Annotated in this window: 86 protein-coding genes (1 of these 86 only partly in view); 58 read left to right on the top strand and 28 right to left on the bottom strand. The window is 58.4% G+C overall.

The window, feature by feature from the left end; genetic code table 11:
• Both B9Z39_RS02170 and B9Z39_RS02175 read right to left on the bottom strand, forming a co-directional pair.
• On the bottom strand, positions 1-219 hold the beginning of the coding sequence (locus tag B9Z39_RS02170) for an MFS transporter (protein WP_108300546.1). It extends 987 nt beyond the left edge of the window; 219 of the gene's 1,206 nt are visible here — the first part of the coding sequence; the start codon lies at positions 217-219; its stop codon lies off the left edge, out of view.
• Complete coding sequence (locus tag B9Z39_RS02175) at positions 216-1,217, bottom strand: tripartite tricarboxylate transporter substrate binding protein (RefSeq protein WP_108300547.1); 1,002 nt, start codon at positions 1,215-1,217, stop codon at positions 216-218. Before B9Z39_RS02175 ends, B9Z39_RS02170 begins: the two co-directional genes overlap by 4 nt.
• A gap of 144 nt (positions 1,218-1,361) precedes the next feature.
• Here B9Z39_RS02175 and B9Z39_RS02180 point away from each other — a divergent pair, with 144 nt between their 5' ends.
• Entirely contained in the window at positions 1,362-2,156 is a 795-nt protein-coding gene (locus tag B9Z39_RS02180) for an SDR family oxidoreductase (protein ID WP_108300548.1), read from the top strand.
• Positions 2,157-2,168: 12 nt separating this feature from the next.
• Positions 2,169-2,549 (top strand): hypothetical protein, encoded by a 381-nt coding sequence (locus B9Z39_RS02185; protein WP_100145921.1) that lies wholly within the window; start codon positions 2,169-2,171, stop codon positions 2,547-2,549.
• A 9-nt stretch (positions 2,550-2,558) separates the two neighbouring features.
• Here B9Z39_RS02185 and B9Z39_RS02190 read toward each other — a convergent pair whose 3' ends face one another.
• Positions 2,559-2,852 carry a DUF1330 domain-containing protein gene (locus tag B9Z39_RS02190; RefSeq protein ID WP_100145919.1) on the bottom strand — a complete coding sequence of 98 codons (294 nt, stop codon included), beginning with the start codon at positions 2,850-2,852 and terminating at the stop codon, positions 2,559-2,561.
• A gap of 79 nt (positions 2,853-2,931) precedes the next feature.
• Here B9Z39_RS02190 and B9Z39_RS02195 point away from each other — a divergent pair, with 79 nt between their 5' ends.
• Positions 2,932-3,234: a DUF1330 domain-containing protein gene (locus tag B9Z39_RS02195; protein ID WP_100145917.1), complete on the top strand. Its 303-nt coding sequence runs from the start codon at positions 2,932-2,934 to the stop codon at positions 3,232-3,234.
• Positions 3,235-3,241: 7 nt separating this feature from the next.
• On the opposite strand, the gene B9Z39_RS02200 is transcribed toward B9Z39_RS02195, so the two are convergent.
• Positions 3,242-3,589: a flagellar protein FlaG gene (locus B9Z39_RS02200; protein WP_143474159.1), complete on the bottom strand. Its 348-nt coding sequence runs from the start codon at positions 3,587-3,589 to the stop codon at positions 3,242-3,244.
• A 445-nt stretch (positions 3,590-4,034) separates the two neighbouring features.
• On the opposite strand from B9Z39_RS02200, the gene B9Z39_RS02205 reads away from it, so the two are divergent.
• From B9Z39_RS02205 to B9Z39_RS02230, 6 genes are read left to right on the top strand one after another with little or no spacing between them, the layout of a single operon-like run.
• Positions 4,035-5,012: a tripartite tricarboxylate transporter substrate binding protein gene (locus B9Z39_RS02205; protein ID WP_108300549.1), complete on the top strand. Its 978-nt coding sequence runs from the start codon at positions 4,035-4,037 to the stop codon at positions 5,010-5,012.
• A gap of 39 nt (positions 5,013-5,051) precedes the next feature.
• Positions 5,052-5,546 (top strand): cupin domain-containing protein, encoded by a 495-nt coding sequence (locus B9Z39_RS02210; RefSeq protein WP_233248897.1) that lies wholly within the window; start codon positions 5,052-5,054, stop codon positions 5,544-5,546.
• Entirely contained in the window at positions 5,547-6,272 is a 726-nt protein-coding gene (locus tag B9Z39_RS02215) for an SDR family oxidoreductase (protein WP_108300550.1), read from the top strand.
• A 23-nt stretch (positions 6,273-6,295) separates the two neighbouring features.
• Positions 6,296-7,090, top strand: a complete 795-nt coding sequence (locus tag B9Z39_RS02220) for a short-chain dehydrogenase/reductase (protein WP_100145909.1) — start codon at positions 6,296-6,298, stop codon at positions 7,088-7,090.
• 17 nt (positions 7,091-7,107) lie between these two features.
• Positions 7,108-7,902, top strand: a complete 795-nt coding sequence (locus B9Z39_RS02225; RefSeq protein WP_108300551.1) for an alpha/beta fold hydrolase — start codon at positions 7,108-7,110, stop codon at positions 7,900-7,902.
• A gap of 25 nt (positions 7,903-7,927) precedes the next feature.
• Positions 7,928-8,908 carry a tripartite tricarboxylate transporter substrate binding protein gene (locus tag B9Z39_RS02230; RefSeq protein ID WP_108300552.1) on the top strand — a complete coding sequence of 327 codons (981 nt, stop codon included), beginning with the start codon at positions 7,928-7,930 and terminating at the stop codon, positions 8,906-8,908.
• A gap of 19 nt (positions 8,909-8,927) precedes the next feature.
• Here B9Z39_RS02230 and purT read toward each other — a convergent pair whose 3' ends face one another.
• Positions 8,928-10,073, bottom strand: coding sequence for a formate-dependent phosphoribosylglycinamide formyltransferase (gene purT / locus B9Z39_RS02235; RefSeq protein ID WP_108300553.1), 1,146 nt, complete (start codon positions 10,071-10,073; stop codon positions 8,928-8,930).
• A gap of 241 nt (positions 10,074-10,314) precedes the next feature.
• On the opposite strand from purT, the gene B9Z39_RS02240 reads away from it, so the two are divergent.
• Positions 10,315-11,817 (top strand): Fic family protein, encoded by a 1,503-nt coding sequence (locus tag B9Z39_RS02240; RefSeq protein ID WP_108300554.1) that lies wholly within the window; start codon positions 10,315-10,317, stop codon positions 11,815-11,817.
• Positions 11,818-11,859: 42 nt separating this feature from the next.
• Here the strand turns inward: B9Z39_RS02240 and B9Z39_RS02245 are convergent, their stop codons facing one another.
• The 3 genes from B9Z39_RS02245 to B9Z39_RS02255 are packed head-to-tail and all read right to left on the bottom strand — an operon-like array spanning position 11,860 to position 15,051.
• On the bottom strand, positions 11,860-12,561 hold the full coding sequence (locus tag B9Z39_RS02245) for an ABC transporter ATP-binding protein (protein WP_108300555.1): 702 nt from the start codon (positions 12,559-12,561) through the stop codon (positions 11,860-11,862).
• A complete protein-coding gene (locus B9Z39_RS02250) occupies positions 12,554-13,822 on the bottom strand; it encodes an FtsX-like permease family protein (RefSeq protein ID WP_233248898.1) in 1,269 nt (422 codons plus the stop codon). The genes B9Z39_RS02245 and B9Z39_RS02250 overlap by 8 nt, the downstream gene beginning before the upstream one ends.
• Complete coding sequence (locus B9Z39_RS02255) at positions 13,819-15,051, bottom strand: efflux RND transporter periplasmic adaptor subunit (protein WP_233248899.1); 1,233 nt, start codon at positions 15,049-15,051, stop codon at positions 13,819-13,821. Before B9Z39_RS02255 ends, B9Z39_RS02250 begins: the two co-directional genes overlap by 4 nt.
• Positions 15,052-15,096: 45 nt before the next feature.
• Here B9Z39_RS02255 and B9Z39_RS02260 point away from each other — a divergent pair, with 45 nt between their 5' ends.
• A complete protein-coding gene (locus tag B9Z39_RS02260; protein WP_108300557.1) occupies positions 15,097-16,569 on the top strand; it encodes an RNB domain-containing ribonuclease in 1,473 nt (490 codons plus the stop codon).
• Here the strand turns inward: B9Z39_RS02260 and B9Z39_RS02265 are convergent.
• From B9Z39_RS02265 to B9Z39_RS02285, 5 genes are all read right to left on the bottom strand, one after another.
• Positions 16,544-17,338 carry a 2OG-Fe dioxygenase family protein gene (locus B9Z39_RS02265; protein WP_108300558.1) on the bottom strand — a complete coding sequence of 265 codons (795 nt, stop codon included), beginning with the start codon at positions 17,336-17,338 and terminating at the stop codon, positions 16,544-16,546. The two genes, B9Z39_RS02260 and B9Z39_RS02265, sit on opposite strands and share 26 nt — an antisense overlap.
• Before the next feature lie 28 nt (positions 17,339-17,366).
• Positions 17,367-17,573, bottom strand: a complete 207-nt coding sequence (locus tag B9Z39_RS02270; protein WP_100145895.1) for a hypothetical protein — start codon at positions 17,571-17,573, stop codon at positions 17,367-17,369.
• Positions 17,570-18,097, bottom strand: a complete 528-nt coding sequence (locus B9Z39_RS02275) for an AAA family ATPase (RefSeq protein WP_108300559.1) — start codon at positions 18,095-18,097, stop codon at positions 17,570-17,572. Before B9Z39_RS02275 ends, B9Z39_RS02270 begins: the two co-directional genes overlap by 4 nt.
• Positions 18,098-18,188: 91 nt before the next feature.
• Entirely contained in the window at positions 18,189-18,623 is a 435-nt protein-coding gene (locus B9Z39_RS02280) for a cupin domain-containing protein (protein WP_100145893.1), read from the bottom strand.
• A gap of 2 nt (positions 18,624-18,625) precedes the next feature.
• Complete coding sequence (locus tag B9Z39_RS02285; RefSeq protein WP_108300560.1) at positions 18,626-19,282, bottom strand: glutathione S-transferase family protein; 657 nt, start codon at positions 19,280-19,282, stop codon at positions 18,626-18,628.
• 119 nt (positions 19,283-19,401) lie between these two features.
• Between B9Z39_RS02285 and B9Z39_RS02290 the strand changes: the two genes are divergently transcribed.
• The 7 genes from B9Z39_RS02290 (at position 19,402) to B9Z39_RS02320 (ending at position 25,029) form a co-directional block, all read left to right on the top strand.
• Entirely contained in the window at positions 19,402-20,622 is a 1,221-nt protein-coding gene (locus B9Z39_RS02290) for a polyhydroxyalkanoate depolymerase (RefSeq protein ID WP_108300561.1), read from the top strand.
• 157 nt (positions 20,623-20,779) lie between these two features.
• Positions 20,780-22,162, top strand: coding sequence for a CmpA/NrtA family ABC transporter substrate-binding protein (locus tag B9Z39_RS02295; protein WP_108300562.1), 1,383 nt, complete (start codon positions 20,780-20,782; stop codon positions 22,160-22,162).
• Positions 22,163-22,168: 6 nt separating this feature from the next.
• Positions 22,169-23,032, top strand: a complete 864-nt coding sequence (locus tag B9Z39_RS02300; protein ID WP_100145885.1) for an ABC transporter permease — start codon at positions 22,169-22,171, stop codon at positions 23,030-23,032.
• A gap of 21 nt (positions 23,033-23,053) precedes the next feature.
• Positions 23,054-23,857 (top strand): ABC transporter ATP-binding protein, encoded by an 804-nt coding sequence (locus B9Z39_RS02305; protein WP_100145883.1) that lies wholly within the window; start codon positions 23,054-23,056, stop codon positions 23,855-23,857.
• Positions 23,858-23,895: 38 nt separating this feature from the next.
• Positions 23,896-24,339, top strand: a complete 444-nt coding sequence (gene cynS, locus B9Z39_RS02310) for a cyanase (protein ID WP_108300563.1) — start codon at positions 23,896-23,898, stop codon at positions 24,337-24,339.
• A 122-nt stretch (positions 24,340-24,461) separates the two neighbouring features.
• Positions 24,462-24,686, top strand: a complete 225-nt coding sequence (locus B9Z39_RS02315; protein WP_108300632.1) for a type II toxin-antitoxin system prevent-host-death family antitoxin — start codon at positions 24,462-24,464, stop codon at positions 24,684-24,686.
• Positions 24,679-25,029, top strand: coding sequence for an antitoxin Xre/MbcA/ParS toxin-binding domain-containing protein (locus B9Z39_RS02320; RefSeq protein ID WP_108300564.1), 351 nt, complete (start codon positions 24,679-24,681; stop codon positions 25,027-25,029). The genes B9Z39_RS02315 and B9Z39_RS02320 overlap by 8 nt, the downstream gene beginning before the upstream one ends.
• A 210-nt stretch (positions 25,030-25,239) precedes the next feature.
• Here the strand turns inward: B9Z39_RS02320 and B9Z39_RS02325 are convergent, their stop codons facing one another.
• Positions 25,240-25,482 (bottom strand): AbrB/MazE/SpoVT family DNA-binding domain-containing protein, encoded by a 243-nt coding sequence (locus tag B9Z39_RS02325; RefSeq protein ID WP_108300565.1) that lies wholly within the window; start codon positions 25,480-25,482, stop codon positions 25,240-25,242.
• A 247-nt stretch (positions 25,483-25,729) separates the two neighbouring features.
• Here B9Z39_RS02325 and B9Z39_RS16850 point away from each other — a divergent pair, with 247 nt between their 5' ends.
• From B9Z39_RS16850 to B9Z39_RS02370, 10 genes are all read left to right on the top strand, one after another.
• Positions 25,730-26,659, top strand: a complete 930-nt coding sequence (locus B9Z39_RS16850) for a retron St85 family effector protein (RefSeq protein WP_146183259.1) — start codon at positions 25,730-25,732, stop codon at positions 26,657-26,659.
• Positions 26,656-27,606 (top strand): retron St85 family RNA-directed DNA polymerase, encoded by a 951-nt coding sequence (locus B9Z39_RS02330; protein ID WP_108300566.1) that lies wholly within the window; start codon positions 26,656-26,658, stop codon positions 27,604-27,606. Before B9Z39_RS16850 ends, B9Z39_RS02330 begins: the two co-directional genes overlap by 4 nt.
• A 159-nt stretch (positions 27,607-27,765) precedes the next feature.
• A complete protein-coding gene (atzF, locus tag B9Z39_RS02335; RefSeq protein ID WP_108300567.1) occupies positions 27,766-29,463 on the top strand; it encodes an allophanate hydrolase in 1,698 nt (565 codons plus the stop codon).
• Positions 29,464-29,512: 49 nt separating this feature from the next.
• Positions 29,513-30,505 (top strand): ABC transporter substrate-binding protein, encoded by a 993-nt coding sequence (locus tag B9Z39_RS02340; RefSeq protein ID WP_108300568.1) that lies wholly within the window; start codon positions 29,513-29,515, stop codon positions 30,503-30,505.
• A 3-nt stretch (positions 30,506-30,508) separates the two neighbouring features.
• Entirely contained in the window at positions 30,509-31,351 is an 843-nt protein-coding gene (locus tag B9Z39_RS02345; RefSeq protein ID WP_233202535.1) for an ABC transporter permease, read from the top strand.
• Positions 31,352-31,353: 2 nt separating this feature from the next.
• A complete protein-coding gene (locus B9Z39_RS02350) occupies positions 31,354-32,175 on the top strand; it encodes an ABC transporter ATP-binding protein (RefSeq protein ID WP_100145873.1) in 822 nt (273 codons plus the stop codon).
• Complete coding sequence (locus tag B9Z39_RS02355) at positions 32,172-32,399, top strand: DUF4089 domain-containing protein (protein WP_233248900.1); 228 nt, start codon at positions 32,172-32,174, stop codon at positions 32,397-32,399. Before B9Z39_RS02350 ends, B9Z39_RS02355 begins: the two co-directional genes overlap by 4 nt.
• Complete coding sequence (locus tag B9Z39_RS02360) at positions 32,396-33,793, top strand: AtzE family amidohydrolase (RefSeq protein WP_108300569.1); 1,398 nt, start codon at positions 32,396-32,398, stop codon at positions 33,791-33,793. The genes B9Z39_RS02355 and B9Z39_RS02360 overlap by 4 nt, the downstream gene beginning before the upstream one ends.
• Entirely contained in the window at positions 33,794-34,168 is a 375-nt protein-coding gene (hpxZ, locus tag B9Z39_RS02365; RefSeq protein ID WP_108300570.1) for an oxalurate catabolism protein HpxZ, read from the top strand.
• Positions 34,165-34,854: a GntR family transcriptional regulator gene (locus B9Z39_RS02370; RefSeq protein ID WP_100145867.1), complete on the top strand. Its 690-nt coding sequence runs from the start codon at positions 34,165-34,167 to the stop codon at positions 34,852-34,854. The genes hpxZ and B9Z39_RS02370 overlap by 4 nt, the downstream gene beginning before the upstream one ends.
• Here the strand turns inward: B9Z39_RS02370 and B9Z39_RS02375 are convergent.
• The gene (locus B9Z39_RS02375; protein ID WP_108300571.1) at positions 34,851-35,774 is read right to left on the bottom strand and encodes a LysR family transcriptional regulator; all 924 of its coding nucleotides are present in this window, start codon (positions 35,772-35,774) and stop codon (positions 34,851-34,853) included. The genes B9Z39_RS02370 and B9Z39_RS02375 overlap by 4 nt on opposite strands.
• Positions 35,775-35,909: 135 nt before the next feature.
• Here B9Z39_RS02375 and B9Z39_RS02380 point away from each other — a divergent pair, with 135 nt between their 5' ends.
• Genes B9Z39_RS02380 through B9Z39_RS02400 form a run of 5 tightly spaced genes read left to right on the top strand, consistent with a single transcriptional unit; the run spans position 35,910 to position 42,035 of the window.
• The gene (locus tag B9Z39_RS02380; RefSeq protein WP_108300572.1) at positions 35,910-36,773 is read left to right on the top strand and encodes a fumarylacetoacetate hydrolase family protein; all 864 of its coding nucleotides are present in this window, start codon (positions 35,910-35,912) and stop codon (positions 36,771-36,773) included.
• 3 nt (positions 36,774-36,776) lie between these two features.
• Entirely contained in the window at positions 36,777-38,867 is a 2,091-nt protein-coding gene (locus tag B9Z39_RS02385; RefSeq protein WP_100145861.1) for a hydantoinase/oxoprolinase family protein, read from the top strand.
• Positions 38,864-40,618 carry a hydantoinase B/oxoprolinase family protein gene (locus B9Z39_RS02390; protein WP_108300573.1) on the top strand — a complete coding sequence of 585 codons (1,755 nt, stop codon included), beginning with the start codon at positions 38,864-38,866 and terminating at the stop codon, positions 40,616-40,618. Before B9Z39_RS02385 ends, B9Z39_RS02390 begins: the two co-directional genes overlap by 4 nt.
• The gene (locus tag B9Z39_RS02395) at positions 40,611-41,033 is read left to right on the top strand and encodes a hypothetical protein (RefSeq protein WP_146183260.1); all 423 of its coding nucleotides are present in this window, start codon (positions 40,611-40,613) and stop codon (positions 41,031-41,033) included. The genes B9Z39_RS02390 and B9Z39_RS02395 overlap by 8 nt, the downstream gene beginning before the upstream one ends.
• 33 nt (positions 41,034-41,066) lie before the next feature.
• Positions 41,067-42,035: a tripartite tricarboxylate transporter substrate binding protein gene (locus B9Z39_RS02400; protein ID WP_108300575.1), complete on the top strand. Its 969-nt coding sequence runs from the start codon at positions 41,067-41,069 to the stop codon at positions 42,033-42,035.
• A 24-nt stretch (positions 42,036-42,059) separates the two neighbouring features.
• On the opposite strand, the gene B9Z39_RS02405 is transcribed toward B9Z39_RS02400, so the two are convergent.
• The 3 genes from B9Z39_RS02405 to B9Z39_RS02415 are packed head-to-tail and all read right to left on the bottom strand — an operon-like array spanning position 42,060 to position 44,843.
• On the bottom strand, positions 42,060-43,061 hold the full coding sequence (locus tag B9Z39_RS02405) for a tripartite tricarboxylate transporter substrate binding protein (RefSeq protein ID WP_100145852.1): 1,002 nt from the start codon (positions 43,059-43,061) through the stop codon (positions 42,060-42,062).
• A gap of 17 nt (positions 43,062-43,078) precedes the next feature.
• Complete coding sequence (locus B9Z39_RS02410; protein WP_108300576.1) at positions 43,079-44,077, bottom strand: tripartite tricarboxylate transporter substrate binding protein; 999 nt, start codon at positions 44,075-44,077, stop codon at positions 43,079-43,081.
• A 25-nt stretch (positions 44,078-44,102) separates the two neighbouring features.
• Positions 44,103-44,843 (bottom strand): GntR family transcriptional regulator, encoded by a 741-nt coding sequence (locus tag B9Z39_RS02415; protein ID WP_108300577.1) that lies wholly within the window; start codon positions 44,841-44,843, stop codon positions 44,103-44,105.
• 39 nt (positions 44,844-44,882) lie between these two features.
• Here B9Z39_RS02415 and B9Z39_RS02420 point away from each other — a divergent pair, with 39 nt between their 5' ends.
• The 3 genes from B9Z39_RS02420 to B9Z39_RS02430 all read left to right on the top strand — a co-directional run bounded on the left by B9Z39_RS02420 (position 44,883) and on the right by B9Z39_RS02430 (position 47,407).
• Complete coding sequence (locus tag B9Z39_RS02420; RefSeq protein ID WP_108300578.1) at positions 44,883-45,680, top strand: amidohydrolase; 798 nt, start codon at positions 44,883-44,885, stop codon at positions 45,678-45,680.
• 76 nt (positions 45,681-45,756) lie between these two features.
• Positions 45,757-46,419: an RraA family protein gene (locus tag B9Z39_RS02425; protein ID WP_108300579.1), complete on the top strand. Its 663-nt coding sequence runs from the start codon at positions 45,757-45,759 to the stop codon at positions 46,417-46,419.
• Position 46,420: 1 nt separating this feature from the next.
• A complete protein-coding gene (locus tag B9Z39_RS02430) occupies positions 46,421-47,407 on the top strand; it encodes a tripartite tricarboxylate transporter substrate binding protein (protein WP_108300580.1) in 987 nt (328 codons plus the stop codon).
• Positions 47,408-47,418: 11 nt separating this feature from the next.
• On the opposite strand, the gene B9Z39_RS02435 is transcribed toward B9Z39_RS02430, so the two are convergent.
• On the bottom strand, positions 47,419-48,132 hold the full coding sequence (locus B9Z39_RS02435; RefSeq protein WP_108300581.1) for a YebC/PmpR family DNA-binding transcriptional regulator: 714 nt from the start codon (positions 48,130-48,132) through the stop codon (positions 47,419-47,421).
• An 85-nt stretch (positions 48,133-48,217) separates the two neighbouring features.
• Complete coding sequence (locus tag B9Z39_RS02440; protein WP_108300582.1) at positions 48,218-49,474, bottom strand: Hsp70 family protein; 1,257 nt, start codon at positions 49,472-49,474, stop codon at positions 48,218-48,220.
• Positions 49,475-49,653: 179 nt separating this feature from the next.
• Here B9Z39_RS02440 and B9Z39_RS02445 point away from each other — a divergent pair, with 179 nt between their 5' ends.
• From B9Z39_RS02445 to B9Z39_RS02465, 5 genes are read left to right on the top strand one after another with little or no spacing between them, the layout of a single operon-like run.
• The gene (locus tag B9Z39_RS02445; RefSeq protein ID WP_108300583.1) at positions 49,654-49,917 is read left to right on the top strand and encodes a hypothetical protein; all 264 of its coding nucleotides are present in this window, start codon (positions 49,654-49,656) and stop codon (positions 49,915-49,917) included.
• Positions 49,908-50,909 (top strand): hypothetical protein, encoded by a 1,002-nt coding sequence (locus B9Z39_RS16855; protein WP_146183261.1) that lies wholly within the window; start codon positions 49,908-49,910, stop codon positions 50,907-50,909. The genes B9Z39_RS02445 and B9Z39_RS16855 overlap by 10 nt, the downstream gene beginning before the upstream one ends.
• Entirely contained in the window at positions 50,906-52,126 is a 1,221-nt protein-coding gene (locus B9Z39_RS02455; protein ID WP_108300584.1) for a hypothetical protein, read from the top strand. The genes B9Z39_RS16855 and B9Z39_RS02455 overlap by 4 nt, the downstream gene beginning before the upstream one ends.
• Positions 52,123-52,710, top strand: a complete 588-nt coding sequence (locus B9Z39_RS02460; protein WP_108300585.1) for a DUF5625 family protein — start codon at positions 52,123-52,125, stop codon at positions 52,708-52,710. The genes B9Z39_RS02455 and B9Z39_RS02460 overlap by 4 nt, the downstream gene beginning before the upstream one ends.
• A gap of 9 nt (positions 52,711-52,719) precedes the next feature.
• On the top strand, positions 52,720-56,679 hold the full coding sequence (locus tag B9Z39_RS02465) for a calcium-binding protein (protein WP_108300586.1): 3,960 nt from the start codon (positions 52,720-52,722) through the stop codon (positions 56,677-56,679).
• Positions 56,680-56,698: 19 nt separating this feature from the next.
• Here B9Z39_RS02465 and B9Z39_RS02470 read toward each other — a convergent pair whose 3' ends face one another.
• Positions 56,699-57,403 carry a mobilization protein gene (locus B9Z39_RS02470; RefSeq protein WP_100148222.1) on the bottom strand — a complete coding sequence of 235 codons (705 nt, stop codon included), beginning with the start codon at positions 57,401-57,403 and terminating at the stop codon, positions 56,699-56,701.
• Between the two features lie 147 nt (positions 57,404-57,550).
• Positions 57,551-58,444 (bottom strand): polysaccharide deacetylase family protein, encoded by an 894-nt coding sequence (locus tag B9Z39_RS02475; protein WP_108300634.1) that lies wholly within the window; start codon positions 58,442-58,444, stop codon positions 57,551-57,553.
• 303 nt (positions 58,445-58,747) lie between these two features.
• Here B9Z39_RS02475 and B9Z39_RS02480 point away from each other — a divergent pair, with 303 nt between their 5' ends.
• The 7 genes from B9Z39_RS02480 to ggt are packed head-to-tail and all read left to right on the top strand — an operon-like array spanning position 58,748 to position 66,580.
• Positions 58,748-60,361 carry an ABC transporter substrate-binding protein gene (locus B9Z39_RS02480; protein WP_108300587.1) on the top strand — a complete coding sequence of 538 codons (1,614 nt, stop codon included), beginning with the start codon at positions 58,748-58,750 and terminating at the stop codon, positions 60,359-60,361.
• On the top strand, positions 60,362-61,315 hold the full coding sequence (locus B9Z39_RS02485; protein WP_108300588.1) for an ABC transporter permease: 954 nt from the start codon (positions 60,362-60,364) through the stop codon (positions 61,313-61,315).
• A gap of 10 nt (positions 61,316-61,325) precedes the next feature.
• Positions 61,326-62,192: an ABC transporter permease gene (locus B9Z39_RS02490; protein ID WP_100148208.1), complete on the top strand. Its 867-nt coding sequence runs from the start codon at positions 61,326-61,328 to the stop codon at positions 62,190-62,192.
• A complete protein-coding gene (locus tag B9Z39_RS02495) occupies positions 62,189-63,310 on the top strand; it encodes an ABC transporter ATP-binding protein (RefSeq protein WP_108300589.1) in 1,122 nt (373 codons plus the stop codon). Before B9Z39_RS02490 ends, B9Z39_RS02495 begins: the two co-directional genes overlap by 4 nt.
• Positions 63,307-64,284 (top strand): ABC transporter ATP-binding protein, encoded by a 978-nt coding sequence (locus tag B9Z39_RS02500; RefSeq protein ID WP_108300590.1) that lies wholly within the window; start codon positions 63,307-63,309, stop codon positions 64,282-64,284. The genes B9Z39_RS02495 and B9Z39_RS02500 overlap by 4 nt, the downstream gene beginning before the upstream one ends.
• Entirely contained in the window at positions 64,281-64,991 is a 711-nt protein-coding gene (locus B9Z39_RS02505) for a GntR family transcriptional regulator (RefSeq protein ID WP_108300591.1), read from the top strand. The genes B9Z39_RS02500 and B9Z39_RS02505 overlap by 4 nt, the downstream gene beginning before the upstream one ends.
• Positions 64,988-66,580 (top strand): gamma-glutamyltransferase, encoded by a 1,593-nt coding sequence (gene ggt, locus B9Z39_RS02510; RefSeq protein ID WP_108300592.1) that lies wholly within the window; start codon positions 64,988-64,990, stop codon positions 66,578-66,580. Before B9Z39_RS02505 ends, ggt begins: the two co-directional genes overlap by 4 nt.
• Before the next feature lie 12 nt (positions 66,581-66,592).
• On the opposite strand, the gene B9Z39_RS02515 is transcribed toward ggt, so the two are convergent.
• Together B9Z39_RS02515 and B9Z39_RS02520 are read right to left on the bottom strand one after the other, a co-directional pair.
• A complete protein-coding gene (locus B9Z39_RS02515; RefSeq protein WP_108300593.1) occupies positions 66,593-67,288 on the bottom strand; it encodes an SDR family NAD(P)-dependent oxidoreductase in 696 nt (231 codons plus the stop codon).
• A complete protein-coding gene (locus B9Z39_RS02520; protein WP_108300594.1) occupies positions 67,285-67,563 on the bottom strand; it encodes a cupin domain-containing protein in 279 nt (92 codons plus the stop codon). Before B9Z39_RS02520 ends, B9Z39_RS02515 begins: the two co-directional genes overlap by 4 nt.
• 92 nt (positions 67,564-67,655) lie before the next feature.
• On the opposite strand from B9Z39_RS02520, the gene B9Z39_RS17235 reads away from it, so the two are divergent.
• On the top strand, positions 67,656-68,387 hold the full coding sequence (locus B9Z39_RS17235; protein WP_158269441.1) for a 4a-hydroxytetrahydrobiopterin dehydratase: 732 nt from the start codon (positions 67,656-67,658) through the stop codon (positions 68,385-68,387).
• 68 nt (positions 68,388-68,455) lie between these two features.
• On the opposite strand, the gene B9Z39_RS02530 is transcribed toward B9Z39_RS17235, so the two are convergent.
• On the bottom strand, positions 68,456-68,839 hold the full coding sequence (locus tag B9Z39_RS02530; protein WP_108300595.1) for a hypothetical protein: 384 nt from the start codon (positions 68,837-68,839) through the stop codon (positions 68,456-68,458).
• Positions 68,840-69,020: 181 nt separating this feature from the next.
• Here B9Z39_RS02530 and B9Z39_RS02535 point away from each other — a divergent pair, with 181 nt between their 5' ends.
• The 7 genes from B9Z39_RS02535 (at position 69,021) to B9Z39_RS02565 (ending at position 75,667) form a co-directional block, all read left to right on the top strand.
• Positions 69,021-69,452, top strand: coding sequence for a hypothetical protein (locus B9Z39_RS02535; protein ID WP_146183262.1), 432 nt, complete (start codon positions 69,021-69,023; stop codon positions 69,450-69,452).
• A complete protein-coding gene (locus tag B9Z39_RS02540) occupies positions 69,449-70,408 on the top strand; it encodes a CapA family protein (RefSeq protein WP_108300597.1) in 960 nt (319 codons plus the stop codon). The genes B9Z39_RS02535 and B9Z39_RS02540 overlap by 4 nt, the downstream gene beginning before the upstream one ends.
• A gap of 83 nt (positions 70,409-70,491) precedes the next feature.
• A complete protein-coding gene (locus B9Z39_RS02545; protein ID WP_108300598.1) occupies positions 70,492-71,664 on the top strand; it encodes an iron-containing alcohol dehydrogenase family protein in 1,173 nt (390 codons plus the stop codon).
• A 26-nt stretch (positions 71,665-71,690) separates the two neighbouring features.
• Positions 71,691-72,572 (top strand): TauD/TfdA family dioxygenase, encoded by an 882-nt coding sequence (locus B9Z39_RS02550; protein ID WP_108300599.1) that lies wholly within the window; start codon positions 71,691-71,693, stop codon positions 72,570-72,572.
• The gene (locus B9Z39_RS02555) at positions 72,569-73,483 is read left to right on the top strand and encodes a fumarylacetoacetate hydrolase family protein (RefSeq protein WP_108300600.1); all 915 of its coding nucleotides are present in this window, start codon (positions 72,569-72,571) and stop codon (positions 73,481-73,483) included. Before B9Z39_RS02550 ends, B9Z39_RS02555 begins: the two co-directional genes overlap by 4 nt.
• Positions 73,484-73,527: 44 nt before the next feature.
• Positions 73,528-74,511, top strand: coding sequence for a tripartite tricarboxylate transporter substrate binding protein (locus B9Z39_RS02560; protein ID WP_108300601.1), 984 nt, complete (start codon positions 73,528-73,530; stop codon positions 74,509-74,511).
• 7 nt (positions 74,512-74,518) lie between these two features.
• On the top strand, positions 74,519-75,667 hold the full coding sequence (locus B9Z39_RS02565; protein WP_108300635.1) for an alpha-hydroxy acid oxidase: 1,149 nt from the start codon (positions 74,519-74,521) through the stop codon (positions 75,665-75,667).
• 13 nt (positions 75,668-75,680) lie between these two features.
• Here B9Z39_RS02565 and B9Z39_RS02570 read toward each other — a convergent pair whose 3' ends face one another.
• Positions 75,681-76,106, bottom strand: a complete 426-nt coding sequence (locus B9Z39_RS02570) for a heme-binding protein (protein WP_108300602.1) — start codon at positions 76,104-76,106, stop codon at positions 75,681-75,683.
• 215 nt (positions 76,107-76,321) lie between these two features.
• On the opposite strand from B9Z39_RS02570, the gene B9Z39_RS02575 reads away from it, so the two are divergent.
• Positions 76,322-77,245 carry a 3-keto-5-aminohexanoate cleavage protein gene (locus tag B9Z39_RS02575; RefSeq protein WP_108300603.1) on the top strand — a complete coding sequence of 308 codons (924 nt, stop codon included), beginning with the start codon at positions 76,322-76,324 and terminating at the stop codon, positions 77,243-77,245.
• A 17-nt stretch (positions 77,246-77,262) separates the two neighbouring features.
• Positions 77,263-78,255 carry a tripartite tricarboxylate transporter substrate binding protein gene (locus B9Z39_RS02580; RefSeq protein WP_233248901.1) on the top strand — a complete coding sequence of 331 codons (993 nt, stop codon included), beginning with the start codon at positions 77,263-77,265 and terminating at the stop codon, positions 78,253-78,255.
• A 458-nt stretch (positions 78,256-78,713) separates the two neighbouring features.
• Here B9Z39_RS02580 and B9Z39_RS02585 read toward each other — a convergent pair whose 3' ends face one another.
• Both B9Z39_RS02585 and B9Z39_RS02590 read right to left on the bottom strand, forming a co-directional pair.
• Positions 78,714-79,310: a hypothetical protein gene (locus tag B9Z39_RS02585; protein WP_108300604.1), complete on the bottom strand. Its 597-nt coding sequence runs from the start codon at positions 79,308-79,310 to the stop codon at positions 78,714-78,716.
• Positions 79,311-79,410: 100 nt separating this feature from the next.
• Positions 79,411-80,085: a hypothetical protein gene (locus B9Z39_RS02590; RefSeq protein ID WP_146183264.1), complete on the bottom strand. Its 675-nt coding sequence runs from the start codon at positions 80,083-80,085 to the stop codon at positions 79,411-79,413.
• Positions 80,086-80,805 lie beyond the last annotated feature (720 nt).

The following is an 80,805-nucleotide window of genomic DNA, read 5'->3' on the forward strand; positions in this document are numbered from 1 at the left end:
GTCAATCCAGCGCCCTACCCAAAAAGCCAACAGACCTTCGCTCAACAGTGCCAGGCTAAAGCCCAGAGATGACTCGGCACGGGTCATTTGTAGAGACACTTCCAGCGGTTGCATGAACAACGAAAAACCGTAGAACACACTGCCCCAGCTGATGAGCTGCTGCAGCGACAACAAAAATAAAAAGCGCAGGTCAAGGGCTTGACCTGGGGCTGACCTCATTCGACTTTGAGCCCTGCCTCCACCGTCAGGGCTTCCCATTTGGGTCCTTCTTTGTCAAAGAAGTCTTTCGCTTCACTGGCATTGGCAAATGTTTTGGCGGTGGAGCCGTCTTTGTCCAAACGCTTGGTGTATTCCTCGGAGGTCACCACTTTGTTGACTTCGCGAATCAGTTGTTCCAGTTGCCGCGCTGGGGTATGGGCTGGCGCGTACAAGGCGACAAAGCCCACGATGCTGGGGTAATTGGCAATCACCTCGTTGGCGGCGGGTACTTGGGGCAAGGTTTTGTTGCGTGTGTCGCCCGACACGGCCAATGCTTTGAGTCGGCCTTGGGCAATCAAAGGCAGCGAGCTTTGCACCGACATGATGGCCATGTCCACTTGCTTGCCACCCAGGGCGGTCAGCAAATCAGGACCACCGCGGTAGGACACGGGCGTGCCTTTGATTTTTTCTGCGCGTTCCATGGCAACGCCCAAGAAATGTCCCAAGGTGCCGTTGCCCCCAAAAGCCCAACTCACCGAGCCGGGTTGGTTGCGCAGCTGTGCGGTGACTTCTTTGAGCTGTGTGAACTTGCTGTCACCGGGTGTGACAAAGATGTAAGGGAACGAGGACAGGTAGGCGACCGGTGCGAAGTCTTTGTAGGGGTCATAGCCAGAGTTCTTCACCATGATCGGGTTGGCGTAATGGTTCACGCTATTGACCAACAAATACAAGGTGTTGCCACTGGACTTGGCCACGTAGTTGGCGGCAATGTTGCCGCCCGCACCGGGCTTGTTCTCTACCGTCACAGACAGGCCCGTGTTGCGTTGCAAACCATCCGCGAGTCCGCGTGCCAAGGTGTCCACGCCACCGCCGGGCGAGAAGGGGGCGACCAAACGAATTTGTTTGCCACTCAGCGGGTTGTCTTGCGCGTTCGCGGCAGGCCATGCCGCACATAACCCAGACAGGGCGCAGGCCCACACCATCAAACGCCGCGTTGGAGAGCCTTGGTTGTTCGTCATAGTCAGAGTGTTCCTCGAATCAGAAATTAACACCGTCGCATGTCTGTCTTCATGGTCATTACCAATGGTGGACCGCAAGACCCGCCATCACAATGCGTCCTGCGATTAAACCACTTAGCTTAGAAGACTAACCATAGGACAAACATGGATCTCGACCTGAATCAAAAACATGTGCTGATCACGGGCGGCAGCAAAGGCATTGGCCTGGCATGCGCGCAGGCTTTTCTGGCGGAGGGTGCGGTGGTGACGTTGATCTCTCGCAGCCAAGCCAACTTGGATGCCGCGCGTTCGCAGTTGCTGCAAGGCGGTGTGCAGGCTACACGTGTCCACGTGTGTGCGGCAGATTTGCGCGACCCAGCAGAGGCTGCGCGTGCACTGGAGCAAGCGTTTGTCGCAGCGGGTGAGATCGATGTGTTGGTCAATTCAGCCGGTGCAGCCAGTCGCATTCCAGCGTTTGAATTAACGCCTGAAGATTGGCAAGACGCGATGAATTCAAAATTTTTCAGCTACATCAACATCTTGAATCCTGCCCTCAAGCGCATGGGTCAGCGTGGTCAAGGCAGCGTGGTCAACATCGTAGGCATTGGTGGCAAAGTGGCCAGCGCCGTGCACGTGGCTGGGGGCGCTGCGAATGCGGCCTTGTTGCTGGCCAGTGCGGGGTTGGCGGCGGCCTATGGTCCCAAAGGCGTGCGTGTGAACGCACTCAATCCGGGGCGCACACTGACCGGTCGCATGCAGGGCTTGTTAGAGGCCGAGGCGGCGCAACACCACATCAGTCTGGAAGAGGCCACACGCCGAGCGGGCGCCAAAATGCCTTTGGGTCGTGTGGCCGAGCCCAGCGAGATTGCCAATGCGGTGGTCTTTTTAGCGTCTGGCAAAGCCAGTTATGTCAGTGGCGCCATGCTCACGGTCGACGGTGCCTTGACCGCCATCATTTAAGAAAGCGCCAACATGCACCTGTTCAGAATTTTCACCAACGCAGCGGGTGACTCCGAGATTGAAATTCGTCAAGTCCCCATGAGTCAGGCCGATCGGCCCATGTCAGCAATTTTTCCTAGCGAATCGATCTTCTTTCGAGAGACGCCGCAGGGCCACGTGCAAGATTTTCACAACGCACCGCGGCGACAGTTGATCTTCATCACCTCGGGACTCCTGGAGTTAGAGACCAGCCAAGGCAAGCGCTTCATTTGTCAGCCGGGTGATGTGTTGTTCACTGAAGATGCTCAGGGCCGGGGCCACATCACCCGCTCGTTGCGTGGCACACGTGGGTTTTTCCATGTGGTGGTGCCTGAGAGCTTTGACGTCAGCGCGTGGCCACTGCTGACGCCTTGAGGGGCTGCGTCAGGTGCCTTCGATGATGCGAATGTCACGCACCACGGCGTTGTCGCCCAACGCCTTCAGCGCTGCTTTGTAACCTGCGCTGTCGTAGGCGGCCAAGGCTGCTTGCAAGCTGTCAAACTCCACCACCACCAGACGCTGCATCTCTCCCGATTCTTTGACGGCGGCAGGCATGCCACGCGCCAAAAATTTGGCACCAGCCGCTGCCAATGCAGGGCCTGCCAGCTTGGCGTATTCGGCCAATGCATCGGGGTTGTCTATGGAACGGTAGGCGCTGACCCAATAGGCTTTTGTCATCTTGATGTCCTGTGTGAAAAGTAAAAACAAGCAGAATCTACAAGCATTTCCAACACCACCTAGTCATGCAGGAGACCTCATGAGCAAAGCCTATCTGATTGGACAAATCACTGTCACCAACCCCGAAGGATATGCCGAGTACGCACGCCAAGTGCCCGACACCATTCACCGCCACGGTGGGCGCTATATCGTGCGCGGTGGCACAACGTCTGTGCTCGAAGGCTCGCCACTGGGTGAGCGACAGGTCGTTCTGGAGTTTCCCAGTCGACAGGCTGCACAAGCCTGGTACGACAGTCCGGAGTACCAAGCCATCCTGCATTGCCGTCAAGACAACTCACACGGACATCTGATGCTGGTGGATGGCTACAACGACGTGTTCTAGAGCGTGATCAGGTTTTTTCGTCCACCAAATGGCCGGCGAGTTTGCTCGTGGTGTGCGTGTCGGCTGAGAAGTCTTTGAATGACAGTGTTCGCACCAATTCACCCGTGTGGTGGTTGGTGATCTTCACCACGAGGGCATGATTTTTTGCATCCACCGAGTAAGCCAATTGGGTGTCATCGCTGGCCACAGGCTTGGGTTTTTCAGCGGAGGTTATGTGAGCCTCTTGGGCTTGTACCGTGCTCTTGGACCTGGGCTGAATCGTGGCTTGGCTGTCCATCGGGCGGCCCGTAGCTTCGCCTGTCGCCGTGTGCACGGTGGCAGGAGGAAGTTGAAGATTGCCCAAAACAGAAGTCACCACATACCCTTTCAATCGAGGCTTGTTAGCTCTCGTCTGGGTTGAATCGACCGCTGAATCCAATACTTGAGCCGGTTTGATGTGTGCGCGCGTGGCTTAAAAAAGTTGTTGACACAGGGTAGGACGAGTTTTACGATGACATCGCTGCGGTTGAGAAATCTTCCAAAGCATCAAGTGAAGAGCATCTATGCGCTTCAGCACAAGGGTCACAACATACTCTGACCCTGGGTGCAACCAGACAGCTGATCCTCTCGTGACAGCCGTCGAACCCGACTGGTGTGAGCCAGTCGGGTTTTTTCGTTTGGGGTCGCCAACATCATGCCCCCGTCGCCTTCCATGGCAACAGCCTAGAAAACTCCAGGGCTGTGAGAAAAAATACTTCAAGGGTTTTCTGTACGGTGGTGTAACGCGTAGCCGCCTATCATGAAAAAAACGGAGACAACGGATGAGACAACGCATTTCTTTTCTCGCCGCGTGCTTGTGCGCGGCGCTTGTCAGCGCGCCCGCCTTGGCGCAGAGCGACTACCCCAACAAACCCATTCGCGTGATCGTGCCCTGGCCGGTGGGCGGCGTGGCCGACATCGTGTTGCGCGTGATCGAGCCACGCTTGCGCCAAGAGCTGGGTCAGTCGTTGGTGATCGACAACCGCCCCGGTGCCGGTGGTGTGATTGGCGACGACATGGTGGCCAAGGCCGCACCCGATGGCTACACCTTGTTGTTCACCTCATCCGCTGTGAACATGAACATTGCCATTGGCCGCAACTTGCCCTACGACTTAGAGCGTGATCTGCTGCCCATTGCCAACGTGGCGTGGGCACCCATGATCATGGTGGCCACACCGTCGCTCAAATACAAGTCGGCCCAAGAGCTGGTGGCCGATGCGCGCGCCAACCCGGGCAAGATGAGCTACGCCTCGGCAGGCAACGGCTCGCCCTCGCACCTGACGGTGGAAATGTTCCGCGACAAAGCGGGCATCCAAGCGGTGCACGTGCCCTACAAAGGATCGCCCCAAGCCATGATTGACCAAATCGCGGGTCGGGTGGACTTTCACTTCGTCAACTCGGCCACCGCCTTGCCCCACATCAACGGGCAAAAAGTACAGGCTTTGTTTGTCACGTCCAGCAAACGCTTGAATGTGGCACCCAACATTCCTACCAATGCCGAAGCGGGTTTCCCAGACATGCAGGCCAGCCAGTTTGAAGGTTTCTTTGCGCCACGCGGCACGCCGCGTGTGGTGCTCGACAAAGTGTCGGCTGCCGTCAATAAGGTGTTGGCCATGCCCGATGTGGTGAGTGCCATGGCGCCCTATGCGGTGGAGATTGATGGTGCCAGCAACCCACAAAAATTTGCCACCATGATGCGCGAAGACCGCGAGCGCTGGATACAGGTGGCCAAGAACGCCAACATCAAGTCCAGCGACTGACACACTTTTTTTTTTGCTATTCACTTTCAGAGTTGTTCCATGACCGACCCCACCCAGCCTCCGATGCAACAAGTTACCGTTCAAAACGCCATGCGCGCCTTGGGCGAATGGCCTGTTCAAAAATTCCATGTCTCGCACCTGGCCGATGCCGAATTCAAGGGCGATGGCCTGCGCCCCTACGTGGTCTACCGCGACCTTGGGGCCAAAGAAGCCACGGGTGGCTTGGTGGATGCCCACGTGAATGCACGTGGCCGCCCGTTTGACCAAGAGGCGGTGAGCAAGCGCCACATCCACGACGTCAAATTCCAAATGGTCTATGTCTTGAAAGGCTGGAGCCGTGCCGAGTTTGAAGGCCATGGCGAGCACATGATGGTCGCGGGCAGTTGCTGGATTCAACCCGCTGGCATCAAGCACACCGTGCTGGAATATTCGGACGACCTGGAAGTGCTGGAAATCATCATCCCCGGCACGTACGACACCTACAACGTCGAAGACATTCCGGTGGGCCATCCCGCTCACGCGGGGGCCAAGTAAATGGCGGGTCGACTCAGCGGCCGTTGGGCCTTGGTCACCGGAGCCAGTGCCGGCATCGGCCACGCCACCGCCTTGGCGTTGGCACGCGAGGGCGCGAACCTGATCGTCACCGGTCGGCGCGACGCCGAGCTACAGGCCCTGTGTCAGGCTTGTCAGGCCCTGGGCGTGCAAGCGCAGGCCATGGTGGGTGACTTGCAAGACGAAGCCTTTGTGCAGGCCTTGGCCGCCGCGTCTGCGCAGGCCGATGTCTTTGTCAATAACGCGGGTGTGTTGACCTATGCACCGTTGGTGGAACTCACCCCCGCGCAAGTGCACGCCATGTTCAACGTCAATGTGCTGGCCAGCATCCGCATCAGCCAGCTGGTGGGCGCCAACATGGCAGCACGCGGGCATGGACACATCGTGGTCATGACCTCGCTGTCGGCGCGCAACATCAACCGTCTGTCGGCGGTGTACGGTGCCACCAAGCACGCCATGTCTGGCATTGCCAAAGGCTTGCGCATCGAGCTCAAAGGCCAGGGCATCAAGGTGACAGAAATTGCCCCGGGCATGGTCGACACCGCGATTCGCGATGGCAATGACCACCCCGAAGCCATTGCCGCCGTCACCTCGCGCACCTACGCGCCGCTGACGCCCGAAGACGTGGCCGACTCGGTGGTCTACGCCGTGTGCACGCCCGACAACTGTTGCCCCGACTTGATCGAGCTGCGCCCCACGCGCGCTTGATGGGTGGAACCAGAAAGCTCTCCATGGATTTACAACTGGCTGGACGCACGGTCTTGGTCACCGGTGCCTCGCGGGGTATTGGCCGCGCAGTGGCCGAAGCCTTTGCCGCAGAAGGCTGTGCCTTGCGCTTGGTGGCACGCAGCGCCGAAGGTTTGCAAGCCTTGCAACACGACCTCAGCACGCGTTTTGGTGTTGAGGTGCAAACCTTGGCACTCGACTTGGCGCAAGCCGGTTCCGTGGAGCGCATGGTGGAAGCCTTTCCCGAGGTCGACGTGGTCATCAACAACGCCGGGGCTACCCCGCGTGGTGATGTGGTCGAACTCGACGACGAGGCCTGGCGCGCGGGCTGGGAACTCAAAGTGTTTGGCTACATCAACACCACCCGCGCTTACTACCGCCGCATGCGTGCGCGTGGCAACGGGGTGATCCTCAACATCATTGGCCTGGGCGCGGAAAAGCTCGACCACAGCTACGCCGCAGGTTCCACCGGCAACGCCGCCTTGGTGGCCTTCACGCGCTCGGTGGGCAGCATCAGCTTGGACTTTGGGGTGCGCGTCTTGGGCGTCAACCCCGGTTGGGTGGAAACCGACAAAGCCATTGCCTCGTTGCGCCGTCGCAGCCAGGAAGGCTGTGGCGACCCCGAGCGTTGGCGCGAAGCCTTGGTGGGACACCCCGGTGGTCGGCTGATTCAGCCGCGTGAAGTGGCCGACATGGTGTGCCTGCTGGCCTCGCCGCGCGCCAGTGCGGTGTGCGGCACGGTGGTGTCCATCGATGGCGGCTATGGCGCACGCGCCTATCCCAAACCCGCAGCGTTTTAATTTTCAGGAGGGCTGATATGCCGCAAGTCCAAGTCGGTGACATTCAGATGAACTACACAGTGCAAGGCGAGGGCGAGTGGTTGGTCATGGTCGGTGGCTATGCCAGTGGCAACTGGTCATCCTGGGGGCCGCAGCTCAAGCGTGCGGCGCAAGACTTCAAGGTGCTGGCGTTTGACAACCGAGGCATTGGCGGCACCGATGCGCCCGACATGCCCTACACCACCCACATGCTCGGGGCCGATGCCTTGGGGTTGATGGATCAGTTGGGCATCGAGCGCGCGCATGTGTTGGGTAAATCTTTGGGCGGTGCCATTGCGCAGCAGATGGTGTTGCAGCAGCCCCAGCGCGTGCGCAGCCTGGCCATGACCTCCACCTTTGGCAAGCTGGGCCCACGCGGGCAAGACATGGTGGGCTGGTGGTTGGGCTCGGCCCAAGCCATGGGGGTGAACCGTTGCTTCTTGGCCGGTCTGTTGACCTACTTTTACAGCGAGGCGTACTACGCGCAGCACCACGACAAAATCCATGCCTCGATCGACGCCATGCTGCAAGTCAACCGTCCCTTGCACGGCTACCTGAACACCGGCCACGCCTTGCTCACGCACGATGTGATGGACCGACTCGGCGAGATCACGTGTCCGACACAAATTTTGATTGGCAAGAACGACATCATCACCACCGTCGAGCACAGCCGGGCCTTGGCGGCAGCGATACCGAACGCCCAATTGCGGGTGTACGAAGACACCTGGCACGGCTTCATGAGCGAACGCCCTGAGGCGTTTGAAGCAATGTTGCAATTTTTCAAACAACACTGAGCGCCACACGCCTAGGAGACCCTCGATGAAAGCCATTTCCTCATTGCGCTTGACGCGTCGCCTGCTGTGCCTGTTGGGCAGCAGCGTGTTGGCGTGCAGCGCTTTCGCGCAAACCTGGCCCACCAAGCCCATCAAAGTCATCTTGCCGTTTGCCGCAGGTGGCGGTGGTGACACGGTGATGCGCCCCATCTCACAAAAACTCGCTGAGGCTCTGGGCCAGCAAGTGGTGCTCGAAAACATCCCCGGCGCGGGCGGGGCCTTGGGCATGCGTGCTGCCATTCGTGTGCCCACCGATGGCCACACCTTTGTGATGATCTCCAACACCCACGCCATCATCGAGACCTTGCAGCCCAATTTGGGCTACGTGACCTTGAAAGACTTTGTGCCCGTCACCTACATGGCCTCGTTGCCCTTGGTGCTGGTGGTCAACCCGAACTTGCCCGTCAAGACCACGCAAGAGCTGCTGGCCTACGACAAGCAACACCCGGGCAAGCTCAACTACGCGTCGTCAGGCAGCGGCACCATCTACCACCTGGTGACCGAGCAGTTCAAGTACATGACGGGCAGCCAGATGACCCACGTGCCCTACAAGTCGAGTGCGGTGGCACGCACCGACGTGATCAGCGGACAGGTGGATTTGATGATCGATGGCTTGGCCACCATGAAGCCCTTCATCGAGTCGGGTCGCGTGCGTGCCCTGGGCGTGGGTGCGGCCACCCGCCATCCGCATTTGCCCAATGTGCCGCCGGTGGCCGATGCCGTGCCGGGCTTCAACGAAGACGCGTGGGTGGGCATGATGGCGCCTGCTGGCACGCCGCAGGTGGCGGTGGACCGCTTCAGCGCCGAGATTGGCAAGCTGTTGGCCAACCCCGAAGTGCGCAAGCTCTACGCCGACCAGGGCATGGGGGTGCAAGGCAGCACGCCCGCTGCGTTTGGGCTGACCGTCAAGAACGACATCGACAAATGGGCCTACATCATCAAAACAGCCAAAGTCAAAGCGGACTGAGCATCGCGCTCCGAGGTGTTCACTGCGGCGTGCAGTGCACCGTGATCTTGGCGGCAGCCGCCCGCGCACGCGCCAAGGCGTTGCTGTTTTTGGCCAGTGCCACCGCCATGCGGCGGTAGGGGCGGGTGGTGGGCTTGCCAAACAAACGCACATCCACACCGGGTTCGCTCAAGGCCTCGGCCACACCAGTGAAGGTAGGGGCCGTGCCGTTTTGGGTGGCCAGCACCACGGCGCTGGCACCTTCCACGGTGTCGATCTGCGGAATAGGCAAACCCAAAATCGCACGCGCGTGCAGGTCGAACTCGCTCAGGTTCTGGCTGATCATGGTGACCATGCCGGTGTCGTGCGGACGCGGGCTGAGTTCGCTGAAGATCACTTCGTTGTTCGTCACGAAAAACTCCACGCCAAACAAACCTGCACCGCCCAAGTCAGAGGTCACCTTCTCGGCCATGTCTTGGGCTGCTTTCAGGTAGGCGGCGGCCATGGGCTGGGGCTGCCAGCTGTACTGGTAGTCCCCGCGCTCTTGCACGTGGCCAATGGGGGCGCAAAACAGGGTGGGCCCGCTGCGTTGGCGGATGGTGAGCAGGGTGATTTCAAAGTCAAACGCGATGAACTCTTCGACGATCACTTTTTTGCGGTCCCCGCGCATGCCTTGGCAGGCGTAGTCCCAGCTGGCTGCAACGTCCGCCGCCGTTTTGGCCACGCTTTGGCCTTTGCCCGATGAACTCATGACCGGTTTGATCACCACCGGAAACCCAATCGCCTCGGCCTGTGCCAACAATTCTTGGGCCGACTCGGCGTAGCTGAACTTGGCGGTACGCACGCCCAGACCCACGGCCACGTCGCGGATGCGGTCACGGTTCATGGTCAGGTTGGCGGCGCGTGCGCTGGGGATGACTTCAAAGCCTTCTTGCTCCACCTCCAGCAGCACCTCGGTGCGGATGGCTTCGATCTCGGGCACGATCAAGTCGGGTTGGTGCTGGGCAATGGCGGCGCGCAAGGGCGCTTCTTCGAGCATGTTGAACACGCAACTCTCGTCGGCCACTTGCATGGCGGGTGCGCCCGCGTAACTGTCGCAGGCCACCACGTAGCAGCCGAGGCGTTTGGCGCTGATGACAAACTCTTTGCCGAGTTCACCCGAGCCGAGGAGGAGGATTTTTTTCATGGTGCGTGTCTGAAGAAAAGATCAAACGCGAATTATTGACGGCAGTGTTCAGGCCCTCGTATACAGAACTCAGAACCCCGGCTTCTTGGGCTTATCCATGAATGGATAGTTGCTGGGTTCAAGACACCCTCGCCACCGCGCCCCAGCTTTGGATTCAGGTGTTGGCTGCCGTTTGTCTTGTGACTTAAAAAAACGACATAATCACAAATCAAAATCAAAAAAAGCGACAATCTACTTCGTCATGGCCGTCTTAACCCCGAAATTTGCGACAAACGATGCATCTCTGCTCCTGTATGCCGAGCTGGACGAGGCCGCCATTCGCACGGTGCAACGGCAGCTCAAAGCGGGTCAGCTGGTGCGCATTTTGCCGGGCATGGTCAGCGCCAGTGCGCCCGATCAATGGCCTGCGCTGGTGGCACGCGAGCGGTGGCGGGTGCTGGCTGCCTTGTTTCCGCAGTCGGTGTTGGCCTACCGCAGTGCGTTCAATGGTGGCTTGCCTGAAAACGGTGAAATTCACCTGAGTGGCAGCTACCGCCGCGATGTGGAGTTGCCAGGGCTCAAAGTCGTGTTGTGGAAGGGGCCGCCGCCAGCGCCAGGTGACCTGCCGATGCAAGGGCGCGAGATTTATTTTCCATCACTGCCGCGCATCTTGTTGGAAAACCTCACGCCCAGTCGCGGCATTCGGCCAAAAGCTGTAGGCAAAGCGGCTGTTGAACAACGCTTGCTGGCCATCTGCGATGCCAGGGGTGAACATGCGCTGTCTGATCTGCGTGAGCAGGCGCGTGTACTGGCCCAGCAGTTGTTGTTGTTGAAAGAGTTCGACATCTTGGACGAGATGGTAGGCAGCATCTTGGGCACACGTGCCTCCCAGCTGGTCACCCCAGAGGGCAAGGCTCGTACGGCGGCTGTGCCCTACGACGCAGACCGCGTGGCCTTGTTCGAGCAGTTCGCTGCCCAGTTGCGCAGCACCCCATTGCAGCAAGCGCCAGCGGTGGCATTGACCGAGCAAGCCCGTACCCATCTGGCTTTCTTGGAGTCTTACTTCAGCAACTTCATTGAAGGCACCGAGTTTGAGGTGCAAGATGCCCGTGGGTTTGTGTTGCAAGGCCAGCCCATCTTGGAGCGACCCCAAGACTCGCACGACATCTTGGGTGTGTTTCACCAAGCGCGTGACATGGGCTGGGCCAATCAAACATTGGCCGCAGGAGACGCGGTGTTGACGCAACTGCGCGAGCGCCATACACACCAAATGCGCGAACGCCCCGAAGTGTCGCCGGGTGAATTCAAAGACAAACCCAACCGTGCGGGCAACACCGAATTTGTGTCGCCCGCCTTGGTGCGCGGTACTTTGTTGCAGGGGTCGCAATTGCTGCCTACCGTGCCAGCAGGCATGGCGCGTGCGCTATTGGCCATGTTTGTGGTGACAGAGGTGCACCCGTTTGCTGATGGCAATGGGCGTTTGGCCCGCTTGGTCATGAACGCCGAACTCTCGGTGGTCAATGCTTGTCGAATCATCGTGCCCACCTTGTTTCGCGAGGAATACCTCGACTGCTTGCGTGTGTTGACGCGCGATGGGCAGGCGCAACCCCTCATGTCGGCCATGCAACACATCCAACAATGGACAGCTGCCTTCAATTACAACGACCTAGATGAAGTGATCACCCAAATGACCGCCTGCAACGCTTTTGAGCGCTCGCGCAGCCAGTTCAAGTTGCTGTTTCCAGCCCCCACCAAAGTAGCCTGAGCCTGCCTGTGCAAGGTGACGGGCTGTGTCTGCGTTGATTTTTTACACCACCCGACCGTCCACCACCTGAATCGTTTTGTCGCAACGCCTGGCAAGCTCGGGGTTGTGGGTGACAAAGAGCACCGTGGTGCCTTGCTCTTGGCTCACGCGACGCAGCAGGTCAAACACCGCATCGGCGCTTTTGGTGTCGAGGTTACCCGTGGGCTCGTCGGCCAGCAGCAAGGTGGGGTTCATGGCCAGCGCGCGTGCCACCGCGACACGCTGCTGTTGTCCGCCCGACAAGCTGCCCGCAGGCTGGTGTGCCCACGCGCTCAAGCCCACTTTGTCCAGCAGCTCGGCGGCGCGCGCTTCGATCTGGCTGTTTGCAAAACCGGCCTCGCCCAGCAAGGGCATCATCACGTTCTCTTGGGCCGTGAAGGCATTGAGCAGGTGGTGGTGTTGAAACACAAAACCAATGGCGTGGCCACGCAAGCGCGTCAGGGCATGGTCGTCCAGGCCTGTGGTTTCTTCACCGCCAATGGCCAGCTGGCCTTGGGTCGGGCGATCCAACAAGCCAATGATGTTGAGCAAGGTGCTTTTGCCCGAGCCCGAAGGGCCCATGACGGCGCAAAACTCGCCGCGCTCCAGCGACAAGTCAATGTGATGCAAGATTTCAATCTCGTTGGGCTGCCCCACGTTGAACGATTTGCACACGTCGCGCAGCTGCACAACTTGAGGGGTGGGCGATGCGTTGGCCTTATCCACGGATGGCCACCACCGGGTCTAGGCGCGCGGCGCGCATGGCGGGTGCGAACGAGGCCAGCAGCCCCGTCACGGTGGCCAGCAACAAGGCGGTGGCAAACATCAGCGGCTCCAAGCTGACGGCAAACATCACCGTGCCATCGGGGTTGCGTTGGACTTGCTGCCACACCACCATGCCGAGCGAGCCCAGCAGCGAACCCACCACCGCGCCGCCCAAGCCCAGCAAACCACCTTGCAGCAAAAAGATGCGCAAAATTTGTCCGCGTGTGATGCCCATGGCCCGCAGGATGCCGATCTCGCGCGACTTTTGAACCACCGACACCACCAGCACACTGGCAATGCCAAAGGCCACCGACAGCCCCACAAACACCCGAATGGCGGTGTTGGCCGTGGTTTGTGCGCTCACCGCGGTGAAGAACTGTTCGTTGGTTTTGATCCAGCTGTCGGCTTGCACACCCGTGAGCGCGGTGATGTGGCGCGCCACCAGCTCGGCAGCGTACACGTCATGCACGGTCACATCCAGCGCCGACACGCCGCCGGGCAAACCCAGCAGGCTTTGGGCAGAGCGCAGCGCCATGAGGGTGGTGCGGGCGTTGGCCCCTTTGTTGCCCAAATCAAAAATGCCGGTGATGGTGAGTGTGTTGGCGCTGCCACTGGCGGCGGTGACTCTGAGCTTGTCGCCCACCGACACACCCAAGTCGCTGGCGAGTTCAGTGCCAATCAAGATGTCGTTGACGGTCAGGCGTGCGCTGCCACGCACTATTTTTTCGGGCATGGGCACGATGCGAAAGTACAACTCGGGCTCGATGCCCACCACGCTGATGGCACGGCTCGCATCGCCTCGCACCACCAAGGCCGAGCCATTCACCGCGGGCGACACCACGTTCACTTCAGGCAGGGCCTTGATTTGTGCTGCCACGCTCTGCCATTGGTCAATGCTTTTGAGTCGCTGCAAAGGCGACTGCACGATGCTGCCCTCGATGGTCTGCGGGTCTGCACCGCGCAGGGCACGGGCCACTTCTTTGGGCGGCAGCAACTGGATGTGGGCCTGACCTGTCAACACCCGCTTGACGAAGTTGGCTTGCAAGCCGCTGAGCAGGGCAGACATGAACACGATCACGCCCACCCCAATGGCCACACCGCCAATGATGAAGGCCGTCTGCACCCGACCTTCGCGCAAAAAGCGCAGCGCGACCAGCCATTCAAACGGCATCCAGCGGGGCAGCACAACGGCTGGGTTTAGCGAGCGCGTGTCTGCACTCATTTCGCCACAAGGGTTGAGACGGGCCGTACCCGGGCTTTGTCGTTGACCGCAAGGGTGGCGGTGGCCAACACTTGGTCACCGGCTGCCAGCCCTTCGCGCACCTCACTCAAGCCCTGGCTGCGCAAGCCCAGCAGGATGGGGCTGCGAACCGCTTGTCCTTTGACCACCTTCAGCACCCAAGGGGCGTTGGTGTCGAGGTCGTGTACGGCCTCTGTGGGCACCAACACCGCTTGGCTGCGTTGGGCCACTTCAATGTCCACCGACACCGTCATGTCCTGTCGCAAATAAGCCGGGGCTTGTGTGACGTGCAGTTTGACCTCTACCGACCCGCGTTGTGCATCTACGCCTGGGTTGATGTACACCAGCTCCGCCGTGAAGCGTTGGTCTGGGTAGGCATCGGCTGAGACCTGGGCCGTTTGCCCTATCTTCAACAAATTCAAGTGCTTCTCGTCAATTTGCACCACCAGCTGTGTTTCACCTGCGGGGGACAGCACCATCAACACCTTGCCGGGCTGCACCGCGTCGCCTGGCTCGACACTGCGTGCAATCAAAGTACCGGCTACGGGTGCGAGTACCTTGCTGTAACGCAAACGGGCCCGTGCCAGCTCTGCGCCTGCTTGCGCTTGTGACAGGGCCGATTCGGCCACTGCCATGTCACTGCCGCCCGCGCGTGCGCTGTTGAGTTGTTGCTGTGTGCTTTTGAGCTGCGAGCGCATCACCTGCTCGGCGCGTGCAGACTCGTCCAAGGCGGCTTGGCCAATGAAACCTTTGTCAAACAAATCTTGTGTGCGTTGCAAGGCACGTGTGGCGGCATCTTGGTTCACCTGTGCCTGGTGCATGGCCTGTTCAGCCAACGGCGCTTGCACTTCGCGCAGTTGGCGCAGCTTGGCTTGCGCTTGCGTTACCGCCAGCTCGGCTTGTCGAACACTGGCCACCAGTTCCGCGTCTTCCAGCTCAATCAAAGTTTGCGCGGCCTGCACGCTTTGGCCTTCGTTCACTGGCACGGCCTTGACGGTGCCGGTGATTTGCACACCCAGCTCCACACGGTGTGGGCTTTCGATGCGGCCGCTCGCCACCACAGTTTGTACAAAGTCGCGTTGCACCACCACCACCACAGGCGTTTGAGGCCCCAAGAACCAGCGCTGGCCACCCCACAGGGCCGCAGCTAACAGCGCCAGTCCCACAACAATTTGAAATCGGTGAGAACGCAAGTTTTGGAGCAGGGACATGGTAAAGACCATGATACGCCCGCATCCAACAGCTACATTCGCCGCATGAGTTCCAAACATTTTCCCGGTCGTTCTGAGTTGTCGTTCATTGCGGAGCAAGCCATGCTGGAGCGTGGTTTAGAGCCCGAGTTTCCACTGGCCGCCTTGCACGAATTGCAGGCCATGACGCATGCCGGGCAAGACAGCGACCCGCGTGTGGTCGACCTCACAGCCTTGGCTTGGTGTTCGCTGGACAACGACGACTCGCGTGACCTGGACCAACTCACCGTGGCCGAGCCGCTGCCCAATGGCGACACCAAAATTTATGTGGCGGTGGCCGATGTGGATGTGCTGGTGCCCAAAGGCTCTGCGCTGGACGCCCACGCCAAACACAACACCACCTCGGTCTACACCTCGACGCGTGTGTTTCCCATGCTGCCCGAGCGCTTGTGCACCGACCTCACGTCGCTCAATCCCCACGAGGAGCGTTTGGCTGTGGTGGTGGAGATGGGCATCAACCGCGATGCCGACATCACCTACCACAAGCTCTACCGTGCCAAGGTGCACAACAAGGCCAAGCTGGCATATGACGCGGTGTCAGACTGGATCGAAGGCGATGCCGATCTGCCCGAAGCTGCCCAACTGGTGGCGGGTATGGATGCGCAATTGCACCTGCAAGACAGCGTGGCCCAGTTGCTGCGTGCACGCAGACATGCGCAGGGCTCGTTGGAGTTTGAAACCCTGCAACCCCATGCTGTGTTTGAAGGCGAGCGCGTGGTGGCCATTCGCCAGCAAGTGCAAAACCGTGCCCGTCAATTGATTGAAGAATTCATGATTGCCGCCAACACCTGCACCGCACACTTTCTGGCAGAGCACGGCCATGCGTCGTTGCGCCGTGTGGTGCGCTCACCAGAGCGCTGGCAACGCATCGTGGCTTTGGCCGCCACCTACGATGAACAGTTGCCCGCCGACCCCAGCTCGGCGGCGCTGGAAAAGTTTTTGGCCAAACGCCACCGGGCCGACCCGGTGCGTTTTCCTGATTTGTCGTTGGTGATCGTCAAGCTCATGGGTTCGGGCGAGTACGTGGTGGAGCACCCCAAGAGCGAAGCCATTGGCCACTTTGGCCTGTCGGTGCGCGACTACACCCACTCCACCGCACCCAACCGCCGTTACCCAGACTTGGTGACACAGCGCATGCTCAAGAGCTTGTTGATGCAGGTACCTGCGCCCTACAACACCGCCGAGTTGGAAGCCTTGGCCTTGCATTGCACACGCCAAGAAGACGCGGCACGCAAGGTGGAGCGGCGCATGCGCAAATCAGAAGCGGCGTTGATGCTGACGGGCTACATCGGCCATGTGTTTGACGCCGTGGTCACTGGCAAAACACCGAGCGGTACTTGGGTGCGTGTCTTCACGCCACCCGTGGAAGGCATGCTCACCTCTTACACCCACGACCATGACGTGGGTGAGTTCTTGCGCGTCAAGCTGACCCACACCAACGTTGAACAAGGCTTCATCGACTTTGCGACGGTGCGTTGACCGCAGCCTTGGCTTCTTCCAAAAACGTGTCTTGCTTGGCGGTGAGCACCAGCGTGTCGCGGTAGCCGCCTGCCTGGGTGGGTTGAATCGGCGTGGTCTCGTGAATCACCCGTGCGTCGTCGAGCAGCAGCAAAGACCAAGGCTCTTGCAAGGTGAAGCGTTCGCCTGTGGTGCCACGCGCGTCAAACACGCGGGTCTCACCCCCTTTGATGTCTTGTCGGTGCAGCATGAACACGCCCACCAAATCCACCCCGTCGCGGTGGGCGCCTTCGGGGGTAGGGCGGCCAATGCCATCGGTGGTGTCGATGCGAAACTGATGTGCCTCAATGCATTGCACGGGCGGCGTGTGGGCCGCCGTGTTGTCGGCGTGCAATTGAATCGCCGTCTGTGCAAAAGCACGCAGCAACCGCAGCCAGGGGGCTGAGGTAGCCACCTCGGCGGGCATGGGTTCAAACCAGCGCGTCATACCGCCATGCAAGGCGTTGTAGGTCAAGGGTTGCCAGTGCGCACGGTGCGCGACTGGCGACACCACATCGTGCGCAAACGTGAAAGACGCGTGCCGGCGTTTGCGATAACGCCCACCATCTTTCAAATACGGGTCTGCCGGCATGCCATGCCAGCTTTGGGCGATCGCATTCAACTCGTCCAAGGTGCAGTGTGCCCAGGCACACACACTGGCGGCGCTCAAGATGGCATAGCCCGTGGTCTTGAGTTGTTGTGACAGTTGCGGCAGGGGAGAGGCTTGGGGGAGGATGTCAACAGGTGTCATGTTGGGGCCATCCTACCAATCGGCAGATTCAGTGCGGATGTCGCTGCTTCTCTTGCGCGCGCATTTTGATCAACTCGGCAGCGGTAATGCGCACATCTTTGCCGTTGATGGATACAACGATGCTGGTGTCGGTCTTGATGGCCACGTCTTGTGCAGCGCGTGCAGCACGTTGCATGGCAGCGTAGGAGCCAGCTAAATCTGGGTCTGTGGAGGTACGAATGTCTTTGGTGTTCATTGGGGGCTCCAGTCAATCAGTTGAGGCTCAATGCCAGAGTTGTCGTAAAACGCCCATGAGTCAACAGCACGACTATATCTGTTGTGAAAGTTGTCAAGCCCAGACTTGAAACGCCGACGAATCACGTCTTCGGGGATGTGATGGCCCCCTTGAGCAACACGGTTGGCCACTCTGGACACAGCGATTTCCGCTGTTGGTAAAGACAAAAACCAAAGCTTCACCTGAAACCCCAGTTGCCGCCAAACAGCAACTTTGTTGAGGTAGGTCAGGCCTGAGAGAGTGGTTTCAAAGGCAAAGCTTTTGCTTGCCAACACACACTCATCAATCTCTTCCAGCATCAAGCGACCCGCCTTGAGTGCTGCTGATTCAGGATTGAATGGAGCCAGTCCTGCCGCAATCAGATCGGCATTTATAAACCTCAGTGTTTGGGCTTCAGCAGGAAGAAAGTTGCGTGCAAATGTGGTCTTGCCCGCGCCATTAGGACCCGCAATGATGATGATTTTTTTTGAATCGTGGATGACCATTCATCCATTTTGGCATGGCGCGCTAGTGGGCTGTTCATCTCAGCAAACCATGAAACAGCCCTACTTGGGTCACAACAAACAATATGATTTTTTATTTCCAAGGCGTCACACCCGGCACCTCACACGGCCCTTCAACGGGCACCGACTCAAAGTCTGCCGGACCCACAATTTCCAGGTACTCCATGTCGGGCGAGTAGTCGAACAGGTAGTGCACGATGCCTGGCTTTTGGTGCACGCAGTCGCCTGCTGATACCAAGGTGGGTTGGTCACCGTACATGAAGCGGGCCCAGCCTTTGAGCATGATGACAATTTGAAACTCGGCCACGTGGTAGTGCCAGCCGGTGCCGTTTTCGGGCGGCATATTGGCTTTGGCAATATGGGCAATGACCTTGCCGTGGGTGGCTTTGGCCACACCGAGGTCGCGGTACACAAAAAAGTCACGCAGGCCCCCGGGCAAGAACTGCGTGTCGTTGGGTTTGATGTGCGAAAAATCGGTCTGGCTGTCGTAGGCGAGGGTCGTGCTCATGGTTAAAACTCCACTTCAAGTTCTTCGATGTCGTCTGGCTCGGCAATTGCGGCTGCCATCCACTCCTTGATCTCTGGCATTGACAAAATTTGGTCACAGTAGCGTTCGCACACCGGGTCGAGTGCAATGCCATAGGTCTTGAAGCGCATCACCACGGGCGCAAACATGGCGTCGGCCAATGTGGGTTTTTTGCCGAACAGGTAAGGGCCTTTGTAGGTGCTCAAACAGTCACGCCAGATGAAGAACACGCGGTCCATGTCGAGCTGCGCTTTGGACCACACCTTGAAGTTTTTGAAGTGCGCTTTGATGTTCATGGGCAGCGAGGCACGCAGTGCAGAAAAGCCCGAATGCATCTCGCCGCAAATGGACCGGCAATGTGCACGGTGCACCGCGTTGGTTGGCAGCAGGCCTGCTTTTGGTGCGATCTCGTTGAGGTATTCGCCAATCGCCAAGGTGTCCCACACCTTCGCGTTGCCGTGGTTCAAGCAAGGAACCAAGATCGAGGGCGAGAGCAACAGCAACTCGGCGCGTGCGTCCACGTTGTCAGTGGCCACGGGCACTTCCGAGAAGGGAATGCCTGCGAGCTTGACCATCAGCCAGCCTCGCAAAGACCAAGACGAGTAGTTCTTGCTGCTGATGGTGAGCGTGGTCTTAGCCATGAATGCCAATCGGTAAAGTTGCCAAAGTGACATCACGTTCGCAATAAATATGCCACCAGTGGCACGGCTCTTGCACTTGGCTCTGTGTTCACACACCACGAGGCAGCAGCCTGCAATTCATGATCTATCACAACTACCAGATGGCGGCCAACCTGGCCGACCCCGTGCGCCAGTTCGCTGCGCAAGCACGCGAGATCAGCATGAAGTGGTTCGATGGCAAGCCCGCCACGCCCTTGCAACGCATGACCGCGTACTACGAACAAATTGCTCTGATGGGCTTCACCCACGCCCGCCCCAACTACAACATCTTGCCCGTCCAAGACCTGCAAGGGCAGACACACGCCATTCAAGAAGAGCGGGTGTATGGCACCCCGTTTTGTGACCTGCTGCGCTTCAAGCGCGAAGACCAACACGACTTGCCCAAGCTGCTGTTGGTGGCGCCCATGTCGGGCCACTTTGCCACCTTGTTGCGCGGCACTGTGCAAACCTTGGTGCAAGACCACGAGGTGTACCTGACCGACTGGCGCAACATCCGTGACATTCCCATGAGCGAGGGCGAGTTCGGCTTGGACGAATACATCGAACACATCATCTGGTTCATGCAACACCTCGGCCCCAATGCGCACCTGATGGGCGTGTGCCAACCCACTGTGGCGTGCTTGGCCGCCACCGCCTTGATGGCGCAAGATCGCCACGAATGCCAGCCCGCCAGCCTGACGCTGATGGCCGGGCCCATCGACACCCGCATCAACCCCACCAAGGTCAACGACCTGGCCAAAGAAAAACCCATTGAATGGTTTGAAAAAAATCTGATTGGCATGGTGCCCTTGCAGTTCAAGGGGGTGGGGCGGCGTGTGTACCCGGGCTTCATCCAGCTCATGGCGTTTTTGAACATGAACCTCAGCCGCCACCGTCAATCGTTTGCCACCTTGTACGAGCACCGCTTGAATGGCGACCATGAAAAAGCCGATGTCATCCGCGACTTCTACCAAGAGTACTTCGCCATCATGGATCTCTCGGGTCCGTTCTATTTAGAAACGGTCAAGCATGTGTTCCAAGACCACCTGTTGCCCAAGGGCGAATTGACCTACCGGGGACGTGCGTTGGAGCTGGGGGCCATTCGTAAAACTTTTCTGCTCACCGTCGAAGGCGAGCGTGACGACATTTGTGGTCAAGGCCAAACCTTGGCGGCACAAGACCTGTGCGCCATGCTGCCGGCTTACCGCAAGACGCACCATCTGCAAGCTGGTGTGGGCCACTATGGGGTGTTCAGCGGCAAGCGCTGGGACGCGCAAATCTACCCGGTAGTGCGCAACATGATTCAGTCGGCACAAGGCTGACATTCACCACGACGAGGCGCGCCCGCTTGTGTCTGGTGCGCAAAACGCGTGACATGGTGCGTGAAGTGCGCTTTCATGCGCTATGGCAGTGCGCGAAGCTTACATTTTTCTGGCGCGGGGCTTGCATATCAGAGGTACATCAACTTTGAGGTGCCCCATGTCCCATTTGCCTGACGACACATCTTCCAGCGCTTACGACCCCTACAACGCAGAGCGTCCCTTGCTCATGCGTTGTGCCTGTGGCCAAGACCACGCGCCCAACCAGCACATTCAAGTGGCCAGTTCGGTGGAAGAGGCCGGGCGTCAATTCATGGAAGCGGCCTTGGTCAAGGCCTTGTTTCCGGTGGACGGTGTGCGTCGTGGCTTCTTGAAAGCGGTGGGGGCCAACACCGCACGCGCGGCCATTGCCTCGGTATTGCCACTGGGCGCTTTGCAGGCCATGGCCCAAGACAAAGGTGCGTTGGAGAAGAAAGACCTCAAGGTGGGCTTCATTGCCATCACCTGTGCCAGCCCGTTGATCATGGCCGAGCCCTTGGGCTTTTACAAAAAAGAAGGCCTCAATGTGCAGCTCAACAAAACCGCAGGTTGGGCCTTGATCCGCGACAAGATGATCAACAAAGAGCACGACGCCAGCCACTTTTTGTCGCCCATGCCTTTGGCCATGAGCATGGGCCTGGGCAGCACGCAAATGCCCATGAATGTGGCCAGCATTCAAAACACAAACGGCCAGGCCATCACCTTGCACGTCAAGCACAAAGACAAACGCGACCCCAAGAGCTGGAAGGGCTTCAAATTTGCTGTGCCGTTTGAGTACAGCATGCACAACTTCTTACTGCGCTACTACTTGGCAGAAAACGGTTTGAACCCCGACACCGATGTGCAAATCCGTGTCACCCCACCGCCTGAGATGGTGGCCAACTTGCGCGCGGGCAACATCGACGGCTTCTTGGGCCCCGACCCATTCAACCAGCGCGCGGTGTACGACGAGGTGGGCTTCATTCACATCCTGTCCAAAGAAATTTGGGACGGTCACCCTTGCTGCGCCTTTGGGGTGAGCGACGCCTTTATCCAACAAAACCCCAACACCTTTGCCGCGCTCTACCGTTCGGTGCTGACCGCCAGCTTCATGGCCAGCCAGGCCAAAGACCGCGAGTTGATTGCCCGTGTGATCGCGCCCACCCAATACCTCAACCAACCCGAAGCCGTGTTGATGCAGGTGTTGACCGGCAAGTTTGCCGATGGTTTGGGCAACATCAAAAACGTGCCCGACCGCGCCAACTTCGACCCCATCCCTTGGCAGAGCATGGCGGTGTGGATGCTCACGCAAATGAAGCGCTGGGGCTACATCAAAGGCGATGTGAACTACAAGCAAATTGCCGAGAAGGTGTTCTTGCTGACCGAGGCCAAAAAGCAAATGGCACTGGTGGGCTTCAAGCCGCCAGAAGGCGCGTACAAAAAGTTCAAGGTCATGGGCAAAGAGTTTGACCCGGCCAAGCCCGATGACTACGTCAAGAGCTTTGCCATCTCCAAGATGGGCTGATCGCGCATGAATTCGCTCAACTTCAAAGCCCGACTCATCTCGGTGCTCATCTTCTTGTTGTGTCTGGGCGTGTGGTCACTCGCCACCATGGAACGCAAAGTGGGCCCTGGCCAAAACCCTGCAGGCATGACCGCCGAGCAGGCGGAGTACCTCAAGATGATGGGCAAAGACCCGGGCAGCACCAAGACCAACGGTTTTCCCACGCTCACGCAAATGGGCGAGACCATTTGGAAACATGTGTCTGACCCGGTGTACGACAACGGCCCCAACGACAAAGGCATCCTCATCCAACTGGCCCACTCCTTGGGTCGGGTGGGTCTGGGGTTTGTGCTGGCCGCTTTGGTGGCCGTGCCGCTGGGTTTTGTCATTGGCATGTCGCCGCTGCTGCGCTTGGCGTTTGACCCGTTCATCCAGGTGCTCAAGCCCATCAGCCCCTTGGCGTGGATGCCGCTGGCGCTGTACACCATCAAAGACTCGTCCATCAGCGGCATCTTTGTGATCTTCATCTGCTCGGTTTGGCCCATGCTCATCAACACAGCCTTTGGCGTGGCCTCGGTCAAGCGTGAATGGCTCAATGTGTCGGCCACGCTGGAGGTGTCGCCCCTGCGGCGCGCCTGGTGCGTCATCTTGCCCGCTGCTGCGCCCACCATATTGACGGGCATGCGCATCTCCATGGGCATTGCGTGGCTGGTCATCGTCGCCGCCGAGATGCTGGTGGGAGGAACCGGCATTGGTTACTTTGTCTGGAACGAGTGGAACAACCTGTCGCTCACCAACGTCATCTTTGCCATTGGTGTCATCGGCATCGTGGGCATGTTGCTCGACATGGCCTTTGCTCGCTTGCAGCAAGCCGTCACCTATGTGGAATAAACCCCAGCGAAAGAAAACCCTGTGCAAGACTTTCTGAAAATTGAACAACTCGAAAAGCGCTTTGTCGCCGACCGACCGGTGTTTGCCGACGTGTCGTTCAACATCGCGCAAGGTGAATTTGTCTGCATCATCGGCCACTCGGGCTGTGGCAAGACCACCATCTTGAACGTGTTGGCAGGTTTGGACCAAGCCAGCGGCGGCCACGTGTACATGAACAACCGCGAGGTGGTGGGCCCCAGCCTGGACCGAGGCGTGGTATTTCAAAGCCACGCCCTCATGCCCTGGCTGACGGTGCGCAAAAACATTGCCTTTGCGGTGAAATCGCGCTGGCCCGAATGGAAGGCCCCCAAGGTCAATGTGCATGTGGAAAAGTTTGTCGAACTCGTGGGCTTGCGCCACGCCATCGACCAAAAGCCCTCTCAGCTCTCAGGCGGCATGAAGCAGCGCGTGGGCATTGCACGTGCCTTTGCCATCCAGCCGCGCATGCTGCTGCTCGACGAGCCCTTTGGTGCCTTGGACGCGCTCACGCGCGGCACCATCCAAGACGAACTCATGACCATCGTGCGCGAGACGCAGCAAACCGTGTTCATGATCACCCACGACGTGGACGAGGCCTGTTTGCTGGCCGACCGCATCTTGCTCATGCACAACGGCAGCGACACCCCCAACGGCTATGTGCCGGGTGGTATTTCTGAATCGGTCACCAACCCCTTGCCACGCGACCGCACCCGTGCTGGCCTGCACCACTTGCCTGGCTATTACGAGCTGCGCAACCACATCGTCGACTTTTTGGTGGCACGCGCCCATGTGGGCCCCGCCCATTGATCTGTTTTTTTTCTGTACCTACCTAAGAGGAGCTTTTTATGAACCGCAACGACATCACCGAAAAAATCATGACCGTCAAGGTCTCCAAAGGCATCAAATGGGAAGACGTGGCCCAAAAAGTAGGCCTGTCCAAAGAGTGGACCACCGCCGCTTGCCTGGGCCAGATGACGCTCGATGCCAAGCAAGCCAAAATCATTGGCAAGATCTTTGGTCTCAACGCCGAAGAGCAAAAGTGGCTGCAAGTGGTGCCCTACAAAGGCTCGCTGCCCACCCCCGTGCCCACCGACCCACTGATTTACCGCTGGTACGAAATCGTCAGCGTGTATGGCACCACCATCAAAGAGTTGATCCACGAAGAGTTTGGTGACGGCATCATGAGTGCCATCGATTTCTCCATGGACATCGAACGCACCGCCGACCCCAAAGGCGACCGCGTGAACGTGGTGTTGTCGGGCAAGTTCTTGCCTTATAAAACTTATTGAGTTTGGGTTGTGGCGAACCTTGGCAGGGGAGGGTAATCTCTCCTCTGCATGTACTTGCAGAGGCTCAATGTTGTAACGAGCCTGCATTTGGATTCGTGTTCAGATCAATGGGAGACGCCGCCATGACCAACACCACTTTTTCAAGCTGTGAATTCAACCATGGTGTGAGCCGTGCCAAAAGGGCGACGCAGAACGGTCCCGTATTCATCACGGATCGCGGCAAGCCCGCATATGTTTTGCTGCGCTTCGAGGACTACCAGCGCCTGACCAAACAGCGCCGCAATATTGCCCACGCACTCGCCATGCCAGGCGCTGCTGACATTGAATTTGAGCCCACTCATGCCTAAAGCCATGGTTCTTGGCAAAGCGACGATTCAGGCCGCTCATGCGTTGGCGATCTCGAATGCGGCGTTGGCTCGGGTGATCGGATTGAGCGAGCCCACCATCAGTCGCATTGCCAGTGGCGCGCGGGGCATTGATCCTGTGTCGAAGGCAGGTCAACTCGCTTTGCTGTTGGTTCGTGTGTTTCGTTCTCTGGATCCACTCGTGGGTTCAGATTCAAAGAAACGACTTGATTGGCTGCGCAGCCACAACAAGGCTTTGAACGGAACACCCGCTGTGTTGATCGAGACCCCTTACGGTCTGGTCACCACGCTGTCGTATCTGGATGGGATGAGAGCGGCTGCTTGATGTCACCAGCGTTATGACACTCTGATTTCGCGGCGGCAACACCCCTGGCATCTGGTACGGAGCAGATCACGAGAAAAGGTGACGTTTTCTAACGGTTGTGTTCGATTTGATTTCAACGAATGAGCAGGTTCGTTCAATCAGGCAGTCTGCAAAATCAGCCTTCGCGTCATCTTGTATGTGTATCGCATCAAGACATAGTGTCTAGGCAGCTCATCGCGCTGTTGCGCCACGCTTTGCGATGGCTTTGTTCATGTCGTCAATTGAGACTTTACGGGTGGGCCGACCAAACATGCCTTTGAGGTTGGCGATGTTTTGAGTGGCGGCCACAAGCTCATAGCGGCCAGGTGCGAGCTGAATGAATTCGATGCGATCACCGGCATCAACCTTGAGGTCATGGCGAACCTCGGCGGGGATGGTGATTCGTCCTTTGCTGGTGAGGGTGACGATTGTCATCTTGATCCTTTTAGCTTGCTCTTAGGTAATGCGTTGAGTGTGTCCATACAAGGCGTATTGCAGAGCTCGTCTGCTCAGCAGTTTCCAGTAGTACACTTAAGTAGTCACTTAGCTGAACCGCAGTCGAGGTTCTGTGCCGGGCGTACAGCCAGGCCGATGGCATTGACCGACATCGTCAGGCGAATCCCTCGGGGTTCGCCTAGCGTCGAACCCCGAGGGATTCGCCTCGTCCAAGTAGGTGGCATGCTTGCAGATTGTAAAAAGCAACACTGCATTTGATTTGCCTCGAGAAAAGCTAAGAAATTACTTTTCTCGAGGCGATCTTTTCTTTTCTCGTGACACTCATTTGTGCTTCGCGTGTGGCTCTGCGGAAGAAAAAAATTTAAAAACTGGAGACCCTAGTCTCAGAGCACTATTCATCAAACACGTTTTAGAGCGCAAAGATGACAAGATCGTTTGTGTACGTGCGGAGACGGCAGCAACAGAATTGCTCAGACAAATTGATGAGAGAGGTCAAAATATTTCAGAATTTGAACGAGTAATTGCTGAAACTGTTAATAGCGTTCTAATCTTCCCTGAAAGCCCTGGTTCATTCGCTGAACTTGGCTACTTTTCCGCGCATGAAAAGATTGCTCGAAAAACCTTGGTGGCTGTACTACATGAACATCAATCTAACTCTTTTATCAATCTCGGCCCGATACATGCAATCTCTAAATTGAGCATTTTTTCGCCAATTCCTTATGTATTAGTTACCCCGCTTAATGAGCAAATGCCACAAATCGTAGAAAAATTACTTGGGGAGTCTCAAAAGAAGCGTGCTTATCGGGAACGTTTTGAACTGCAAACATGGAAGTCCTATAACTCACGTCATCAACTTGCCATTTTGGATGAGATTATTGATTTAGTAGGCGCAATTACTGAAGTAGATTTGAGACAGGCAATCACTGAGTCGTTCGGGGCGTATGACATTTCAACGATACGCTTACAGCTAGCAATATTGGTCGCTAGCCGCCGTATTGTTCGAAATGACAACGGTGATATTTTTTCTTGCGTCCGTCATTCTCAATTTATCGAATCAACAGTTACAGATCGGTTAGATTTGAAAGCAGCATGGCGGCGTGCTTATGAAACTCACGACCCATCCGTATTGATTGAATTAGACGGGGTGAGCAAATGACTCGGAATGATTTGATCTTTGCTTTGGCTAAGCTTCTTCGAGCTTCGCATGAGGACATTCAAAAACTTATCCTGACTGCTCCGTATCAGTACAAGCATTACAAAATTAAAAAAAGAACAGGCGGCTACCGAGATATTTACCATCCAACTGCGTCTTTGAAGGCTGTTCAGCGTTGGTTAGTTTCTAACTGTTTCCTCCATCTGATGATTCACCCCTCAGTGTTCTCTTATCGTGAGGGCGTAGGAATTCGTCAGCATGCATCACAACATTTGCATTCAAATTTTTTGCTGAGAATAGATTTCAAGGATTTCTTTCCTTCAATTGATCAATCTTGGGTCCTAGACTTTTTCTATCAAGAGGTAAATGCAGGACGACTGCCTATTCAACTTGAGACAGTTCCTACGCTTGCAAGGCTAGTTTGCCGATTTGCAAAGGAAGAAAAAACAATGGCCCTTAGCATTGGTGCGCCATCTTCACCTTTGTTATCAAATGCGATGTTATTCGCTTTAGATCAGGATATGGATGAATATTGCAGGGCACATGACTGTGTATATACACGTTACGCGGATGATATTTATATATCGACAAAGCATCCAAATATTTTGTCTGGCATCAGAGATTTGCTAACCTCAAAAATCTTGGAGTTCACGCCCAAGCTCGTTATCAACGATAAAAAAACAATCAACGTTTCTAAAAAAATAAAAAGAGTTGTTACTGGTTTAATTCTTACACCCGACCGCCAAGTCTCATTGGGGCGGAATTTGAAAAGATCAATTAAAACCAAAATTTATCTTTTTACTCATGGACAGTTGCCTGTAGACGAAGTCGAGCACTTAAGAGGGCTAGTTGCGTACGCAAGTGACGCAGAGGCTGTTTTTTACGATGCACTAATTCATAAGTTTGGTAGTGCCTCTATAGATAGACTGCTAAATAGGAAAAAAAATTAATTGTCGTTTGCGCTGTATTGATAACTTAACGAACCAAAGGAACTTGCTTGTTTCTTTCGGTACCAGGGCTCATCATTCTTTGATTAAATATTTTGAGCAGCCTTCAACCGTGGCACACCTATTGCATTCCATCTTGGATACAAGAATGGATGCACAACAATGGTGTCACGCTCAAGCCCACATTCGCAGACGAACGCACTGGCCGATGAAGCCTGGATCACACGCCTCACGCCCCCTCTGAGTGGGGCCCATTCAGGGGCGCTCTCCGGCCTGAGCTTCGCCGTCAAAGACAACATCGACGCGGCGCAGGTGCCCACCACCGCTGCCTGCCCCGAGTTCGCCTACACCCCGTCAGAGCACGCCGAAGTGGTGCGCAAGCTGCTCGCCGCTGGTGCATTGCTGCATGGCAAAACCAACCTCGATCAATTTGCCTGCGGCCTCAACGGCACACGCTCGCCCTATGGTGCGGTGCCCAATGCGTTCAACCCGTTGTATGTGTCGGGCGGCTCAAGCTCTGGCTCTGCCTATGTGGTGGCCACGGGCCAGGTTGACTTTGCCCTGGGCACCGACACCGCAGGTTCTGGGCGCGTGCCTGCGGGCTTGAACAACATCGTGGGCCTCAAGCCCACGCGTGGATTGATCTCGGCACGCGGTGTGGTGCCAGCGGCGCAAAACGTGGACTGCGTGAGCATCTTGGCGCGCACCGTGGCCACTGCCGCGCAAGTGTTGCAAGCCTGCATGGGGCCCGATGCGGGCGACCCCTTTTCACGCCAACTCACACTCAACACCCAGGCCTTGCCAGCACAGTTCAAGTTTGGTGTGCCACAGCAGCTCGAATTCTTTGGCGACATGCAAGCCAAGCAAGCGTTCGATGCGTCCATCACGCAGATGTGTGCCTTGGGTGGCGAGCCGGTGGCCATCGACATGACGCCGCATTTGCAAGCCGCCGCCATGTTGTACGAAAGCGCGTTGGTGGCACAGCGCTACGCGGCTATTCAACCGTTTTTTGACGCCCACCCCGAGCACGTGATGGAGCCCGTGCGCAGCATCATTGGCAAAGGCAGCCACTACAGCGCCGCCGATTACTGCACCGCCGAAATACAAATGCTGGGCTTGGCACAAGTCGCACACCGCATGTGGGATGCCATCGACGTGTTGCTGGTGCCCACCGCGCCCACGCACTACACCATTGCGCAAATGCAGGCCGACCCGGTGGTGCTCAACCGCAACTTGGGCCACTACACCAACTTCGTCAACTTGTTCGACTACGCGGCGCTGTCGGTGCCCAGTGTGTTGCGTGCCGATGGCTTGCCCTTTGGCATCACGCTGATTGGCCCGTCTTGCAGCGACTGGCAATTGGCCGACTTGGGCCAGCGTTACCACCACGCCACGGGTTTGACCTTGGGTGCCACGGGCGAGCCCTTGCCTGCCATGCAAGCCATTGCGGGTTTGCAGGCTGAGCCCACGGTGCACGTGGCCGTGGTGGGTGCGCATTTGTCGGGCATGCCCTTGAATACGCAACTCACCGAGCGTGGTGCGCGCCTGCTGCACAGCACCTCCACCAGCGCCGACTACCAGTTGTTTGCTTTGCCCAACACCACACCGCCCAAGCCCGGCTTGCTGCGCGTGGCACCAGGGCAGGGCCATGCCATTGCCCTGGAGGTGTGGGAGATGCCCACGCGCCACTACGGCTCTTTTGTAGCCCTCATCCCTGAGCCCTTGGGCATTGGCACTTTGCGCTTGGCCGATGGCACCAGCGTGCAGGGCTTTGTGTGCGAGCCGCAGGCTTTGATCGGCGCGCAAGACATCAGCCACTTCGGTGGTTGGCGCGCTTACGTGGCCAGCCTGCAAGCCTGAGCGATTTAATTTTTGTTTTTTTGTTTCACCCACCTCTAGGAGAGATCTCATGAACCCATCCACCTCACGTCGCCAACTGTTGCAAGCCGGTGCCGCCAGTGCTGCCTTAGGGCTCATGGGCGCACCTGCCATCGTGCGTGCACAGTCCACTCCCAAAATTCGCATTGGCTACTGGCCCATTGCGGCGGGCCTGCCGTTTTATGCCGCGGTGGAAAAGGGCTACTTCAAAGAAGCCGGTTTGGATGTGGAGCCCATCAAGTTCGCCGCTGCCCAACAAATCATGGAAGCCATGTTGGCCGGTCGTTGCGACGGCAGCGCCAACGGCACCGGTTCAGCCAACTTGGCGATTGGCGAAATTGCCGCACCGGGCACGTTCAAAATCTTTTGTGCCAACCCCAGCAACGTGAAAAACGTGTTGGACGAGTTCTTGGTGCCCGTGGCCAGCACGGCCAAAGTCATGTCCGATCTCAAGGGTAAAAAAGTGGCCTCAGGCCCTGGCATTCAAAACGTCACCTTGGCCAAAACCGTGCTCGAGCGCGGGGGTGCCACCGGTGCCACCGTGATTGAGTTGCCCATTGGCCAACACGTGGCCGCCTTGGCCGCGGGCCAAGTGGATGCGGTCTACACCCTAGAGCCCACCGGCACCATTGGCCGCTTGAACGGCACCACCCGCGTGCTGGAAGCGGGCGTGATTTCCAAATACATCTTGGGTGACGCGATGGCCCCTTGGTTTGGCGGCTCGGCCTCGCTCACGGCGGAGTTTGTCAAAAACCATCCGGTCGAAACCAAGAAGTTCGTCACCGCTTATGCCAAAGGCGTGGCCCTGGTGCGCAGCAATGCCACCGAAGCCCGTCAGTACCTCAAGGGCTACACCGCCATTGAAGGCGCGTTGACGTCTGAGGTGCCGCTGGCCGCTTACACCCTCTACAACGAGTTCACCGCCAAAGACATTGGCCACTTTCAGAAGTTCTTTGACTTGTTCTCCGACAAGGGCATCTTCCCCTCACGCCTCATGGTCGACACCATGTTGTACAAGGGTTAAGCCATGCACGAAGCCTCCTCTCCCGTGTTGATGGCTGCGGCCAAGCAAGGCCTGGCCGACCGCGCCGCAGCGGGGGCGGTGGCCCCCGCGCGCTGGAGCCCGGCGCAGCTCATGCCGCTGATTGGGCCTGTGGTGTTGTTTGTGATTTGGGACTTGGTGGTGCGCTACAAGCTCATCAGCCCCATCTTGCTGCCTTCTCCCTCGGCCACCTTGACGGTGCTGTTCACCGGCATGGCCGGTGGCGAGCTGCTCAAAGACTTTGCCTACACCTTGGCGCGCACGCTCGAAGCCTTTGCCATTGCGGGCGTCATCGGTGTGCCCTTGGGTGTGCTGCTGGGCAGCAACGAGCGCGCTTACCGCAGCGTGGAGTTTGTGATCGACTTCTTTCGTTCCACACCTTCGTCGGCGCTGATCCCTTTGTTCTTGATGATCTTTGGTGTGTCCGACATCAACAAGGTGGCCATTGCGGCCTTTGGTGCTTTGCTGATTGTGTTGTTCAACAGCGCCTATGGCGTGATCAATGCGCGCAAGCAGCGTGTGATGGCCGCCAAGGTGATGGGGGCCACGCGTTGGCAAATTTTCAAAGATGTGCTGGTGTGGGAGAGCTTGCAACCCACGTTTGTGGGCTTGCGCAGCGCGGTGTCGATGTCGCTGGTCATCGTCATCGTGGCTGAAATGTTCATTGGCTCTGAGCGTGGCCTGGGCCACCGCATCATCGACTCACAGCAGGTGATGAATGTGCGTGACATGTACGCCTCCATCTTGTCGGCAGGTGCCTTGGGCTATGCCCTCAACGTGGTGTTTTTGGTGCTGGAAAAACGCATCGTCCATTGGAGCGGAAGGTAAGCATGACTGTTGTTCTCAACCCCATGGTGGCACCTGACCCGGCAGCACCTCCGTTTGTGCCGGGCCCCAGCGGCACGCACATCACCATCCGCAACCTCACCAAATACTTTGCCGGTTGGCCGCTGTACGAAAACTTCAACCTCGACATTCCCAAGAACAAAATCGTCTCGGTGTTTGGCCCCAACGGCTGCGGCAAAAGCACCTTGATCAACATGATCGCGGGCTTGATTCCCATCGACAGTGGCGAGATCTTGTTTGACGGCAAGTCTTTGAAAGACACCAAGATTGGCTATGTGTTTCAAAACTACCGCGAAGCCATGTTTCCGTGGATGCGCACCATCGACAACATTGCTTACCCCCTGAAGCTCGAAGGCAAGTCCAAGGGCGAGGTGGAGCAGCGCGTGCAAGAGCTGGTGGCCTCGTTCGATGTGAAGTTTGACCTCAACCGCTACCCCTACGAGCTGTCGGGTGGGCAACAACAAACCGCGTCCATCATGCGGGCGCTGGCCCCCAACCCCGAGGTGCTGTTTTTGGACGAGCCGTTCTCGGCCCTGGACTTTGAGATGACCTTGTTCATCCGCGAAAAGTTGCAAGACGTGTTCATGAAGACCGGCACCACCATGTTGCTGGTCTCGCACGACCTGGAAGAAGCGGTGTACTTGGCCGATCAAATTTTGTTGCTCACCAAGCGCCCCACCCAAGTGGCCGAAATCTTGGACTACAACGACCCCCGTCCCCGCACGGTGGAGACCCTCACTGAGCCCAGCTTTGTGAGCGCCAAAAAACTCAGCTTGGAAATTTTTCAACGCGAGGTGCGCAAATGACTCAGGCCGCAATGACCTATGCCACATTGACCGATGCACAGATGGTGCAGTACGTGCAGGTGAGCGCCACCGTGTTGGGCCTGCCGGTGGACGAGGCCCGCGTGGTGCGCGTGGCCGCGCATTTGCAGCGCACAGCCGCCATGGCGCAACTGCTAGACGGCCTGGACATGCCGCCCGAGCTAGAGCTGCCTGAAATTTATTGCCCCAAGCAGGTGACGCCATGACGCTCACCACCTTGTCTGCCCCCGACTTGGCGCGTGGCATTGCCAGCGGCCAGTTCAGCGCCTGCGAGGTGTTGGATGCGCACCTCGGTCGCATCGCCGCCACCGACACGCGGGTGAATGCGTTCACCGGCATCTGCCACGCGCGCGCCCGCACCCAGGCGCAAGCGGTGGATGCGCAGCGCGCCCGAGGCGAGGTGTTGCCCGCCTTGGCCGGTGTGCCCTATGCCGTGAAGAATTTGTTTGATGTGCAAGGCGAGGTCACGCTGGCGGGCTCCATCGTCAACCAGGGCCATGCTCCGGCGCAAGCCGATGCGCTCCTGGTGCAACAGATGAACGCCGCCGGTGCGGTGCTGGTGGGCTCGCTCAATATGGACGAGTTTGCCTATGGCTTCACCACCGAGAACACCCACTACGGCCCGTGCCACAACCCGCATGACCTGTCGCGCATCGCGGGCGGGTCGTCAGGTGGTTCAGGTGCGGCAGTGGCTGCGGGGCAAGTGCCCTTGAGCTTGGGCTCGGACACCAATGGCTCCATCCGCGTGCCTTCCTCGCTGTGCGGCGTGTGGGGCATCAAGCCCACGTTTGGCCGCTTGTCGCGCCGGGGCAGTTACCCGTTTGTGCACAGCATTGACCACCTGGGTGGCTTTGCCAATTCGCTCACTGGCTTGGCCCAGATGTACGACGCGCTGCAAACCCCCGACGCACTCGACCCCGGCTGCCATGCCCGCCGTGTGGAACCCGTCATGGGCAGCTTGAGCCACGGGCTGCAAGGGCTGCGCGTGGGCGTGCTTGACGGTTACTTTCACGACCACGCCAGTGCCCCGGCACGCGAGGCGGTGCAGTTAGCGGCCCAGTGCTTGGGGGCCACGGCGCAGGTGCGCTGGCCCAGTGCCGCGCTGGCGCGTGCGGCGGCCTTCATCATCACCGCCAGCGAAGGCGGCAGCTTGCACTTGAACGAGCTGCGCACCCGCAGCGACGACTTTGAGCCCTTGTCGGTGGACCGCTTTTGGGCTGGAGCCCTGCAACCCGCCGACTGGTACGTCAAAGCCCAGCGCTTTCGCCGCCTTTACCGGGACCAGGTGAATGCCTTGTTTGAAGACTGGGATGTGCTGCTGGCCCCGGCCACGCCCGTGTGCGCCACGCCCATTGGCACCGAGTGGCTCGACATTCAGGGCCAAACCTTGCCCGCACGCGCAGCCATGGGGCTGTTGACCCAACCCATTTCGTTTGCCGGTTGCCCCGTGGTGGCCGCACCCCTGTGGCCAACTGGCACCGAGGGCTTGCCCTTGGGCGTGCAAGTCATCGCCGCGCCGTGGCGCGAAGACCTGTGCCTGCGTGCAGCACTGGCGCTGGAGTCGGCCGGCCTGGCCCATGTGAAACCTGTGGAGTTGTAAATGGACATCAATTTGCCTGACGTGCTGGCCGAGATGCAGGCCGCCTTTGACCGCTACGAGCAAGCCCTGGTCAGCAACGACGTGGCGGTGCTCGACGAGCTGTTTTGGAACAGCCCGCACACCCTGCGCTATGGCGCCACCGAAAACCTGTATGGCTACCAAGCCATCCAAGACTTCCGGGCCAACCGGCCCTCGCAAGGCTTGGCACGCACCTGCATGAACACGGTGATCACCACCTACGGGCGCGACTTTGCCACCGCCAACACCGAGTTCGCACGCGAGGGCAACCCACGCACAGGCCGACAAAGCCAAACCTGGATGCGCACGCCTGAGGGCTGGCGTGTGGTGGCTGCACATGTGAGCTTGCTGGCATGAGCGTGGTACACCCGTCGCGTGCCGATGAGGTGTATCAGCAGCTCAAGCGTGACATTGCGGACTTTCGCCTGGTGCCGGGCGACCGCATCACCGAAACCGAAATCAGCGAACGCTTGAGCGTGTCACGCACGCCGGTGCGCCAAGCGTTGTTCAGGCTGCGCCAAGAGGGCTATGTGGATGTGCTGTTTCGCAGTGGCTGGCAGGTGCGCCCGTTTGACTTTGACAAGTTCGACCAGCTCTACGACCTGCGCCGTGTGCTCGAAGCCGAGGCGGTGAACCGCCTGTGCCATGACGACGTGCGCACCGACCGCACGGTGTTGCACAGCTTGGCGCACATCTGGCTGGTGCCGCAGGAGGCACGCAGCACAGACCAGCATCAGGTGGCCGATTGGGACGAAGCGTTTCACCACCAGTTGGTGGCGGCCACGGGCAATGTGGAGATGGTGCGCGTGCACCGTGAGGTGACCGAGCGCATCCGCATCGTGCGCCGACTCGACTTCACCTACCAAAACCGCATCGACATCACTTACGCCGAACATGGCCAGATCTTGCAAGCCGTGTTGGACCGCCGCCAAGACGAGGCCGTGCGTTTGTTGCGTGCCCACATTCAATCGAGCCAGACCGAGGTGCGCCACATCACCTTGCACCAAGTGCAGCAGGCGAGGGCGGCGGGGCACCGCGCCTAAGCCTGCTTGGGAATGTTCAACTGCCCATTCCAGCCCTGCACGGTTTCTTTGATCAGCTTTGACACGATGCGACTGGCCTGCGTGAAGTGCCCGTGCTTGGGGTGGGCCAAGGTCACATAGCGCTTCAATTCCGGGCTCACCACTTTGGCGGCTTGCAGGCTGCCGCTGCGCAGTTCTTCGTCCACCGAGAACGGCCCCAGCAAGGCATACAAATGCGGGTTGCTGGCAATGATTTCTTTTTGCACACGCAGCGAATCGGCCTCGATCACCGCTGACAAATTGAAGCCCTTGCTGCGCGCTGTTTCATCGAGGATCGAGCGCCAATGCGATGGTGGGCGTGGCAGCACCAGGGGCACACCTTCCAGGCGTTTGAAGTCCACGCTGTCGGCCTGGGTCAAAGGCAAGCCCGGACTGGAGACGAGGTAGGTGTTGGCGGTGGACAGCAGCGTTTCATCGGGCCCACTGGGCTTTTGGTAGCGAAACAAGATGGCAATGTCCACACTCCCGGTGTCTAGCAGGGCATCAAGCTCGCCCCCTTGGCCTTCACGCACATTCAAGCGAATCTTGGGGTATTGCGCATGCAGGCGCTGAAACACCTGGGTCATCAGCGGATGCGCCGCAGAGGGCAACATGCCAATCTTGACCTCGCCCATGGGCACTTTGGAGGTTTGCTGAATGTCGGCAAACAGCTCCTCGCTGTCTTTGATCCAGGTCCGCACCCGTTGTTCCACGTGTTGTCCAAATTCGGTGAGCACCACGCCACGCCCTGTGCGGCGAAACAAATGGCCGCCACAGGACTTTTCGAGTTCGCTGATTTGACGGCTGATGTGCGACTGCACCGTGTGCCGCTGTGCGGCCACTTTGGTGAAGCTGCCCAGCTCGGCCACCTCTAAGAAAAGTCGGAAATCGTTGATCTGCATGGCGTGCTTTCTGGTATGCCAATTATGGCATTTCTGAAATCTTTGAATTGACTCTATGAAGATGTGTTGCGGCTGCCTAGACTCCTACCCATCGTGTGATCGCACCCATGAAGGTGCCATGAAAAAAGGAAAAAAATGAGCTTCGTGAGTTTTGAGCAAGCCGGCCACGCCAGCTACGGTGTGTGGGTCAACGAAGACACCTGGTTGCAGGTGCCACAGGCGTTTCAAGCGCAATACCCCGACCTCAAAGCGGTCATCGCCGCCGACAAGCTCGACGAACTGGCAGCCCTGACGCGTCAAGCGGGTCAGTCTGTGCAAGCCAGCCAGGCGACCTTGTTGCCCGTGGTGCCAAACCCAGGCAAGATTTTTTGTGTCGGCCTGAATTACAAGTCGCATGTGGCCGAGACCAAGCGCGCAGACAGTGCCTACCCATCCATCTTCACGCGATTTGCAGACAGCCTGTCTGCCCACAACGCGCCCATGCCTCGCCCCAACGAAACCCAACGCTTTGACTTTGAAGGTGAGTTGGCCGTGATCATTGGCAAGGGCGGTCGCCACATCACGCAGGCCCATGCGATGGCGCACATCGCTGGCTACGCCTGTTTCAACGACGGCACCGCACGCGACTGGCAGCGACACACGCACCAGTGGATTCCTGGCAAAAACTTTCCCTTGACCGGACCGCTGGGCCCGTTCATGGCAACCACCCAAGAAATCCCCGATGTGAACCAACTCATGTTGGAGACGCGACTCAACGGCGAAGTGATGCAACACGCATCGCTGGCTGATTTGATCTTCACGCTGCCCGTGATCATCGAATACATCTCGGGCTTTACACCGCTGTCGCCCGGCGATGTGATTGCCACGGGCACACCGGGCGGCGTTGGCGATCGCCGTGAACCCCCGGTCTACATGACGGCGGGTGACGTGGTCGAAATTGAAATCACAGGCTTGGGTACTTTGCGCAACCGCATCGTCCAAGCGGCCTCACAGGAGTAACGGATGACACAGATCAGTAAAAACGGCTCGCTGCGCATTGCAGTGGACATTGGTGGCACGTTCACCGACATGGCGTGCTTTGACGAGACGACCGGCCAAATTTCATTTGGCAAGGCCTTGTCTACTCACGGCCAGTTGGTCGATGGCATTCAAAACACGCTCGACAGCGCGGGTGTGGATTTGACGAATGGCTATTTGTTTTTGCACGGCTCAACCATCGCCATCAACACCTTGCTGGAGCGCAACGGCGCCAAGACGGCTTTGTTGATCACCGAAGGCTTCCGCGACATTTACGAAATTGGCCGCGTCAACCGCCCCGACGCCTACAACCTGTTTTTCTCCAAGCACGAACCGCTGGTGCCGCGCTCGCTGCGCTACGAAGTCTCTGAGCGCTTGCGTGCCGATGGCTCGCTGCACAAACCGCTGGACGAGGCCGCTGTGCGCGAACTCGCCCGTGAACTCAAGGCTAAACATATCGAAGCCGTGGCCGTGCTGTTGTTGCACTCGTACCGCAACCCAGACCACGAGCGCCGCGTCAAGGCCATCTTGCAAGAAGAAATTCCCGGCGCATTTGTCACCGCCTCGCACGAGCTGTCGCAGGAGTACCGCGAGTTTGAGCGTGTCTCCACTGCGGTGGCCAACTCGTATGTGGGCCCCCGCGTGTCGGCTTACTTGGGCGAGCTGGAGCAGCACCTGCAAGACAAAGGCTTTGAAGGCGACTTTTATGCCGTGCAATCCACCGGCGGTTTGTTCCCGGTGGAGCACGCACGCCGCGATTGCGTGCGCATGCTCGAATCAGGCCCTGCTGCTGGGGTGATTGGCGCCCAAGCCATTTGCGCCCAACTGGGCATGCCGGATTCGATTGCCTTTGACATGGGCGGCACCACGGCCAAGGCCGGTGTGATCAGCGAAGGCCGTCCTTTGACCACCGGCAGTGCGCTGATTGGTGGCTACGAAAAGGCGCTGCCAATTCAAATTCCGATGATGGATATTTTTGAAGTGGGCACAGGTGGTGGCAGCATTGCCCGTGTGGAGTTGGGCAACTCACTGCGCGTGGGCCCTCGCTCGGCAGGCAGCATGCCCGGGCCTGTGTGTTACGGCCGTGATGGCACCGAGCCCACCGTGACCGATGCCAACTTGATCTTGGGTCGCTTGGACGAGCACAACTTCTTGGGCGGTGAAATGCCCTTGTACTTTGACCGCGCCAAGCAGGCCATGGAAGAAAAAATTGCCAAGCCTTTGGGCCTGGATGCCACCAAAGCGGCCGACGGCATTTTGCGCATTGCGGTGACGCAGATGTCGCATGCCGTCAAGGCCGTGACCACCGAGCGTGGCTTGGATGCGGGCAGCTTCACCATGGTGGTGTATGGCGGTGCCGGTCCCTTGCATGCGTCGGCCATTGCGCGTGAAATTGGCATTCGCAAAGTGCTCATTCCGTATGCGCCTGGGTATTTTTCTGCCTACGGCATGTTGTTCAGCGATTTGCGCTACGACTATGTGCGTTCGGTGTTCCGTCGCCTTGACGGCATGTCGTTTGACGAGATCGAAGCCATCTACCAGGGCATGGAAGACGAAGGTCGCGCCGCCATCGGTGCGTCCGAGATTCGCCCCGAAGAGGTGGTGTTTGAACGCGCAGCCGACATGCGCTACTTTGGCCAAGAGCACGCGGTGACGGTGGACCTGGCCCATGCGTTCTTTGAAAAGAAAGACCGTGCCGCCATCAAAAACCATTTCGACGAAGTGCATGCCATCCGCTACGGCACTTCGGCGCCCAAAGAGGCCGCTGACATTGTGAGCTTGCGCGTCACGGTGATGGGTCGCATGAAAAAGCCGCCACGCAACACGGTGGAGGCGGGCCAAGAACAGCCTGACGCCCAAGCCCTGCGCACGCATAAGCCGGTGTATTTCCGCAGTGCCGCCGCGTACGTGTCGACACCGGTGTACAAGCGCGACTTGCTCAAGTTTGGCAACGTGTTTCATGGCCCTGCGCTGGTGGAAGAACATGCCTCCACCACCGTGGTTCAGCCGGGCGACACCGTGAAGGTGGACCTGTACGGCAATTTGCAAATTTCTATCGGGAGTGACCGCACATGACCAGCAACGCTATTCCATCGACCCATGCCGTCGATCCTGTGATCGTTGAGATCATCCGCAACGGCTTGTTCGCCGTGACGGAAGAGATGAAAACCAACCTCATGCGCACGGCCTACAACCTCATCATTTATGAGGCGCTGGACTTCACCGTGGGTTTGTTCACCAAAGAGGGTGACACCGTGTCGATTGGTCTGGGATTGCCCATGTTCATTCGGGGCATGTCGGAAACCGTCAAGTCAAAGATTCGCCACTTCGGGTACGACAACATCCACCCAGGCGATATCTTGGTGACCAACGATGCCTACACCACCGGCAGCCACTTGAACCACTTCACCTTCACCATGCCCGTGTTCCATGAAGGCGCGTTGATTGGCTTCACCTGTTGCATGGCGCACTGGCTCGATGTGGGCGGCAGCTTGGGGCAAATCACCACCGACATTTTTTCGGAGGGCATTCAAATCCCGATCGTGAAGTACCAAAGCGCAGGCAAGGTCAACCAGGACCTGGTGGACATCATTGCCATGAACGTGCGTTTGCCCGAGCGGGCCATGGGCGACTTGCGGGCCCAAATCACGGCTGTCACCACCGGTGAACGCCGTTTCCTGGAGTTGGTGCAACGCTATGGCAACGACGATGTGCAGGCTTCGATCCAGCAGATCATGGACCAGTCCGAAGCCGTGGCCCGTCAAAACACCTTGTCGATTCCCGACGGCGTGTACGAGGCCGAGTCGTTCATGGACGACGACGGCCTGGAAATTGGCAAGCGCATTCCCATTCGTGTGAAGGTGACGGTGCAAGGCGATGAGATGACGGTGGACTTGTCGGACGTGAGCAAGCAGGTCAAGGGTTTTTACAACTCGGGCTTCACCACCGGCATTGCCTGCGCACAGGTGGCCTACAAATGCCTGACCACGCCCACCGACTACCCCGTCAACGACGGCAGCTTTCGCCCCCTCAAGGTGATCATGCCCATGGGCACCGTGATCAGTGCCGAGCGGCCATACCCCATGCGTGTGTGGATGACCTTCCCGATGACGGTGATCGACACCATCTTCAAAGCACTCGCTCCGGCCATTCCGCACCGCACGATTGCGGGCCACCATGCTGACTTGGTGTTCCCCAACATCCACGGCATTTCGCCCGAAGACGGTCGCTTGTTCATTGTGGGCATTGGCCCCTTGGGCGGCGGTTGGGGTGCCAAGTCGTCAGAGGACGGTGTGTCGGTGACGGTGTGTATCAACGACGGCGACACACACAACAGCCCCACCGAACAGCTCGAAGCCAAATACCCCGTGCTGGTGGAGAGTTACAAAATTCGTGAAGACAGCGCAGGCGCCGGCGAACACCGCGGTGGCTTAGGCGCAGAGATGGTGGTGCAAGCCTTGTCACCCTTCACGGTCACCACCCGGATTGACCGCATGCACTGCAAGCCCTGGGGCTTGGAGGGCGGTGGCGAAGCGGCTGGCAACGGCATCGCCATTCGCCACAAAGGCGAATGGAACAATGACTTGCCAAACGCCAAAATCTTCAACGTGCGTTTGGAGCGCGGCGATGCCTACAAGATGCTGTCGGGCGGTGGTGGTGGCTTTGGTCATCCCTTCAAGCGTGACCCGCAGAAAGTGGCACACGACACGCGCGAAGGCTACGTGAGCCGTGAAGCGGCCAAGAAGCTCTACGGCGTGGTGCTCGATGCGCAGGACCAAGTGGACCTGGCGCAAACCGAACAACTGCGAGCCCAAGTCCTTGTCTGAGGTGATCGAGGTGAGCACCGCCCAAGCCCAAGCTGCCTATCTGGCCGATCTTTGGCATCGGTTGTCGGCACAGCACATTGCGCTGGGGTGCTCTTGCACGATGACGGGCATCAGTGTCACGCTGGAAGACTTCGAGCGTGACATTGCCGATTACTTGTGGGCAGAGAGTGAGCGTCTGGGTGAGGCCGAGGTGGTGGCGTTTTTGCTCGCACCCGGCCCCATCCACGCGCAAGATCGCGCGGTGCGTGGCATTCTTGAGCGCTTGGGCACTGACGCTGCCAGCGAGACGGTGGCGCAATGGCTGCTGCCGCGCATGACCAAAACCATCGAGTCGTATGCCAAGCTCCACGGGCCAGCGCCCGAGGCGCTGCTGCTGGGGGGCTCGAACGCCTGGCGCAAGGGGTACCGTGACTGAACGGCACCACACCAATTTTTTGAGGAGACAGAGATGATGTCCAGAATGAAAAAACTGCTGTGTTTGGCTTTTGCTTTAACAGCCGGGTTGGCTTCAGCGCAAGGAAAATTTCCAGATGGCACGATCAAAATGATCGTGCCATTTGCGCCTGGTGGCGGGGTAGACAACGCCGCGCGTTTGATTGCCAAGCAGATGCAGACCGGCTTGAACGTCTCCATCATTGTGGAGAACCGACCCGGTGCCAACGGGGCCATCGGTGGCAAGTTTGTGCAGACCTCGGCGCCCGATGGCATGACGCTGCTGTTCTCGGCCTCAACGCATGCACTTGCCAAGTTGGTCACGGCCAACCCGCCTTATGACCCATGGACCGACTTCGCCTATGTGGCGCGCGTGGGCGAAGCCCCGTTGCTGATGGTGATCTCGCCCAATTTGCCGCAGACCAAACTCAAAGAGGTGATGGACGCTGCCCGACAAAACCCCGACAAATGGACGGCGGGCTTGCCTGCTTTGGGGGCTGCCAGCCATCTGGGTACCTTGATGTTTGCCAAGCAAGGCAACCTGAATTTGGCGACCGTGGTTTACAAAGGAACTGCTCCCGCGCTGACCGATGTGGCGGGTGGGCACACACAAATTTTGATGGACTCGATCATTTCGCTGCAAGGCATGGCCAAGAGCGGCAAAGTCAAACCCATCATCGTGACCACCACCAAGCGCAGCTCGGTGATGCCCAATGTGCCCACGGCGGTGGAGAGTGGTTTTCCGAAGTTTGTCACCGAGTCGTGGTACGGCATCTGGGCACCGAAAGGCACGCCGGACGATCGGGTGCAAATTCTCAACAAAGCGGCTAACGAGGCCGTGCGACAACTCACCAAGTCGGGGGCTTTCGAGCAACTGGGGATTGAACCGATTACCGAATCGACCGATGAGTTTCGCAAATACACCAACACCTACATCACCGACAACGCCGAGTTGTTGAAAGGTGCGGGCTTCAAACCCGAGTGAACGCGGCGCTCACGCGCCACAGGTTCACAGCCCCTCGGGTTTGATTTGAGCGCGGGCAATCACCGGCTTCCAGCGTGCTTGCTCTTGCTTGATGAAGGCCTCAAACTCGGCCCCCGTGTTGCCCACAGCCAGCGCGGTGTCTTGGCTGAGCTTGTCATGCACCAGCTTGCTGCGGGCTGCAGCCACGGCTTCTTTTTCTAATTTGTCGATGTTGGCTTTGTGCATCTTGCTGGGGGCCATCAAGCCGTACCACTGGGTCATCTCAAAACCTTTGTAGCCTTGCTCGGCCACGGTGGCGACATCGGGCAACTGGGGCAGTCGGGTGCTGGTGCCCGTGGCGATGCAACGCAATTTGCCTGCTTTGATGAATGGCAGCAGTGCCGGCGCACCCACCGCGGCGGCTTGTAGGCGGCCAGCCATCAGGTCGGTCAGCATGGGGCCGGTGCCACGGTAAGGCACGTGCAGCATGAAGGTGTCGGTGGCCATCTTGAGGTATTCAAACGCCAGGTGTCCCGCGCTGCCGTTGCCCGCCGAGCCGTAATTGAGCTGGCCGGGTTTGGACTTGGCGTACGCCACAAACTCTTTGAGGTTTTTCACCGGCAGGTCGGGGTGCACCACATACAAGCTGGGCACCTTGGAGATCAGTGTGATGGGCGTGAAGTCTTTGTTGGGGTCGTAGGGCAGTTTGGCAAAGATGTATTGGTTGACCGCCAGGGTGCCAATGTGTCCCAACACCAGAGTGTGTTCATCGGTTGAGTTGGCCACTTCTTGCATGGCAATGTTGCCAGCACCGCCGGGTTTGTTTTCCACAAACACGTTTTGTCCGATGGTCTTGGCTAGCTCGCCCGCCAAGGCGCGTGCCACGATTTCAGAGCTGCCGCCCGGCGCAAAGGGCACCACCAGGCGTAGAGGTTTGGTGGGCCAGGTGTCTGCGTGCGACAGCAGGGGCGACAGCGCCAATGCCGAGGCCGTGCCGTGTGCCAACCATTGGCGGCGATTCAGAGGGAGGGGGTCATGCCATGGCATAGGTTTCTTTCTTGGGTTTATTCGGTGGTGATGCCACGTTCTTTGATCACGTGACTCCAAAGGTTGACCTGTTGTTGGATGAAGGCCTTGGCTTGATCGGGCGAGCTCTTTTGTATGTCGCCGCCGAGTTGGGCAACCCGGGCGCGCACCTCAGGCGCTTCCAGTGCCTTTTGAAATGCGCTGACCAATTTGGCCACGATGGGCTCAGGGGTGTTGGCGGGGGCAAAGACAGCATTCCACTCGTAGATCTCTGCGCCTGTCAACCCTGACTCTGCCAGTGTGGGCACGTCGGGCAAGATGGCCGAGCGCTTGGCCGAGGTCACTGCCAAGGCCCTCAACTTGCCCGATTGCACATGTTGCAGCGTGGATGCCAAGTTGCCAAAAAACAAAGGCACTTGACCACCCATCACATCGTTGAGGGCCGGGCCACCGCCTTTGTAGGGCACATGCACCATGTCGACTTTGGCGGCCGATTCAAACAAGGCGCCTGCCAAATGCTGGGCCGAGCCGTTGCCCGACGAGGCATACGACACCGCGTCTTTGGCCTTGCGGGCTGTGGCGATCAATTCAGACACGTTCTTGGCCGGGAAATTGGCGTTCACCAACACCACGTTGGGAAACAGCGCCACCACGCCGATGGGCTTGAAGGCTTTCAAACTGTCGTAGGGCAGCTTGGGGTAGAGCGCGGGGTTGGCTGCGAACGACGACGCATCCAGCATCAGCGTGTAGCCATCGGGTGCGGCTTTGGCCACGGCTGAGGCGCCAATCTGACCGCCCGCACCGGGCTTGTTCTCGATGATGACGGCTTGTCCAAGGGCCTCGCCCATCTTGGGCGCAATCAAGCGGGCCATGGCGTCGGCTCCTCCACCTGGGGGATAGGTGACCACCAAGGTCACAGGCTTGGTGGGAAAGCTGGCTTGTGCCATGGCCGTGGAGGCGCTGGCGCAAAGCGCGAGCACGGCCAGAGCCCATGTGCTGCGCCCCAGTCGTTGGGCCGCTGTGGTGTGGTGTGTCATAGGAGTCTCCTCAGGGTGGAATGCGTTAGCGCAGTTGCGCGGTGTACTTGAATGAAAAGGCGTCGCCACGCGTGGTGCGCAATTCGACGCAACGCCCCGCCATGTCAAAGGCCTGGCGTTCGACCAGCACGCAGGGGTGGCCCGCATCGAGTCGCAGCCGTTTGGCTTGGGTGGTGTTGAGCTGGGAGCAGCTCAGGTGGTCTTGTGTGTGCTGTATCACCACGCCGCAGCGGCTTTGGTACATGGGGTAGAGCAAGTGGTCCCAGCGTACGGTGTCGGATTCAGCCAATGCGCCAAAGAGAGGCAGGGGCAACACGATCGTCTCTAGCAAGCATGGTTGCTTGTTCAAACTGCGCAGGCGTTCGAATTGAAAGACATGTGCAGCCGCCTTGTCGATCCCGAAAGCCTGTGCCTCGGCAGTCGTGGCACGGCGCACGCGGCTCGACAGAATGCGCGACTGTGGTGGCTCGCTTTGGCCCTCTGCGCCGCGAAACCGAAAAAACCGCATCATCGAGGCGCCATCGACCCCTTTGGTGACAAAGGTGCCCTTGCCATGGCGGCGTTGCAAAACACCGTCTTCCACCAGCAGTGCCAGCGCTTGTCGGATGGTGCCAAGCGCCACCCCATAGGCTTGTGCCAGTGCAGATTCGGCGGGAATGACTTTGCCCGGGGCCCACTCACCTTGCAAGATGCGTTCGCGCAAAGCGCTGGCCAGCGTGCCGTAGCGGCTTTGTCCGGGGGTGTGTGGCAGCAAGGTGGCGGTCATGGATGAAAGCTAGACATCTAGATGACTAAAATATACCGCATGAACCTGACAGCGCCAAATTTTTTCGTCGATACCCATTTCCATGTCTTTGCAGCCGGCCAGGCCATCGCGGGTGCGCGTTATTTGCCCGCCTACAGCGCCCGTGTGGAAGACTGGATGGCACAGGCGCAGCCGCTGGGCGTGACACATGGTGTGTTGGTGCAACCCAGTTTCTTAGGGGCCGACAACACGCGGCTGGTTCACACCTTGCAGGCTCATCCTGGCGTGTTGCGCGGTGTGGCGGTGGTGGAGCCCAGCACGGGGCGCGACGCCTTGAACCTGCTGCATGCAGCAGGTGTGCGTGGGATACGGCTCAATCTGGCAGGGGTGTCGCATGCGCTGACAGATTGGTCCGCCGCCGATGCGCTGTGGGAGACCATGCTGGCCTTGGGTTGGCACTTGGAAGTGCACACCGACAAGGGCAGCTTGCCGGGCGTGTTGGCGCAGCTGCCCCCGCAGTTGCCAGTGGTGGTGGACCACATGGCCAAGCCCGAGCGGGCACACATGCAAGACCCCACCGTGGCCGCTTTGGTGCGACATGCACAACACAAACCCACCTACATCAAACTCAGTGGTGCCTACCGCTTGGGTGGGGTGGACCCGGTGCAACTGGCGCGCCTGTGGTTGGGGGAGTTGGGCGTTGCCGCCTTGCTATGGGGCAGTGATTGGCCGTGCACCAACCACGAGGCCTTGGCCCAATACAGCACATTGTTTTCATCCTTAGAAGATTGGGTGGGCGCAGCGCACCGTGAGCAGGTCTTAAGTGCTAATGCTCGACAGCTTTATTGGTCTGCGTGAGACGCGTCAAGCACTGAATCTGCTCTGAATGTTTGAGAATACGCACTGAGAGAATTGAGCGAATAAAGGAAATCATATGGCCAACGGAATTTTTATCCACCCACGTCAAGAAGCGTTTGCTGAAGGCGTCCAAGCCTTGCAGGGGCTGCCGTCTTCCGTCATCAGTGACGTGATGGGGCGCCTGGTTGGCACCACCGGCTTGCATCCGGTCAATCGGTCGCAGGTGTCGGTGTGTGGCAACGCCTTCACCGTGCGTGTGCGTGCCGGTGACAACCTGTTGATTCACCAAGCGCTGGACATGCTCAAGCCGGGTGATGTGTTGGTGGTGGACGGTGAGGGCGATGTCTCGCGCGCCTTGGTGGGCGAGATCATGATGACCTCGGCCCGCATGCAAGGCGCACTGGCCTTTGTGATAGACGGTGCCGTGCGTGATGTGGATGCGTTTGAGACCCACCAATTCCCGTGCTGGGCGCGAGGCATCAACCTGCGCGGCCCCTACAAAGAGGGGCCCGGCAGCATCAACTCTCCCGTGAGCGTGGGTGGCATGCTGGTCAACCCGGGTGACATCATCGTGGGGGACGGCGATGGCCTGGTGGCCATCACGCCTGCCGAAGCGCTGGCTGTGGCCAAGAAAGCCCATGACAAAGTGGCCGACGAAAAAGCCACCATCGAAGACATCCTGCATGGCCGTTACTCGTCGGCATGGGTGAGCGTCGCGTTGAAACAAAAAGGAGTCTGAGATGTCTTCACAGCCATTGACTTGCGCCGCTGCTTGGGGCCGTCGCCAAGCCATCGCGGTTGCCGCACTTAGCCTCTGTGTCGGTGCTTCGTGGGCCGCTTACCCGGACAAGCCCATCAAAATTTTGGTGCCTTGGGCCGCCGGTGGTGCGACCGACCAAATTGCACGCATGCTGGCCCAGCCGCTGTCGCAAGCCATGGGTGTGCCCGTGGTGGTGGACAACAAAGGCGGTGCCGGCGGTGTGATTGGCACCCAATCGTTTGTCAAAGAAAAAGCCGATGGCTACAGCATTTTGTTGGCCACCAGCTCCACCAACGCAGCGGCACCGCACCTCTACAACAAGCTGGGTTTTGACCCGGTGCATGACTTCACACCTGTGCTGTCCTTGTGTGCCATTCCCAACGTGATGGTGGTGCCCACCAAGTCGCCATGGAGTTCACTCAAAGACATCGTGACGGCGGCCAAGCAGTCGCCCGGTGCCTACACCTATGGCTCGGCGGGCATCGGTGGCTCGCAGCACCTGGCGGGGGCGCAGTTCAAAACGGCGGCTGGCATTGACATTCGCCATGTGCCCTACAAAGGCAGTGGCCCCGCAGCGCAAGACCTGATTGCTGGCCACATCGACATGATGATTGACACCGGCTCGCTGGGCAGCATTCGGGGTGGTTTGCTCAAGCCCTTGGCCGTTGCCTCCGCCAAGCGCTTGCCTGCCTTGCCGCAAGTGCCCACGTTCACCGAAGCGGGCACACCCATGATTGCCTCGGCTTGGTATGGCTTGCTGCTGCCAGCCAACGCACCTGCTGAGGTGGTGGAGCGCCTGAATGCCGAGGTCAACAAGTTGCTGAAGGCGCCCGAGATTCGCAACCGTTTGACCGAGATGGGGGCCGAGGTGCTGGGCGGCTCTGCGGCAGACTTTGCCAAATTCACGCTGTCGGAGATCAAGCGTTACGAGGCCATCGTCAAAGACTCTGGCGCGCCCAAAGAGTAATAACCGCGCGTTCAGCCAGCCAGGCCGACGTACACGTTTTGCACATCGTCGTTGTCGTCGATGGCGGCCAAAAACGCTTCCACTTCTTCCAGGTCTTGCGCGCTCAGGCTGGTGGGATCGATTGGGTTTTTGGGTTTGTAGCCCAGCTTGGCCGACAACACGGTGAAGCCTTGTGCGGGCAGGGCGCGGCTGACCAGGTCAAGGTCGGTGGGGTCGGTCAAGAACAAGGTGGTGCCTTCTTCGCTGCCGGGTTCTAGGTCTTGCGCACCGGCTTCAATGGCTGCCATCTCGGCGTCTGCACCAGGGGTGGCAGGTTCGGCTTCGATCATGCCCACGTGGTCAAAGTCCCAGGCCACTGAGCCTGAAGTGCCGAGCTGTCCTTTGCGAAACAGCACGCGCATTTCAGATGCGGCGCGGTTCACGTTGTCGGTCAGGCACTCCACCATCACCGCCACGCGATGGGGGGCGAAACCTTCGTACATGACGTGTTCAAAATGCACCACTTCACCTGTGAGGCCAGCGCCCTTTTTGATGGCGCGGTCCAGCGTGTCTTTGGGCATGGATACTTTGCGCGCTTGTTCCAGCACCAGGCGCAAGCGGGCATTGGCGGCCGGGTCGGCACCGTTGCGCGCGGCAATCATGATGTCTTTTGCCAATTTGCCAAACATGCGGCCTTTGGCATTGGCCGCCACGTCTTTGTGTTTTGCTTTCCACTGAGCACCCATGTCAGGTCTTCCTTTGTCGGTGAGGCGCGTCTGCTTGCAGGCGCGGATTTGGATAGGGGGTCATTGGACCACGGTCGTGCCGGCGTCAAGCACGGCTGTAGGCCAGGCCTGAGGCAACGCCGCCAAACAAGTCGCCTTCGACCAGTGCAACGCCTGCAAATTCGGTTTGCAGCGCTTGCTGAAAAGGCCGCAAAGCCGACGAGCCACCCGTCAGGTAAACAGCGTCCAGCGATGCGTCACGCAGTCCTGCTTCTTGCACACATTCGCGTGCACAGGCCACCACACGTGCCAGCAGACTGGCCAGGTGGTCATGCAGGTCGCTCACGCGCAGGGAGGTGCTCAAGCCAGCTTCGATGCACGACACATCGATGGTGGTGTCGCCGCTGAGTTGTGAACAACGAATCTTGGCTTGCTCCACCTCGTGGGCCAGGTGGTGGCCATGGCGCTGGTTGAGCACGTGCATCAAGCGGCGGTGCAAGGCCTCGTCGCTGTAGTTGGTGCGCAGGGCTTGGGCCTGTGCCAGGGCGCGGGGTTGGTAGAGCCAATGGATCAAGTGCCAGGTGGACAAATCAAAGAACACGCGGCTGGGCACCTCACGCTGTTGCGCGCCCAGGTGCCGGTAGCCCAGCAAGGGCATGACGTGTTCGAGGCTGAGTTGTTGGTCAAAGTCGGTGCCGCCAATGTGCACGCCACGGGTGGCCAACACATCGGCGGTGCGCTCGGGGCGCGTCATGCGCTCAGGCCCCAGACGCACCACGGTGAAGTCGGAGGTGCCCCCGCCAATGTCGGCCACCAACACCACGCACTCGCGGGTCAGGCGACGTTCGTAGTCCAAGGCTGCTGCAATGGGTTCTAACTGAAACGACACCTCGTCAAACCCCACCGACTGCGCCGCTTGCAGCAGCGAGGCTTGGGCTTGTGCGTCGCGCACGGGGTCGTCGTCCACAAAATGCACGGGACGCCCCATCACCACGTGGCGGGGCGTGACGCCCAGCGACTGTGTGGCGCGTTCGCGCAGCGTGGCCAAGAAGGTGGCAATGATGTCTTGAAAGCTCACTGCGCGGTGGTTGACCACGGTGGTCTCTTGCAGCAGTGCGCTGCCCAGCAGGCTTTTGAGAGAGCGCATCAAGCGCCCCTCGGTGCCTTCAAGGTAATGGGTGATGGCTTCGCGGCCAAAGTGTGTGCTGTCGGTCTCGGCGTTGTAGAACACCGCAGTGGGCATGGCGGTGGCAGTGCCTTCTAGAGGCAGCAAGCGTGCGTGGCCGTCAAGGGAAGCCCAAGCGATGGCGGAATTGGAAGTGCCGAAGTCAATGCCGAGTGTTCCTGGGCGGGAGGGAGTCATGGGGGGAGGCCTAGATGATGAAGAAAACCAAATAGATTTTATGTATTCGATGGTTTTGTTATTTCGGTTGAGAACATTCAAAGTGCCGCCTTAAAAACGCTCGCTCAATGCGATTATTCTTTTGCCAAGTAATGGGAGATGAATGTGTTTCTTGTTCCGTTAATTTCTTTGGGGATGCGATGTTGACCTTCTTGTCTGTTATTTCAGGTGTGATTGCTAATACCAAAGCAGACGGCAGCACACAACAGATGGACGATGTGTGGTTCAGCGTGGACACGGCGCGTACGGTCAACCTCAACACGGTGACGGTGACGGTGACGGTGACGGTGACGGTGAGCGATGAGATTGCGGCCTTGCCAGAGCTGCTGGGCATGGGCAATGTGGCGAGTTTGCGGCAGGCCATGGCGCAAGAAAGTGGATGGAGGAAATTTGCATGCGTTTAAAAAAATATTTTCTATTTGCCTCTATCAGCATGCTGCTGGGGGCATGTGATGTTGGAAAACCTCAATACCCAAGCAGAGATGCTGCGTTGCCTGTTGAACCCACCATCAGCAGCGATGGCAAGTTACTGGTAGTACTTGATCGCACGGGGCAAGAGACGCCACGCCTGCGTATTAAGTGGCTAGATCGCGAAGAGCCTTGGTTAGAGGTAGCTGCACCCAAATACGCTAGCAGTATCCGTTTTGGTTTAACGGGTTACAACTTGCTGCTCACCCACGCCAGGCCAGGACCAAAAGGCGCATCACAACTTAGTCGCTGGGATGCGAGCAACCCGACCAAACCCTCAGAGATTCTGTTTGAGGGGACCCACATTGAGTTTCCCGTGGAGGTCAAACCTGGACAGGTACTGGTTCGCATGTGTCCACAACCTCCGGGAGAGAAGGCTTGCGACAGAGGTCATGGTTTGGTTTGGGCATTGATTCAAGACAAGCAAGCAAGCCCCATCAAAGAAACTTTAGGCATGTTGCCTTTGGGCACGCCTAACGTGGTTGCAGATGGGTTTTTTTGGAGTCTGGACCGCGTGCTCAGCGCACCTACTCCCGCAAAACCTAATCCCACACAAATCATTTCATACGGTTTTCCTGGCAAAGAAGCACCCCAGTTGGATGTATCAGTGCTTGATTCAAAAACAGGTCGTATGAAATGCGACCAAAAAATACACCGTTGCCTGATCAATTACCTGACTGACGAACGCATCAATGGTCAGACATATGTTTATGGGTTCAAGATTTTGAATGGTGCCAATACATGTGTGCTGTCAGAGATCAAAGGCTACCAAGACTATTTCTCAGTCACACCAGATGGTCGCGCAGCGGTCATGTCCCTTTCTCGTGTATCTGAAGAGCCACGTCATGTGGTTGTTTTGCGTTTTACCCCTGGCCAATGTGAGCCTACCTCGATTCAGCACATTCAATTCAAGGAGAGCAGCAAATGAGCAATACCGAATTCGTGACCGTGCAATGGCAAAACAACCCTTACAGCGACGGCGCCATCGACAATACGATCGGCACTTGGACTTACGGCAATTGGGGTGGTCAAGGCTGGTCGGGTGGCAAGTTTTTGAAGCCTGGTGAAAGGCCCGACTTTGAAAACGTTCTTGGGAAAAATGATTTAGACAACATTTTTAAAATTCATGATAAAAGTTACTGGGATATACAACAAGCGTGGGAGACTTCTGGCAAAACCTCGGCAGATATTGCCCAGTATTGGCAAAGCACTATGGCAGCCGACAATGCCATGCGTGAGAGTATTAAAGAACTTAAATTGAATAACGGTTGGGGGGATACACCGCTTGGTAGTGATGTTCCCGACTTTAATATGGCCAATGCTGCACTACAAGCTGAGCGTGCATTTGCTTTAAAGAATTTCAATAACTTGGCGGCGCTCCAGAATTTAAAAAATCCTGATGGCATTAGCGACGACCCCTACAGCGGCGACCCCTTCACCGGTTTGCCCTGGGCAGGACAAAGCTACGAAACCCTCCTAACCAATCTAGAAACCCGCTTCCAACAAGCCGAAGTCACCCGCAGCCCCTTGGTGCTCGACCTCGACGGTGACGGCGTAGAAACCACCCTCAGCAGCAAGACAGGCGTGCACTTTGATTTAGACAAGAGCGGCTTTGCAGAGCAAGCGGGGTGGGTGGGCAAAGACGATGGCTTGCTGGTGCGTGACTTGAATGGTGACGGCAAGATCACCCACGGAGGTGAACTGTTTGGCAACCACACCGTGCTTAAAAGCGGCAGCCAAGCGGCCAACGGATTTGAAGCACTCAAAGATCTGGACGACAACAACGACGGCAAGGTAGATGCCAACGACAGCGCCTATGCCAGCTTGCGTGTCTGGAAAGACCTCAACAGCGATGGTGTGACAGAAGACGGCGAGTTGATCACGCTAGAGCAAGCAGGGGTGCAAAGCCTCAACGTGCGGTACACCGACCAAGGCACAAGTGCCACCAAAGACGCACAAGGCAACCAACACCAGCAGTTGGGCAGCTACACCAAAGCAGACGGCAGCACACAACAGATGGACGATGTGTGGTTCAGCGTGGACACGGCGCGCACGGTCAACCTCAACACGGTGACGGTGAGCGATGAGATTGCGGCCTTGCCAGATGTGGCGGACAACGACAAGCATTGGAGACACGCAGCATGAACAAACCGCGATTGATACAACAAGCTGCCCGCGACGATTGCACCATCAAAGACAAAGCTCGCCGCGGCTGGCTGGTTTTGTTCAGTGGTGCGTTCTTGTCCACCTTGTGTGGTTGCAAAGACGACCAACCCATCACACCTTTACCCCCATACGGACGAGCACTCGATGTGACTCAAGCTAATACCTTCGTGGAATTTGATATCCGCATTGAAAAGCCGGATCGGTATGACGTGGTGTTAGAGATTTTTACAAAATCAGCAAATGAGCGAGTGCCTAATTCTGTTTGGGAAATACCCGATGCTCATTTCAAAGTCCGTATTCAGTCGGTTTCTGTCGGAGCAGAGATGGTGGTGGTGAAAGAGGTGGTGGGAGATAAAAAACCCTATGGAGTTTTACGTAGGTCGTATTTTTCACCCAGCAGCACAAATGAACCCAACCAGATGAGCATGACGCGATACCTCGTTCATGAACAACCTCTGAACGCAGGTACATACAGCATCCGCTGCGACAACCTTAACCCAATTCCTGTCCTGCAAGGTCGATTGGTCAAAGTAACTGTTGAACCAAAGATTTATCACAAATAAGGAGACACCATGACAACTTACAGCTTCACCATTTACATCACAGGCGCTGGAACAGCCATGCAAGGAGGTGGTACCTCCAACGCTGGACATATGTGGTACAGCCTGAATAGTTCGGCAGGAGAAACAGGCTCTTATGGATTCGCGCCTAAAGATGTAAAAGACACAGGATTACCTGTTCTGGGGCGCATTGTTGACGACGACATCAGTAGCTACATCAACCCTGCCTACAGCAAAACGATGACTCTTACAGAGACGGAGTACAACCGCCTCAAAGAATTTGGCGATTTTCCGTTTGCACACGGTTTTGATAGCACCTATTGGGCACCGACTAACAGTTGTGTGGACTTTGTCTGGAAAGCGTTGGAATTTGCGGGCTTTAATCCAAGCATGCATCAAGGCAGTTTGCTGCCGCTAGACAACCGAGATGATCTTCAAAGGTTCATGAATCTGCCGCAAGGTGAGCAACTGCAATTGACCAAGTGGCTGACCGAACTGTTTCCTGTTACCGGCATATCTTGGACCAATGAAAGCTACGAAACCCTCATCACCCAACTACAAACCAGCTTCAAATTAGCTGAAGTTACTATGTCTCCGCTGGTGCTCGACCTCGACGGTGACGGCGTAGAAACCACCACCAGCAGCAAGACAGGCGTGCACTTTGATTTAGACAAGAGCGGCTTTGCAGAGCAAGCGGGGTGGGTGGGCAAAGACGATGGTTTGCTGGTGCGTGACTTGAATGGTGACGGCAAGATCACCCACGGAGGTGAACTGTTTGGCAACCACACCGTGCTTAAAAGCGGCAGCCAAGTGGCCAACGGATTTGAAGCACTCAAAGACCTGGACGACAACAACGACGGCAAGGTAGATGCTAACGACAGCGCCTATGCCAGCTTGCGTGTCTGGAAAGACCTCAACAGCGACGGCGTGACCGAAGACGGCGAGTTGATCACGCTAGAGCAAGCGGGGGTGCAAAGCCTCAACGTGCGCTACACCGACCAAGGCACCGGTGCCACCAAAGACGCACAAGGCAACCAACACCAGCAGTTGGGCAGCTACACCAAAGCAGATGGCAGCACACAACAGATGGACGATGTGTGGTTCAGCGTGGACACGGCGCACACGGTCAACCTGAATACGGTGACGGTGAGCGATGAAATTGCGGCTTTGCCAGATGTGGCGGGCATGGGCAACTTATGCAGCCTGCACCAGGCGATGGCGCGCGATGAGAGCGGGCAACTGAAAGCGCTGGTGGCGCAGTGGCAAAGCAGCAGCGATAAAACACAAGATGCGGTGCTGGATAACTTGATCTACCACTGGGCGGGAGTGCAAGATGTGGACCCGTCCAGTCGAGGTGTCTACTTTGGTGATGCGCGCAAGCTGGAAGTAGTCGAAATGATGGCCGGGAAAGAATACTTTCAAATGGGTTGGTGGTCGGATCCCGAACCAGATGCATCGGTCGTGCTACTTTCAATCTACGACCAAGTCAAAGCCTACACCTTGCAAACTTTGTATTGGCAAACCGACGCACAACCTTTACTGGAAAATCTTAGTTTGCAGTGGGTTGAGGCTGACCCGACGGCTGAAGTAGGCAGCGCTGCAGCCAGCGCACATTTCGTGTGGGATGTTTCTGCATTGACAGAGGCACTTTATGAACGCTTTGCTACAGAGGAGCTGAACCAAGCAGCGCAAGAGTTTTTATGTTTTCAACAGGGGTTGAAAGATCACGGTGGAGACGAGCTGGTTAACGCTCTGCGTAGCCAAGCCTCTCAATACACTGACAAAGACAACCCCTTCTTTGCACTGCTGTTGAGAAGTCCATCGGAAGAGTTGAAAACGGGGACAAGTCTTGCGGATACGCTAATTGCAAACGACAGCAATGCAACTGTTCTGCTTGGTTTCAGCGGTAATGATCACTTGTATGGTGCAAGCAAGGATGACGTGCTGGATGGCGGCGAAGGCAACGACAGCTTGGATGCAGGCAACGGCAACGACACACTCACAGGAGGCACAGGTGCCGACACACTCTACGGCAGTTACGGCAATGACACCTATGTGTTTAACCAAGGCGATAGTGCGGACACGATCTATGACTATGACTACACGGCAGGCAATATCGACACCTTGCAGTTAGGGGCTGGTTTGCTGGCAGGTGATGTCACGGTGGGTCGAGTGAGCAACGACTTGAAGCTGAGCTGGGGCACGGACTCGGTGACGATACAAAACTACTTCAGCGGCACGTATTACCAAGTGGAGAAGATCAGCTTTGCAGACGGCACAACATGGGGCGTGGCCGATGTTGCGGGCAAGCTCACGCAAAACGGTACAGCATATGCAGACTATATGTATGGCTTGAACGACTACGCCAACCGGATGAATGGATTGGGTGGCAACGACTACATATCGGGTGGTGGCAAAGACGATGTGCTGGATGGCGGCGAAGGTAATGACGTTTTAGACAGTGGTTACGGCAACGACACGCTCACAGGTGGCACGGGCAACGATGCACTCTATGGGGGTTACGGCAACGACACCTATGTGTTCAACCAAGGCGATAGTGCGGACACGATCTACGACTATGACTACACGGCAGGCAATATCGACACCTTGCAGTTAGGGGCTGGTTTGCTGGCAGGTGATGTCACGGTAGGTCGAGTGAGTAACGACTTGACCTTGAGCTGGGGCACGGATTCGGTGACAGTGCTGAAATACTTCAGCAGCACGTATTACCAAGTGGAGAAGATCAGCTTCGCAGACGGCACAACATGGGGCGTGGCCGATGTTGCGGGCAAGCTCACGCAAAACGGCACAGCATATGCAGACTATATGTATGGCTTGAACGACTATGCCAACCGGATGAACGGCTTGGGTGGCAACGACTATCTGTACGGGGGTAACCAAGACGATGTGATGAATGGCGGCGAAGGCAACGACAGCTTAGATGCGGGAAATGGCAACGACACGCTCACAGGTGGCACAGGTGCCGACACACTCTACGGCGGCTACGGCAACGACACCTATGTGTTCAACCAAGGCGATGGTGCGGACACGATTTATGACGTGGAGTACACGGCAGGCAATGTCGATACCTTGCAGTTGGGTGCTGCTTTACTGGTAACGGATACGACGTTGGATCGAATCGGGAGTGACCTCAAGCTAAGTTGGGGCGCAGACACGGTAACGGTGCAAAACTACTTCAGCGGCACGTACTACCAAGTGGAGAAGATCAGCTTTGCAGACGGCACAACGTGGGGCATGGTTGATGTTGCGGGCAAGCTCACGCAAAACGGCACAGCATATGCGGACTACATGTATGGCTTGAACGACTACGCCAACCGTATGAATGGCTTGGGTGGCAACGACATGCTGCTCGGGGGCAACCAAGACGATGTGCTGGATGGTGGTGAGGGGAGTGACTACATGTTGGGTTATGTCGGTAATGACACTTACACCATAGACAGTGAGACTGACGTGGTGTACGAGGATTACAACCAAGGTACAGACACGGTTTTGTCTAGCGTGAGTTGCACGCTGGCTTCGAATTGTGAAAATTTATCCTTGACGGGTGTGACAGCCATCAATGGCGTGGGTAATTCACTGAATAACGTGTTGGTGGGCAATGCTGCGGCAAATACCTTGACGGGCGGTACAGGTGCAGATCAATTTGTGTTCAACACAGCGCTAAGCGGTACGAACGTTGACACCATCACAGACTTTTCTCGCTCTGAGGGTGATGTGATTGCATTGAGCAGTGTTGTATTTACCAAGCTTCAAGGCAAAGTCAATTTGTCGAGCTACTTCCGTTTGAGCACGCAAACCCCGCAGGACGATGATGACTACTTGGTTTACAACAGCACCACCGGACAGTTGGCCTACGATGCAACAGGCAATGCCAGTGCGGCGGCAGTGGTGTTCGCGACACTGATTAACAAACCACAAGACTTCACGGCAGCCCAGATGGTGGTGATCTGAGCCGCACCTGCTCTTGCTATTACAGCAAGGGCAGGTTGTCAAACGTGTCGTAGGTTTTCTTCAACCAGTTTTTCACACGTTGGCGCTCTAGCAGCCCAAGGGCATCGTCACTCGTGGGGTGGTTGAGTGCCGCCCAGAAGCTGGCGTTTTGGCGGTCTATCTTGCGCATGCTGGCTTCTTGCAGCTGGCTCAGCGACACCACGCGTGCACCCAACTGCAAGGCTTTTTCCATGGCGCTGGATTGCTCCAGTTGCGAGAAGTCGCTGCCACGCCCGTGGTTTTTGACCACCACATAGTTGGGGCCTTCGCCATAGGTGTCGATGAGTTTGCTCAACATGTCCACCGAGTCTTTGCCGGCGTCGGCGATGTGCCAGAAGTTGACGGTCACGCCCATCTCGGCCATGACGGCAAACAAGTCTGAGTCTGTCACCCAGCGCGCCAAAGGCGCGGCGGTTTGTGCGGCCAGGTCGACGATGACGCTTTGTGTATTGCCCGCAAAGGTTTGCTCTAAGGCGGCAGCGATCAGGTCCAGACTTTCGTAGCTGTCAATGACGACGGGCGACGCAAAGTCTTCGTAAAAGCGGATGAACGAGGTGTGTGATCGGTCGGTGTCGAACCCGGTGAACAAAACGTTTTTGTCGATGAAGTATTGCGCCAGTACCCGTGCGACGACCGACTTGCCCACGCCGCCTTTTTCGCCGCCGATGAAATTGAGAGAGCTCATATGGTTGGAGGTAGTTGAAGTAAAGCCACCAGCGAAGTTGCTTGGCGTTGAAGGATAGCAAGAAGTATGCGCGCAAATGCTGTGCTGCCTATCGTTGGATGGCCCCTATGTGGTGCGCGTGATGCGTTTGTGCACCAAGAGGTGGTGTCAAGGGGTGTGGGCTTGCGCGTGAGCCGCAATGGCACCTGGCGTGGTGAACCAAACCTCTCCGGCATCGCGTGCGCGTGCGATGTGTGTCAGCGCGCGACGCAGGTGGTGCAGCCGATAGGGTTGCCCGACGATGTAGGGGTGCAGCGCAATGCCCATGACCAAGGGTTGGCGCTTGGCCTGTTGAAGCATTTCGTCAAAGTTGTCGATGATCATGTGTGCAAAGTCTTTGGCATCCATCTGACGCGCCACGATCATTGGGATGTCGTTGATTTCTTGGGGGTAGGGCACGGCCAACAAACTGTCCCCACTGCGTGTGCGCATGCGCGTGACTTGGTCGTCGTGGCACCAGTTCAAGGTGTAGCGATAGCCTGTCTCTGCCAGCAAGTCGGGCGTGTGCAAACTTTCTGAAATCCAGGGGGACAACCAACCTGTTGGCGTTTGTTGGCTGTGTTGTTGCATGGCTTCGCGGCAGTGCAGCAGCAGGGCGCGTTCTTCGGTCTCGCTCATGCCGCCTTGCCGCTCGGCATTGCTGTAGCCGTGGCCAATCAGTTCGTCGCCGCGTTGCACACAGGCGGCCACCAACTCGGGGCAGTGTTCATACAGCGCGGTGTTGATCAATGTGCCGCTGGGCAGAGCCAATTGGTCAAACAACTCAAGGCAGCGCCAAGCACCGACTCGGTTGCCGTATTCACGCCAGCTGTAGTTCAGCACATCAGGCTGAGGCGAGGCCGGACCTATGCATGCGCCCAAGCCCTCACCAAACGCAAAGTGCTCGATGTTGAATCCGAGGTAGACGGCCAAGCCGGTATCGCCGGGCCAGCGGTAGCTGGGGTGTTGGGTGATGGGCTGGTAGTCGAAGCGCCCATGGTGGGTCAAGGTTTGCTGGGTCATGGTCTGGTGGTGAGCTGGTTGTGCGTTGGTTGTGAAAAAGCACGTGCAAAACATGTGCCGTATCCAAGTGGCCCACATGTCCCACTTGTGTGCAAGCTGCATGTTTTTGCGCTGAATTGGTGCAACTGCATGCAAGCCATGCGCAGTTTTGATTTCAAGTGCGGATGCGTTGGATTGTTGGCATGCAAACAAATCCAGAATTTCTCTTTCAAAACATGGGCTTGTGAAATACATGCGGCTTTGCATGCAAGTTGGCACATTGCATGCAATCAGTGGGTTGTCTTTTTCACTTCGGAGTCCCACATGAAATTTGTCCCTCAGCAACTGCCGCACTGGTTGGTTGCCTTGCCCATTGCCTTGGCATTGCACGCAGGCGTGCAGGCTGAGACAGTCGCCCGTTATGGCATTTCTATGGCCGACATTCCTTTGACCACCGGCCAGCCTGACCGAGGTGCCGGGGCTTACCAATTCACCGGACATACTTTGTATGACCCGCTGGTGGCCTGGGAAGCCAACATCGGCACACGCCCAGGCAAGCTGGTGCCCGGTTTGGCCAGTGCCTGGAAAGCCGATGCCAAAGACCCCAAAAAATGGCTCTTCACCCTGCGCAAAGGCGTGAAGTTTCATGATGGCTCTGACTTCAAGGCCGACGCTGTGGTGTGGAACTTGGACAAGGTGTTGGCTGACAAGTCGCCCCAGTTCGATGCCAAGCAAAGCGCGCAAGTGCGCCCACGCATTCCGTCCATCGCGTCTTACCGCTTGGTGGACGAGTACACGGTAGAGATCACCACCAAAGATGTGGATGCCTTGTTCCCTTACCAGCTGCCCTGGTTCCTGATCTCTAGCCCCGCGCAGTGGGAGAAGATGGGCCGTGACTGGAGCAAGGTGGCCAGCCAGCCTTCGGGCACCGGCCCCTTCAAGCTCGACAAGCTGGTGGCACGCGAGCGTGCTGACTTGGTGAAGAACGCCGCCTATTGGGACAAGACACGCATCGCCAAGACCGACCGCATTGTGTTGGTGCCGATTCCCGATGCGATGACCCGTGCCAATGCCTTGCTCAACGGCCAGGTCGACATCATTGAAACGCCACCGCCGGATGTGCTGCCGCAGCTCAAGAGCTCGGGCTTCAAGATTGTGCAAAACGTCACACCGCACGTGTGGCCTTACCACTTCTCCACGTTGCCCGGTTCACCCTGGACCGACATCCGCGTGCGCAAAGCCGCCAACTTGGCGATTGACCGTGACGCCATCGTCAAGCTGCTCAACGGTTTGGCCACACCCGCCAAGGGCCAGCTCGACAGCACCAGCCCATGGTTTGGCAAGCCTTCGTTCAAGATCACCTACGACGTGAAAGCGGCCAAGGCCTTGATGGCACAAGCCGGGTACAGCCCCGCCAAACCGCTCAAGGCCAAAGTGATCATTGCCCAAGGTGGCACCGGACAAATGTTGTCGTTGCCGATGAACGAGTTCATTCAGCAAAGCTTGGCTGAAATTGGTATTCAGCTGGAGTTCGAAGTGGTGGAGTTAGAGAACCTCTACCTGCACTGGCGCAGTGGGGCCAAGGCCGACATGAACGGTGGCAAGGGCATCACCGCCATCAACTTGGGGTATGTGACGGCCGATCCGTTTTACGCCATCACGCGTTTTGTGGACAGCCGCTACATCGCACCTAACGGCGTGAACTGGGGTGGCTACAACAACCCCAAAGTGGACGGCGCCATCGACACGATTCGCAAGAACTTCGACACCAAGATTCAAGACAAGCTGTTGGCCGAAATTCACGAAACCATGGTGGACGACGCCTTGATGTTGTGGGTGGTGCATGACACCAACCCGCACGCTATGTCACCCAAGGTGAAAGAGTTTGTGCAAGCGCAACACTGGTTCCAAGACCTCACCACCATCCGCATGCCCTAAATGTTGACGTACTTCCTCAAGCGTCTGTTGTACGCATTGCCCATCGCACTCAGCGTCACCGTGGTGTCGTTCATGTTGGTGTACTTGGCCCCGGGCGATCCGCTCAATGCCATTGCCCCAGCCGACGCACCCGCTGACGTGATCGAAGCCCTCAAGAGCGCCTACGGCCTAGACCGTCCGGTGCCCGTGCAATACGGCCTGTGGCTGTGGCGCGCGGTGCAGGGTGACTTGGGCACCTCCATCGCTTCGGGCCGCGCCGTGGCCACCGAGGTGCTGGGCGCAGTCAGCAACACCTTGGTCTTGGCCGGTGTGGCGGCAGGCCTGGGTGTGTTGGTGGGCTGTGTGCTGGGGGCGCTGGCGGGGTACAAGCATGGCGGCTGGGTGGACCGTGTGGCCACCTTGCTGTCGGTGGTGGGGGTGAGCATTCCCCACTACTGGCTGGGCCTGGTATTGACCATTGTGTTTTCTATTTGGCTGGGTTGGTTCCCCGCCATGGGGGCGGGGCCCGGTGGTTCGTCGGAGTGGGTGTGGGACATTGCGCACCTGCGCCACTTGGTGTTGCCAGCCATCACCTTGTCGGTGATTCCGATGGGCATCATCACGCGCACCGTGCGCGCCTTGGTGGCCGACATGTTGGGCCAAGAGTTTGTAGTGGCCTTGCGTGCCCGTGGCTTGGGCGGCGTGGCCGTGTTCAAACACGTGGCCAAGAACACCGCGCCCACCGTGTTGGCGGTGGCGGGCTTGCAAGTGGGCTACCTGATGGGCGGCTCGATTTTGGTGGAGACGGTGTTTGCCTGGCCAGGCACCGGCTTCTTGTTGAACACGGCCATTTTTCAGCGCGACATGCCGCTGTTGCAAGGCACGATTTTGGTGTTGTGCATGTTCTTTGTCGTTTTGAATTTGTGTGTCGACATTCTTCAACCCCTGATTGACCCCCGCATGGGTCGAAGCTGAGGTGCATGTCATGACACAGACTGTTTCTTTGGCCCCCAGCCGCAGCTATTGGCATGTGGTGGGGCGTCAGTTGCGCCAAGACCCGGTGGCCCTGGCCAGTGCCTGCGTGCTGCTGTGCATTGTGTTGGCCGCGGTGCTGGCACCGTGGTTGGCACCGGCGGACCCGTTCAAGGCCAGCATGATGCGTCGCTTGTTGCCCGTGGGCAGCCCAGGCTATTGGCTGGGCACCGACGAGTTGGGGCGCGACATGTTGACGCGCCTGATGTACGGCGGGCGCTTGTCCTTGCTGATGGGCGTGGTGCCAGTGCTGGCCGCATTTGGCATTGGCGCATCGATTGGCTTGTTTGCCGGGTATGTGGGCGGGCGCGTCAACATGGTGATCATGCGTGCGCTGGATGTGTTTTACGCCTTTCCTTCGGTGCTGCTGGCGGTGGCCATCTCGGGCGCTTTGGGGCCTGGCATGAGCAACAGCTTGATTGCCTTGACCCTGGTGTTTGTGCCACAGGTGGTGCGGGTGGCCGAGAGCGTGACCACGCAGGTGCGACAGCTCGACTACATCGAAGCCGCGCGTATGAGCGGGGCCAGCGCCTTCTCGATCATCCGCGTGCATGTGCTGGGCAATGTGCTCGGGCCCGTGTTTGTGTATGCCACGGGCTTGCTCAGTGTGAGCATGATTCTGGCCTCGGGCTTGTCGTTCCTGGGACTGGGTGTGAAGCCCCCTGAGCCCGAGTGGGGCCTGATGCTCAACACCTTGCGCTCAGCCATTTACAACAACCCCTGGGTGGCTGCGCTGCCGGGTTTGCTCATCTTCATCACCTCCATCGCGTTCAACCTGTTGGCTGATGGCGTGCGTTCAGCCATGGATATTCGCAAATGACCGATTCAGCTTCTCTTGCCTTGACGCCCCAAGACCGGGGCGGGCCAGCCCAGCCCCTGCTGGTGGTGCGCGATTTGAAAAAACACTTTCCTGTGCGTGCTGACTTGTTCTCGCGTGAACGCAAGTTTGTGCATGCCGTGGACGGCGTGAGCTTTTCGGTGGCCAAGGGCAAGACCTTGGGCATCGTGGGTGAGTCGGGCTGCGGCAAGTCCACCACCGCGCGCTTGATCGCGCGCCTGATGGCGCCCGACAGCGGCAGCATGGTGTTTGACGGCGACGGTGTGGCCGAATACGGCGGCATTGCCTTGAAGGAATTTCGCCGCAACCTGCAAATGGTGTTTCAAGACTCGTTTGCCTCGCTCAACCCACGCTTGACGATTGGCGAGACCATTGCTTATGGCCCGCAGGTGCATGGCATGCCCGCCGCGCAAGCCACGCAGGAAGCGCGTGCCTTGCTGGCACGGGTGGGCTTGGAGCCTGACCAATTTGCCTCGCGTTATCCGCACGAGTTGTCGGGCGGTCAACGCCAGCGCGTCAACATTGCGCGCGCCTTGGCGTTTCATCCGCGCCTGGTGATCTTGGACGAGTCGGTGGCGGCACTCGACAAGTCGGTGCAAGCGCAGGTGTTGAACTTGTTGCAAGAGCTCAAGGCCGAACGGCAGTTGACCTATTTGTTCATCTCGCACGACCTGCATGTGGTGCACTACATCAGCGACGACGTGATGGTGATGTACCTGGGCCAAGTGGTCGAAAAAGGCCCGGTCGAGCGCATTTACGGCCAGGCGGCGCACCCCTACACCCGTGCCTTGCTGTCGGCCGTGCCGTCGATGGACCCGAGCCACCGCACCCAGCGCTCGCCCCTCACGGGTGACCCACCCAACCCTATCAACCCGCCCAGCGGCTGCCGCTTTCGCGACCGCTGCCCGCATGCGCAAGCGGTGTGCGAGGCACAAACCCCTGCACTGATGACGGTGCAAGGCTTAGACACCCACACCGTGGCCTGCCACATGAACGACCCGCGCTCGGGCCACACCGAGGCCCATGCGCTGGTGCATGACCGGATGCACGCGCCTGTGCATCAGTCCGCGCATTCGGCTGCGCAGGAGGTGGCGATATGACCCATCCTTTGGTGTCGGTGCAAAACCTCAATGTGCACTTCACCGGTCACCGCAAAGCCCATGCGTTGAGCGACGTGAGTTTTGAATTGGCGCAGGGCGAGGTGCTGGGTTTGCTGGGTGAGTCGGGCTCAGGCAAAAGCGTGACCTTGCGCACCTTGCTGCGCTTGCACCCTGAGCGCACCACCCAAGTCACCGGCCAAGTGACGGTGGCCGGTCACGACGTGCTGGGGCTGCAAGGCCGTGCACTCGACGCCTACCGTGGCGGTGTGGCGTCGATGGTGTTTCAAGAACCCGGCTTGGCGTTTGACCCGGTCTACACCATTGGCCAGCAAATGGTGGAAGCCATTCAGGCCCACGACGGCGTGGACCGCAAAACGGCCCAGCACCAAGCCTTGCAGATGCTGGAGCGGGTGCAAATTCCGCAAGCGCGCCGACGCTTGGATGCCTACCCGCATGAGCTGTCGGGCGGCATGCGCCAACGCGCCATGATTGCGCTGGCCCTGGTGTGTCGCCCCCAGTTGCTGCTGGCCGACGAGCCCACCACGGCGCTGGATGCAACCGTGCAAATTCAAATCTTGTTGTTGTTGCGCGAGTTGCAGCAAGAGACGGGCATGTCGGTGATTTTTGTCACCCACGACATTGGCGCGGCCATTGAGGTGGCCGATCGCATCGCGGTCATGTACGCCGGGCGCGTGGTCGAGCAAGGCGATGTGGCGCAGGTGGTGAACCACCCCGGCCACCCCTACACCGCAGGCCTGTTGGCGTCCACCGTGAGTGCGGCCAACCGGGGCCAGCCCTTGGTGGCGGTGCCGGGCTCGCCGCCTGATTTGACGGCGCTGCCGCCGGGGTGCAGCTTTGCCCCGCGTTGCGCGCAGGCGCAAGCACGGTGTGCGAGCGAACGCCCTGTGTTGCAAGCCCACGGTGGCAGTGCCTTGGCGTGTTGGCACCCGATGACACAAGTGAGCCTGGGATGAGTCTGGCTGAACACCACGTCCCCCGCAGCCGTGGCGGTTTGAGCGACGAGGTGTGTCGCCAGATTGCCGACGACATTGTGTTGGGCAGTTTCGCGCCCGGTGTGCGACTGGACGAAGCCATGCTGGCCGCGCGCTTCAAGGTCTCGCGCACGCCGGTGCGTGAAGCGCTCAAGCAACTCGCCAGCACCGGTTTGGTGGTGTACCGCCCCAACCGAGGATCGGTGGTGGCCGAAGTCACGCCCAACCAGCTAGACCAAATGTTTGAAGCCATTGGCGAGTTAGAAGCCGCGTGCGCCCGCCATGCCGCCGTGCGCATGAGCGAGGCCGAGCGCAGCCAGTTGTGCCAGGTGCATGCACAGGCGCGCGTGGCCATGCAGGCGGGCGACGCCGACCAGTACGACGACTTGAACCGTGCCTTGCACAGCATCATCATTCGGGGTTGCCACAACCCGACCTTGATTGATTTGGCTACCGGCTTGCGCCACCGCATCTCCACCTTCAGGCGCACCCAGTTTTTGAATTTAGAGCGCATGGCCGAGTCGTTCGAAGAGCACTCGGTCATCGTGGAGGCCTTGCTGTCGCGTGACGCGGTGACGTGCTACCGCGAGATGCGCAGCCATTTGTTGTTTGCGCGCAGTGCGGCTGCGCGCGTGTTATCGGCCCACAGCGCAGCCTTGCGTGTGGACCCAACCTGGAGTCCAGCATGAACCCTGTTCTTGGTCGTCGTGGCGCGGTGGTCGCCTCTCACTCGCTGGCCTCACAAGCTGGTTTGGACATCTTGCGCGAAGGCGGCAATGCCATCGAAGCCACCATCGCGGTGGCCGCCACGCTGGCCGTGGTCTACCCGCACATGACCGGCATTGGGGGCGACGGTTTTTGGCTGCTGCATGCACCGGGGCAGGACATGCAGTCCATCGACGCCTGCGGCGCGGCGGGCGAAGCCGTGACCCGTGGTTTGTATGGCGACGCCACCAGCATTCCGTGGCGCGGCCCGCTGGCGGCCAACACGGTGGCGGGCACCTTGTCAGGCTGGGGCGCGGCTTACGCCTACAGCCAAGAGCATTGGGGCGGACGCTTGCCGTTTGCCCGCTTGCTCGAATCCGCCATTCACTACGCGCGTGAAGGTTTTCCGGTCACCCACAGCCAAGAGGCCAACACCCGCAACAAGCTGGGTGAGCTCGCCCATCAGCCGGGCTTTGCCCAAGCCTTTTTGACAGCGCAAGGCGAGGTGCCCCAGTACGGTGACAGGCACACATTTCCGGCCTTGGCCGCCACCTTGGAACAGCTGGCACGCGCTGGGGCCGACGACTTTTACCGGGGCGATCTGGCGCGCCAAATCGCCCAGGACCTGGCCGATGTGGGCAGCCCCATCAGCGCCAAAGACTTGTCACGCCACAAGGCGCAGGTCAAGCCACCGCTGGCCTTGAAAATCTCCAACGCCACGCTCTACAACATGGCACCGCCCACGCAAGGCTTGGCGTCGCTGCTGATCTTGGGGGTGTACGACCGCATTCGCCAAGAAGGCTGGAACCCCGACAACGTGGCGGGCATCCATGCCTTGGTGGAGTCGACCAAGCAGGCCTTCATGGTGCGCGACCAGCATGTGACCGACCCCAAGGCCATGGCGGTGCCGCCTACCAGCTTGCTGACCGAGGCGGTGATCAGCCATTTGGCCTCTCAGGTGCCCACCGACCAAGCCAGCCCATGGCCCTCGCCCAACTCTGACGGCGACACCACCTGGATGGGTGTGGTCGACGACCAAGGCCGTGCGGTCAGCATGATCCAGAGCATTTACTTTGAGTTTGGCAGCGGCGTGGTGCTGCCGCGCAGCGGTTTTTGGTGGCAGAACCGGGGCTGCTCGTTTGACCTGCAGCCCGGCCGGTTGCGCAGCTTGGTGCCAGGACGCAAACCGTTTCACACCCTCAACCCCGCCATGGCGCAGCTCGACGATGGCCGCTTGCTGGTCTACGGCACCATGGGCGGCGAGGGGCAGCCGCAAACCCAGGCCGCGGTGTTTTCACGCTACGTCTGGGGCGGCCACAACGTGCGCTCGGCGGTGGCCGCACCGCGTTGGTTGTTGGGACGCACCTGGGCCGAGCAGAGCACCACGCTCAAGCTGGAGTCGCGCTACGCGCCCGAGGTGATCGAGGGCTTGCGTGCCCTGGGTCACCCGGTGGAGGTGGTGTCTGACTTTGACGAACGCATGGGCCACGCAGGCGCCTTGGTGCTACACCCGAGTGGCTGGATCGAAGGCGGCGAAGACCCACGCAGCGACGGCTGCGTGGCGGCATGGTGATGGCCGCAGGCCTTACCAAGGAATAGGCAGGCCTTGGTGGTCGACAAAATGCGCACCGCTGTGTGCGGGCAGCGCATCCAAAGCGTGCAGCAAGCCCGCCACCGATGTCTCGGGCGCGAGGGCACCCGAGGCCACAAAGGGTTGCGACAAGGCCGAGGCCACGGTGCCGGGCTGTAGGGCGGCCACCACCAATTGCGGGCGTTTGCGCGCAGCTTCGATGGCGGCGGTGTGCAACAGCATGTTGAGTGCCGCCTTGGCCGCACGGTAGCTGTACCAGCCACCCTTGCGGTTGTCGGTGATGCTGCCCACGCGTGCCGACAGTTTGGCGTAGACCGTGCGTTGCGTGGTGTCCAACAAGGGCAACAGGTGTTTGAACAACAGCGCGGGCCCCACGGCGTTCACGGCCAGGCTCTGGAGCAGGGGCTCGGCGTGCAAGGCGTTCAGGCTTTTCTCGGGGCCGTGCCCGTCGATGGTCAAAGCGCCCGTGGCGTCAACGATGAGGTGAAGCGGGGCTGCTTGCGCCAGCTCTGCTGCTGCGCTGGCAATGCTGGCCTCGTCTTGCATGTCAAAACCTGGGTGCGACGCCCTCGACAAGGACAGCACCTGCTGGCAGGCCGGGTCTTGCTGCAAAGCGCGCACAAAGGCGCTGCCAATCGCGCCGCTTGCGCCCACCACCAGTGCGCGGTAAGACGCGCCCAGGCTGTTCATGAACGGCGGGCGGCCCAGTACGTGGCGCCCTCGGGGCCGTACATCTCTTCGTGGGGAGTGAGGGGTTCTAGGTTGAAGATGTCACCCGGCAGCAGGTGCTGCGTGTGGCCCGCGCAGGTCAGCCACATCTCGCCCTGTGTCAGCAAACCGCGTGCTGCAAAGGGGTGGGTGTGCGTCTCGGCCACGGTGTTGGGGGCCCAGTTGCGTTCGACCACCTCTTGGTAGCCATCGGCCAGGGCCTGCTGTGTGAAGTTGGGGAGTGCGGGATGTGTCATGAATTCATTCTAGGAAGGCAGCGATGTCCTTGCTTGGCGCATAGGCGACGCCCATGGGCTAGAGTGAGCGCCTTGCAAACAGGTGGGACGCGATGAGCTACAAAATTTTGTTGGTGTGCATGGGCAATATCTGTCGCAGCCCCACGGCACACGGGGTGCTGCGCCATCGCTTGGCGCAAACGCATTTGTCGGGTGTGGTGACGGTCGATTCAGCAGGCACCCACAGCTACCACGTGGATGCGCCGCCCGATGCCCGCAGCCAAGTGCATGCCCAGCGACGTGGCTACGACCTGTCTGACTTGCGTGCCCGCCAAGTGATGGACGATGACTTTGCCGATGCTGATTTGATTCTGGCCATGGACTGGGACAACTTGGCCTTGTTGCAAGCCCAGTGCCCGCCGCATCACCAGCACAAGCTGCGGCGCTTTGCCGAGTTTTTCAAAACATCCCCGCAAACCGTGGTGCCCGATCCGTACCACGGTGGGACCGATGGTTTTGACGTGGTGCTGGACTTGGTGGAAGACGGTTGCACAGGCCTGTTGCAACACTTGACCAGCGCACCGGTGCTGGCGCGCTGCGTGCCCGAGTGGTCACACGACGTGACGACAGGCAGCCTGTCAAGGCAGTGGGAGATGGAGAGCTTCAAGGCCGCCATGGCCTTCATTCAACGAGTGGCTGAATTGGCAGAGTTGCACAACCACCACCCGGAAATTTGGAACGTCTACCAGCGTGTGCGCCTGACACTCACCACCCATGATGCGGGCGGCTTGACGCACAAGGACGTGGCCCTTGCCAGCGCGATCAACGCGCTGGCAAATTCTTGAACCCCAGCGCGATCAGCGCGCTGGCAACTTCTTAAGCCCCAGCGCTGTGAGCGCTGGCGGGGCGCTGATTACTCAGCGCGGCTGCGTGCGCAGCGCAGGTCGGCCATCACGCGGGAGTCGCTCTGGGCCAGCTCCCACATACGGGCGTCTTGGTCGGCGCGCTTCCAGGCTTGCACCATGCGGCCCACGTATTTGCGTGTGCCCAAGATCAAGGCGGTGCCTGCAATCCAGAACACCACCCAAGCCGCCAACAACTGGCCTTCGGGCGAGGTTTCGATGATTTCGTAAATAGAAGCCAGCAAGCTCAAGCCCGCCACGGTCAACAGCAAAGTGGCCAAGCCGCCTTCGCCTTGCAGGCGCTTCATCAAAGATTTGCCGACGCTGTAGGCGCGCTCTGCGCGGGCCACACCAGGGTGCACAACGTTGTAGTCAAGGTGAATAAAAGCGGTCATAAAAACTCCTGTGAACTGACAAACTGATGGGTGAATCATAGGGTTTCTACTTACTTCATGTATTTCTTGTTAGTAGTAACCCTAGGTTTGGGTCATGTATCGGGGTCAACAGCAATGGCTGAGGGTCGGGCCTGGGCGTCCAATGCAACACAACATCCAACAACGATCAGGGAGACGAGACTTGCAAACCATCCCCCCATTTGTCAGCAGGGGCCTGCGCGCTGGTGTTTGGGCCTGGCTGACAGGGCTTGTGCCGGTCATGGCCTTGGCCTCGCCCTTGTTGCGCTGTCAATTCGAGGTCAATGCCGAGGCGCAGCAACATGCGTTTGCGCCCACACGCGACCCTTATCCCGTGACCAGCATCGATTTGAACCAACGCTTTCGCTTCAAAGCGGTGGTGCTGGGTGACGACCAACGGGTTGAGTTGATCAACTTGTACGTGTACTACCACACGCGTCGCCAACCCATGCTGATGCAGCATGTGAAGTTTGTCGCCCCTGTGGCGCAGCAGACGCCCGCACCCGACGCGTTGACGGGGCAAATGGCGGTGTATTCGCCGTTTTTGGGCAAAGAGCTGCAATACAGCTGTGCCTTGCATGAGGTGACGCCATGAGGATGAAAAGTGGCTGGCGCTGTGGCCTGTGGCTGGCCTGGTGTGTGTGGAGTGGGGCCGTCATGGCCCAAACCACGCCACCGAGTGCGTCGGTCTCGTTGGTGGTGGTGGGCGACATCATGTTTGAGGGGGGGCCAGACCGTGCCATGCGTGCGCGGCGTGACCCGTTCTTGGACTTTGCAGGTTTGTTCAAAAGCGCCGATGTGCGCGTGGGCAATTTGGAGTGCGTGGTGTCCACCGTGGGGACAGCCGAGCCCGACAAACCCAACACCTTTCGTGTGCATCCGCAGCGCTTGAAATACATCGCGCGTCATTTCGATGCGGTGGGCTTGGCCAACAACCATTCGGGTGACTTTGGCCCCAAGGCGTTTGCCGACATGCTGGGCGCACTCAAGCGCCATGGCATCGGTTATTACGGCGGGGGGATGAACCTGCAAGAGGCGCACACGCCGTTGATCATCGAGCGCAAAGGTGTGCGCATTGCCTTGCTGGGCTATGACGAGTTTCAACCGCGCAGCTTTGAGGCCGACCACGACCGCCCCGGGGTGGCGTGGAGCGAAGACGAACAAGTGGTGCGCGACATACGCCTCGCGCGCACGCAGTGGCATGCCGACGTGGTGATTCCCATCATGCATTGGGGTTGGGAAGAGCCTGTGGCCAACGCGCGCCAACGCAAGCTCGCACGGCTCATGGTGGATGCGGGAGCCGACCTGGTGATTGGAGGACACCCGCACCAAGTGCAAGACACCGAGCAGTACAAGGGCAAGCCGATTTTTTACAGCCTGGGTAACTTTGTGTTCGATGGCTTTCCAGATGCGGTGAACAACATCGGTTGGGCCATCCGCTTTGAGCTCGACAAGCAAGGTGTGCGTTCATGGCAAGTGCACACGGCCAAGATCGACCACCAAGGTTTGCCGCACAGCGCAGCGCAGGTTCAGCGCGTGAACTTGCGCTGAGAGGTGTGTTGAGAGGTGCGCCATGTCCAGCGTGTGACATGGTCAGACCCGATGCGTGAGAAAACTCGATAAGCTCAACGCGCATGAATTCGCCGATCGCTTTCCAACACCAGTCGTTGCGCACGCGTGTGATTTGCAAGCCTGACGCTGTGCTGGAGTTGCCCGAAGAATTGCGCAAGCTGCAAGCGCGTCGCCCCATGCTGCTGTGCAGCCCGCGCATGGCCCGCTCGGCGCTGTTTGCCCAGGTGCAGTCTTTGCTGGCGCCTTGGCCCGTGACCGAAGTCTCTGACATTCCTGCCCATTCGTCGGTGGACACTGTGCAACGCATGGTGGCATTGGCCAAAACGAGTCAAGTGGATGCGTTGGTGTGCCTGGGCGGCGGCAGTGTGTGTGACTCGGCCAAGGCCACTGCGCTGGTGTTGGCCGAGGGCGAACCCTTGGCGCAGCATGCCAGTCAGTTCACGCCGCCATCCACGGTGGTGACCCCCAACTTTGTGCGCGAAAAATTGCCGATCCTGAGCATCCCCATGACGGCTTCAGGTGCAGAGGTGACGCCGTCGCTGGGCATCCGCACCGAGCAAGGCACCAAACTCTTGTTTTGGGACGCTGCTTTGGCGAGTCGGGTGATCTTGATGGATCCACACGCCAATTTGCACATGCCTGCTTCGCTGATGCTGGCTACGGCCATGAACGGATTGGCACATTGCATGGAGGGCCTGTATTCAAAAAATCGTTCGCCCATCACCGACGCTCTGGCGCTGGAGGGCTTGCGTGGGTTTGACCGATCCATGCGTGCCGTGGCACAGCACCCACACGACAGCAACGCACGCGCCGAGCTGTTGGTGGCGGCCCATCTTTCGGGCATGGTGCTGGCCAGTGCGCGCAGTTGCTTGCATCACGCGGTGTGTCATGTGTTGGGTGCCACCTTTGGCGTGGGGCATGGAGACGCCAACGCCGTGATCTTGCCGCACGCATTGCGCTTTAACGCACCGGCCGTGCCCGACGCCTTGCAGCGCATGGCCCAGGCCTTGGGTTTGCCGACCCATGCCGACCAAGCGGGCGATGCGGTGCTGGATTGGCTGGGACATTTGCAGGCCGCCACGGGCGTGCCCACGCGCTTGCGTGATGTGGGCGTGGACCGCGAGCGACTGCGCAGCGTGGCTGAGCATGTGCTGCATGAGCGCGGCTTGGCCTACAACCCGCGCGTGGTGCGCTCAGCCCAAGAGATGGAAGACTTGTTGAATGCGGCCTGGTAAGGCCATGAAGAATTTGGAGTGTGAATATGAACATCATGGAGAGTGGACAAATCTTGGGCGCCCGTGTCGAGGGCTTGGACTTGTCGCAGCCCTTGACCGACGCGCAGTTTCAGCAGTTGGAGCAAGCACTGGGGCGCTACGGTGTGCTGAGCTACCCGAAACAAACGCTGACCTCGTTGCAGCTCAAGCAATTTGCGCAGCGCTTTGGCCAGTTGGAGATCAACGTGGCCAATATGTACCAAGAGCCTGGTTTGCCCGAGGTGATGATCTTGTCCAACAAAATCGGAGCGAACGGCAAACCACTGGGCTTGAGCGATGCGGGTCAAGACTGGCACACCGACATGTCGTACAGCAAGATGGTGGCGTTCTCCAACATCTTGTACGGCCTGGAAATTCCACACCGCAACGGCGAACCTTTGGGCAACACCGAGTTCGCCAACATGCATGCGGCCTATGACGATTTGCCCGAGGCCTTGAAGCAACGTTTGGACGGCATGACCATCACCCACGACTTCGCCAAGTTCTGGGACATGATGCGCGCCAAAGAGGGCAGCACACGCCCACCCCTGACAGCCGCACAACGCCAGGCCAAGCCCCCGGTGTCGCACCCGGTCATCTTGCGCCACCCCATCACCGGCAAGAAGGTGCTGTACGCCAACCCCGGCTATTCGATGCGCATCAACGAGATGTCAGAGGCCGAGAGCGACGAGACCTTGGCCTTCTTGTTTGCGCACCAACTGCAAGCCAAGTACCAATACAAACACCGCTGGCAAGTGGGCGATGTGCTGATGTGGGACAACCTGGGCACTTTGCACAACGCTGTGCCCGACTACCGCCCTGACGAGCCGCGTTACATCAAACGCTGCCAGGTCATGGCCAACCGTTACTTTGCCAACGAGACCGTATGAAACTCATCACCTTCCACCGCCACGATGGGCGCGTTCGTACAGGGGTGGTGTTGAACCAGCAAGTGCTCGACATCTCAGACTGGATCGAAACTTTGCCGGTGAGTGCGCAAGCCTTGGCCCATCACCAACGCGCTGGCACCTTGCCGCCCGTGGGCGGCATGCTGCGCTGGCTCAGTGCCGGCCCAGACGCCTTGGCCAAATTGCAAGACCATGTGGCGTGGGGCGCGGTGCCCGATGTGGCCTTGGCCGATGTGACCTTGTATGCCCCCGTGCCACGGCCGGGCAAGATCATTGGGGTGGGGCGCAATTACGCCGACCACGCCAAAGAGACTGGGGTGGCACCGTTTGAAAAGCCGCGCATCATTTTCAAAATGCCTTCGTCGGTGGTGGCCCCTGGGGCACCCGTGGTGCGTCCAGCGGGCGTGACCAAGTTGGACTTCGAGTCCGAGTTGGCCGTGGTGATGGGTGCGTATGGCCGCGACATTCCCGAGGCACAGGCGCTCGACCACGTGGCCGGTTACACCGTGCTCAACGATGTGAGTGCGCGTGAGTTTCAGTTTGACATCTCACCCGCGCAAACCACCTTCGCCAAAAGCATGGATGGTTTTTGTCCCATGGGCCCGTGGTTGGTGACGCGCGATGAAGTGCCTGACCCGCAGGCTTTGGACGTGTCGTGCTGGCTCAACGGTGAGCGCATGCAGCATGGCCACACCGCCGACATGTTGTTCCCGGTCACAACCCTGGTGGCCTATGTGTCGCAGTTCATGACGCTGGAGCCGGGCGACGTGATCACCACCGGCACACCCGCTGGCATTGGCGCGTTTCGCCAACCGCCGCTGTATCTGCAACCCGGTGACCAACTGCGTCTGGAAGTCACCGGCGTGGGCAGCATGACCCATGCGATTGCTTGATCTGCTTTGCTGATTGAACTGTCACCCTAACCCAAGAGACAAACATGACCCGTCAACATTTCACCCGCTTGCTGAGTGCGTCTCTGCTGGCCTTGTGTGGCTGGACCCACGCTGCCGATGTGTACCCGTCCAAACCGATCCGTTTGCTGGTGGGTTTTGCGGCCGGTGGCCCCACCGATGTGATTGCACGTGTGCTGGCCAAAGACATGACTGCCACGCTGGGTCAGGCGGTGGTGGTGGAAAACAAAGCCGGTGCCAGTTCGATGATTGCCACCCGCGAGGTGCGCAATTCACCGGCGGATGGCTACACCTTGTTGTTTTCATCGCTGGGCATGAACGTCAACCCCATCTTGTTGGGTGAGCAAGCAGGCTACAACCCCAAGACAGATTTCACACCCATCTCCAACGCGGCGGTGTTGCCCATGGTGGTGGTGGCCGCGTATGACTCTCCCTTGCGCACCATCCCCGACTTGCTCAAGCAAGCCCGCAGCAAACCCGAAGCGGTGAGCTTTGCGTCGTCTGGCAGTGGCGGCTCTGGGCACTTGGCGGCAGAGTTGTTGGCCACCTCGGCCAAAGCCAAGATGCTGCACGTTCCCTACAAGGGCAATGGCCCCGCACTGCTGGAGGTGATGGCCGGTCGGGTGGACTTCATGATTTATCCCGTGGTGGGTTTGGCCGATTTCGTGGCCACCAAACGCGTGCATGTTTTGGCAGTGGGCACGGCCAAGCGCTTGGCGCAATTCCCCGATGCGCCCACCATGGCCGAAGCAGGTTTCAGCGGCTTTGAAGAAACAGCGCCCTGGGTGGGCTTGCTCGGCCCCGCCAAAACCCCACCCGCAGTGGTGGCCCGTTTGCACGATGCCATGAGCAAAGCACTGGCCAAGCCCGAGGTGCGCGCACAGTTGGAAAAACTGGGCGCGGTGATTGTGGGTGACACACCGGCGGAGTTCACCGCGTTTTTGAAGCGCGATTACGAGCGTTGGGATGGCGTGATCAAAGCCGCGGCGGTCAAAGCCGACTTGAACTGAGATGGACATGACGGCTGCTTATTCCATTGCTGATTTGCGCGCTGCGGCGCAGCGGCGTTTGCCGCGCGCGATCTTTGATTTTTTCGACGGCGGGGCCGAAGACGAAATCACACTGGCTGCCAACCGCGCAGCCTTTCAGCGCCACCGCTTTTTGCCACGGGTGTTGCAAGACGTGTCGCAGATCGACACCCACGCCGATATCTTTGGCCGCCCCACTGCCATGCCCATGGCCATTGCGCCCACGGGTGCGGTGGGCTTTGGTTATCCGGGCGGCGATGTGGCCATTGCCAAGGCCGCGGTGGCCGCGGGCATTCCCTACACACTGTCGAGCACGGCCACAGCGTCGATCGAGCGCATTGCCGACGCAGCCCCTGGGCGCTTGTGGTTTCAGGCCTACATCCTCAAAGACAAAGCCTTCTTGGCCCGTATGATTGAGCGTGCCCGTGTGGCCGAGTACGAGGCCTTGATGATCACGGTGGACTTGCCTGTGGGGGGCAAACGCGAGCGTGACCAGCGCAACCATTTCTCGGTGCCGTTTCGCTTCACGCCCAAGAACGTGTGGGACTTTGCACAAAAGCCCGGTTGGTGCTGGCACATGCTCAGCCGAGGCATGCCGGTGATGGAGAACCTGATTGGTTTGGACGATCAAGCCAAAAGCGCATCCAGCATGGCGTCGTCGGTGGGGCGCAATTACGACGCGTCTTTCGATTGGGCGGCCTTGCAAAAAATCCGTGACCTGTGGCCGCGTCGGCTCATCCTCAAAGGGGTGATGCATCCCGACGATGCCGACCGTGCCTGTGCCATGGGGTGTGACGCCTTGGTGGTCTCCAACCATGGCGGGCGTCAGCTCGACGGTGCCGTGGCCACACTCGATGCTTTGCCTGGCGTGGTGCAAGCGGCGGCACAACGTGTGCCGGTGTGGGTGGACGGTGGCGTGCGCCGAGGCCAAGACGTGGTCAAGGCGCTGGCGCTGGGGGCTGGTGGGGTGCTGCTCGGGCGCGCCACCTTGTTTGGTGCGGTGTCAGACGGCGAGCGCGGCGCCCAACGCGCACTGGAAATTTTGCAGACCGAGCTGGTGCGCACCATGCAACTGTGTGGCGTGCGCCGTGTGGCCGACATCACCCCCGCGTTGTTGGCGAAGGTGATGCAAGCCTAGGCGAGGAGGGCGTTCAGCCTGCGACCAAGCCAGCGGCTTCGATGCCGGCGATGCAGATTTTTTCGTCTTCGTCACCGGTGCCGCCGCTCGCGCCCGCAGCACCCAAGATGTGGCCTTGCGCGTCTTTGATCAGCACGGCGCCGGGCTGGGGCAAGAACTGACCTTGCGAGGTGGCCGACAAGGACACAAAGAAGTTGGGATTGTCTTTGGCGCGCGTGGCCAACACGCGGCTGGACACACCCATGCCCACCGCGCCCCAGGCCTTGGCCTTGGCAATGTCAAAGCGGAACATGCTGGCGCCGTCTTCACGCACATAGGTCACCAAGTCACCCGCCTGGTCGAGCACCGCGATGCCCATGGGTTGGTAACCGGCTGCACGGGCGGCTTTGGCGGCTTCTTGTGCAATCTTCAGGGCGGCGTCAAGCGTGAGTTTGGACATGTGAATTCCTTTGAAACATGAGGGTGAGAAAAATGTGTGCAACACGTGGCTGCGTCAGCGTGGATTAGACAAGCAGATGCGGTGTCTACCCGAGTCACAGGTGTGCCGCATGCGACAGATTTTGGCATGCTCACAGGGCGTCAGAGGGTTAACGCGCGTGTGAAAACACAGGTCGAGAAATACGATGCGTCGGTCTTATTTGTCCACGGCGAACCATGTCCAAAGTCATCATCACCTGTGCTGTCACGGGGGCCATCCACACCCCGTCCATGTCCCCGTATTTGCCCGTCACACCCGAGGAAATCATTGAGGCCTCGGTGGGCGCTGCCGAAGCAGGCGCTGCCATCATCCACTTGCACGCGCGCGACCCGATCACCGGCAAACCCGACCAAAGCCCCGAGGCCTTTGCCAAGTTCTTGCCGCAAATCAAAGCCCGCACCAACGCTGCGCTGAACCTCACCAGCGGTGGTTCGCCGTTCATGAAGATTGACGAACGCATTCAGCCCTCGCTGCGCTTTGCGCCCGAGGTGGCGTCGCTCAACATGGGCTCCATCAACTTTGCCTTGTTCCCGATGTTGGAGCGTTTCAAAACTTTCAAGCACCCCTGGGAGAAAGAGCATTTAGAGGGCAGCCGTGATTTGATTTTCCGCAACACCTTCAAAGACATCGAATACGCCTTGGCCGCCTGTGCCGCCAATGGCACGCGCTTTGAGCTGGAGTGTTACGACATTGGCCACCTCTACAACCTGGCGCACTTTGCCGAGCGTGGCTTGATCAAGCCGCCATTTTTTGTGCAGTCGGTGTTTGGCATTTTGGGCGGCATTGGCGTGCACGAAGAGGACGTGATGCACATGAAGCGCACGGCAGACCGTTTGTTTGGCAAAGACTACCAATGGTCGGTGCTGGGCGGTGGTCGCCACCAAATGCGCATTGCCACCTTGTCGATTGGCCTGGGCGGCAACGTGCGTGTGGGCTTGGAAGACAGCCTGTGGCAAGGCAAGGGCACCTTGGCCAAAAGCAACGCCGACCAAGTGCGCCAGGTGCGCCAAATCATTGAGGGCCTGGGCCACGAAGTGGCCACCCCCGATGAAGCCCGTGAAATGCTGCAACTCAAAGGCAGCGAGCACGTCAAGTTTTAAACCCGAGGAGACACAACATGGCATTCACGAAACGACGCATGGTTCAGGTCTTGGCCACTGGGCTGGTGGCGCTTGCCGCGCTCAGCAGCACTGCGGTGATGGCGCAAGCGTATCCCTCCAAACCGATCAAGTTGATCGTGCCATTCCCAGCGGGTGGCACCACCGACATCGTGGCGCGCATCGTGGCGCAACGCATGAGCGAGACCATGGGCCAGCCCGTGGTGGTGGACAACAAGGGCGGGGCCGGTGGTGCCATTGGCGCAGACTTGGTGGCCAAGGCCGCGCCCGACGGCTACACGCTGTTGATGCACAACATTTCGTTCCCCCTGTCGTATGTGGCGCAGTCCTTGGCCAACCGCTCGCCGTTCAACGCAGAGACCGATTTCGCAGGCGTGTCGATTGCGGTGTACGTGCCGTTTGTGTTGACGGCCAACCCTGCGGTGCCCGCCAAGGATTTGCGTGAGCTGGCCAACTTGCTCAAGGCCAACAAAAGCCTGCAATACAACTACGGCTCCACCGGGCCTGGCACTGCGGTGCACGTGCTGGGCGAAGCGTTCAAACGCGACGCCAAGGTGGAGATGGAGCATGTGCCCTTCAAAGGTGCGGCACCGCTGAAACAAGAGTTGCTCAGCGGACGCATTCAAATCGGTGGCGACCAGTTGTCGTCGTCGCTGGCCGAAATTCGCAATGGCAGTTTGCGTGCCATTGCCACCACCGCGTCCAAGCGCATTGGCAGCTTGCCCGATGTACCCACGGTGCGTGAACTCGGTTTTGCCTCGCTGGAGCTGGAAGGTTGGAACGGCGTGTTCGCACCCGCCAAAACGCCCAAAGACATCATTGATCGTTTGCAAAAAGAAATTGCTGCGGCCGTGCGCAACCCCGAGGTGATGAAGCGCTTGGCCGATTTGGGCGCCGATCCCGTGGGCTCCACCCCCGCCGAACAAGACGCCATGCTGCGCCGCCAGATGGACCAGTTCCGTTCGGTTATCCGTGACATGAAGCTCGACTAAAAAAACAGGGCCACATCGTGGATGTGGCCCTGTGTGCGCCTTCGCATGGAAGGGAGGGCTTGACGAATGAAAGGGAGTCCATTGATCTGTCAAAGTGCGTTTTCGCTGTTCACTGCGTGGATTAGATGGACAAGTCAGCAGTGGTCCGCCCAAATGTGCCTCGCACTAAGCTGCTCGAACTCATCGCGGCTCTAGCCTCGAAAGAAATTTTTCTTCCGGTAGGACTTTACTTGAACGTTCTACAACTTCTTCGTTATCAAGTTGTACGCAAAGAGATCAATGGCTTTCGCATTTCCGAACGTGACCGAAGTCTGGTGGACGCGCTTCAAGAGTTCGTCCGAAAGGCTACTGACTTGACCATAAACGGGAGGCTTCTTCTTTGGTGCTGGGGTGGTCGCGATTGTTGCTATGTGTGTCTGTGTCGAAAAACTCGTTATGCCGCAACGCTAAAGGTGCACTCATCGATTCATTTCTTTGACCATGTCGAAGACGCATTTCATGTAATTTGCCGGCTTTGGGCTGATGTCGTACCGGTTAAGGGCCCAGCAGTCAGCCTGCTGACTATTAATCCAGATAATTTGATTGTGTGGGATTTTCTCAATAAATGCCATTACCGCACCATATGACGTTCCGTGCGCGAATGCGTGTTTTGAAATGTCGTCATTGCACATAGGTTCGATTCTCTTCGTACCTGAGTTGTAGCATCCATGAAAGCCGAGTAGACCACCGGGCACATTGATGTGCTCTCGACCGGCGATGAAGACTATCGCTGCGCACGCAGATATGCATTTACCGCCAGGTTCTACATAAGTATTTACATAGTGAGCGTCTATAACTCGCGAAATTTCGAAGGCTGAAGCGACGTTGCCGCCGGGGCTATCCAGGATGAGGGTGAAGTATCCGTAGGAGTGTTTAGCTCGAGGGGTCAAGACAGCCTTGAGGCGCGTAGCATCTCCTAGAATAATTTCGCCGCGCGCGCGTATTGCGGGCTCCTCATTCAACATGACGACTTCAAACGTCATCGCATTCGCGGCCGCAACGGTTGTAAGTGCCATGACGGCGGAGATAAGTCGACTCACAAAACTCCTCTTTACGAAATGAGGTGGAGTTGATGCACCTGGACTGCTTTTCCCGCAGGTTGCCTCGAATGTAGGGTTATGAAGCACCGCAGATCTTGCAATACCAGTTCAAGGCTGTGACCACTCGCGAAATGGCTACCCCTCTTATTGTGCCTTCCGTTTCGTCACCTCTACTTACGAGGGCGACAACGCGACGTTGCGTATCCACAATAGGAGCGCCGCTACAGCCTCTAAATGACTCGTGTCCGGGATGATCAACGGGTAACTTGAACACGTGAAATGCTCCTTCACTGCGCAGGAAGCGTAGATTTGGATATACGTTCATTTCAACGGCAAATAAATTGGGGCTGTGCATCTCTGGTTTGACCCCGCCCGCAAAAGCATATATTGCAGTCGGGCTTGGCTCAACGAAGTTCTCGACTTCGAATATGTACCGCGGACGAACGTCTGATACTGATCGTGGCGTTCTATGGGCATATGTCGACTTCAGATCTGCTGGGACTTCAGCGAAGCAGAAGTCGACGTCTTCTAGGATGCCAGACCCTTTCTTCATTTCCGCCATGTAAGAGAAGTTATTTGGCCAGCACATCTCAGTACCTTTTTCGCTGTCGTAGCCTAGTTCAATTGCCCATCCTTTGGATTCCGGCTTCACCGCATGACGGGCAGAAAGTATGAACTTCCGGCCAGCACAGAGAACCAAGCAGCCTGAAGCGATTCCTACAGGGTTGCCAAGTTCGTCTAATTGACGCATCGGAATGCTTGTGACGAGCATCCATTGCAACCACTCTTGGATATGTTGACTAAGCTGCATAGCGAATGAAAGGAACTTCCCCGTCCCCAGTGATCTGCGCCCCGTTAGCGTTGCGATTTACGACAATTGAGTGCCAAGATTGAAGGGGCAAAATTTTCATCAGATCACTTGCTTTTGGAAGTGAAAAGTTTCATGACAAGCTTAATCGTTGACATTGATTTGGCAAAGAACGTTTCTCTGTTCACGTCGTGGATGAGGCGAGTAAGCCCGCACAAGTGCGCACCAATTTGCATTGTGCCAAACTGCTCGAAATCATCGCTTCGCTACTACCGTGCCTGATTAGCATTGAAGCCTGCTCGGGGGCCCATCACTCAGCGCGCTGGTTGAACGTCATAGGCTTGCAGCCTCGTATTATCGCAGTGCATCTGGCAGCACCTTACCGCCTGTATCAACTGCATTCGTGGGCTGCTCACAGAGTTTGGGGTGGTCATCTCACAAAGTCCTGCCGCGCTTCGTCAAGTCTTGCTTGATGTGCTAGAAAATGCTGCCCCGAGCTCGGTAGACTGGCACACCTTGGAGCCCCTCAGGGGCATTGAGTTAGCCCCCTGAAAAACAGTCCCGTTGGTATTCCTTAAACTAACAACTAGGAATACGACTATGGATATGACTATGTCTTCAGCAAGGCCCAATCGGGTTGAGGTGGTCACAAGCGTTCAACGG

This window comes from Limnohabitans sp. JirII-29, assembly GCF_003063395.1.
Lineage (GTDB): Bacteria > Pseudomonadota > Gammaproteobacteria > Burkholderiales > Burkholderiaceae_C > Limnohabitans.

Coding starts and splice junctions, on each gene's coding strand:
- B9Z39_RS02260 (WP_108300557.1), top strand. CDS start 15,097: ATGAGTTCCAAACATTTTCCCGGTCGTTCTGAGTTGTCGTTCATTGCG.
- B9Z39_RS02370 (WP_100145867.1), top strand. CDS start 34,165: ATGAGCGTGGTACACCCGTCGCGTGCCGATGAGGTGTATCAGCAGCTC.
- B9Z39_RS02540 (WP_108300597.1), top strand. CDS start 69,449: ATGAGGATGAAAAGTGGCTGGCGCTGTGGCCTGTGGCTGGCCTGGTGT.
- atzF (WP_108300567.1), top strand. CDS start 27,766: ATGGTGTCACGCTCAAGCCCACATTCGCAGACGAACGCACTGGCCGAT.
- B9Z39_RS02380 (WP_108300572.1), top strand. CDS start 35,910: ATGAGCTTCGTGAGTTTTGAGCAAGCCGGCCACGCCAGCTACGGTGTG.
- B9Z39_RS02325 (WP_108300565.1), bottom strand. CDS start 25,482: ATGACAATCGTCACCCTCACCAGCAAAGGACGAATCACCATCCCCGCC.
- B9Z39_RS02495 (WP_108300589.1), top strand. CDS start 62,189: ATGACCGATTCAGCTTCTCTTGCCTTGACGCCCCAAGACCGGGGCGGG.
- B9Z39_RS02490 (WP_100148208.1), top strand. CDS start 61,326: ATGACACAGACTGTTTCTTTGGCCCCCAGCCGCAGCTATTGGCATGTG.
- ggt (WP_108300592.1), top strand. CDS start 64,988: ATGAACCCTGTTCTTGGTCGTCGTGGCGCGGTGGTCGCCTCTCACTCG.
- B9Z39_RS02435 (WP_108300581.1), bottom strand. CDS start 48,132: ATGGGTGCTCAGTGGAAAGCAAAACACAAAGACGTGGCGGCCAATGCC.
- B9Z39_RS02555 (WP_108300600.1), top strand. CDS start 72,569: ATGAAACTCATCACCTTCCACCGCCACGATGGGCGCGTTCGTACAGGG.
- B9Z39_RS02215 (WP_108300550.1), top strand. CDS start 5,547: ATGGCGGGTCGACTCAGCGGCCGTTGGGCCTTGGTCACCGGAGCCAGT.
- B9Z39_RS02280 (WP_100145893.1), bottom strand. CDS start 18,623: ATGAGCACGACCCTCGCCTACGACAGCCAGACCGATTTTTCGCACATC.
- B9Z39_RS02300 (WP_100145885.1), top strand. CDS start 22,169: ATGAATTCGCTCAACTTCAAAGCCCGACTCATCTCGGTGCTCATCTTC.
- B9Z39_RS02425 (WP_108300579.1), top strand. CDS start 45,757: ATGGCCAACGGAATTTTTATCCACCCACGTCAAGAAGCGTTTGCTGAA.
- B9Z39_RS02315 (WP_108300632.1), top strand. CDS start 24,462: ATGACCAACACCACTTTTTCAAGCTGTGAATTCAACCATGGTGTGAGC.
- B9Z39_RS02225 (WP_108300551.1), top strand. CDS start 7,108: ATGCCGCAAGTCCAAGTCGGTGACATTCAGATGAACTACACAGTGCAA.
- B9Z39_RS02455 (WP_108300584.1), top strand. CDS start 50,906: ATGAGCAATACCGAATTCGTGACCGTGCAATGGCAAAACAACCCTTAC.
- B9Z39_RS02400 (WP_108300575.1), top strand. CDS start 41,067: ATGATGTCCAGAATGAAAAAACTGCTGTGTTTGGCTTTTGCTTTAACA.
- B9Z39_RS02220 (WP_100145909.1), top strand. CDS start 6,296: ATGGATTTACAACTGGCTGGACGCACGGTCTTGGTCACCGGTGCCTCG.
- B9Z39_RS02480 (WP_108300587.1), top strand. CDS start 58,748: ATGAAATTTGTCCCTCAGCAACTGCCGCACTGGTTGGTTGCCTTGCCC.
- B9Z39_RS02185 (WP_100145921.1), top strand. CDS start 2,169: ATGCACCTGTTCAGAATTTTCACCAACGCAGCGGGTGACTCCGAGATT.
- B9Z39_RS02255 (WP_233248899.1), bottom strand. CDS start 15,051: ATGTCCCTGCTCCAAAACTTGCGTTCTCACCGATTTCAAATTGTTGTG.
- B9Z39_RS02390 (WP_108300573.1), top strand. CDS start 38,864: ATGACCAGCAACGCTATTCCATCGACCCATGCCGTCGATCCTGTGATC.
- B9Z39_RS02265 (WP_108300558.1), bottom strand. CDS start 17,338: ATGACACCTGTTGACATCCTCCCCCAAGCCTCTCCCCTGCCGCAACTG.
- B9Z39_RS02570 (WP_108300602.1), bottom strand. CDS start 76,106: ATGTCCAAACTCACGCTTGACGCCGCCCTGAAGATTGCACAAGAAGCC.
- B9Z39_RS02320 (WP_108300564.1), top strand. CDS start 24,679: ATGCCTAAAGCCATGGTTCTTGGCAAAGCGACGATTCAGGCCGCTCAT.
- B9Z39_RS02585 (WP_108300604.1), bottom strand. CDS start 79,310: ATGGCACTTACAACCGTTGCGGCCGCGAATGCGATGACGTTTGAAGTC.
- B9Z39_RS02505 (WP_108300591.1), top strand. CDS start 64,281: ATGAGTCTGGCTGAACACCACGTCCCCCGCAGCCGTGGCGGTTTGAGC.
- B9Z39_RS02270 (WP_100145895.1), bottom strand. CDS start 17,573: ATGAACACCAAAGACATTCGTACCTCCACAGACCCAGATTTAGCTGGC.
- B9Z39_RS02210 (WP_233248897.1), top strand. CDS start 5,052: ATGACCGACCCCACCCAGCCTCCGATGCAACAAGTTACCGTTCAAAAC.
- B9Z39_RS02560 (WP_108300601.1), top strand. CDS start 73,528: ATGACCCGTCAACATTTCACCCGCTTGCTGAGTGCGTCTCTGCTGGCC.
- B9Z39_RS02565 (WP_108300635.1), top strand. CDS start 74,519: ATGACGGCTGCTTATTCCATTGCTGATTTGCGCGCTGCGGCGCAGCGG.
- B9Z39_RS02385 (WP_100145861.1), top strand. CDS start 36,777: ATGACACAGATCAGTAAAAACGGCTCGCTGCGCATTGCAGTGGACATT.
- cynS (WP_108300563.1), top strand. CDS start 23,896: ATGAACCGCAACGACATCACCGAAAAAATCATGACCGTCAAGGTCTCC.
- B9Z39_RS02475 (WP_108300634.1), bottom strand. CDS start 58,444: ATGACCCAGCAAACCTTGACCCACCATGGGCGCTTCGACTACCAGCCC.
- B9Z39_RS02290 (WP_108300561.1), top strand. CDS start 19,402: ATGATCTATCACAACTACCAGATGGCGGCCAACCTGGCCGACCCCGTG.
- B9Z39_RS02440 (WP_108300582.1), bottom strand. CDS start 49,474: ATGACTCCCTCCCGCCCAGGAACACTCGGCATTGACTTCGGCACTTCC.
- B9Z39_RS02470 (WP_100148222.1), bottom strand. CDS start 57,403: ATGAGCTCTCTCAATTTCATCGGCGGCGAAAAAGGCGGCGTGGGCAAG.
- B9Z39_RS17235 (WP_158269441.1), top strand. CDS start 67,656: ATGAGCTACAAAATTTTGTTGGTGTGCATGGGCAATATCTGTCGCAGC.
- B9Z39_RS02415 (WP_108300577.1), bottom strand. CDS start 44,843: ATGACCGCCACCTTGCTGCCACACACCCCCGGACAAAGCCGCTACGGC.
- B9Z39_RS02485 (WP_108300588.1), top strand. CDS start 60,362: ATGTTGACGTACTTCCTCAAGCGTCTGTTGTACGCATTGCCCATCGCA.
- B9Z39_RS02580 (WP_233248901.1), top strand. CDS start 77,263: ATGGCATTCACGAAACGACGCATGGTTCAGGTCTTGGCCACTGGGCTG.
- B9Z39_RS02285 (WP_108300560.1), bottom strand. CDS start 19,282: ATGGCTAAGACCACGCTCACCATCAGCAGCAAGAACTACTCGTCTTGG.
- B9Z39_RS02410 (WP_108300576.1), bottom strand. CDS start 44,077: ATGACACACCACACCACAGCGGCCCAACGACTGGGGCGCAGCACATGG.
- B9Z39_RS02530 (WP_108300595.1), bottom strand. CDS start 68,839: ATGACCGCTTTTATTCACCTTGACTACAACGTTGTGCACCCTGGTGTG.
- B9Z39_RS02405 (WP_100145852.1), bottom strand. CDS start 43,061: ATGCCATGGCATGACCCCCTCCCTCTGAATCGCCGCCAATGGTTGGCA.
- hpxZ (WP_108300570.1), top strand. CDS start 33,794: ATGGACATCAATTTGCCTGACGTGCTGGCCGAGATGCAGGCCGCCTTT.
- B9Z39_RS02205 (WP_108300549.1), top strand. CDS start 4,035: ATGAGACAACGCATTTCTTTTCTCGCCGCGTGCTTGTGCGCGGCGCTT.
- B9Z39_RS02590 (WP_146183264.1), bottom strand. CDS start 80,085: ATGCGTCAATTAGACGAACTTGGCAACCCTGTAGGAATCGCTTCAGGC.
- B9Z39_RS02460 (WP_108300585.1), top strand. CDS start 52,123: ATGAACAAACCGCGATTGATACAACAAGCTGCCCGCGACGATTGCACC.
- B9Z39_RS02345 (WP_233202535.1), top strand. CDS start 30,509: ATGCACGAAGCCTCCTCTCCCGTGTTGATGGCTGCGGCCAAGCAAGGC.
- B9Z39_RS02295 (WP_108300562.1), top strand. CDS start 20,780: ATGTCCCATTTGCCTGACGACACATCTTCCAGCGCTTACGACCCCTAC.
- B9Z39_RS16855 (WP_146183261.1), top strand. CDS start 49,908: ATGCGTTTAAAAAAATATTTTCTATTTGCCTCTATCAGCATGCTGCTG.
- B9Z39_RS02350 (WP_100145873.1), top strand. CDS start 31,354: ATGACTGTTGTTCTCAACCCCATGGTGGCACCTGACCCGGCAGCACCT.
- B9Z39_RS02575 (WP_108300603.1), top strand. CDS start 76,322: ATGTCCAAAGTCATCATCACCTGTGCTGTCACGGGGGCCATCCACACC.
- B9Z39_RS02520 (WP_108300594.1), bottom strand. CDS start 67,563: ATGACACATCCCGCACTCCCCAACTTCACACAGCAGGCCCTGGCCGAT.
- B9Z39_RS02545 (WP_108300598.1), top strand. CDS start 70,492: ATGAATTCGCCGATCGCTTTCCAACACCAGTCGTTGCGCACGCGTGTG.
- B9Z39_RS02190 (WP_100145919.1), bottom strand. CDS start 2,852: ATGACAAAAGCCTATTGGGTCAGCGCCTACCGTTCCATAGACAACCCC.
- B9Z39_RS02515 (WP_108300593.1), bottom strand. CDS start 67,288: ATGAACAGCCTGGGCGCGTCTTACCGCGCACTGGTGGTGGGCGCAAGC.
- B9Z39_RS02430 (WP_108300580.1), top strand. CDS start 46,421: ATGTCTTCACAGCCATTGACTTGCGCCGCTGCTTGGGGCCGTCGCCAA.
- B9Z39_RS02195 (WP_100145917.1), top strand. CDS start 2,932: ATGAGCAAAGCCTATCTGATTGGACAAATCACTGTCACCAACCCCGAA.
- purT (WP_108300553.1), bottom strand. CDS start 10,073: ATGAAAAAAATCCTCCTCCTCGGCTCGGGTGAACTCGGCAAAGAGTTT.
- B9Z39_RS02250 (WP_233248898.1), bottom strand. CDS start 13,822: ATGAGTGCAGACACGCGCTCGCTAAACCCAGCCGTTGTGCTGCCCCGC.
- B9Z39_RS02500 (WP_108300590.1), top strand. CDS start 63,307: ATGACCCATCCTTTGGTGTCGGTGCAAAACCTCAATGTGCACTTCACC.
- B9Z39_RS02180 (WP_108300548.1), top strand. CDS start 1,362: ATGGATCTCGACCTGAATCAAAAACATGTGCTGATCACGGGCGGCAGC.
- B9Z39_RS02360 (WP_108300569.1), top strand. CDS start 32,396: ATGACGCTCACCACCTTGTCTGCCCCCGACTTGGCGCGTGGCATTGCC.
- B9Z39_RS02465 (WP_108300586.1), top strand. CDS start 52,720: ATGACAACTTACAGCTTCACCATTTACATCACAGGCGCTGGAACAGCC.
- B9Z39_RS02355 (WP_233248900.1), top strand. CDS start 32,172: ATGACTCAGGCCGCAATGACCTATGCCACATTGACCGATGCACAGATG.
- B9Z39_RS02420 (WP_108300578.1), top strand. CDS start 44,883: ATGAACCTGACAGCGCCAAATTTTTTCGTCGATACCCATTTCCATGTC.
- B9Z39_RS02240 (WP_108300554.1), top strand. CDS start 10,315: ATGGCCGTCTTAACCCCGAAATTTGCGACAAACGATGCATCTCTGCTC.
- B9Z39_RS02275 (WP_108300559.1), bottom strand. CDS start 18,097: ATGGTCATCCACGATTCAAAAAAAATCATCATCATTGCGGGTCCTAAT.
- B9Z39_RS02330 (WP_108300566.1), top strand. CDS start 26,656: ATGACTCGGAATGATTTGATCTTTGCTTTGGCTAAGCTTCTTCGAGCT.
- B9Z39_RS02340 (WP_108300568.1), top strand. CDS start 29,513: ATGAACCCATCCACCTCACGTCGCCAACTGTTGCAAGCCGGTGCCGCC.
- B9Z39_RS02230 (WP_108300552.1), top strand. CDS start 7,928: ATGAAAGCCATTTCCTCATTGCGCTTGACGCGTCGCCTGCTGTGCCTG.
- B9Z39_RS02375 (WP_108300571.1), bottom strand. CDS start 35,774: ATGCAGATCAACGATTTCCGACTTTTCTTAGAGGTGGCCGAGCTGGGC.
- B9Z39_RS02175 (WP_108300547.1), bottom strand. CDS start 1,217: ATGACGAACAACCAAGGCTCTCCAACGCGGCGTTTGATGGTGTGGGCC.
- B9Z39_RS02550 (WP_108300599.1), top strand. CDS start 71,691: ATGAACATCATGGAGAGTGGACAAATCTTGGGCGCCCGTGTCGAGGGC.
- B9Z39_RS02445 (WP_108300583.1), top strand. CDS start 49,654: ATGTTGACCTTCTTGTCTGTTATTTCAGGTGTGATTGCTAATACCAAA.